Origin of the sequence: Aeromonas sp. s8 (assembly GCF_040907785.1) — a bacterium.
Taxonomy (GTDB): Bacteria; Pseudomonadota; Gammaproteobacteria; order Enterobacterales; family Aeromonadaceae; genus Aeromonas; species Aeromonas veronii.
In genome coordinates, this window is record NZ_JBFOCL010000007.1 from 1 (window position 1) to 115,343 (window position 115,343).

Annotated in this window: 91 protein-coding genes, 2 tRNA genes and 3 pseudogenes; 49 read left to right on the top strand and 47 right to left on the bottom strand. The window is 59.6% G+C overall.

The window, feature by feature from the left end:
• Nucleotides 1–7: 7 nt before the first annotated feature.
• Nucleotides 8–84: transfer RNA gene (locus tag AB5Y86_RS00810), tRNA-Met, on the bottom strand.
• A gap of 93 nt (nucleotides 85–177) precedes the next feature.
• Nucleotides 178–254 (bottom strand) — tRNA-Met (locus AB5Y86_RS00815).
• Between the two features lie 196 nt (nucleotides 255–450).
• On the opposite strand from AB5Y86_RS00815, the gene glgX reads away from it, so the two are divergent.
• Complete coding sequence (gene glgX / locus AB5Y86_RS00820) at nucleotides 451–2,514, top strand: glycogen debranching protein GlgX (RefSeq protein ID WP_158112503.1); 2,064 nt, start codon at nucleotides 451–453, stop codon at nucleotides 2,512–2,514.
• A gap of 94 nt (nucleotides 2,515–2,608) precedes the next feature.
• Here the strand turns inward: glgX and AB5Y86_RS00825 are convergent, their stop codons facing one another.
• The 3 genes from AB5Y86_RS00825 to AB5Y86_RS00835 form a co-directional block, all read right to left on the bottom strand.
• Nucleotides 2,609–3,328, bottom strand: a complete 720-nt coding sequence (locus tag AB5Y86_RS00825) for a hypothetical protein (RefSeq protein WP_088868835.1) — start codon at nucleotides 3,326–3,328, stop codon at nucleotides 2,609–2,611.
• A gap of 185 nt (nucleotides 3,329–3,513) precedes the next feature.
• The gene (locus AB5Y86_RS00830; protein WP_005333463.1) at nucleotides 3,514–5,151 is read right to left on the bottom strand and encodes an ATP-dependent endonuclease; all 1,638 of its coding nucleotides are present in this window, start codon (nucleotides 5,149–5,151) and stop codon (nucleotides 3,514–3,516) included.
• A gap of 262 nt (nucleotides 5,152–5,413) precedes the next feature.
• On the bottom strand, nucleotides 5,414–6,292 hold the full coding sequence (locus AB5Y86_RS00835) for a helix-turn-helix domain-containing protein (RefSeq protein ID WP_005333465.1): 879 nt from the start codon (nucleotides 6,290–6,292) through the stop codon (nucleotides 5,414–5,416).
• A gap of 168 nt (nucleotides 6,293–6,460) precedes the next feature.
• Between AB5Y86_RS00835 and AB5Y86_RS00840 the strand changes: the two genes are divergently transcribed.
• On the top strand, nucleotides 6,461–7,378 hold the full coding sequence (locus AB5Y86_RS00840; protein ID WP_058056901.1) for a DMT family transporter: 918 nt from the start codon (nucleotides 6,461–6,463) through the stop codon (nucleotides 7,376–7,378).
• Between the two features lie 69 nt (nucleotides 7,379–7,447).
• The gene (locus AB5Y86_RS00845) at nucleotides 7,448–8,314 is read left to right on the top strand and encodes a LysR family transcriptional regulator (protein ID WP_368191769.1); all 867 of its coding nucleotides are present in this window, start codon (nucleotides 7,448–7,450) and stop codon (nucleotides 8,312–8,314) included.
• A 76-nt stretch (nucleotides 8,315–8,390) separates the two neighbouring features.
• On the opposite strand, the gene AB5Y86_RS00850 is transcribed toward AB5Y86_RS00845, so the two are convergent.
• From AB5Y86_RS00850 to AB5Y86_RS00865, 4 genes are all read right to left on the bottom strand, one after another.
• Nucleotides 8,391–9,167: a TSUP family transporter gene (locus AB5Y86_RS00850; protein WP_005333472.1), complete on the bottom strand. Its 777-nt coding sequence runs from the start codon at nucleotides 9,165–9,167 to the stop codon at nucleotides 8,391–8,393.
• A 200-nt stretch (nucleotides 9,168–9,367) separates the two neighbouring features.
• Complete coding sequence (locus AB5Y86_RS00855; protein ID WP_368191771.1) at nucleotides 9,368–10,123, bottom strand: tRNA-uridine aminocarboxypropyltransferase; 756 nt, start codon at nucleotides 10,121–10,123, stop codon at nucleotides 9,368–9,370.
• 174 nt (nucleotides 10,124–10,297) lie between these two features.
• Nucleotides 10,298–11,509 (bottom strand): ROK family protein, encoded by a 1,212-nt coding sequence (locus tag AB5Y86_RS00860; RefSeq protein ID WP_042055876.1) that lies wholly within the window; start codon nucleotides 11,507–11,509, stop codon nucleotides 10,298–10,300.
• 132 nt (nucleotides 11,510–11,641) lie between these two features.
• Nucleotides 11,642–13,309, bottom strand: a complete 1,668-nt coding sequence (locus AB5Y86_RS00865) for a methyl-accepting chemotaxis protein (RefSeq protein WP_100645734.1) — start codon at nucleotides 13,307–13,309, stop codon at nucleotides 11,642–11,644.
• 123 nt (nucleotides 13,310–13,432) lie between these two features.
• Between AB5Y86_RS00865 and AB5Y86_RS00870 the strand changes: the two genes are divergently transcribed.
• The 13 genes and pseudogenes from AB5Y86_RS00870 to AB5Y86_RS00930 all read left to right on the top strand — a co-directional run.
• Nucleotides 13,433–13,888: a YchJ family protein gene (locus AB5Y86_RS00870; RefSeq protein WP_113739968.1), complete on the top strand. Its 456-nt coding sequence runs from the start codon at nucleotides 13,433–13,435 to the stop codon at nucleotides 13,886–13,888.
• 241 nt (nucleotides 13,889–14,129) lie between these two features.
• Nucleotides 14,130–15,803, top strand: a complete 1,674-nt coding sequence (gene glpA, locus AB5Y86_RS00875; RefSeq protein WP_368191773.1) for an anaerobic glycerol-3-phosphate dehydrogenase subunit A — start codon at nucleotides 14,130–14,132, stop codon at nucleotides 15,801–15,803.
• Complete coding sequence (gene glpB / locus AB5Y86_RS00880; protein ID WP_005361049.1) at nucleotides 15,793–17,058, top strand: glycerol-3-phosphate dehydrogenase subunit GlpB; 1,266 nt, start codon at nucleotides 15,793–15,795, stop codon at nucleotides 17,056–17,058. Before glpA ends, glpB begins: the two co-directional genes overlap by 11 nt.
• Nucleotides 17,059–17,109: 51 nt before the next feature.
• The gene (glpC, locus tag AB5Y86_RS00885; protein WP_040069181.1) at nucleotides 17,110–18,312 is read left to right on the top strand and encodes an anaerobic glycerol-3-phosphate dehydrogenase subunit GlpC; all 1,203 of its coding nucleotides are present in this window, start codon (nucleotides 17,110–17,112) and stop codon (nucleotides 18,310–18,312) included.
• A gap of 624 nt (nucleotides 18,313–18,936) precedes the next feature.
• Nucleotides 18,937–20,382: an ammonia-forming nitrite reductase cytochrome c552 subunit gene (gene nrfA, locus AB5Y86_RS00890; RefSeq protein ID WP_368191775.1), complete on the top strand. Its 1,446-nt coding sequence runs from the start codon at nucleotides 18,937–18,939 to the stop codon at nucleotides 20,380–20,382.
• A 53-nt stretch (nucleotides 20,383–20,435) separates the two neighbouring features.
• Nucleotides 20,436–21,035 (top strand): cytochrome c nitrite reductase pentaheme subunit, encoded by a 600-nt coding sequence (nrfB, locus tag AB5Y86_RS00895; RefSeq protein ID WP_368191777.1) that lies wholly within the window; start codon nucleotides 20,436–20,438, stop codon nucleotides 21,033–21,035.
• Nucleotides 21,032–21,712 (top strand): cytochrome c nitrite reductase Fe-S protein, encoded by a 681-nt coding sequence (gene nrfC, locus AB5Y86_RS00900; RefSeq protein WP_368191779.1) that lies wholly within the window; start codon nucleotides 21,032–21,034, stop codon nucleotides 21,710–21,712. The genes nrfB and nrfC overlap by 4 nt, the downstream gene beginning before the upstream one ends.
• An 87-nt stretch (nucleotides 21,713–21,799) precedes the next feature.
• On the top strand, nucleotides 21,800–22,753 hold the full coding sequence (nrfD, locus tag AB5Y86_RS00905; protein ID WP_368191781.1) for a cytochrome c nitrite reductase subunit NrfD: 954 nt from the start codon (nucleotides 21,800–21,802) through the stop codon (nucleotides 22,751–22,753).
• Nucleotides 22,754–23,069: 316 nt separating this feature from the next.
• A complete protein-coding gene (gene nrfE, locus AB5Y86_RS00910) occupies nucleotides 23,070–25,037 on the top strand; it encodes a heme lyase NrfEFG subunit NrfE (protein WP_368191783.1) in 1,968 nt (655 codons plus the stop codon).
• The gene (locus AB5Y86_RS00915) at nucleotides 25,034–25,624 is read left to right on the top strand and encodes a DsbE family thiol:disulfide interchange protein (RefSeq protein WP_368191785.1); all 591 of its coding nucleotides are present in this window, start codon (nucleotides 25,034–25,036) and stop codon (nucleotides 25,622–25,624) included. The genes nrfE and AB5Y86_RS00915 overlap by 4 nt, the downstream gene beginning before the upstream one ends.
• A complete protein-coding gene (nrfF, locus tag AB5Y86_RS00920; RefSeq protein WP_368191787.1) occupies nucleotides 25,621–26,826 on the top strand; it encodes a heme lyase NrfEFG subunit NrfF in 1,206 nt (401 codons plus the stop codon). Before AB5Y86_RS00915 ends, nrfF begins: the two co-directional genes overlap by 4 nt.
• 91 nt (nucleotides 26,827–26,917) lie before the next feature.
• Nucleotides 26,918–27,547 carry a DUF2268 domain-containing putative Zn-dependent protease gene (locus AB5Y86_RS00925; protein WP_368191788.1) on the top strand — a complete coding sequence of 210 codons (630 nt, stop codon included), beginning with the start codon at nucleotides 26,918–26,920 and terminating at the stop codon, nucleotides 27,545–27,547.
• Nucleotides 27,548–27,601: 54 nt separating this feature from the next.
• Nucleotides 27,602–28,024, top strand: a pseudogene (locus AB5Y86_RS00930) (NUDIX pyrophosphatase); the annotation flags it as partial.
• A gap of 60 nt (nucleotides 28,025–28,084) precedes the next feature.
• On the opposite strand, the gene phnX reads toward AB5Y86_RS00930, so the two are convergent.
• Genes phnX through phnW form a run of 3 tightly spaced genes read right to left on the bottom strand, consistent with a single transcriptional unit; the run spans nucleotide 28,085 to nucleotide 31,495 of the window.
• Complete coding sequence (gene phnX / locus AB5Y86_RS00935) at nucleotides 28,085–28,924, bottom strand: phosphonoacetaldehyde hydrolase (RefSeq protein ID WP_368191790.1); 840 nt, start codon at nucleotides 28,922–28,924, stop codon at nucleotides 28,085–28,087.
• Entirely contained in the window at nucleotides 28,917–30,356 is a 1,440-nt protein-coding gene (locus AB5Y86_RS00940) for an aspartate aminotransferase family protein (RefSeq protein WP_368191792.1), read from the bottom strand. The genes phnX and AB5Y86_RS00940 overlap by 8 nt, the downstream gene beginning before the upstream one ends.
• Nucleotides 30,353–31,495 (bottom strand): 2-aminoethylphosphonate--pyruvate transaminase, encoded by a 1,143-nt coding sequence (gene phnW / locus AB5Y86_RS00945; protein WP_368191794.1) that lies wholly within the window; start codon nucleotides 31,493–31,495, stop codon nucleotides 30,353–30,355. The genes AB5Y86_RS00940 and phnW overlap by 4 nt, the downstream gene beginning before the upstream one ends.
• Before the next feature lie 265 nt (nucleotides 31,496–31,760).
• Here phnW and phnR point away from each other — a divergent pair, with 265 nt between their 5' ends.
• The 6 genes and pseudogenes from phnR to AB5Y86_RS00975 all read left to right on the top strand — a co-directional run bounded on the left by phnR (nucleotide 31,761) and on the right by AB5Y86_RS00975 (nucleotide 40,545).
• Nucleotides 31,761–32,468 carry a phosphonate utilization transcriptional regulator PhnR gene (gene phnR, locus AB5Y86_RS00950; RefSeq protein WP_005300236.1) on the top strand — a complete coding sequence of 236 codons (708 nt, stop codon included), beginning with the start codon at nucleotides 31,761–31,763 and terminating at the stop codon, nucleotides 32,466–32,468.
• Between the two features lie 120 nt (nucleotides 32,469–32,588).
• Nucleotides 32,589–33,608, top strand: a complete 1,020-nt coding sequence (locus AB5Y86_RS00955; protein WP_005352506.1) for a putative 2-aminoethylphosphonate ABC transporter substrate-binding protein — start codon at nucleotides 32,589–32,591, stop codon at nucleotides 33,606–33,608.
• A 272-nt stretch (nucleotides 33,609–33,880) separates the two neighbouring features.
• Nucleotides 33,881–34,975 (top strand): putative 2-aminoethylphosphonate ABC transporter ATP-binding protein, encoded by a 1,095-nt coding sequence (locus AB5Y86_RS00960; protein WP_368191796.1) that lies wholly within the window; start codon nucleotides 33,881–33,883, stop codon nucleotides 34,973–34,975.
• Nucleotides 34,972–36,708, top strand: a complete 1,737-nt coding sequence (locus AB5Y86_RS00965) for a putative 2-aminoethylphosphonate ABC transporter permease subunit (RefSeq protein WP_368191798.1) — start codon at nucleotides 34,972–34,974, stop codon at nucleotides 36,706–36,708. Before AB5Y86_RS00960 ends, AB5Y86_RS00965 begins: the two co-directional genes overlap by 4 nt.
• Nucleotides 36,709–36,726: 18 nt before the next feature.
• Nucleotides 36,727–38,133 (top strand): annotated as a pseudogene (locus AB5Y86_RS00970) (FAD-dependent oxidoreductase).
• A gap of 876 nt (nucleotides 38,134–39,009) precedes the next feature.
• On the top strand, nucleotides 39,010–40,545 hold the full coding sequence (locus tag AB5Y86_RS00975; protein ID WP_368191800.1) for an RNA-directed DNA polymerase: 1,536 nt from the start codon (nucleotides 39,010–39,012) through the stop codon (nucleotides 40,543–40,545).
• 116 nt (nucleotides 40,546–40,661) lie between these two features.
• Here the strand turns inward: AB5Y86_RS00975 and sucD are convergent, their stop codons facing one another.
• The 8 genes from sucD to sdhC form a co-directional block, all read right to left on the bottom strand.
• Nucleotides 40,662–41,534 carry a succinate--CoA ligase subunit alpha gene (gene sucD / locus AB5Y86_RS00980; RefSeq protein WP_005333542.1) on the bottom strand — a complete coding sequence of 291 codons (873 nt, stop codon included), beginning with the start codon at nucleotides 41,532–41,534 and terminating at the stop codon, nucleotides 40,662–40,664.
• Nucleotides 41,534–42,700 carry an ADP-forming succinate--CoA ligase subunit beta gene (gene sucC, locus AB5Y86_RS00985; protein WP_005361097.1) on the bottom strand — a complete coding sequence of 389 codons (1,167 nt, stop codon included), beginning with the start codon at nucleotides 42,698–42,700 and terminating at the stop codon, nucleotides 41,534–41,536. The genes sucD and sucC overlap by 1 nt, the downstream gene beginning before the upstream one ends.
• Nucleotides 42,701–42,871: 171 nt before the next feature.
• On the bottom strand, nucleotides 42,872–44,062 hold the full coding sequence (odhB, locus tag AB5Y86_RS00990; RefSeq protein ID WP_043824260.1) for a 2-oxoglutarate dehydrogenase complex dihydrolipoyllysine-residue succinyltransferase: 1,191 nt from the start codon (nucleotides 44,060–44,062) through the stop codon (nucleotides 42,872–42,874).
• 35 nt (nucleotides 44,063–44,097) lie between these two features.
• Nucleotides 44,098–46,905 (bottom strand): 2-oxoglutarate dehydrogenase E1 component, encoded by a 2,808-nt coding sequence (sucA, locus tag AB5Y86_RS00995; protein WP_005333548.1) that lies wholly within the window; start codon nucleotides 46,903–46,905, stop codon nucleotides 44,098–44,100.
• A gap of 115 nt (nucleotides 46,906–47,020) precedes the next feature.
• Nucleotides 47,021–47,737 (bottom strand): succinate dehydrogenase iron-sulfur subunit, encoded by a 717-nt coding sequence (locus AB5Y86_RS01000; protein ID WP_005333549.1) that lies wholly within the window; start codon nucleotides 47,735–47,737, stop codon nucleotides 47,021–47,023.
• A gap of 16 nt (nucleotides 47,738–47,753) precedes the next feature.
• Entirely contained in the window at nucleotides 47,754–49,520 is a 1,767-nt protein-coding gene (gene sdhA / locus AB5Y86_RS01005) for a succinate dehydrogenase flavoprotein subunit (RefSeq protein ID WP_026035029.1), read from the bottom strand.
• Between the two features lies 1 nt (nucleotide 49,521).
• Entirely contained in the window at nucleotides 49,522–49,866 is a 345-nt protein-coding gene (gene sdhD, locus AB5Y86_RS01010; RefSeq protein WP_005333558.1) for a succinate dehydrogenase, hydrophobic membrane anchor protein, read from the bottom strand.
• Nucleotides 49,860–50,237: a succinate dehydrogenase cytochrome b556 subunit gene (gene sdhC / locus AB5Y86_RS01015; RefSeq protein WP_005333571.1), complete on the bottom strand. Its 378-nt coding sequence runs from the start codon at nucleotides 50,235–50,237 to the stop codon at nucleotides 49,860–49,862. Before sdhC ends, sdhD begins: the two co-directional genes overlap by 7 nt.
• A 442-nt stretch (nucleotides 50,238–50,679) precedes the next feature.
• On the opposite strand from sdhC, the gene AB5Y86_RS01020 reads away from it, so the two are divergent.
• On the top strand, nucleotides 50,680–51,966 hold the full coding sequence (locus AB5Y86_RS01020) for a citrate synthase (RefSeq protein WP_005333572.1): 1,287 nt from the start codon (nucleotides 50,680–50,682) through the stop codon (nucleotides 51,964–51,966).
• Between the two features lie 92 nt (nucleotides 51,967–52,058).
• Nucleotides 52,059–52,379 carry a DUF4377 domain-containing protein gene (locus AB5Y86_RS01025; RefSeq protein ID WP_088868807.1) on the top strand — a complete coding sequence of 107 codons (321 nt, stop codon included), beginning with the start codon at nucleotides 52,059–52,061 and terminating at the stop codon, nucleotides 52,377–52,379.
• Between the two features lie 78 nt (nucleotides 52,380–52,457).
• Here AB5Y86_RS01025 and AB5Y86_RS01030 read toward each other — a convergent pair whose 3' ends face one another.
• Nucleotides 52,458–52,898, bottom strand: coding sequence for an acetyltransferase (locus AB5Y86_RS01030; protein WP_368191803.1), 441 nt, complete (start codon nucleotides 52,896–52,898; stop codon nucleotides 52,458–52,460).
• Nucleotides 52,899–52,955: 57 nt separating this feature from the next.
• Nucleotides 52,956–53,801 (bottom strand): DUF5718 family protein, encoded by an 846-nt coding sequence (locus AB5Y86_RS01035; RefSeq protein WP_368191805.1) that lies wholly within the window; start codon nucleotides 53,799–53,801, stop codon nucleotides 52,956–52,958.
• Nucleotides 53,802–54,139: 338 nt separating this feature from the next.
• On the opposite strand from AB5Y86_RS01035, the gene AB5Y86_RS01040 reads away from it, so the two are divergent.
• The 3 genes from AB5Y86_RS01040 (at nucleotide 54,140) to AB5Y86_RS01050 (ending at nucleotide 56,546) form a co-directional block, all read left to right on the top strand.
• Nucleotides 54,140–54,532: an NUDIX domain-containing protein gene (locus tag AB5Y86_RS01040; protein WP_201973355.1), complete on the top strand. Its 393-nt coding sequence runs from the start codon at nucleotides 54,140–54,142 to the stop codon at nucleotides 54,530–54,532.
• Between the two features lie 91 nt (nucleotides 54,533–54,623).
• On the top strand, nucleotides 54,624–55,130 hold the full coding sequence (locus AB5Y86_RS01045) for an N-acetyltransferase family protein (protein ID WP_368191807.1): 507 nt from the start codon (nucleotides 54,624–54,626) through the stop codon (nucleotides 55,128–55,130).
• A gap of 297 nt (nucleotides 55,131–55,427) precedes the next feature.
• On the top strand, nucleotides 55,428–56,546 hold the full coding sequence (locus AB5Y86_RS01050; RefSeq protein WP_368191809.1) for a glycerol dehydrogenase: 1,119 nt from the start codon (nucleotides 55,428–55,430) through the stop codon (nucleotides 56,544–56,546).
• Nucleotides 56,547–56,652: 106 nt separating this feature from the next.
• Here AB5Y86_RS01050 and pdxY read toward each other — a convergent pair whose 3' ends face one another.
• The 3 genes from pdxY to AB5Y86_RS01065 form a co-directional block, all read right to left on the bottom strand.
• On the bottom strand, nucleotides 56,653–57,516 hold the full coding sequence (gene pdxY, locus AB5Y86_RS01055) for a pyridoxal kinase PdxY (protein ID WP_019446110.1): 864 nt from the start codon (nucleotides 57,514–57,516) through the stop codon (nucleotides 56,653–56,655).
• A gap of 173 nt (nucleotides 57,517–57,689) precedes the next feature.
• Entirely contained in the window at nucleotides 57,690–58,466 is a 777-nt protein-coding gene (locus AB5Y86_RS01060) for a DUF429 domain-containing protein (RefSeq protein ID WP_368191811.1), read from the bottom strand.
• An 83-nt stretch (nucleotides 58,467–58,549) separates the two neighbouring features.
• Complete coding sequence (locus tag AB5Y86_RS01065) at nucleotides 58,550–59,113, bottom strand: phaC PHA synthase (protein ID WP_368191813.1); 564 nt, start codon at nucleotides 59,111–59,113, stop codon at nucleotides 58,550–58,552.
• 260 nt (nucleotides 59,114–59,373) lie between these two features.
• Between AB5Y86_RS01065 and ybcJ the strand changes: the two genes are divergently transcribed.
• Entirely contained in the window at nucleotides 59,374–59,607 is a 234-nt protein-coding gene (ybcJ, locus tag AB5Y86_RS01070) for a ribosome-associated protein YbcJ (RefSeq protein ID WP_005333598.1), read from the top strand.
• 33 nt (nucleotides 59,608–59,640) lie between these two features.
• Here the strand turns inward: ybcJ and AB5Y86_RS01075 are convergent, their stop codons facing one another.
• From AB5Y86_RS01075 to AB5Y86_RS01090, 4 genes are all read right to left on the bottom strand, one after another.
• Nucleotides 59,641–60,114 carry a DUF4442 domain-containing protein gene (locus AB5Y86_RS01075; protein ID WP_368191815.1) on the bottom strand — a complete coding sequence of 158 codons (474 nt, stop codon included), beginning with the start codon at nucleotides 60,112–60,114 and terminating at the stop codon, nucleotides 59,641–59,643.
• 165 nt (nucleotides 60,115–60,279) lie between these two features.
• The gene (locus tag AB5Y86_RS01080; RefSeq protein ID WP_368191817.1) at nucleotides 60,280–62,031 is read right to left on the bottom strand and encodes an ABC transporter transmembrane domain-containing protein; all 1,752 of its coding nucleotides are present in this window, start codon (nucleotides 62,029–62,031) and stop codon (nucleotides 60,280–60,282) included.
• Nucleotides 62,028–63,764, bottom strand: a complete 1,737-nt coding sequence (locus AB5Y86_RS01085; RefSeq protein WP_120414116.1) for an ABC transporter transmembrane domain-containing protein — start codon at nucleotides 63,762–63,764, stop codon at nucleotides 62,028–62,030. Before AB5Y86_RS01085 ends, AB5Y86_RS01080 begins: the two co-directional genes overlap by 4 nt.
• A gap of 166 nt (nucleotides 63,765–63,930) precedes the next feature.
• Nucleotides 63,931–66,735, bottom strand: a complete 2,805-nt coding sequence (locus AB5Y86_RS01090; RefSeq protein ID WP_043824350.1) for a response regulator — start codon at nucleotides 66,733–66,735, stop codon at nucleotides 63,931–63,933.
• Between the two features lie 187 nt (nucleotides 66,736–66,922).
• On the opposite strand from AB5Y86_RS01090, the gene trxC reads away from it, so the two are divergent.
• Nucleotides 66,923–67,357: a thioredoxin TrxC gene (gene trxC / locus AB5Y86_RS01095; RefSeq protein ID WP_005352560.1), complete on the top strand. Its 435-nt coding sequence runs from the start codon at nucleotides 66,923–66,925 to the stop codon at nucleotides 67,355–67,357.
• A 161-nt stretch (nucleotides 67,358–67,518) separates the two neighbouring features.
• Nucleotides 67,519–68,901 carry a DASS family sodium-coupled anion symporter gene (locus tag AB5Y86_RS01100; protein WP_005333606.1) on the top strand — a complete coding sequence of 461 codons (1,383 nt, stop codon included), beginning with the start codon at nucleotides 67,519–67,521 and terminating at the stop codon, nucleotides 68,899–68,901.
• A gap of 63 nt (nucleotides 68,902–68,964) precedes the next feature.
• Here the strand turns inward: AB5Y86_RS01100 and AB5Y86_RS01105 are convergent, their stop codons facing one another.
• Entirely contained in the window at nucleotides 68,965–71,439 is a 2,475-nt protein-coding gene (locus tag AB5Y86_RS01105) for a glycogen/starch/alpha-glucan phosphorylase (RefSeq protein WP_021231361.1), read from the bottom strand.
• A gap of 375 nt (nucleotides 71,440–71,814) precedes the next feature.
• The gene (locus AB5Y86_RS01110; RefSeq protein WP_005333612.1) at nucleotides 71,815–72,012 is read right to left on the bottom strand and encodes a DUF4250 domain-containing protein; all 198 of its coding nucleotides are present in this window, start codon (nucleotides 72,010–72,012) and stop codon (nucleotides 71,815–71,817) included.
• Nucleotides 72,013–72,242: 230 nt separating this feature from the next.
• Between AB5Y86_RS01110 and AB5Y86_RS01115 the strand changes: the two genes are divergently transcribed.
• A complete protein-coding gene (locus tag AB5Y86_RS01115; protein ID WP_005333614.1) occupies nucleotides 72,243–72,728 on the top strand; it encodes a cell division inhibitor in 486 nt (161 codons plus the stop codon).
• A gap of 195 nt (nucleotides 72,729–72,923) precedes the next feature.
• Here the strand turns inward: AB5Y86_RS01115 and AB5Y86_RS01120 are convergent, their stop codons facing one another.
• Together AB5Y86_RS01120 and AB5Y86_RS01125 are read right to left on the bottom strand one after the other, a co-directional pair.
• Nucleotides 72,924–73,709, bottom strand: coding sequence for a zinc-dependent peptidase (locus AB5Y86_RS01120; protein ID WP_368191868.1), 786 nt, complete (start codon nucleotides 73,707–73,709; stop codon nucleotides 72,924–72,926).
• A 76-nt stretch (nucleotides 73,710–73,785) separates the two neighbouring features.
• Nucleotides 73,786–74,223, bottom strand: a complete 438-nt coding sequence (locus tag AB5Y86_RS01125; RefSeq protein ID WP_368191820.1) for a GNAT family N-acetyltransferase — start codon at nucleotides 74,221–74,223, stop codon at nucleotides 73,786–73,788.
• A gap of 348 nt (nucleotides 74,224–74,571) precedes the next feature.
• On the opposite strand from AB5Y86_RS01125, the gene AB5Y86_RS01130 reads away from it, so the two are divergent.
• On the top strand, nucleotides 74,572–76,071 hold the full coding sequence (locus tag AB5Y86_RS01130) for an alanine/glycine:cation symporter family protein (RefSeq protein ID WP_368191822.1): 1,500 nt from the start codon (nucleotides 74,572–74,574) through the stop codon (nucleotides 76,069–76,071).
• Between the two features lie 70 nt (nucleotides 76,072–76,141).
• On the opposite strand, the gene AB5Y86_RS01135 is transcribed toward AB5Y86_RS01130, so the two are convergent.
• On the bottom strand, nucleotides 76,142–76,948 hold the full coding sequence (locus AB5Y86_RS01135; RefSeq protein ID WP_368191824.1) for a crotonase/enoyl-CoA hydratase family protein: 807 nt from the start codon (nucleotides 76,946–76,948) through the stop codon (nucleotides 76,142–76,144).
• A 168-nt stretch (nucleotides 76,949–77,116) separates the two neighbouring features.
• Here AB5Y86_RS01135 and AB5Y86_RS01140 point away from each other — a divergent pair, with 168 nt between their 5' ends.
• From AB5Y86_RS01140 to AB5Y86_RS01165, 6 genes and pseudogenes are all read left to right on the top strand, one after another.
• Nucleotides 77,117–78,904, top strand: a complete 1,788-nt coding sequence (locus tag AB5Y86_RS01140) for a putative nucleotidyltransferase substrate binding domain-containing protein (RefSeq protein ID WP_368191826.1) — start codon at nucleotides 77,117–77,119, stop codon at nucleotides 78,902–78,904.
• A gap of 2 nt (nucleotides 78,905–78,906) precedes the next feature.
• A complete protein-coding gene (locus AB5Y86_RS01145; RefSeq protein ID WP_368191828.1) occupies nucleotides 78,907–79,533 on the top strand; it encodes a 3'-5' exonuclease in 627 nt (208 codons plus the stop codon).
• Between the two features lie 105 nt (nucleotides 79,534–79,638).
• Entirely contained in the window at nucleotides 79,639–79,950 is a 312-nt protein-coding gene (locus tag AB5Y86_RS01150) for a DUF485 domain-containing protein (RefSeq protein WP_040068110.1), read from the top strand.
• Nucleotides 79,947–81,599: a cation acetate symporter gene (locus AB5Y86_RS01155; protein WP_139459320.1), complete on the top strand. Its 1,653-nt coding sequence runs from the start codon at nucleotides 79,947–79,949 to the stop codon at nucleotides 81,597–81,599. The genes AB5Y86_RS01150 and AB5Y86_RS01155 overlap by 4 nt, the downstream gene beginning before the upstream one ends.
• A 165-nt stretch (nucleotides 81,600–81,764) precedes the next feature.
• Nucleotides 81,765–83,357 carry an ABC-F family ATPase gene (locus tag AB5Y86_RS01160; protein ID WP_005336974.1) on the top strand — a complete coding sequence of 531 codons (1,593 nt, stop codon included), beginning with the start codon at nucleotides 81,765–81,767 and terminating at the stop codon, nucleotides 83,355–83,357.
• Nucleotides 83,358–83,648: 291 nt separating this feature from the next.
• Nucleotides 83,649–84,372, top strand: a pseudogene (locus tag AB5Y86_RS01165) (IS1595 family transposase).
• A 29-nt stretch (nucleotides 84,373–84,401) separates the two neighbouring features.
• Here the strand turns inward: AB5Y86_RS01165 and AB5Y86_RS01170 are convergent.
• Nucleotides 84,402–85,121, bottom strand: a complete 720-nt coding sequence (locus AB5Y86_RS01170) for a GntR family transcriptional regulator (protein WP_005337027.1) — start codon at nucleotides 85,119–85,121, stop codon at nucleotides 84,402–84,404.
• A 247-nt stretch (nucleotides 85,122–85,368) separates the two neighbouring features.
• Between AB5Y86_RS01170 and mngA the strand changes: the two genes are divergently transcribed.
• Both mngA and mngB read left to right on the top strand, forming a co-directional pair.
• The gene (mngA, locus tag AB5Y86_RS01175) at nucleotides 85,369–87,315 is read left to right on the top strand and encodes a PTS 2-O-a-mannosyl-D-glycerate transporter subunit IIABC (RefSeq protein ID WP_368191830.1); all 1,947 of its coding nucleotides are present in this window, start codon (nucleotides 85,369–85,371) and stop codon (nucleotides 87,313–87,315) included.
• Between the two features lie 86 nt (nucleotides 87,316–87,401).
• Nucleotides 87,402–90,056 carry a mannosylglycerate hydrolase gene (gene mngB / locus AB5Y86_RS01180; RefSeq protein ID WP_368191832.1) on the top strand — a complete coding sequence of 885 codons (2,655 nt, stop codon included), beginning with the start codon at nucleotides 87,402–87,404 and terminating at the stop codon, nucleotides 90,054–90,056.
• Between the two features lie 170 nt (nucleotides 90,057–90,226).
• Here mngB and AB5Y86_RS01185 read toward each other — a convergent pair whose 3' ends face one another.
• Nucleotides 90,227–91,216 carry a D-alanine--D-alanine ligase gene (locus AB5Y86_RS01185; protein ID WP_368191834.1) on the bottom strand — a complete coding sequence of 330 codons (990 nt, stop codon included), beginning with the start codon at nucleotides 91,214–91,216 and terminating at the stop codon, nucleotides 90,227–90,229.
• Between the two features lie 204 nt (nucleotides 91,217–91,420).
• Nucleotides 91,421–92,029: a 2OG-Fe(II) oxygenase gene (locus tag AB5Y86_RS01190; RefSeq protein WP_005344994.1), complete on the bottom strand. Its 609-nt coding sequence runs from the start codon at nucleotides 92,027–92,029 to the stop codon at nucleotides 91,421–91,423.
• A 350-nt stretch (nucleotides 92,030–92,379) separates the two neighbouring features.
• Between AB5Y86_RS01190 and AB5Y86_RS01195 the strand changes: the two genes are divergently transcribed.
• Together AB5Y86_RS01195 and AB5Y86_RS01200 are read left to right on the top strand one after the other, a co-directional pair.
• Entirely contained in the window at nucleotides 92,380–92,856 is a 477-nt protein-coding gene (locus AB5Y86_RS01195) for a glutathione peroxidase (protein WP_368191836.1), read from the top strand.
• Between the two features lie 182 nt (nucleotides 92,857–93,038).
• Entirely contained in the window at nucleotides 93,039–94,442 is a 1,404-nt protein-coding gene (locus tag AB5Y86_RS01200; protein WP_368191838.1) for a DEAD/DEAH box helicase, read from the top strand.
• Nucleotides 94,443–94,553: 111 nt separating this feature from the next.
• Here the strand turns inward: AB5Y86_RS01200 and hutW are convergent, their stop codons facing one another.
• Nucleotides 94,554–95,915: a heme anaerobic degradation radical SAM methyltransferase ChuW/HutW gene (hutW, locus tag AB5Y86_RS01205; protein ID WP_368191840.1), complete on the bottom strand. Its 1,362-nt coding sequence runs from the start codon at nucleotides 95,913–95,915 to the stop codon at nucleotides 94,554–94,556.
• Nucleotides 95,916–96,171: 256 nt separating this feature from the next.
• On the opposite strand from hutW, the gene AB5Y86_RS01210 reads away from it, so the two are divergent.
• A complete protein-coding gene (locus AB5Y86_RS01210; protein WP_005360022.1) occupies nucleotides 96,172–97,767 on the top strand; it encodes a methyl-accepting chemotaxis protein in 1,596 nt (531 codons plus the stop codon).
• A gap of 126 nt (nucleotides 97,768–97,893) precedes the next feature.
• Here AB5Y86_RS01210 and aroG read toward each other — a convergent pair whose 3' ends face one another.
• The 5 genes from aroG to AB5Y86_RS01235 form a co-directional block, all read right to left on the bottom strand.
• The gene (gene aroG, locus AB5Y86_RS01215) at nucleotides 97,894–98,949 is read right to left on the bottom strand and encodes a 3-deoxy-7-phosphoheptulonate synthase AroG (RefSeq protein WP_005351268.1); all 1,056 of its coding nucleotides are present in this window, start codon (nucleotides 98,947–98,949) and stop codon (nucleotides 97,894–97,896) included.
• Nucleotides 98,950–99,178: 229 nt separating this feature from the next.
• Entirely contained in the window at nucleotides 99,179–100,453 is a 1,275-nt protein-coding gene (gene aroA, locus AB5Y86_RS01220; RefSeq protein WP_368191843.1) for a 3-phosphoshikimate 1-carboxyvinyltransferase, read from the bottom strand.
• A 227-nt stretch (nucleotides 100,454–100,680) separates the two neighbouring features.
• On the bottom strand, nucleotides 100,681–101,769 hold the full coding sequence (gene serC, locus AB5Y86_RS01225) for a 3-phosphoserine/phosphohydroxythreonine transaminase (protein ID WP_335844359.1): 1,089 nt from the start codon (nucleotides 101,767–101,769) through the stop codon (nucleotides 100,681–100,683).
• A 225-nt stretch (nucleotides 101,770–101,994) separates the two neighbouring features.
• Nucleotides 101,995–102,921 carry an electron transfer flavoprotein subunit alpha/FixB family protein gene (locus tag AB5Y86_RS01230; protein WP_368191845.1) on the bottom strand — a complete coding sequence of 309 codons (927 nt, stop codon included), beginning with the start codon at nucleotides 102,919–102,921 and terminating at the stop codon, nucleotides 101,995–101,997.
• A complete protein-coding gene (locus AB5Y86_RS01235) occupies nucleotides 102,918–103,670 on the bottom strand; it encodes an electron transfer flavoprotein subunit beta/FixA family protein (protein WP_368191847.1) in 753 nt (250 codons plus the stop codon). Before AB5Y86_RS01235 ends, AB5Y86_RS01230 begins: the two co-directional genes overlap by 4 nt.
• A 169-nt stretch (nucleotides 103,671–103,839) precedes the next feature.
• On the opposite strand from AB5Y86_RS01235, the gene AB5Y86_RS01240 reads away from it, so the two are divergent.
• The 3 genes from AB5Y86_RS01240 to AB5Y86_RS01250 all read left to right on the top strand — a co-directional run bounded on the left by AB5Y86_RS01240 (nucleotide 103,840) and on the right by AB5Y86_RS01250 (nucleotide 107,335).
• Nucleotides 103,840–105,483: an electron transfer flavoprotein-ubiquinone oxidoreductase gene (locus AB5Y86_RS01240; protein ID WP_368191849.1), complete on the top strand. Its 1,644-nt coding sequence runs from the start codon at nucleotides 103,840–103,842 to the stop codon at nucleotides 105,481–105,483.
• Between the two features lie 294 nt (nucleotides 105,484–105,777).
• Nucleotides 105,778–106,725, top strand: coding sequence for a magnesium/cobalt transporter CorA (corA, locus tag AB5Y86_RS01245; protein ID WP_005337059.1), 948 nt, complete (start codon nucleotides 105,778–105,780; stop codon nucleotides 106,723–106,725).
• 148 nt (nucleotides 106,726–106,873) lie between these two features.
• On the top strand, nucleotides 106,874–107,335 hold the full coding sequence (locus tag AB5Y86_RS01250) for a DUF2919 domain-containing protein (RefSeq protein ID WP_042657897.1): 462 nt from the start codon (nucleotides 106,874–106,876) through the stop codon (nucleotides 107,333–107,335).
• A 12-nt stretch (nucleotides 107,336–107,347) separates the two neighbouring features.
• Here the strand turns inward: AB5Y86_RS01250 and AB5Y86_RS01255 are convergent, their stop codons facing one another.
• Nucleotides 107,348–108,118 carry a hypothetical protein gene (locus tag AB5Y86_RS01255; RefSeq protein WP_267529099.1) on the bottom strand — a complete coding sequence of 257 codons (771 nt, stop codon included), beginning with the start codon at nucleotides 108,116–108,118 and terminating at the stop codon, nucleotides 107,348–107,350.
• A 208-nt stretch (nucleotides 108,119–108,326) separates the two neighbouring features.
• On the opposite strand from AB5Y86_RS01255, the gene AB5Y86_RS01260 reads away from it, so the two are divergent.
• Together AB5Y86_RS01260 and AB5Y86_RS01265 are read left to right on the top strand one after the other, a co-directional pair.
• On the top strand, nucleotides 108,327–108,878 hold the full coding sequence (locus AB5Y86_RS01260; protein WP_368191851.1) for a lipoprotein: 552 nt from the start codon (nucleotides 108,327–108,329) through the stop codon (nucleotides 108,876–108,878).
• A 195-nt stretch (nucleotides 108,879–109,073) separates the two neighbouring features.
• Nucleotides 109,074–111,071 carry a hypothetical protein gene (locus AB5Y86_RS01265; RefSeq protein ID WP_368191853.1) on the top strand — a complete coding sequence of 666 codons (1,998 nt, stop codon included), beginning with the start codon at nucleotides 109,074–109,076 and terminating at the stop codon, nucleotides 111,069–111,071.
• Nucleotides 111,072–111,155: 84 nt separating this feature from the next.
• Here the strand turns inward: AB5Y86_RS01265 and glgC are convergent, their stop codons facing one another.
• The gene (glgC, locus tag AB5Y86_RS01270) at nucleotides 111,156–112,430 is read right to left on the bottom strand and encodes a glucose-1-phosphate adenylyltransferase (protein WP_108613211.1); all 1,275 of its coding nucleotides are present in this window, start codon (nucleotides 112,428–112,430) and stop codon (nucleotides 111,156–111,158) included.
• Nucleotides 112,431–112,619: 189 nt separating this feature from the next.
• Between glgC and AB5Y86_RS01275 the strand changes: the two genes are divergently transcribed.
• Nucleotides 112,620–114,260 (top strand): EAL domain-containing protein, encoded by a 1,641-nt coding sequence (locus tag AB5Y86_RS01275; RefSeq protein ID WP_041235038.1) that lies wholly within the window; start codon nucleotides 112,620–112,622, stop codon nucleotides 114,258–114,260.
• On the opposite strand, the gene AB5Y86_RS01280 is transcribed toward AB5Y86_RS01275, so the two are convergent.
• Both AB5Y86_RS01280 and AB5Y86_RS01285 read right to left on the bottom strand, forming a co-directional pair.
• On the bottom strand, nucleotides 114,223–114,717 hold the full coding sequence (locus tag AB5Y86_RS01280; RefSeq protein ID WP_042055706.1) for a hypothetical protein: 495 nt from the start codon (nucleotides 114,715–114,717) through the stop codon (nucleotides 114,223–114,225). The two genes, AB5Y86_RS01275 and AB5Y86_RS01280, sit on opposite strands and share 38 nt — an antisense overlap.
• A 175-nt stretch (nucleotides 114,718–114,892) precedes the next feature.
• A complete protein-coding gene (locus AB5Y86_RS01285; protein WP_005337077.1) occupies nucleotides 114,893–115,255 on the bottom strand; it encodes a DUF2750 domain-containing protein in 363 nt (120 codons plus the stop codon).
• Between the last annotated feature and the right edge of the window lie 88 nt (nucleotides 115,256–115,343).

A 115,343-nucleotide genomic window follows, 5' to 3' on the forward strand; every position in this document is an offset into this window, starting at 1 on the left:
AAAGAGTTGGTTGCGGGGGCCGGATTTGAACCGACGACCTTCGGGTTATGAGCCCGACGAGCTACCGAGCTGCTCCACCCCGCGTCCGAATTGTCTCGAAGTGGCTGAGCAGTAGCCAGTTCGATTTCTCCTTTTCCACCAACCGGTTACACCGGCTTGACTGGTCAGGATCTCAGATGGTTGCGGGGGCCAGATTTGAACTGACGACCTTCGGGTTATGAGCCCGACGAGCTACCGGGCTGCTCCACCCCGCGTCTGAGGTCGCCAATAATAGGCGCCAGCGCACAGATTGCAAGTAAATATCTCAAAAAAAGTTTATTCGTAGATTAATCGGACAAATAGTGCGGTCATTAGCAGCATCATGCTGTTTTTTCAGGCAATCGAGTCCTTGCCAGGCATCCGGCACTACACTCAATAAGGTGAACACTCCTCATTTTGGGTAGGTAGAATATGCGCATCTCCGCCGGTCACTGCCGTCAGTTGGGGGCCACACCCGACAGTAACGGCGTCAACTTTGCGATCTGGGCACGCCTCGCCAGCCGGGTCGAACTGCTGCTCTTCGCAAGCGCAGACGATGCGACCCCCGAGGTGATCCCCCTCTCCCCGCGCCTTAACCGCACCGCCTACTACTGGCATATCCATGTGGAGGGGATCTCGGTCGGGCAGCGTTACGCCTATCGCATTCAGGGCCCATGGCGCCCATATGGCGGCACCCGCTTCGATGCCGAGAAGGTGTTGCTCGACCCTTACGGCCGCAGCATCGAGCTTGGCGCCAATTACGATCGATGGGCGGCGGCCCGTCCAGGCAGCAATCTGGCTTGTTGCGCCAAGAACAAGGTGGTCGATACTCGCCACTATGACTGGGAAGGAGACAAACTGCCCGCTCACTCCCTCTCCCGCTCGGTGATCTACGAACTGCATCTGGGGGGCTTTACCAAGTCCCCGAGCTCCGGGGTCGATCCGGCGCTGCGTGGCACCTATCTCGGATTGATTGAGAAGATCCCCTACCTGCAATCTCTCGGTGTCACCGCCGTCGAGCTGCTGCCGGTGTTCCAGTTCGATCCTCAGGATGCGCCCAAAGGCCTCTCCAACTACTGGGGTTACAGCCCCATGTCCTTTTTCGCCCCCCACGCCCAATACGCCTGCGGCGATGATCCGCTGACCGAGTTTCGCGACATGGTCAAGGCGCTGCACAAGGCCAATATCGAGGTGATCCTGGACGTGGTTTACAACCACACCGCCGAAGGGGGAGATGATGGCCCCACCTTCTCGTTTCGCGGCATCGACAACGAGGCCTACTACATCCTCGACAACAACCAGAAGGACACCAACTATTCGGGCTGCGGCAACACCTTCAACGGCGCCCATCCGGTGGTGCTGCGGATGATCATGGACAGCCTCCACTTCTGGCGTCAGGAGATGCACGTCGATGGCTTTCGGTTTGATCTGGCCGCCATTCTGTCGCGGGATGAATCGGGTCAGCCGCAGGCCAATGCGCCGACCCTGCGCACCATAGATACCGACCCCAACATCGCCGACATCAAGCTGATTGCCGAAGCCTGGGATGCGGGGGGACTCTATCAGGTGGGTTCACTGGCCGGCGCCCGCTGGCGTGAGTGGAACGGCCAGTTCCGGGATGATGTGCGCCGCTTTCTGCGCGGGGATGACAACAGCGTCACCGCCTTTGTCGAGCGGCTCTGCGGCAGCCCCGACATCTACCACTACCACCACGCCGATCCCGAGAAGAGCATCAACTTCGTTACCTGCCACGACGGTTTTACCCTGTGGGACTGGGCCAGTTACAACAGCAAGCACAACGAGGCCAACGGGGAGGAGAACCGTGACGGCTGCGATCACAATTTCAGCTGGAACCACGGCCACGAAGGGGTAACGGAAGATCCCCAGATCAACGCCCTGCGGATGCGTCAGGCCAAAAACATGATGGTGGCGACCCTGCTCTCGGTGGGCTCCCCCATGCTGCTGATGGGGGATGAGCTGCTGCGCACCCAGCGGGGTAACAACAACGGCTACTGCCAGGACAATGCCACCTGCTGGATGAACTGGCTGCCCAATGCCCGCAGTCAGGAGATGTTCCGCTTTATGAAGGAGCTGATCCAGTACCGCAAACACCTGTTCCAGCGCCCGGAGCAGGAGAGCATGCCGCTGTCGCTCACCGAGATCCTGCGCCACAGCGAGATCTGCTGGCACGGGGTCAACGCCGAGCAACCGGATTTCAGCCCCCACTCCCACGCCATCGCCATGTCGGCGCTGTCGAGCGAAACCAAGCTGGCGCTCTATGTGCTGTTCAACGCCTACTGGGAGCCCCTCACCTTCAACCTGCCGAGCCCGCCAAAGGGGGTCGGCGGCTACTGGCGGCGGATCCTCGATACCGCCCTCCCCTCGCCGCAGGATATCTGCACCTTTGGCATGCCGCTGGAGGGGCTGACCCGGGAGTATCTGGCCCAGCCGCGCAGCAGTTGCCTCTTTATCTGCGGGGCCGACGATTTCTATTGATCGATTGCTGTGAATTGATAGCAGCGATACCTGCAAGCCAGATATGCAAAAGCCCCGAGTGTTGGCTCGGGGCTTGCTCTTTTCAGCGCCAGTGTCAGATCAGCTGGTGCAACACGCTGGTAGCGGCGATCTGGGCGATGAGCAGGCCACACAGGGAGGTGGAGACCACCACTGGCGCTGTATCACGCTGCAAGTAGAGTGGGCTGAACCAGAGCAGCAGAGAGGCCACCAGCAGCGCTGCCTGGGTCACCACCGCCGGGATCAGGGCATCGAGATTGGCCTCACCCCCTTGCCAGCCCACCAGCACTGCCAGCCAGACAAGGCTGGCCATCGCCCCCACCAGACCGGCCAGCGGCAACAGGGTGTTGAATGCCTTGAGACGATGACGGGCCCGCAGCAGCATCAGGTGGGCAAAGGCCGCCCCCAGCATCGCCATCTGCAGCAGACCGCTCACCCAGCCCTGCAGTTGCAACAGCCCGATGCCATAGAGAGCGAGCGGCAACGCCGGTAGCCAGAGCAGTGTCGAGGGGACTGAACGCTTGCCCTCCAGCCGTGACTGGGCCAGCGACAAGCCAACCCCGAGCACCAGTGCAGCCCCACCACTCCAGATGAGCCAGCTGGCCGCCTTGGCCTCGACCGCCAGCATCAGAGAGAGAGCGGTAATAACCCAGATGGAGAAGAGCTGCTGACTGATGCGCGAGCGCTGGCCAGGGCAGATATCACCGCGCCACAGCACGATACCGAGGGCGATCAGGGCGCCAAGCGCCATCAATCCGGTGAGGGGAAAGAGCCAAAAAGGGAGTTGGACGAACACGACGCCTCCAGCAGTAAAGATTCGAGGTGCGCCACCGGGGCGCCAGAGAGGGGCGAGTATACCCAAACCGGCGGCTATCCCCAATCGCGGGCAAACAATCAGGGGCAATTTGCCGCCAGCAGGGCCCACCTTGAGGGGCGCCCTGCTGGCAGCCATGTCCATAGGGACGGAATACGGCGCTGGCGTTAGCCCTGACCGCGGGCCAGCGCCACCACCCGGGCAAACATCTGGCGGATCACCGGCGGAATATGCTCGGCGCCGAGCCGCTCCGCCTCTTCCACCACCGCCAGCGCCATTCCCGGCTTGCTGCGGTGATGGATCGCCTTGTTGATGATGTGACTGGCGCTCCACATGGCGCGCCCTCCCACCCCGGCCTCGCGACGAAACACTGCTTCAAAACCGTTGTGATAGAGGTAGTGCTCAATGTCGGCGGCAGGGAGCTGGGTCAGTCGGTCCCGCTCCCGCTCTCCCTTGAGCTGGCCACGGGCCGAGGTGGCATACTTGAGCCCCGCCTCGTCGCCATCGGTCAGCAGGTGCCACTCGATGCCAAAATCCCGCGCCACCTTGATGAGCGGCGACTGACCGCACTGGGCAAACTCGATGATCCGCACCCCTTCGGCCCGCAGACTGTAACCGCAGATCTGGGCCAGCTCGGAGAGCAGCCAGATCTCGGTCTCCCCCTCCACCAGCAGCCAGCAACGGGCAAACAGCGACATGGGGCGGTTGATCCGCACGTGGAAGGCGATCTTGCGCAGATCGTCGCTGCTGTAACGCTCGCCCCCCAGCTGGTGACAGAGGATATCCTGCTGACGGCGCACCAACCGCCGCACCTGATTGAGCGGCAGGGAAGAGAGCAGATCTCCCGAGTTGGTGGTGAGCAGCTTCTGACCCGGCAGTTGTTCCAGTAGCCCCCACGCCAGTGCCAGCATAGTCGGGTGCAGCCGGCTCTCCGGGTCCTCCAGGATCATGATGGGGCGAGCCCCCTCCTCCAGCTCCCGGTTGCCCCGCGCTTGCAGCAGGGTAGCCGCCATCCCCGCCATCGCCAACTGCAGCGCACGGTTATCGGCGCGGCGCAGCAGGGTATGCAGGTTGCCAGGATTGCGCAACGTCATGGGACGATTGATGATGTCGCGCTGACTGCGCGGCTTGTTCTTGATGGGGGCCAGGGCGTTGAAGTAGTGATCCATCAGCTGGCGCACCGCCTGCAACGCCTCTTTGAGCTCCGGCTCGCCGATCCTCTGGGGTTCGTCGATCAGCTTGTCCGCCAGCTCGCTCAAGCGATGCTCGGAGAGATCTCCCCACTGCAATGTCTCCACTCCGTTGCGAGCGGTACGGGCGTCCCGCAGCCGGAACACCGGGTTCATGGTGATGAGCATGCAGACAAGCTCGTGGGTATTGGCGATGGGCAAGCTCTTGCCTACCCCGTCGAGAAAGTCGTGAATGGTGAGCACAGATCCATCCGCCTGCAGCTCGGCGCTGGCGCGATAGTGAATGCGGTGGAATTTGTCCTTGTGCAGCACCCAAGAGGGGCAAAGACGGGCCAGCCGACGGGAGTGCTGACACATCTGGGGTCTGTGCTCACTGAAGGTAAGCACCAGTTGCAGGTGGCGCGCCGGGGCCAATTCGGGATCTTCCGGTTGGTGAAAATCCTCGGCGGTGAACTGATAGGGCTCGGCATCCTGCCCCAGCAGACACCAGAGGGCGCGCAGCAGGCTCGATTTACCCCAGGTATTCTCACCGATCAGCACTGTGGTCTGATCCAGCCCGAGCGACAGGCGATTTATACCGCGAAAACCTTTGACTTCAATACGTTCCAGAAACATCCAGCCATGTCCACATCATTGTGATGGGGCAATAGTGGCAAAGTTACCGGAAAAATCCTATCGCAGGCGGGGCTTTTTCAACGTGAACTGTGAGGCACTGCAGGTTCGGGAGGGGTAACAACAGCGGTGCGATCTTGCGGGGCATTCCAGTGGCTGAACCAGAGATGACGGGTACGGATTTGACGTTTGCGATAATTCAATGGGCATTCCTTTCAATGGATAAGTGGTAGAGAGTACACCTCTTTTGCCCAAAGTCTCAGGGTTATCTGTGACGAGAAGATGACAATTGCGCCCGCCACTGCCCCGGCGTCAAACCAAACGCCTCGCGAAAACGATTGCCGAAATGGGCCTGGGAAGAGAAGCCACACTGACTGGCGATACTGGCCAGCGGCTCGGGGCCGGCCAACAGCTGCTTGGCCCGTTTGAGCCGCAGCCCCAGCAGATAGCGGTGGGGCGGGCAGCCGAGACTCTGGCCGAACATGCGGGCAAAGTGATACTCGCTCAGCCCCGCCTGCTGGGCCAGCTCTGCCAGCGTGACCGAATCGGCCAGATGGGCCTGCAGATACTCCTGCACCCGTTTGATCACCACGGGCGCCAGCCCGCCGCGTAGAGGCGGCAGACCGGGAGCCTCCTCGGTGTGGTGGCGATAGGCGTGGAGGATCAACATCCAGGCGCCGTGGGAGAGTGCCAACCGATCGACCCCGTGCTGCCACTGCAGTTGCATCAACTGGCGCTGCACAAGCCCGGCCGCCTGCGGATCGTCGATAAAGGTCTTGTCCACCAGTTGCAGGTGGCGCCCCTCCTTGTCACACACCTCCTCGGCGATACGGGTGAGGTGAGCCGGGGTGAAGTAAAGATGAAAGAAGCGAAACTCTTCGCGCACCAGCCACTCGGATCTGTGGTGATCCGGCATGATGCACACCTTGCCGGTGCCACCGTGGCCACCCGGCCCATCGAGTCGCTCGGTCTGCTCGCCTCCTTGCAGATAGACGCTCAGGGTGTGGTGGCCCGGCTTGTGATAGCGGGTCTGGTCATAGCAGTTGCGCCAACTGGCGACGCCAAGCCCGGGTTCGAGCCAGCAGGCGTCCTCCAGCCGGGCGCCGGTGCTGACCAGTGCATCAAATACCCCTGCTGTTTTCATTCGCCCCTGCCGCCTGTTCCGGTGTACATGTTATGCCGCTGCCATCCATCTTACCGACCGCGCCCGCAGATGACAGCGCAGGGCGATGAAAAACCGCAAGATGGTGCAATCCAGCCATCAGGGCTCGCCCCATAGTGGGTCATCTCTCCCTGACTCACCGGAACTGTGATGAATCTGATGCTCTATCTTGCCACCGTGCTTATCTGGGGCAGCACCTGGATTGCCATCGCCTGGCAACTTGGCCCCATCCCCATCGAGGTGTCGGTGCTCTATCGCTTCCTGCTGGCAGCGGTGGCACTGTTTGCACTGCTCACCGCCAGCGGCCGCTTTCCGCGCCTGCCGTGGCATGGCCAGCGCTATGCGGCGCTGCTCGGCGCCCTGCTCTTTTCCACCAACTTTCTCTGCTTCTACCACGCCACACGCTATATCCCGAGCGGCATGTCGGCGGTGATCTTCGCCAGTGCCAGCATCTTCAACGGCCTCAACCTCTGGCTGTTCGAGAACAAGCGCCCCACCCTGCGCTGGTTGCAAGGCTCCTTGCTGGGGCTCTTTGGCACCCTGTTACTGTTCTGGCCGGTGCTGGCAGATGCGCAACTGGGTGCAAACGGCTGGAAGGGGCTGCTGCTCGCCTGCGGCGGCACCCTCTGCTTTTCGCTGGGCAATCTGGTCTCGGCACGAGGCCAACGCCACGGCTATCACGTACTGCAACTGGTGCCCTGGGGCATGGTTTACGGCGTGGTGCTGTTGCTGGGCTGGGTCACATTGCTCGGGCAGCAACTGGTGGTGCCGACCGATGGCCACTATCTGGCGGCCATGGTCTACCTCGCCCTGTTTGGCTCGGTGATCGCCTTTACCGCCTACCTGACCCTAGTGGGGCGCATCGGTGCCAGCAAGGCCTCCTACGCCACCGTGCTCTTTCCGTTGGTGGCGCTTACCCTATCTACCTTCTATGAAGGCTTTGTCTGGCAGCCGGTCTCGGTGGCCGGAGTGGTGATCAGCCTGATCGGCAATCTGGTGATCTTCGCACCGCCCTTAAGCGAGTGGCGCATTCGACCGGCCAAGGCAGCAAACGACCCTTGCTCCTGAACCAGTCAGCCCCTAAGGTAGCGCTGATCAATCTGTGACGATCCTGATGGTGATAAACAAGGGGGCGAGATGTTACTGGAAGGGCTGGAGACGCTGAGCCTACTGGCAAGTGAAGGAACCATGGCCAAGGTGGCCAGTCGCCTCTATATCAGCCAGTCGGCAGTGAGCAAGCGGATTGCCCAGCTGGAGCAGCGCCTCGGCAAGAAGCTGATCGAGCCGGAGGGGCGCCAGATCCGGCTCACCCCGCAGGCCCATGAGCTGCTGCAGCGAGTGGCCCCGAGTCTGGCCGAAATGAAAGGGGTGCTTGCCGATAGTCAGGATCTGGCGGATCAGAGCCCCCTCCCCATCGCCTGCTCCGAAACCCTGCTGGCGGGTTATCTCGCCCACTTTATGCGCGACTATCTGGAGCGCGATCCCCACCTTGCCCTCTCTACCCACCACACTCCGGTCATTCTGGCGCGGGTGCGCAGCGGTGATGCCCTGCTCGGCATCTGCGCCGGTCGGCTCCCACCCGGCCATGGCCTCGGCGCCGATCTGCTACTGGAAGAGCCCTTCTATCTGGTTGGCGAGGCGCAGCAGAGCCTGCCGCCAGCCAGCGCAGAAAGCAGGCGCAAGATCCTCACCATGGATCTGGAGAACCCCTCCAACCGCTACCTGCGCGAACCGCTGGCTGATTTGGGGCTGGAGCCCGCCATGGAGCTCGACTCCTATCTGGCGCTCATCGAACTCGCCAAGGCAGGTATTGGCCCTGTACTGCTCCCCGCTGGCCTGTTGGGGCTGGTGGGAGAACAGGGGGAGATGGCCCGCCCACTGCCCGGACTGGGCCGCCCCCTGCATCTGGTCTACCGGCCAAACAGCCTAAAGCGCGAGCGCATTGCCAGGCTGGTGAGCGCCCTGCAGCAACACTTTCGCCACTGCAGCGACACACCGCGCTAGCGCTGTAAAACACCAGATATGACAACGGGGCCCGAGGGCCCCATTAACAATTGCGATGCGGCAAGCAAGGCGCACATCAGATCCAGGCAAACAGCTCCGGATACTGGCTCCACACCAGCTTGGCGGACATCAGCAAGGAGACGGTCACCAGTAGCGGCTTGATCAGCTTCACCCCTTTTTTCAGCACCATCTTGGAGCCAAAGCGGGCGCCGATAAACTGCCCCAACGCCATGCAAAAACCGACACTCCACACCACCTTGCCACCAAGAGCAAAGAACAGCAGGGAAGCGATATTCGAGGTGAAGTTGAGCAGCTTGGTGTGGGCGGTGGCGCGCGCCATGCCAAAGCCTGCCAGCGCCACGAAACCGATGGCAAAGAATGAACCGGTCCCCGGCCCGAAGAAGCCGTCATAGAAGCCGACCCCGCCCCCCACCAGCAGCGCAAACAGCATGGGAGTCAGACGGCGGGAGCTCTCGGCATCGCTTACCCGCGGTGAGAAGTAGAAGTAGCAGGCAAAGGCCATCAGCAGGAAAGGGAGCAGGCGCTCGAGAATGGCGGCATCTATGGTCTGCACCGCCAGCGTGCCGATGGCCGCACCGATAAAGGTGCAGATCACCGCAGGCCAGATCATGGCCCACTCCAGCAGCCCCTTGCGGGCATAGAACCAGGTGGCAGAGAAGGAGCCAAAACTGCTCTGCAGCTTGTTGGTGCCAAGCACCAGCGCGGGGGGCATGCCGGTGGCCAGCAGAGCAGGCACCGTCAACAGGCCGCCGCCACCAGCGATGGCATCGATAAAGCCGGCGACAAGCGCCACACCGAACAGGGCAAACAGGGTAACCAGTTCCAATTCCATCCATAGACCTCACGAGAGTGGGTTGCCCGAAGGGTCGAGCAACCAGAGATAACCAAAACGACGTTGTGCGGGGGGGCTGCACAGGCTGTCCGCTATCCTAACGGGCCACTGACCATGAATCTAACGAAACAGTGGCAGCCAATTGATTCCTGATTTTCATTGATTTGAGCTGTCAGGCCCCTGCCCCCTCAGAGGGCCAGTTAGCAAGCCGGTGAAGCGACGTTCGCTTCCTTGATCGCCGCCAGTGCCTCACAGAGATGCTCCTCATCGGCACCGGGGAAACGGCTGACCCGCCCGGCCATATAGCGGCTGCTGAACAGATTGAACCAGTACTGCAGTGCCTGCCCCGCCTTGAGCTCTCCCGCCACTTCCAGCACACAGGCCGCCACTTCGGCGGTGCAAAGGTACTCGTCGCAGTTGGCCACCCGCATGCCGTAGGTGGAGAGCGTATCGGGTTTGATGGCGAGCACCGGAAAACCGTCCAGATAGGGGCTCTTGTTGAACATCTTGCGCGCCTCCGGCCAGGTGCCGTCGAGCAGGATAAAGAGCGGTTTTTTACCCGGTGCCAACGTCACCTCGCCGGTCAGGCGGGCAGGCTCCTTCTCGCAAGCGGGAAAGACTACATAGGGCTGCCAGGCGGGATCGGCCAGCAGGGCCAGCAGCTCGGGATGGGGCTGGGTGCGCGACCAGAGAAACGCCCAGGTGGAATCCGGTAACACATCGGCGATGAGGCGACCGGTGTTGGAGGGCTTCATCGGCTCGCTGTCATACATCAGCAGGCAGAAACCGGCCTCCGCTTTGAGCTCGGGGCGCCACTCGCAGGCACACCAATCCTCGCGCAGCTGACAGGCCGGACAGCGGGCCAGGGTGCCGCCACGGGCAAGAAACGGTCGGGTAGAGATACTCTTGCGCCAGGCCCGCAGGCGGTTGACGGCGTGATCAGGAACAGGCTTCATCTAGGTTCACAACTGGAGTCAAAACAGGAACGGCAGCGGTGCCAACATGTCATGGCGCCACAGGGCGCGATAACAGGGGGACTGCCGGAAAAGCGCAAGATTGTACCCAGTTACGCGCTGGCGGAACAGCAATCCCTGCCCCTTTCGCCAGACACAGTGCCAACTCCTATTGCCTTACGACTCCTGACAGCTGCGCAGCAGCTCCAGCAACAGGCTGCCATCGCGCAGTGCCTTGTGCACCTGCACCGAAGTGGGCTTGGTGGGATCTTCGTAGAAGTGGGTGGATTCAATCTGCAGCCGCACCAGATATTCGGCTGGCAACTGGCTGGCCAGCGACTGGTGCAGCATGGGGAACAGCAGCCGATCGGCACGGGTGATTTCCCCCCCCAGCAGCAGCTTGCCCGGATTGAGCAGACAGATGAGATTGGAGAGCACCTTGGAGAGGCGGCCCGCCGCCTGATGGAGAATATCCTGACAAAGGCCGTTGCCTGCCAGCGCCAGCTCGCACAGCTCGCGAATGGTGACGCTCTCGGGCAAGTCGTGCTCCTGCATCCGCTCGCGCAAATCCCGGTATTGCGCCTCCAACGCCTGATTGGTCACCAGGGTGCAGGCACAGCCAAAGCCGCCGCAGTAGCAGCGCTGGCCATAAGGTTCGAGCTGCAGGTGGCTGAGATCCCCGAGCAGTGCATTCTCGCTCTCGATGAGCTGGCCATTGACCACCATGCCAACACCGATGTCGTTGTGGACAAACACCAGCACCGCATCGGCGCAATTTTTGGCGGCCCCCCACTCCCGCTCGGCCTGGATCCAGGTGCGCACGTCACCGCTCACCAGCACAGGTACCGAGAACGCCTGTTGCAGAGTCGGGCCAAGGGGCCAGTTGCGCAGATCGTAGAAGGGGAAGTGCTTGACCATGCCGGAGTGGCGCTCTACCTGACCCGGCAGACAGAGGGCGATGCAGGCCAGACTGAGGGACTTTCTCGGCAAAAACACCTTGATGGCATGCACCAGACTGCCCAGCAGATCGGCGCGCTCCTCCTCGGTAAAGAGGTGGCGCTGGCGGGCCAGCGAACGGCCGGAAAAGTCAAACAGCGCCATATCCACGTAGCCACGGCCAAGACGCATGGAGAGAAACTGGAAGCGGCGCTCGTTGATGCGCAGCAAGGTCTGACGACGGCCGCGCCCCACTGAACTTTCACCACAGGTGACCACCAAACCGCCATCGAGCAGTTCCCTGGTGATCTTGGTGATACTGGCAGGCGAGAGGCCGGTCAGGCGGGAGAGATCGGTGCGCGACAGCTCCTTGTGCTCTTCCAGGCTGGCATAGACCAGGCCGTAGTTGAGCTGCCGGATCAAATCGATACTACCTTTCACGATCTCATTCATAGGGTATGGGGCAAAGGCTGAAAAAAAGAGGCTGGCAATTTTCACACATTATTGGTCAATCCCCAAATAAAGTGCGGCCTGAACCGGGGGTCAGGCCGCATCTTGTGGTTGCCGTCACGGACCATTGCAAGATCAATAACGGAATTGCGAGACCAGTTTGCGCAATTTGTCGCCGGTATTGGCCAGGTCGCGGGTGGTGCTGTTGGACTCTACCGCCGCACTGGTCAGCTCGCTGACAATCTGCTGAATGGCCACCAGGTTCTTGTTGATCTCCTCGGAGACCGCGTGCTGCTCCTCGGCGGCGGTGGCGATCTGGATGTTCATGTCGTTGATGGTACTGACCGCCATCACCATGCTGTCGAGGGAGCTGGCGATATGGCTCGCCTCCTGCACCGTCTCCTGGCTGCGATCCTCGCTCGCCTGCATCACCTCCACCGCCTGCTTCACCCCGCCCTGCAGACGTTGCAGCATCTCGTTGATCTCCTTGGTGCTCTGCTGGGTACGACCAGCCAGGGAACGCACTTCGTCCGCCACCACCGCAAAGCCCCGCCCCTGCTCACCGGCACGGGCCGCCTCAATGGCGGCGTTCAGCGCCAGCAGGTTGGTCTGCTCGGCAATGCCGCGAATGACCTCCACCACCGAGCCAATCTTGGCGGTCTCTTGCGCCAATTGCTCGATAACGCCGGAGGCAGTATGCACCTCCCCCACCAGCCGGTTGATACTGTTGATGGCCCCGCTCACCACCCCTCGGGCGGCGTCCGATTCACGGGCCGCATCGCTGGTTGCCGTCGCGGCATTGGAGGCACTGGCCGCCACCTCCTGCGCGGTGGAGCTCATTTCGGTCACCGCTGTGACCACCTGATCGGTCTCGCGACTGTGACCCTGCATCTGATGGTCATAGTGCTCGCTAAGATGGTGCAACTTGTCGACCGCGCTAAAGAGGTGGTTGCTGGTCTCGCCCACCTGACTCACCACCGACTGGATCCGCTCGACAAAGCGGTTGAAGGCGCTGGCCAGCTGGCCAATCTCGTCCTGACTCTGCACCTTGAGGCGCTGAGTCAGATCCCCGTCACCGTTGGCAATATCGTTCAATGCCAGCACCGCATCCGCCAACGGCTTGGTGACCCGGTTGCCCACAATAACGGTCGCCGCCAGGGTGATACCGAGGATCAACAGGATCACCAGCACACTGCTCTGCAACGAGGCATGCATGTTGCTCTCGCGCTCTGCCCGCAGGGCTGCCAGCTCGTTGTCAATATCATCGATATAAAAACCGGTGCCAATGGCCCACTGGTATTTGTCCAGCACCAGAGTAAAGGCCAGTTTGGGAGCATCGCGACCGATGGAGGGCTTGGCCGTCCAGTATTCGGTAAAACCATCCCCCTGACGGGCAGATTTAAGGATCTCCTGGATCAGCAATTTGCCCTTGGCATCCTTGTCGTTCCAGCGGTTTTTCCCCTCCAGCTCGGTACGCACCGGCAGCAGTATGGTGTTGCCCTCGAAGTCATAGACAAAGAAGTAGCCGTCACTGCTGTAACGCAGCGGCCTGAGCAACTCTTTGACCTTTTGACGATTTTCCGGTGAATCCGGCAGGGAATACACGGCATCGACGGCAGTTTTGGCCATCATGATGTAACTGCTGAGCAGCGCTTTACGCTCCTTGATGGCATTTTCCCTCGCCACCACCAGATCAGACTCCAGATCACTCTTGGAGACCATGTAGTTACTGAGATTGACCACCAGGGCCATCAACAGTACGGGGACTGCACCCAGTAACAGGATTTTCTGCTTTAGCGTCATCTTTCACATCCTTGCAGCTGTTTTTATTGGAATTCCTTGCTTACTCATCAGTATAGGTGCTGGCAGGGCGAGCCCAGCTTTCGTTACAATTCCCTTAAACAAATCGGCCAGAACGTGAAAATCATGAATCTTTGTCCTTGCGGCTCAACCCTTTCTCTCGAATTGTGCTGTGGCTCACGTCACAGTGGCGCAGTAGCTGACACCCCGGAACAGCTGATGCGCTCTCGCTACAGCGCTTTTGTGCTTGGTCTGGGGGAGTATCTGGTCCATAGCTGGCACCCGGCCCACCTTGGCGGCCTCACCGCCGAAGAGCTTTCACGCATCGACACCCGCTGGGACGGTCTCGAGATCATCGCCAGCCAGGGCGGCACGGAGGATGAAACCGGAATGGTGGAGTTCAAAGCCTGGTTTCTGGAGGGGGATGAGCGTCACTGCCTCCATGAGCGTTCCCGCTTCGTGCGTTATCAGGGGCGCTGGGTCTACACCGAGGGAGAGCAGGATCCGGCCCCCCTCAAAACCGGCCGCAACGATCCCTGCCCCTGTGGCAGCGGCAAAAAGCACAAGAAGTGCTGCGGCTGACGCATCACACACCCACCAGACTCGTCAAACAGTGACAAGGGGCATCCGATGCCCCTTTTTTGTGTCTGCCATTCGCCACCAGCCATCAACCGATGCGATAACAAGCGTGACAAATGTCACATAATGCTCATTAACGCGCGAGCAAATGAGCGTTTGCGAGCGCAAATTTGGCCCATATCAAACATTTTCACTCAGAAGTAGGCCACACTGGCCTCATCTGGAAGAGATGAGACGGGCAACAATGAAAAGAATAACTACACAAGTCGTCATCATAGGCGGCGGTGCCACAGGGGCCGGCATCATGCGCGATTGCGCACTGCGCGGCATCGACTGCATCCTGCTCGAGCGCGATGATATCGCCGCCGGCACCACCGGTCGCAACCACGGCCTGCTCCACTCCGGTGCCCGCTACGCGGTGACGGATCAGGAGTCCGCCCGCGAATGCATCCAGGAAAACCGCATCCTCAAGCGGATCGCCAGCCACTGTGTCGAGGACACGGGCGGCCTCTTCCTCACCCTGCCGGAAGATGACATCAATTTCCAAACCACCTTTATGGATGCCTGCGCCCTGGCCGGTATCGAAACCCGCCAGCTCGATCCCGGTGAAGCCCTGCGGCTCGAGCCCAACGCCAACCCGGCGATGATCGGCGCCATCCATGTGCCGGATGGTACGGTCGACCCGTTCCGCCTCGCCGCAGCCAACGTGCTGGACGCCAAAGAGCATGGCGCCCGCATTTTCACCCACTGCAAGGTACTGGGACTCTTGCGCACGCAAGATCGGGTGCACGGGGTCAAGGCCATCAACACCCGCACCGGCGAAGCGTTCGAGGTGGAGTGTCAGGAGGTGATCAACGCCGCTGGCATCTGGGGCCAGCAAATTTGCGAATACGCCGATCTCGGCATCCGCATGTTCCCGGCCAAGGGCTCCCTGCTCATCATGGATTACCGCATCAACCAGTTGGTGCTCAACCGCGCCCGCAAACCGGCGGATGCGGACATTCTGGTGCCGGGCGATACCATCTCCCTCATCGGTACCACCTCCAGTCGCATCGATTACAACAAGATTGACCAGCTCACCGTCGAACCCGAAGAGGTCGAGGTGCTGCTGCGCGAGGGGATCAAGCTCGCTCCCATCATGGCCCGCACCCGTCTGCTGCGCGCCTACGCCGGGGTGCGCCCGCTGGTAGCGGTGGACGGTGACGACACCGGCCGCAACATCAGCCGCGGTATCGTGCTGCTCGATCACGCCGAGCGCGACGGTCTCAAGGGCTTCAACACCATCACCGGCGGCAAGCTGATGACCTACCGCCTGATGGCGGAATGGGCCACCGATCTGCTGGCCAAGAAACTCGGCAACAGCAAGCCTTGCCAGACCGCCGAACTGAGCCTGCCCGGCTCGCGGGATCCGGAAAAGGTCTCCGCTCCCGGTCTCTCGGTGCCGGTCGAAGGCTCCGCCCAGTACCGCCACGGCGAGCGGGTCATCGCCTTCTTCCGTGACAACCCGAAAGCCAACGCCCTGATCTGCGAGTGCGAAATGGTCACCGCGGGCGAAATCGAATACGCCCTGCGCGAGCTGGATGTGGACAACCTCATCGATCTGCGCCGCCGCACCCGCCTCGGCATGGGCCCCTGCCAGGGCGAGCTCTGCGCCTACCGCGCCGCAGGTCTGATGCAGGAGTATGGCAAGGCTGACGGTCGTCAGGCCTGCGTCATGCTGCGCCAGTTCCTGGAGGAGCGTTACAAGGGCACCCGCCCCGTCCTGTGGGGCGATGCCCTGCGCGAGGCCGAGTTCACCTACTGGATCTACGAAGGGCTGTTTGGCCTGGGGGAGTGGACGACGCCGCAGCTGGTTGCCGATACCCCACGCGACCCAACCAGCGAGACCACTCACAAGGAGAGCCGTCATGAAGTTTGACAATATCGTTATCGGCGGTGGCATGGCGGGCCTCTCGGCTGCTCTGCGGCTGGTGGAGGCAGGACAGAAGACCCTGCTGATGGCCTCCGGCCAGAGTGCCCTGCACTTCTCCTCCGGCTCGGTCGATCTGCTCGAAAGCGAGGGGGATCCCCGCGCAGCCCTGCCAGCTTTTATGGCCGCCCATCCGGATCACCCCTACAGCAAGGTGGGGATGCAAAATATCGAGGCAAGTCTGGCCGATCTGCAGCGCCACTGTGCTGAGCAGGGGCTGCCGCTGGTGCGCCATGACACCAATCACCAGCGCCTGACCCCCATCGGCACCCTCAAGCGTACCTGGCTCTCCCCCGATACTTGCGCCTGCGTCACCGATGCACCGATCCCGGACGTGCTACTGCTGGCTACCCTCGAGGGCTTTCGCGACTTTCATCCGGCACTGGCGGCGGCCAATCTGGCGACCCATCCGCGCTTTGCCCACTGCCGCATTCTGACCGGCGAAATCCGCCTGCCCCAGCTGGCGGAATTCAGCCGCAATCCCCACGAGTTTCGCTCAGCCGACATCGCGCGCCTGTGTGACAAGCATCATCTGGTGGCCGATCTGGCCCGCGAGATCAGCCGCATGGTGCAGGAGAGCGGTGTACCCGGCTGCCGCCATATCGTGCTGCCCGCCTGCCTTTCGCTGGGGCTGGTTGGCCCGCGTCTGGCGGAGCTGGAACAGCGCACCGGCTGCACCATCAAGGAAGTGGCCACCATGCCGCCGTCTCTGATAGGTATGCGGATGCAGGAGGCGCTCAAGCGCCGCTTTATGGCCCTTGGCGGCACCTTCCTCACCAGCGAGCGGGTGCTGGGCGCCCGTTACGAAGGTGACCGGGTGGTCGGCGTACATACCCAGAATGGCGATGATCAGCTGTTCGAGGCGGACAACTTCGTGCTTGCCTCCGGCAGCTTCTTCAGCCGCGGGCTGGAATCCCGTCTGCGTGGCATTCGCGAGCCCATCTTCGATGCCGATGTGCTGAGTCTGGAGGAGCGTGACGCTTGGGCCGGTCGCCGCCTGTTCGATCACCACCCTTTCATGGGCTTCGGGGTCAAGACCGACGACAAGCTCAGAGTGCTGCGTGGCGGCAAGCCGCTCACCAACCTCTATGGCGCGGGCAGTGTCTTGGCCCATTACGACCCAATTCGTGAAGGTTCCGGCTCCGGCGTTGCCGTTGCCACCGGCTGGCAGGCTGCCGGCCATATTCTGGGCGCGGCCCAATGATTACTACGTCCCATATCCCGTGTCTTCATCATCGCCGGGAGGAGAACTGACATGCTACTGGATCACGCCAACCAAACTTTCGATCAGTGCATCAAATGCACCGTCTGTACCGCCTACTGCCCGGTGGCCAAGGCCAACCCCGCCTACCCCGGCCCGAAACAGGCGGGCCCGGATGGGGAGCGGCTGCGCATCAAAAGCCCCGAGCTCTTTGACAGCGCCCTCAAGCACTGCACCAACTGCAAACGCTGCGAAGTAGCCTGCCCGAGCGGGGTGCGCATCGGCGACATCATTGCCAAGGCCAAGCATCAGTACAGCGGTTTCAAACCGGGGATCCGCGAGTTCGTGCTCTCCCACACCGATCTGATGGGCAGCATGTCTACCCTGATGGCGCCGGTGGTCAACTTCACCACCGGCCTCAAGCCGATGAAACTGGTGCTGGACAAGGCGCTGGGGGTCTCATCCCACCGCGACCTGCCCAAATACTCTCAGGGCACCTTCCGCGGCTGGTACAAGAAGCAAAAAGAAGCTCAGGCCCGTTATGAGCGCCAAATCGCCTACTTCCACGGCTGCTACGTCAACTACAACCATCCTCAGCTTGGCAAGGAGCTGGTGCAGGTGCTCAACGCCATGAACATCGGCGTGCAGTTGCTGGAGCGGGAGAAGTGCTGTGGCGTGCCGCTCATTGCCAACGGCTTCATGGACAAGGCCAAGCAGCAGGCGGCCTTCAACATCAAGCAGATGGAGAACTCCCTGCTGGGCAACGAGATGCCGCTGCTGGCCACCTCCTCCACCTGCGGCTTTACCCTGCGCGATGAATATCCCCACCTGCTGGAGCAGGACAACCACAAGGTACGGGATCGCATCTCGCTGGTGACCCGCTTCCTGTGGAACGAGTTCTACAAGGGCAACAAACCGGCGATGAAGCCGCTCAATCTGCACATCGCCTACCACACCCCCTGCCACATGGAAAAAATGGGGGGCGTCATCTACACCCTCGAATTGCTGCGCGCCATTCCCGGGGTCAAGGTGACGGTGCTGGAGTCCCAGTGCTGCGGTATCGCTGGCACCTACGGCTTCAAGTCGGAGAACTACCAGACCAGCCAGACCATCGGCGAGGGGCTGTTTGATCAAATCAACCGCCTCTCCCCCGATCTGGTGATCACCGACTGCGAAACCTGCAAATGGCAGATCGAGATGAGCACCAGCTTCCGCTGCGAGCATCCCATTCATCTGCTGGCCCAGGCTCTGGCATAAGATGAGCGTGACCATATCCGCTGGTGTAAACCCCGAAGCCGGGGTATTCGTTGGTTCACCACCATGCCTTTGGGGCTGCAACCCAAACAGTATCTGATCACGATAAGACCTGAGAGGAGCCGGCATTGCCGGCTTCTCTCATTGATGTTGCCGACCATCTCGCCCATCGGCGGAACGCCCGGCCCGTACAGACTGTAACCGACAGCCCTCTCAAAAAAAGAATATTTATTCATTTATTATTTTTATACCCATAAATAGATAATTGATATGACAGATAACCCTGCATGCCTTGCCAAATAACACAGGCATACCTCAGGTGTCGCTCCGTCCCGCCACAGAGACTCATTACACTTCCAATATTCTGACTTTCTTAATAATTTAACCGGGATCTCATTTCTGTCTGTTGGTGCTCTCGGTAATTGATCTAGCGCAAGCCCCCCTCTGATAAATCATCATTCTTTTTACCCATTTGGTAATATCCAACTCGAGCAATCGCATAAAAACATGGGTTTTATTCACTAATAACAATGAAGCGGCCTGCCTGCTCCTGCTTGGCGGGGGCGAACCAATGCCCACATCCAGGATGGAACTGTCAGGTCTGGCAATGAGATCGATTAGGGAGTGATGATCGTGAGTTCACGCAACAGACAGATCAAGCTGGGCCTCGCCGCCCTGCTGCTGACTACCAGCCTTGGCACCAGCGGCTGGGCACAGGCAGCCGATGACACGCAACCCAAAGGCAAGATCGAGGCGCGCAGCGAGCTGTTCGCCAAGGATCACGCCGATCAGTTCACCAGCTGGCAAGCCACCAGCGAAAGCAAGGAACGCACCGATGCGCTGGCGGAAGATCCCAACATGGTGGTGCTGTGGGGCGGTTACCCCTTCGCCAAGGATTACAACAAGCCGCGCGGTCACTTCTATGCCCTGACCGATGTGCGCGAAACCCTGCGCACCGGCGCCCCGAAAACAGCCGAAGATGGCCCCCTGCCCATGGCCTGCTGGAGCTGCAAAGGCCCGGATGTGGCCCGCGTCATCGACGAGCAGGGTGAGGATGGCTACTTCAAAGGGATGTGGGCCAAGGGCGGGCCGGAAGTAGTCAACACCATCGGCTGCGCCGACTGCCACGACACCGCCTCGAAGGAGTTCAAGGAGGGTAAACCGGCCCTGCACCTCTCCCGTCCCTATGCCGATCGGGCCATGACAGCCATCGGCAAGCCGTTCAAGGAGCAGGGGCGCTTTGAACAGCAGTCCCAGGTGTGCGGCCAGTGCCACGTGGAGTACTACTTCAGCGGCCCCACCAAGGCGGTCAAATTTCCCTGGGACAAGGGCACCACGGTGGAGCAGATGGAGGCCTATTACGATGAAATCGGCTTTGCCGACTGGACTCATGCCCTCTCCAAAACCCCCATGCTGAAAGCCCAGCACCCCGAGTACGAAACCTGGCGCGCCGGCATTCACGGCCAGAACAACGTCGCCTGTGTCGATTGCCACATGCCCAAGGTGCAGAACGAGCAGGGCAAGGTCTACACGGATCACAAAGTGGGGAACCCCTTCGATCGTTTCGAGCAGACCTGCCGCAACTGTCATACCCAGAGCAAGGAGATGCTGCAGGGGATCGTCAAGCAGCGCAAAGAGGCGGTAATCGAAACCAAGCTGAAGGTCGAGAAGCAGCTGGTACACGCCCACTTTGAAGCCAAGGCGGCCTGGGATGCCGGCGCCACCGAGGCTGAGATGAAGGATATTCTGCAGGACATCCGTCACGCCCAGTGGCGCTGGGACTATGCCATCGCCTCCCACGGGGTGCAGATGCACGCCCCCGAAGTGGCCCTCAAGGTACTTGGCAGCGCGCTGGATAAAGCCGCTGACGCCCGCACCAAGCTGGCACGCCTGTTGGCCAGCAAGGGGATCAGCCACGAAATCGCCATCCCCGACATCTCCACCAAGGAGAAAGCGCAAGCCGCCCTTGGCATGGACATGAAGCAGTTCAACAGCGACAAGGCCCAGTTCCTCAAGACCACGGTCCCCGCCTGGGATGCCGAGGCTAAAGCGGCCGGACGGCTGGCACAGTAACGGCGCCTGCGGGTCCGGCGCCAAGTCGGGCCCGCAGCGGATGGAGGTTTCCTATGGGTGATTTAACGATGGATTTCTTACGACTGATGCTGATGGCAGCCATGCTGCTCACCAGCCTGCAGGGTCAGGCGGCCGAGCCGGCAGCAACCCCTGTTCCAGCTACACATGAGGTGGAATTTTTACGCAATCCCGACAAGGCCTGTACCGACTGTCACAAAGAGCAGAGCGAGGGGATGCACGGCAAGCATGGTCAGGCGACCAATCCCAACAACCTCAAACCGGTGACCTGCACCAACTGCCACGGCCAGCCCTCCCCCCAACACAGGGAAGGGGTCAAGGATGTGATGCGCTTTAGCCACAGCCTGAAGGATAAAGAGAGCATCAAGCTTTATCCCATCAACGAGCAGAATGGAGTCTGCATGAGCTGCCACGAGCCCAAACCACTGCGCGAGGCGCTCTGGGCCCACGACGTGCACGCCATCAAGCTCACCTGCACCAGCTGCCACCAGTTGCATCCGGTCAAGGAGCCCATGGTGGGGATCCCGGAAAAATCCCGCATCAAGCTCTGCGTCGACTGCCACAGCAAGCAGCATGAGGCCAGCAAGGCCCGGCAGGAGCAGTCCAAACCGGCTACCTGCAAGGAGGCATCATGAGCTGCTCTCGCCGTGACTTTATGGCGGGCATGGGCGCAGGGGCCCTTATCATGATGGCGGGGCCGACTCGCTCCCTTGCCACCCCCCTCGCCCACAGCCAGACCATCGACGGGATCCGCTATGGCATGATCCACGATGAGACGGCCTGCATCGGCTGCACCGCCTGCATGGACGCCTGCCGGGAGGTGAATCAGGTGCCACAAGGGGTCTCGCGCCTCGAGATCATCCGTTCAGGCCCCATCGGTGAATTTCCCGACGCCGAGTACCGCTTCTTTCGCAAGTCCTGCCAGCACTGCGACAACGCCCCCTGCGTGCATGTCTGCCCCACCGGCGCCTCCCATATCCGCAAGGAGGATGGCATCGTCGACGTCGACGCGGATCTCTGCGTCGGCTGCATGTATTGCCTCGCCGCCTGCCCCTATCAGGTGCGCTTTATCAACCCTGTGACCCGAGTGGCAGACAAGTGCGACTTTTGCCGCAAGACCAACCTGGCGGCGGGCAAGGAGCCAGCCTGCGTGGAGTCCTGCCCCACCAAGGCGCTGGTGTTCGGTAATCTGGATGATCCGGACAGCCCCATCGCCAAACGGCTGGTGAAAGAGACCACCTATCGCTACAAGCAGGCACTCGGCACCTCGCCCAAGATGTACCGCGTGCCCAAAGGGGAGATAACGTCATGATCATACAAGCGGCATTTCACTTCCCCTCGCTGGTGTGGGGATTTGCCCCATCGCCATCTACTGCTGTGACAGAGGGAGGAATGGATCATGTTGCATGACGCATTCCACTTCCCTTCCCTTGTCTGGGACTGGCCCATCGCTATCTATCTCTTTCTGCTCGGCATCTCCGCTGGAGCCACCACCCTCTCGGTGCTGCTGCGCCGCAAGGGGGCAGGCAGCGAGAGCGGCATCATCAAAGCGACCGCCATGCTGGCGCCAGCGAGCGTGATATTGGGGCTGCTGATCCTTATCTTCCATCTGGCCCGCCCCTGGACCTTCTGGAAGCTGATGTTCCACTACCAGTTCGACTCCGTGATGTCGATGGGGGTCATGCTGTTTCAGCTCTATATGGCGGTGTTGTTCGCCTGGCTGGCGGTGGTGTTTCGCACCGAGATCGAGACAATGCGCAGCCGGTTGCTGAAAGAGAAGTTCGCTTTTGTGGATGGGCTGATTGGCTGGCTCGCCCGCATCGAACGGCTGCTGGCGCCGCTCTTGCTGCTGCTTGCCGTGCTGCTGGGGGCCTACACCGGCTTTCTGTTGTCGGCACTCAAGACCTATCCGCTCTTGAACAACCCGGTGCTGCCGGTGTTGTTTCTGGTCTCGGGCATCAGCTCAGGTATCGCCTCCACCATCTTGCTGGCGGTGACGCTCTTCAAGGAGAACCATCACAGCCAGGGGGTGAGCTTTGTCCACCGCTTAGAGCGGCCGGTGCTGGCGGTGGAGGTGTTGCTGCTGGTCTGCTTCTTTACCGGTCTCTACTTCGGTGGCGGCCAGAAAGCGGTGGCGATGTGGGCGGCCATCGGCAGCGGCTTCTGGGCTCAGGTGTTCTGGATAGGGGTGGTGGGGATCGGCATGCTGCTGCCCCAACTGCTGGCCCTGCTGACCCCGGCGCCCCTGCGGGAGCGAAACGGTCATCTGGTGCTGGTCTGCAGCCTGACCCTGGTGGGGATCCTGCTGCTGCGCTACTTCGTGCTCTACGCCGGCCAGATGACGGTAGTTTAAAAACCGGTTCACGCTCCTGTTGCAAGGCCGTGATCAAGGCTCATGTGCTGCTCGGAATCCTCATGTATTCACATACACTCCGGTTCCTGCGCTGCTCTTTACCTTGCTGACGACCTCTCACGACGGATCGTGAACCGGTTATTGAAACTGGGGATAAGCGCCAGCCACCCCTGGGTGACTGGCGCTGGTTTGTTGCTGGCCCAATGAATTTCTGGTGATGCCACACCCGTTGCTTGGCAATATTCCCCGCTAAAGGGAGACGACACGACGTGTGTGCCATGACATGAATGAGATCAAAGATTGAACCGGAGGTTATGTGCTGGCGGAGCTTGGCTATCTCTCACTGCTACTGGCGGCGGCATTCTCCTTGCTGCAGGGCACCCTGCCCTGGCTGGGATTGCGGCTCGCCTCCCCAACTCTGCTGCGCTGCGCCACGCCGCTGGCGCTGATCAATGTCATCCTGCTGGGGGCTGCCCTGCTGCTGCTCGCCAGCTGCTTTGGCCAAGATGATTTCACCGTCAGCTATGTGGCCCACCACGCCAACAGCGCCCTGCCTCTTGGCTTCAAACTGGCGGCGGTGTGGGGCGGCCATGAGGGCTCCATGCTCTTTTTCGTGTTTGCGCTGGGGCTGTGGGGCGCCCTGGTGGCCCTTTGCTCCAGGCGGGTCGATCCGCTGATCACAGCCCGGGTATTGGCCATCATGGGGCTGATCGTCGGGCTCTTTGCCCTCTATACCCTGCTCTTCTCCAGCCCGTTTGACCGCCAGTTTCCGGGGCCGCAGGAGGGGCGCGATCTCAACCCCATGCTGCAGGATATCGGCCTTATCATCCACCCGCCCCTGCTCTATCTCGGTTACGTCGGCTTTGCAGTCAACTTCGCTTTCGCCATGGCGGCGCTCCATTCGGGCAGACTGGATGGCGCCGTGGCCCACTGGAGCCGCCCCTGGGCGCTCGGCTCCTGGGTGTTTCTCACCGCCGGCATAGTGCTGGGCTCTTGGTGGGCCTATTACGAACTGGGCTGGGGCGGCTGGTGGTTCTGGGATCCGGTAGAAAACGCCTCCCTCTTGCCCTGGCTGCTCGGCACCGCCCTGCTGCACGCCCTGATTGTCTGCGAGAAGCGCGGCGCCTACGGCCACGCCGTGCTGTTGCTCTCCATCTTCACCTTCGCCTTGAGCCTGCTCGGCACCTTCGTGGTGCGCTCCGGGGTGCTCACCTCGGTGCACGCCTTTGCAGTCGACCCCAGCCGAGGCCTCACCCTCTTGTTACTGCTCGGCTTGCTATTGACCTGCGCCCTCACCCTGTTTGCCCTGCGGGCGGACATTCGCGCCCCCTATGCCCGCTTTGGCTTGCTGTCAAAAGAGGGGCTGCTCGGCGCCGCCATCCTGCTGCTCTGCGTGGCCTGCGCCAGCGTGCTACTCGGCACCTTCTACCCCATGGTGTTCCAGTCGCTCCATCTGGGCTCGCTGTCGGTGGGCGCCCCCTATTTCAATACCATCTTCGTGCCGCTGGCCCTCTGCCTGATGGGGCTGATGACCCAGCTGCCGCGCCTGCGCTGGCAGCAGCTTGCGCCACATTCCCGACTCAACGCGCTGTTGCCACCGCTGTTTGGCCTGCTTGGCGGCGGGCTCATTAGCCTTGCCTATCTGGAACAGGGATCGTTTTCCGTTAGCTGGAGCAGCATCCTCGCCAATATGGTGAGCCTCTGGCTGATGGCCAGCCTGCTGCTCCCGCTCTTGCAACTGACGTCGCTGCGTGAACTCACCCTCAATCGGTTCGGCAGCTTGCTGGCCCACCTTGGGGTGGCGGTGTGTGCCCTTGGCATCGCGCAAGTGAGTCACCACAGTCAGGAGGGGGGCACTGTGCTAAGTGCCAACCAGTCCTACCAGCTCGGTGCGTTCGAATTTCGCTATGAGGGACGCGAGCCGATCATCGGCCCCAACTATACCGCCGAGCGCATCACGCTTAGCGTGCACAAGAACGATAAAGAGGTGGCACAGCTGACGCCTGAGCGGCGTCACTACAGCGTACGCACCATGAACATGAACGAACCGGGTATCTCGTGGGGATTGTTCGGGGATCTCTACGTGGTGTTGGGTGAGAAGATGGGGCCAGATGCCTATGCCATGCGGCTGCACTACAAGCCGCTGGTGCGCTGGATCTGGCTCGGCGGCCTGTTGATGATGGCGGGCGGCACCCTGCGCCTGCTCGCCCGCCGCCCCTTGCTAGCCTCCCGCCCCGTTGCGGTTAGCGCCTCCCGTCCCCGGCTCGAACAGGAGGCGTTATGAGATCCCGCCTGCGCCTCTTTGTTCCACTGCTGCTGACCCTGGGCCTCGGCGCCCTGCTTTGGCTCGGCCTTGGCAACAATCCCTACAGCCAAGATGAAGCGACGCTCGGGCGTACCCTGCCTGCGTGGCAGAGCGACAATCTGCTGGACGGGAGTCCGATCCAGACCGCTAGCCTCAAGGGCGAACCCTTTGTGCTTAACGTCTGGGCCAGCTGGTGCGTCAACTGCCGCGCCGAGCATCCGTTGCTCAGCGAGCTCGCGGGCACAGTGCCCCTCTACGGTCTCAACTACCGGGACAAGGGGGATGCCGCCCGCGCCTGGCTTATCCAGGCGGGCAACCCCTATCGCGCTGTGCTGGCCGACCCCGACGGCAAACTGGCCCTTGAGCTCGGCGTCTACGGCACGCCGGAAACCTATCTGTTTGATGCCGATGGTGCCCTGCTGACCCGTCATACCGGCCTGCTCACCCAGGAGATCTGGCAACGTCAGTTTGCCCCCCTGCTCGACCAGGCGCGAGCGGATGCGCAAATGAAGGCCGCCACTACTGCACCAACTATTGCAATATCAGCTCGGGAGACACAGCCATGATGCGCCGTTCTCTTGCCTGCGCCCTGCTGGCCCTCGGCATGCTGCTGAGTGCAACTGCATATTCCAGCGGGGTCGATACCTATCAATTTCGCCATCCCGAGCTGCAAAATCGGGCGCAAGAGCTGGCCCGCGCCCTGCGCTGCCCCCAGTGCCAGAACCAGAATCTGGTGGAGTCCAACTCCCCCATCGCCCGGGATCTGCGGCTAGAGGTCTACCGCTGGGTGGACGAGGGGCAGTCAGATGAGCAGGTGATCGCCCGCATGACGGAGCGCTTCGGCGATTTCGTCCGCTACGATCCCCCCTTAAAGGCCAGCACGGCGCTGCTGTGGGGCGGCCCCCTGCTGCTGTTGGGGCTGGCACTGTTGACCCTGTTTCGCCGCCTGACACGCACAAAGGCGCAACCCATCCCTGCCGTTAAGGCCATCGATGAGGCCACCCCTCAACCCGCCGCCGATCCGCGCAGCGAATTGAATTTGCTGATCATGCACGGGGAGCAGGCAGGCCTCTCCCCCGACCAACCACTCTACAGGGAGCTGAGCGCCGCCCGCCTGGCCAACGCCATCCCGGCGGCTGAGCTGGCCCTGCGCGCGCAACTGGCCAGCCAGCGTGACAATCGCGGCCGCAATAACCAGCACGGGCGGGCCTTGTTGCTGCTTGGCCTCCTGGCCATCGCTGCCGTTGCCGCTGTGTATCTCAGCAGCGGCCGCTATCAGGCATGGCAGGATTATGCATCCCGTCCCGATCCGCTGGCGGGATTGAGCCCGCGGGATCTGCAAGACAAGGAGCTGGGGAGTCTGCATCAGAAACTTCAGCGCAACCCTGCCGATCTCGACAGCTGGGCGGCGCTCGGCCAGCTCTATCTCTATCGGGGCGAATATGACAACGCCCTGCTCGCCTACCAACGTCTCGCTCTGCTGGAGGGGGGCGCCAGCGCGGCGACTCAAGCCGCCCAAGCCACCGTGCTCTACTATCAGGCGGGCCAGCAGCTGACTCCCGAGGCAACCCGCCTGCTGGAGAGTGCCCTCAAGCAGGACGCGGGGGAAGTGAGCGCCCTGATGCTGCTCGCCTCCGATCACTTCCTGCATAGTCGCTACAGTCAGGCCATTGCCCTGTGGCAGCAACTGCTCGATGGCGAGCGCCCTCGCATCAACCGGGCCGCGCTGATTGAGGCGATCCAGACGGCAAGCATAATGGGCGGGTAACCCCTTGATTGAAGGAGGGTAATCGTGGTGATATGGCGCCGCGACCACGCAAGTGGCTCAGCACTCTCTTTCAATAGACAAGGATGTCTGGATGCAACTCACCCTGTTAAACGACTCGGGTAAATTCGATGGACTCGATGACACCATTAGGCACGTTTTTGCCGAGACGGCGCACAAATTGAATGCCTTGTTCGATCTCTCCCAACTGGATGTCACCTTCAGCCCTTTTGCCGAGGGGGATGCTCCCGACTCGGGTATCGGTGGCTGGGCCATCAACATGTATCGGATAGAACTCCAGCTTGATCTGGAACGGCCCGACATCAAAGAGGTGATCATCACCGAATTGCCTGCCGTGCTGGCCCACGAAGTCCACCATATCGTGCAAAAGAAGAACAAGGTGGGAGCAGAAACACTGGCCGAAAACCTGATTTTTGAAGGGCTGGCCTGCTACTTTGAGCAGAGGTTCAATGGTGGCACACTCCCCTCGCTGTTCAAGGAGTCTCATCACCATGGCTGGCAATCGCTCCTGGCAGAGATGACGCCCCATCTATCCAGCAAGCAGTTCAACTCTTTAGACTTTTTCTACTGCCGTGATAACCGGCCATTTCCCAAATATGCCGGTTACTGGGTGGGGTTCAATCTGGTGGCCAACTATCTGGCCAAAAATGGCCTGAATGAAATAGAGGTCATGGGCCTACCCGCCGAGGCGTATTTCAATTAACACGCCGTCACACTGTTCATGGCTATCACAGAGCCCAAATCCGGAGAGAAGATCATGATCCCCATTCGCTGCAAGGCCGTCTCCGGCGTTGCCCTTACCACTGTCGATGGCGAAACCAAATTTCTGGTGATGAAACGGGTCAAGGGGGGCTTCTGGTGTCATGTGGCAGGCACGGTGGAGGCGGGTGAAACCGGCTGGCAGACCATTATTCGGGAGTTTGGCGAAGAGACGGGGATCAGGGTCACCGAACTCTACAACGGCCAGTATCTGGAGCAGTTTTACGAGGCGAGCCTGAATACGATAGAGGTAGTGCCGGTCTTTGTGGTTTATTGCCCGCCCAATCAGGCGGTGACCCTCAACGACGAGCACACAGACTATCGCTGGTGTTCCCTGGCCGAAGCAAAAACGCTGGTGAGTTTCCCGGGCCAGAAGGCGCTCTACGACCATATCTGGCAACACTTTGTCGACAACGCCCCCGGATGGGGGCGTGTTATATCTAAAGCCAGCCAAGCGCTTTTGTTAGACCCCACCGATGGCCTACGGCCGCTCGCCAGCGGCCAGACGACGGTTGATATCGGCGATAACCGGGGCGATGTCGGCAAGGGTATCAATCACATAGTGCGCCCCCGCCGCCCGCAGTTTGGCCTCGGCCGGTGCGCGCCGGGCGGCGATCTCCGCCTCGCTCATGGCGGCAAACTCTTCCCAGGTGGCACCAAATTCGTTGCCGGAAACCGACAATCCCACCGTCCACATGCCCGCGTTCAGCCCTTCACTGATGCCGGGTACGGCGTCATCCACCTTGATGCAGCGATGCACCGCGCTCACTCCCAGCTCAATTACGTTGGCCAGCGCCATCCAGGGGCCGGGGCGACCACCTGCCTTGAGATCGTCAGTGGCGACCCAGTGATCCGGCCGATAGCAGTGATCGGCCGCAGCAGGCACCAGCGCCTCCATCACTGGACGGGGATAACCGGAGCAGGAGCCGATACGCAGCCCCTGACCCCGCAGAGCGTCCAGCAGCGGCAGCACACCGGGGATGGGGGCGGCAAAGCGGGTCACGGCGGCAATCTGCAGCGGCATAAAGGTGTGATAAATGTGGTCCACCTCGGCGTGGCTCATGGGGTGGCCGAAGCGATCCTGCCAGCGCGCATCCACCGAAGGCAGACGGCCCAACGCAGAGATATGATCCCACTTGCCAAGGCCCATGGGCTGGCGTGCTTCGTCCAGGGTCACAGCAAAGTCATAGGCGCGGGCGAAGGCCTCGACGAAGATGGAGGTGGGGGCGAAGGAGCCGAAATCAACGACGGTGCCGGCCCAGTCGAGGATCAGCGCCTCTACGTCGGTGGTCGGGTCTACAGCAATCTGCAAGTCAGTCATGGTGGTGTTCCTGTTTCGGTGAAAGTGCGATCTCGCCCAATGCGCGATCGAGAATGGTGATGGCGCGCACCAGATCGGCGCGGGCGATATTGAGTGGGGGCGAGAGCTGGATGACGTTCCCTTGGGAGACCTTGAAGCTGAGCCCCAGCTCCAGACAGCGGTAGAGCAGCCGCTCGGCGGCCTGGCTGTTGCGGGTGCGACTCTGATGATCGACCACCAGATCGAGCGCCCAAAGCATACCGATACCGCGCACCTGCCCGATCAGCGGGTGACGTTCGGCCAACTTGCCGAGCTCGGCCGCCATAAAACGGCCATCCTCCTGCGCTTTTGCCAGCAACCCCTCTTCGCGGATGGTACTGATGGTAGCGAGCGCCGCCGCGCAGCCGATAGGGCTCTTCTCGTGGGTGTAGTGACCGAGTGAAATAGCTGCGGCCTGATTGAACCGGTCGCGGGAAATGAGAGCCGCAAACGGTACCACCCCGCCCCCCAGCCCCTTACCCAGACAGATGATGTCGGGTTCGATGCCGAACTCTTCAAAGCTGAACCAGTGGCCGGTGCGGCCCAGGGCATTGGGGATCTCGTCGACAATCAGCAGCACCTTGTGGCGATCGCAGATCTCCCTTACCCGCTGCCAGTAGGCCTTCGAGGGCACCTGCACATCGGTGTTGCGGATGGGCTCGGCGATAAAGGCGCCTATTCCTCCCTCCTTCTCGATGACGTACTCCAGATAATCGGCGTAGTGCAGGTCATCCCCCTCCCCGCGATACCAGACGCCGCGATAACGGGTGGGCGGTGGGATGCGCTCCACGCCGGCCATCAGCGGGCCCATACCAGCGCGAAAACAGGCCTCGCCGCCAACCGAGATGGCATCGAGGGAGGCGCCGTGAAAGGCATCCCACAGGGACACCACTTTGCTGTTGCCGGTGATGAAACGGGCGAGCTTCAGGGCAATCCCCACCACCTCGCTGCCGCCGGGGGCGAACAGCACCCGGTTGAGATCGCCGGGAGCCAGCTCGGCCAGGGTGCGGGCGCAGTCGATGGCAACCTGATGGGTGTAGCGGCGGGGTGCAAACGGCAGATCGGCGAGTTGCTGCTGCACCGCGGCCACCACCCTGGGGTGACCGTGGCCCAGCTGATGGACGCTGTTGCCGTGAAAATCGAGGTAACGCTTGCCCGATACGCTGGTCAACCAGCTCCCCTGTGCCCCCTCGATCAAATCCAGACAGGGGGTGGAGAGTGCCTGATGGAGGAAGTAGCGGCTATCCTCCGCCAATCCCGCCTGCACCGCCTCGCTCTGGTCAGCCCACCAACGCGCCCGCCCCTCGCCGAGGTTGATATCCCCTTCGCTGTCGGCGCGGCCGCTGCCGTGCAGCTTATGGTCATGCAAATCGCGGCCACGCAGATCACGACCCTGAGCCAGCATGCTGGTCATCGCGCGTCCCCTTGCCAGTAGCAGACGCTGGCCATGGCGGCGAGCAAGCTGCGCACCCGCTCCGGGGTCACGTCGCCGATATTGCCGATACGGAAGCAATCGGCCTGGGAGACCTTGCCTGGATAGATAACAAAGCCCTGCGCCTTGAGCCGCTGGTAGAAGTCGGCGAAGCGGTAGTCAGGGTGGGCCGGAGAGTAGAAGGCGGTGATGATGGGAGATTGCCACTGTTCTGGCAGCAGCGGCGCAAAGCCGAGCGCCGCCATCCCCGCCACCAGCGTGCGCTGATTCTCGCTGTAGCGCTGATGACGGGCTTCAATGCCCCCCTCCTCGTCCAGCTCGCGCAGCGCCTGGGCAAAGGCAAGCACGGTATGGGTGGGCGAGGTAAAGCGCCACTTGCCCCCCTGCTGCTCCATGGTCTGCCACTGGGCATGCAGGTCGAGGGAGACCGAGCGGGCGCGACCGGCGCAGGCCGTGAGCGCCACGCGGCGAGCGATGACAAAACCAAAACCCGGCACCCCCTGAATGCACTTGTTGGCAGAGCTGATGAGAAACTCGATGCCAAGGCGCCCCATGTCGATGGGGATACCGCCAAAGCTGCTCATGGCATCGACGATAAGGCGAATGCCGCGGCGCTGGCAGAGCTCAGCCACCTCCTCAAGGGGGTTGAGCATGCCGGTGGTGGTCTCGCAGTGCACCATGGCCAGATGGGTGATCTCGGGGTGGCGCGCCAGCATCGCCTCGATGGCGGCGGGCTCCGGGCGGGTGGTCTCGCCGCAGTCCAGCTCGTGGTGGCGCAGGCCAAGGCAGCGGGCCATCTCCCCCATGCGGGCACCGTAGGCGCCGTTGTTGATGATCAGCAGACACTCATCGACGCCTATCGCCGAGCCCAGCACGCTCTCCACCACATAGCTGCCACTCCCCTGCAGCAGCACGGCGCTGTAGTCACTTTGATATTCCGGGCCAGTGGCCAGCCGCACCAGCTCGCGGCGGATGGGCTCCACCACGCCCTGGTTGTAGTCCGCATCCCAGGTGCAGCTGTCTTGCAGCATGGCGGCACGCACAGTCGCGGTGGTCGAGAGGGGGCCCGGGGTCAGCAGCAGGTAATCGACGGCGGCGGGGGCCGCAGGAATATGGGTCATGACTTCGCTCCTTTTGGTATATACCAGAATAGGCGCATTGTGGGTAACTGCCCCGCCAAGGTCAAAGGGGTGGGGCTACGTGCAACAAAAAATTCATTTTCAGCGCCGGGATCGCGATAATCTAGGAGGCCTGAACAGCAGGGGCGATGCTGGTATCTACCAACGCATGTTGATGTTGCCGTGTAACGACCGGGCAGATGACCTGCCCTATGCCCAGCCCATTGCCCAACTCATTGCACAACTTATTGCAAAACCAGGGATTTTCATGAGCAAACCGCAATATCTGCAGATCAAGGATGCCCTCGCCAACCAGATCCTGGCGGGGGGTCTGGCCCCCAACGACAAGCTTCCCTCCGAGCGGCTGCTGGGGGAACTCTATGGCACCACCCGGGTTACCATCCGCGAGGCACTGGTGCAGCTGGAGGCGAACGGCCTTATCTATCGAGAGGATCGCCGCGGCTGGTTCGTCACCCCGCCGCGCTTTCGCTTGAACCCCAGACGCACCTCCAACTTTCACCAGATAGTGCGGGAACAAGGGGGTGAGCCGCGCACCGAACTGCTGGAGAAAAGCCGTCAGGCGGTACCGCCCGCGTTGATGGCGCAACTGCAGCTCAAGCCGTTTGACAGCCTCTTTTTGCTCAAGCGACTGCGCTACGCCAACGGGCGCGCCATCTGCTACTGCGAGAACCACTGCCTGCCAGAGCGGGTGCCCGGCCTGCTGGAGCTGGATCTCAACGGCAGTCTGACCGAGATCTACCAAGCCCATTACGATCTTCATTATGCCCGCATGCAGGTGCGTTTCTTCCCCACCGCCCTGCCGGACGAGGTAGCCAAGGCGCTGGGGGCCACCGCCGGCCTACCCGCCCTGCGCCTCGAGCGGCTCAACTTCGATCAGCACGGCCGGGTGCTCGACTTCGATCTGGAGTACTGGCGCCACGACAGTCTGGAGATCGAGGTGGATACCCAGGATTAGTCACGGATAAATCAGGAACGGCAAAACGTCACGGGGCTGTCACGGTCACGTCATAAAGATCCCCTAGCCTCTCTCTCGACCAATCTGGTTTATACCAAATCAATTTAACTGGAGAAGAGGATGAAACAGGGAACCCATCTGCTGGCCGCCGCCGTGCTGGCTGCCATGACCGCCCCGGCACTGGCCGCGACCGATCTCACCGTCTACACCGCCTTCGAACCGGAGCAGCTCAACGAGCTGAAAACCGCGTTCGAGCGCCAGCATCCGGATATCAACATCAAATGGGTGCGTGACTCCACCGGCGTGGTCACCGCCCGCTTGCTGGCAGAAAAAGCCCAGCCCAAAGCGGATGTGGTGTGGGGACTGGCCGCCACCAGCCTGATGCAGCTCGATCAGCAGCAGATGCTCAATGCCTATGCACCGAAAGGGCTGGATAAGCTCGACAGCCGCTTTCGCGACAGCAAGGCCGAGCCGCACTGGATCGGTCTGGACGCCTTCTTCAGCGCCATCTGCTTCAACAAGGTAGAGGCAGAAAAACAGGGGATCCCGGCCCCCACCAGCTGGGCAGACCTCACCAAGCCCATCTACAAGGGCAAGGTGATCATGCCCAACCCCAGCTCCTCCGGCACCGGTTACCTGAGCGTTGCGGGCTGGCTGCAGACCATGGGTGAGCAGCAGGGCTGGCAATTCATGAACGGCCTGCACCAGAACATCGACCGTTACACCCACTCGGGCTCCGCCCCCTGCAAGCTGGCCGCCAGCGGCGAGACGGTGATCGGTATCTCCTTCGACTTCCCGGCTACCAGCCTCAAGGCCAAGGGTGCCCCCATCGAAGTGGTGTTCCCGAAAGAGGGGTCGGGCTGGGATATGGAAGCCGCCGCCATCATCAAGGGCACCCCCAAGCTGGAAGCCGCCAAACAGCTGCTCGACTTTGCCGCCACCGAACAGGCCAACGCCCTCTACAACAAGTCGTTCGCAGTGGTCGCCATCCCCGATGTAGCCCAACCGAGAGCGGGCTATCCGGCGGATATCAAAGGCCAGATGATCGACAACGACTTTAGCTGGGCAGCCCGCGAGCGTAACGCCATCCTGGCCCAGTGGAGCGCCAGCTTCGACGGCAAGACCGAAGCCAAACAGTAAGCGTGAAGGGCGGCGGTTTGTTCACACCAGACACACCGCTGCCAATAAACTGCCAGTCGAAGGCCAACAGCTGTTGGCCTTCGCTTTTTGGTTTTAACTTCCCGAGTGTGTAGTGCCTTCAATTAGCGATGCTTAGTCCATTCGCACAGTGCCCAGCCACTTGCTGGCGACCCGATCTCATTTGACTGTCATCAAGCTGTCATCCCCCGATCACCTGACCGTCACACTTCACCCGCAAACTGGTATATACCAAATCAGTAGCGAGTCGAACCATGACCCAGCCCTATCTGGACATTCAACATCTCAACAAGCAGTTCGGTGCTTTTCAGGCCCTGAAAGGGATCTCTCTGACCATTGAGCCGGGGGAGTTTATCTGCTTTCTCGGCCCCTCCGGCTGCGGCAAAACCACCCTGCTCAGAGCCATCGCCGGGCTGGATCTGCCAGACAGCGGCGAGATCTGGCAAGGGGGGCGCAATATCTCCCGCCTGCCGCCCCAGGAGCGCGATTTTGGCATCGTGTTTCAGTCCTATGCTCTCTTCCCCAACCTGACGGTGGCCCAGAACATCGCCTTCGGCCTTGAAAATCAGGGGTTGGCGCGGGATCTCATCAAGGAGCGGGTGGACCACTGGCTGGGGCTGGTGGATCTCACTGCCCAGTCCCACAAATACCCGAGCCAGATCTCCGGCGGCCAGCAGCAGCGGGTGGCGCTGGCCCGGGCGCTCGCCCTTTCCCCCGGTCTGTTGTTGCTCGACGAACCGCTCAGCGCGCTGGATGCGCTGGTGCGCACCCATCTTCGCAGCGAGATCCGCGCCCTGCAGCAGCGCCTTGGCATCACCACCATCATGGTGACCCACGATCAGGAAGAGGCGCTGACCATGGCCGATCGCATCGTGGTGATGGAGGGCGGCCGCATCGTGCAGGTGGGCACCCCGCAGGAGATCTACCACCAGCCTGCCAGCCGCTTCGTGGCAAGCTTCGTCGGCACCATGAACTTCCTCGAGACCCTGGTGCTGAGCCCCAATCAGGTGCGCCTCAACGAACAACCGCTGACACTTGCCAACCAGGCCGCAGCCGGCAGCAAATTGCAGGTGGCGATCCGCCCCGAGGCGATCACCCTGAGTGCGCCGAGCGAGCCGTATCTTGGGCAACATGGCATTGAAGCAACCATCGATCAGGTGGAATTTCTCGGCGCAGCCCAGCGCCTTATCTGCACCGCCGATACCTATCTGGGCCCGCAGCAAATTCTGGTGGCGCGCCCGACCCACGAGCTGCCCCGCCACGAACAGGGTGGCTGGCGCAGCGGCATGCGCTGCTCGCTGCACTGGCCCGCCGCGGCCATGCAACTGTTTGAGGGAGAGCGCCCATGACTGCCCCCTTCGCAACCTCCTCCCTGTTGTCGACAGCGACAGTCCGGCAAGACGCCCGCTGGCAGCGCCTTTGTCGCGGCTGGAGCCGGGATCAGCTGCTGCAACTGATCCTGCTTCTGCTCGGCATCGCTCTGCTGGTGGGGGGCCTCTTGCTGCCGCTGCTTACCATGCTGCAAAAGAGTCTGCAGGATGAAAATGGGCTCTGGGTGGGCCTTGCCAACTTCAGCGCCTACTTCGACTCCCCTCATCTGGGGCGCACCATCGGCAACACCCTCTGGCTCGGGGTGCTGATCACCGCGCTGGTGGTGACCATCGCCTTTGGCTACGCCTATGCCCTCACCCGCACCTGCATGCCGAGCAAGCCCCTGTTTCGCCTCATCGGTTTGATCCCGCTCCTGATGCCCTCCCTGTTGCCCGCCATCAGTCTGGTCTACTGGTTTGGCAATCAGGGGATCGCCAAGGGGCTGCTCGGCGGCGAGAGTATCTACGGCCCCATCGGCATCGTCATCGGTCTTGGCTTCTGGTGCTTCCCTCACGCCCTGATGATCCTTATCACGGCGCTCGGTCAGAGTGACGCCCGCCTCTATGAAGCCTCCCGGGTGCTGGGCAGCAGCGGCTGGCGCACCTTTGTCACTGTCACCCTGCCTACCGCCCGTTATGGCCTGCTCAGCGCCGCCATCGCGGTCTTCACCCTCACCATCTGCGACTTCGGGGTGGCCAAAGTGATTGGCGGCCAGTACAGCGTGCTGGCTACCGATATCTACCGGCAGGTGATCGGGATGCAGAACTTCTCCCTCGGCGCCGTTGCCAGCGTAACCCTGCTGCTGCCGGCGCTCTTGAGCTTTGCGCTGGAGCACAGAGTGCGCAGCAAGATGCAGGAGCAGAGCAGCACCAAGGCGGTGCCCTATCAGCCCAAACCCCATCGGCTGCGTGACCTGCTGGCGCTCGGCTGGTGCACGCTCTGGGCCCTGCTGTTTCTGGCGCTGGTGGGGATGGCCGTTTACGGCTCCCTGGTGCAGTTCTGGCCCTACAACCTCGAGCTGACGCTGGATCACTACGCCTTTGACAGCAACAGCGTCTACGGCTGGCAGCCCTTTACCAACACCTTGCAGCTGGGCCTCTATAGCGCGCTTATCGGCACCGTGCTGGTGATGGTGCTGGCCTGGGCGCAGGAGAAGGGGCGCCACTTTGCATGGCTTCGCCAGTTGCTGCATCTGCTCGCCATGCTGTCGCTGGCGGTGCCCGGCATGGTGCTGGGGCTAGGTTATATCTTCTTTTTCAACGGCAATCCGCTCTTTGGCGGCCTATACGGCACCCTACCGCTGATGGTGCTCTCCTGCGTCATCCACTACTACACGGTGGGCCATATGACGGCGCTGACCTGCCTCAAGCAACTGCCCAAGGAGCTGGAGCTGGTGGCCATCTCATTGCGCATTCCACTCTGGAAGGCGTTCTGGCGAGTCACCCTGCCCGCCTCCCTGCCCGCACTGCTGGAGATCTTCATCTATCTGTTCGTCAACGCCATGACCACCACCTCGGCGGTGATCTTCCTCTATTCGAGCGACAGCGTGCTCGCCTCCATCGCCGTGCTGAACATGGAGGATTCCGGCGATACCGCCGCGGCCGCCGCCATGGCCACCCTGATCCTGCTGGCCGCCGCCACCATCAAGCTGCTCCAGCTCTTTTTGAGCCGCGCCCTGCTGGATCGCACCCAGCGCTGGCGCCACCAATAACCTTATCGAGGAGTCATCATGTCCACTCTCCCCTTCTGGCTGGCCGAAGCGCTCGCTGCCGAACAGCCCACACCGCCCACGCCCCTAGTCGGCCACCACGAGGCCGATATCTGCATCGTCGGTGGCGGCTTTACCGGGCTATGGAGCGCCATCGCCCTTAAACAGGCCGAGCCAGCCTTACGCATCATGGTGCTGGAGAAAGATCGCTGTGGCAGCGGCGCCTCCGGGCGCAACGGCGGCTGCCTGCTCACCTGGTCGGCCAAGTATCTGACCTTAAAGCGCCTCTTTGGCGAAGAGCAGGCTGCCTGGCTGGTGCAAAGATCCGAGCAGGCGGTACACGAGATCGCCCGCTTCTGCGAAACGCACAACATAGAGGCAGAGCTGAGGGTCGAGGGGACCTGCTACACCGCCACCAGCGAGGCCCAGCGCGGCCTGATGGAGCCGGTATTACAGGAGCTACAGCGAGCCGACCTTAACCAGTGGCAAGTGATTGAAGAGGATAAACTGGCGAGCCAAAGCGGCTCCCACGTTCATCTGGAGGGGCTCTACAGCCCACACGCGGGCTCGGTGCAACCGGCGCTCTTGGTGCGCGGCCTACTGCGGGTGGCGCGGGAGCTGGGGGTCGAGGTTTATGAGCACTCCCCCATGCAGCGCCTTGAGGCGGGTCAGCCCGCGCGGGTGCAAACGCCGCAAGGTGAGGTGCGTGCCCGCAAGGTGGTGCTGGCCCTCAACAGCGCCATGGTGCAGCACTTTCGCGAGTTTCGCCGCAGCATAGTGCTGGTCTCCTCCGATATGGTGATAACCGACCCCGCGCCGGATGCACTGGCCGCCCAGCAGCTTGAGCACGGCCGCAGCGTGGTGGATGGCCGCACCTTTGTCCATTACTACCGCTCCACCCCGCAAGGGCGGCTGATGCTGGGCAAGGGGGGCAATACCTTCGCTTTTGCCAACCGCCATCTGGCCGAGTTTGATGCCCCCAGCCGTTATCTTGCCCCCCTTACCCGCACCCTGCGCCGCTTCTTTCCGGCGCTCAAAGAGGTGCCCATCGCCGCCAGCTGGTGCGGCGCCTCCGACCGCTCGGTAGATGGCCTCCCCTTCTTCGGCCACTGGCGAGGGCAGCCCAATATCGTCTATGGCCTCGGTTACTCCGGCAACGGGGTGGCGCAAAGCTGGATGGGCGGTCAAGTACTGGCGGCTTTGGTGAGAGATGAAGTGCGGTAGGAGGATAAACCCTGGCGTGAATGCGCCCTGGTAAGCGGCCCGCGTGGCTACTTCCCGCCCGAACCCTTTCGCTGGCTGGGCGCCATGGCGGTGCGCAATGCCATCCGCCGCAAAGAGCGGGCGGAAGATGAGAACCGCCCGGTGGCCTGGTATGACAAACAGCTGGCCAAACTTGCCGATGCGGCGGGCAAGGCGGATAAATAGCCCGGCGATAGCGGGCAACCATTTCCCATACTGTTTCGCCCCACACCCTATTTCTTGAAACTGCCGACCCGAGGGTCGGCATTTTTACAGGTGAAATCTGAGGGGGCATTATCGCCAAGCGTGATCAGCTGATGGTCCCAGCGGCGGCAGGGTTGAGATAGCGTGATTTGTAGGTTGGCGCAGAGCGTAGCGAAGCCCAACAGACGAGCATGATTACCCCAACAAGAGCGGGATAAACAAGGATATGACGAAGCCTTAAAACAGATTTACAGGCATATTTCACGGTAAACGTTGGGCTTCACTTCGTTCAGCACCAACCTACCATTTTTAGCCCAACATACGAGATGGTCGCCAGCGGCAAACCGGAGCAGATCGCCGATACCCAGGTCACCCGCACCGTCTTTCGCGGGCAGACGGTCTTTAGCCAATAGGCTCAAGCACAATGGCGAGTGTGAGCATCTGGTCAGCGGCGATCTGAACATATGCAGCCAGACCTGCGCCTTGTAAAAGCAAAATGCCGACCTTTGGGTCGGCATTTTTACTTCGGGAAGTGATAGCGAGCCCTGATGTCAAGGAGCGCTGTACAAGGGTCAATCAACGGGAAGTTAGCCCGCGTTTGGCTCAGCTCTTTAACCCAAATCGGAGCGGTATTGGCAACCTGCGCGGCCAGCAGGTTGCCCCAAGCAGCGGCAGGATTGATTCACCAGCGAAACAGCCTCAGTCAACTTGGTTGCAACAGCGTAACAATCTTGGGCTGTTTGTCACTGGTGGCTGAAGACTCTTGTGGCATAATTCCTTTCCCGAACATCCGAACACGCTTCGCTATTCGTGCATACGGGCTATTCGAAATTACAGGTAATGTGTTGGAGTATTTTCATGACTTTAATCACTGAAATGACTGCTTCGGAAGCAAGAGTTTTTTTCTTGAAACACACCAGTTATTGCGGTTTTCCTCTCCCGGTTTACTTTAACTTCCAGAATCTTCTTAAAAATGTAAGCAATGCCCTGAATAAAAAACAAAATGGCATAAATGACATTGGTTATAAAAATGCTTGTGAATATAGCGGGGCTAATTACACTCTACAGACAAATAAAGATGGTCATTATTCATGGCGTCCATTCGAACTGATTCATCCCGCTATTTACGTCCATCTAGTTCATGAGCTTACTAAAGAGGATGAATGGGAGCTATTATTAAAGAGGTTTAAACAATTTAAAACCAACAAGAAAATAGTCTGCGTAAGCTTACCAAGAGAGTCTGAAGATGAATGTAAGTCTGACACTGCTGAGAGTGTCATGGGATGGTGGCGTAATGTAGAACAACAGTCCATCAACAACGCTCTTGATTTTAAATATTTATTCACTACAGATATAGCTAACTTTTATCCATCAATTTATACCCATTCAATTCCTTGGGCAATTCATACCAAAAGAGTTGCAAAAAACAATAGAAACTTTAATGCAAACCTAGGAAACCGAATAGATCATGCTTTACGCCAGATGCGCTGGGGTCAAACAAATGGCATACCTCAGGGTTCAGCATTAATGGACTTTATAGCTGAAATAGTGCTCGGCTATTGTGATAAACTTCTAAGTGAGAAGCTAAGAAAAGAAAATATCACTGACTACAATATTATTCGATACCGTGATGATTACAGAATATTTACCAATAGCAAGGAGGATGCAGAGGCAATAGCTAGGTATCTTACTGTTATTCTTCAAGGGGTGGGACTACAGCTGAATGTATCTAAAACTTCATTATCTGAAGACATAATATTAAGTTCAATGAAACCTGACAAGCAAGATGCATTAATGCTATTTGGTAAATCCATTTTTTCTACAACCATTCAAAAAACACTGTTGAAATTATCTATTTTCTCAAGACGACACAAAAACTCTGGACAACTTCAAAAGCAACTCGCAAAAATAAATAAACGACTAGAGAGGATGCCGAAACTTAAAGAAGATGTTAAACCTATTGTGAGCATCATCACCGATATTATGATTAACAACCCGAGAGCTTTTTCCTCTTGCGCATTGGTATTAAGCAATGTACTTAAATTCATCCCAAATGATACTGATAAGCTAACTTTATTAAATAAAATAAAATCAAAGTTCGAACCAATATTAGGGACGGGGATTTTAGATATCTGGTTACAACGAATCTCATTCCATATCAATCAAGATATAGAATATCAAGAGCCACTCTGCTCTATTGTATCTGGTAAGTATAATGTACCTCATGAGCATATATGGAATTCCAAGTGGGTCACAGATAATAAATTTAAAAAATCCATACTATCTACGCCATTTATTGATGTAGACGCATTGTATAAATGCGCACCAGTGATTCCAGAGGATGAGGTTGTTTTATTTCCTTATGATATAGACTTTGATGACGATGATGAATAATAAACAAATTTGAATAGCGACACATATTCTTATACACGCGAGAACATACCAATCTAGATCCATTAAAAAACCGCCCATTGGGCGGCATTTTATTAGAGATAACGGGCTAACAGGAATTACCAACCGGTCACTTCGCGCAAGGCCTTGCCGATATCGGCCAGGGAGCGGACGGTTTTCACGCCAGCATCTTCCAGCGCGGCAAACTTCTCGGCAGCAGTACCCTTGCCACCGGAGATAATGGCGCCAGCGTGGCCCATCCGCTTGCCTGGAGGGGCAGTAACACCCGCGATATAGGAGACCACCGGCTTGGTGACGTGGGCCTTGATATAGGCGGCCGCGTCTTCCTCGGCGTTGCCGCCGATCTCGCCGATCATCACGATCGCTTCGGTCTGCGGGTCGTTCTGGAACATCTCCAGAATGTCGATAAAGTTGGAACCCGGGATGGGGTCGCCACCGATACCGACGCAGGTGGACTGGCCAAAGCCCTCGTCAGTGGTCTGCTTGACCGCTTCGTAGGTCAGGGTGCCGGAGCGGGAGACGATGCCCACCTTGCCCGGCTTGTGAATGTGGCCCGGCATGATGCCGATCTTGCATTCACCCGGGGTGATCACGCCCGGGCAGTTGGGGCCGATCATCCGCACGCCGGTCTCTTGCAGCTTCACTTTGACGTCCAGCATATCCAGCGTCGGGATGCCTTCGGTGATGGTGACGATGAGCTTGATACCCGCGTCGATCGCTTCCAGGATGGCATCCTTGCAGAACGGCGCCGGCACATAGATGACGGAGGCGGTGGCGCCGGTCGCTTCGACCGCGTCACGGACGGTGTTGAACACCGGCAGGCCCAGATGGGTGGTGCCGCCCTTGCCCGGGGAGACGCCGCCCACCAGCTGGGTACCATAGGAGAGCGCCTGCTCGGAGTGGAAAGTACCCTGACCGCCGGTAAAGCCCTGGCAGATGACTCGGGTGTCCTTGTTGATCAGTACGCTCATCAGTTGGCCTCCGCTGCTTTGACGACTTGCTGCGCGGCATCGGTCAGACTCTTGGCCGCAATGATGTTGAGGCCGCTCTCGGCCAGCTTGATACCACCCAGCTCGGCGTTGTTGCCTTCCAGACGGACCACGACGGGCACCTTGACCCCCACTTCCTTGACCGCACCTATGATGCCTTCCGCGATCATGTCGCAACGCACTATGCCGCCAAAGATGTTGACCAGCACCGCTTTGACGTTGCTGTCGGAGAGGATGATCTTGAACGCCTCGGTTACCCGTTCCTTGGTGGCGCCGCCGCCGACGTCAAGGAAGTTGGCCGGCTTGCCGCCGTGCAGGTTGACGATGTCCATGGTGCCCATGGCCAGACCCGCGCCGTTGACCATGCAGCCGATGTTGCCATCGAGGGCCACATAGTTGAGCTCCCACTGAGCAGCGTGCGCTTCGCGGGGGTCATCCTGTGACGGGTCGTGCATTTCGCGCAGCTTGGGCTGACGATAGAGGGCGTTGGCGTCGATGTTGATCTTGCCATCCAGGCAGTGCAGGTTGCCCTGCGCGGTGATCACCAGCGGGTTGATCTCCAGCAGCGCGAAATCGCAATCCAGGAACATCTGGCCCAGACCCATGAAGATCTTGGTGAACTGTTTGATCTGATCGCCGACCAGACCCAGTTTGAAGGCCAGTTCGCGGGCCTGATAAGCCTGCGGACCCACCAACGGATCGATGGCCGCCTTGTGGATCAGATGGGGGGTTTCGTGGGCGATCTTCTCGATATCCACGCCACCTTCGGTTGAGGCCATGAAGACCACACGGCGCGAACCACGGTCAACCACGGCGCCCAGGTAGAGCTCTTTGGCGATGTCGGTGCAAGATTCCACCAGGATCTTGGTGACCGGCTGGCCGTTGGCGTCGGTCTGGTAGGTCACCAGATTTTTGCCAAGCCAGTTTTGGGCAAAAGCACGGATCTCATCCTTGCTCTTGGCCACTTTCACGCCGCCCGCTTTACCGCGGCCACCGGCGTGTACCTGGCATTTGACGACCCAGGTATTGCCGCCAATCTTGTCGGCCGCTTCGGCCGCTTCTTGTGGGGTAGCACAGGCATAACCTTCGGAGACCGGCAGGCCATACTCGGCAAACAGCTGTTTTGCCTGATATTCATGCAGATTCATAGATGCTCTATCCGTGTTGTAGGTATTTCCGTCCGGGGCTGGTGTTTCTCAATCCCCTGTGAATGGGGGCCTGGGCGGCCCCTCGTTATCTTTCAATCGCTCGGGTATTACTCAAACGTCCAGCAGCACATCCGGCTCGGGGCGCAAACCCCTTGCCCGGGTACCACAGGCTTAGACGTCCAGCAACAGACGGGTCGGGTCTTCCAGCAGCTCCTTGACGGAGACCAGGAAGCCTACCGATTCGCGTCCGTCGATGAGACGGTGATCGTAGGAGAGCGCCAGATACATCATCGGCAGGATCTCGACCTTGCCGTCAACGGCCATCGGGCGATCCTGGATCTTGTGCATGCCCAGAATGGCGCTCTGGGGCGGGTTGATGATCGGGGTGGACATCAGGGAGCCGAACACGCCACCGTTGGTGATGGTGAAGTTGCCGCCAGTCAGTTCATCCACTGTCAGCTTGCCGTCACGGCCCTTGCCCGCCAGATCCTTGATGGCCTTCTCGATGTCCGCCAGGCTCATGTTGTCGCAGTCGCGCAGCACCGGCGTCACCAGACCACGGGGGGTCGAGACGGCGATGCTAACGTCGAAGTAGTTGTGGTAAACCACGTCATCGCCATCGAGCGCCGCGTTCACTTCCGGATAGCGCTTGAGGGACTCCACCACCGCCTTCACGTAGAAGGACATAAAGCCGAGCTTGATGCCGTGCTTCTTCTCGAAGATCTCGCCGTACTGCTTGCGCAGATCCATGATGGGCTTCATGTTGACCTCGTTGAAGGTGGTCAGCATGGCGGTGGTGTTTTTCGCTTCCAGCAGACGCTCGGCAATGCGCTTGCGCAGACGGGTCATCGGTACCCGCTTGTCGGTGCGACCACCCAGCGGAGTAACCTTGGCTGCCGGAGCGGCCGCGGCGACCGGTGCGGCTGCCGCAGGCTGGCTCTTGGCCTTGATGAAGGCTTCCACATCATCCTTGGTGATGCGACCGCCTTTGCCGGTACCGGTCAGCTTGGTCACGTCGATGTCGTGCTCGCCAATGAGACGACGCACGGAGGGGCTCAAGCCATCGGCACCATCATCGGCCACCGCTTCAGCGGGTTTCTCTTTGGTCTCTTCACCGGCCACCGGAGCGGCGGTGAGGATGGCAATCAGTTGACGGGACAACACGGTTGCCCCTTCCCCTTGCAGAATATCCCCCAGCACACCGGCTTGCGGTGCCGGCACTTCCAGCACCACCTTGTCGGTCTCGATGTCGACCAGCACTTCGTCACGGGCGACCAGATCGCCCGGTTTTTTGTGCCAGGTGGCGATAGTGGCATCGGCCACTGATTCCGGCAGATCCGGTACCTTGATTTCGATAGTCATCCAATCAGTTCCTTTTTACTTCTATGCCAGAGGCTTTACAGGGTAAGGGCATCTTCCACCAAGGCTTTTTGCTGCTTGGCGTGGACAGACATGTAACCGACGGCCGGTGAGGCTGACGCGGGGCGACCGGCATAACGCAGGGTGGCTCCGGCTGGCAGCACGCCATCGTAGTGGTGACGGGTGCAGTACCAGGCGCCCTGGTTCTGCGGCTCTTCCTGACACCAGACAAAGTCGGTGACATGGCTGTAATCGGCCAGAATGGCGCGCACTTCCTCTTCCGGGAAGGGGTAGAGCTGCTCAATTCGCACCAGAGCCACATCTTGCTGCTCGGCCTTGCGACGGGCATCGAGCAGGTCGTAGTAGACCTTGCCGGAGCAGAAGACCACGCGCTTGACCGCTTTCGGATCCAGTGCATCGATCTCGCCGATGGCGTTCTGGAAGGTTCCTTCCGCCAGCTCTTCGAGCTTGCTCACCGCCAACGGGTGGCGCAGCAGGGATTTGGGGGTCATCACGATGAGCGGACGGCGCATCGGACGTACCACCTGACGACGCAGCATATGGAACACCTGCGCCGGGGTAGAGGGCACGCACACCTGCATGTTGTGCTGGGCGCACATCTGCAGATAACGCTCCAGACGGGCGGAGGAGTGCTCCGGGCCCTGCCCCTCGTAACCGTGCGGCAGCAACATGGTCAGGCCGCACATCCGGCCCCACTTCTGCTCACCGGAGGAGAGGAACTGATCAACCACTACCTGGGCACAGTTGGCGAAATCGCCGAACTGGGCTTCCCAGATGGTGAGGCCAGCCGGCTCGGCGCTGGCGTAGCCATATTCAAAGGCCAGAACCGCGTTCTCGGTCAGCACAGAGTCATACACCTCGAACGGGCCTTGCTCGTCGTGCAGGTTGCACAGCGGGGTATAGGTGCTGGCATCGGTCTGGCTGTGGAGTACGGCGTGGCGGTGGAAGAAGGTGCCACGACCGGAGTCTTCACCGGTAAAGCGGATGCGGGACCCCTTGTCCACCAGGGTGGCGTAGGCCAGGGTCTCGGCAAAGCCCCAATCCACCAGCTTCTCGCCAGCGGCCATCAGACGGCGGTCTTCGTAAATCTTCTCGACCTGACGCTGCAGCACGTGGGTCGCCGGATACTGGCTCACCCGTTCGCCGAGGCTCTTGAGGTGATCCATCGGCACGGCACTCTCATAGGCCATGTTCCAGTCGTGGCCCAGATACGGCGTCCAGTCGACGGAGTGCAGCTCCATCGGCCGCCACTCCTTGCTCACCCGCTCGCCGCGATCCAGCGCTTCGCGATACTCGTTGACCAGTTCGGTCGCCCGCTCCTGAGCGAGGCTCCCCTCGGCCACCAGCTGATCGGCGTAGATCTTGCGCGGGGTAGGGTGCTGCTTGATCTTCTGGTACATCAATGGCTGGGTGGCGCTCGGCTCGTCAGCTTCGTTGTGACCGTGACGACGGTAGCAGACCAGCTCGATCACCACGTCGCGTTTGAAGGTGTTGCGGTAATCCAGTGCAATCTGGGTCACCAGCACCACAGCCTCCGGATCATCCCCGTTGACGTGCAGCACCGGCGCCTGCACCGCCTTGGCGATGTCGGTGCAATATTCGGTGGAGCGCAGGTCACGGATATAGGAGGTGGTGAAACCAACCTGGTTGTTGATGACGATGCGCACCGTCCCGCCGACACCATAGGCACGGGTCTGGGACATGTTGAAGGTCTCGGCCACCACGCCCTGACCGGCCATGGCCGAGTCACCGTGAATGGTAATGGGCAACACGCTGGAACCATCCTTGTCACCGCGACGATCCATGCGGGCACGGACCGAGCCGATGACCACAGGGTTGACGATCTCGAGGTGAGAGGGGTTGAACGCCAACGCCAGGTGGACGTTGCCACCCGGGGTGGCGAAGTCGGAGGAGAAGCCCATGTGGTACTTCACATCACCGGTACCCCAGGATTCGCCATGCTTGCCGGCAAACTCGTCGAACAGGTCCTGCGCCCGTTTACCGAGCACGTTGATCAGCACGTTGAGACGACCGCGGTGGGCCATACCGATAACGGCCTCTTTGCAGCCCTGCTCACCGGCGCGACGGATCAGCTCCTTGAGCATGGGGATCATGGCGTCGCCACCTTCCAACGAGAAGCGCTTGGCACCCGGGAACTTGGCACCCAGATATTTCTCCAGCCCTTCGGCGGCGGTCAGGCTCTCGAGGAAACGGGTCTTCTCTTCGAGGGTGTAACTCCCCTTCCCTTCAATGGATTCGAGACGCTGTTGCAGCCAGCGCTTCTCTTCCGTGGAGGTGAGGTGCATGTAGTCGGCGCCGATAGAGCCGCAATAGGTCTTCTTCAGCGAGGCGTAGAGGTCGGAGAGCACCATGGTCTCGCGACCGATGGCGTAGGAGCCCACATTGAAGGTGGCCTCCATATCTGCGCCCTGCAGGTTGTGGAACGCAGGATCCAGTTCGGCAACGGTTTCACGCTGCCACAGGCCCAGCGGGTCCAGATTGGCATTCTGGTGACCACGGAAACGGAAGGCGTTGATCAGCTGCAATACCCGCACCTGCTTGGCATCCACTTGCGGATCGGAGACGGGGGCACTGTAGCGAGAGGGATCCTTGGCCAGACGACGGAAATAATCGCGGACCTGGGAGTGGGGTTGTTCAACCGCATGGCCATTGACCTGGGGCAGCTCGCTAAACAGGCTGCGCCACTCGTCGGACACGGAGTCAGGATTTTCCAGGAAGGATTCGTACAAATCCTCGATATAGCTTGCATTCGCACCAGCCAGGTGAGATGACTCCAACCAGGCCTTCATCACGCCGTTATGCATTTCTATCCCTTGTACTTCTTGTTACTGCTGCGCAGCTTGTAGGGGTCAAATAGCCATCCTGCCACGGGTGGGATGGCTATCCAGAGGTCGGGCCAGCACCTGGCCGGCCCTGATACTAAACAGCCCGATTGAGCAACATCGACTTGATCTGGCCAATCGCCTTGGTCGGGTTCAAGCCTTTCGGACAGACGTTCACGCAGTTCATGATGCCATGGCAGCGGAACACGCTGAATGCGTCGTCCAGATTCCCCAGTCGTTCGGTGGTCGCGGTGTCGCGGCTGTCAGCCAGCCAGCGGTAGGCGGCGAGCAGCCCGGCCGGACCGATGAACTTGTCGGGATTCCACCAGAAGGAGGGGCACGAAGTGGAGCAGCAGGCACAGAGAATGCACTCGTACAGGCCGTCAAGCTTGGCGCGCTCTTCGGGGGATTGCAGGTGCTCACGCACCGGCGGCAACTTGTCATCATTGATGAGGAAGGGTTTGACCTTCTCCCACTGGGTGTAGAACTGGGTCATGTCGATCACCAGATCACGGATCACCGGCAGGCCGGGCAAGGGGCGGATAACGACGTTATTGCCCTTCTTCAGCAGGTCGGAGAGCGGGGTGATACAGGCAAGACCGTTCTTGCCATTCATGTTGAGACCGTCTGATCCACAGACCCCTTCGCGGCAAGAGCGGCGGAAGGCGAGCGTGGGATCCAGCTCTTTCAACTGGATCAGTGCGTCGAGCACCATCATGTCGGAACCTTCAGGAATATCAAGACGATATTCCTTCATATGGGGGACGTTATCAACATCCGGATTGTATCTGTAGACAGAGAATGTGACGTTCATAGGGCTGGCTCCGCAATCAGTAAGTCCGGACCTTGGGCGGGAACGCCTCACGGGTCTTGGGTGACATGTTGACAGCGCGACGGGTCATGGACTCGGTGTCCGGATGATAGAGGCTGTGGCATAGCCAGTTCTCATCGTCGCGATCCGGGAAGTCGAAGCGGCAGTGAGCACCGCGACTCTCGGTACGGAAGTTGGCGGCAACCGCCGTGGCAAACGCCGTCTCCATCAGGTTGTCCAGCTCCAGGCACTCGATGCGCTGGGTGTTGAACTCTTTGGAGGTGTCATCCAGACGGGCTGACTTGAGGCGCTCGCGGATAACCTTGAGCTCGGCCAGCCCTTCTGCCATCGCCGCACCTTCGCGGAATACGGAGAAGTTGTTCTGCATGCAGCGCTGCAGGTCTTTGCGGATCTGCACCGGGTCTTCCCCGTCACGGCAATTTTCCCAGCGGTTGAAGCGGGACAATGCGGCATCCAGATCCGACTCGGAAGCATCACGGCCGTGATCCATCTCGCCCAGGGTGTTGACCAGATGCATGCCGGCAGCGCGGCCGAACACCACCAGATCCAGCAGGGAGTTGCCACCCAGACGGTTGGCACCGTGCACCGAGACGCAGGCAATCTCGCCCACCGCAAACAGACCGACTACCGGCACATCATTGCCGTTCTTGTCCTGGGTCAGGCACTGGCCATTCACGTTGGTCGGCACGCCGCCCATCATGTAGTGGCAGGTCGGGATGATCGGGATCGGCTCTTTGACCGGATCCACGTGGGCGAAGGTGCGAGAGAGCTCGCAGATCCCCGGCAGACGGGATTCCAGCACCTCTTTGCCGAGGTGATCCAGCTTGAGCTTGATGTGCGGGCCCCAGGGACCATCGCAGCCACGGCCTTCACGGATCTCGATCATGATGGAGCGGGCCACCACGTCGCGACCGGCCAAGTCCTTGGCGTTCGGCGCGTAACGCTCCATGAAGCGCTCGCCATCTTTATTGAGCAGATAACCACCTTCACCACGGCAGCCTTCAGTTACCAGCACCCCTGCCCCGGCGATGCCGGTCGGGTGGAACTGCCACATCTCCATGTCCTGCACGCCGACACCGGCACGCAGCGCCATACCGACACCGTCACCTGTATTGATGTGGGCGTTGGTGGTGGACTGGTATATACGACCGGCACCGCCAGTCGCCAGCACGGTGGCCTTGGCCTTGAAGTAGACCACTTCACCGCTCTCCATATCGATGGCGGTACAACCCACCACGTGGCCATCCTGGTTTTTCACCAGATCCAGCGCATACCACTCGGAGAAGACAGTGGTCTTGTTCTTGACGTTCTGCTGATAGAGGGTGTGCAACAGGGCGTGACCGGTACGGTCGGCGGCCGCTGCGGTACGAGCAGCCTGCTCGCCACCGAAATTCTTGGACTGACCACCAAACGGACGCTGGTAGACAGACCCGTTATCGAAACGGGAGAAGGGCAAGCCCATGTTCTCCAGCTCATAGATAGCCTCGGGGCCGGTTTTGCACATGTACTCGATGGCTTCCTGATCACCGATGTAATCGGAACCTTTTACCGTGTCATACATATGCCACTGCCAGTTGTCATCATGGGCATTGCCCAGCGCAACCGTGATCCCGCCCTGAGCGGAAACAGTGTGAGAACGGGTTGGAAAAACCTTGGACAACAGAGCGCAGCTCTTGCCGGACTGCGCAATCTGCAGCGCGGCGCGCATACCGGCACCACCGGCACCAATCACCACCGCATCAAATTCACGAGTTGGAATAGTCACCTTACACACCCCACAGCACGACGAAACCCGTCATCAGATAGACAAACAGCACCACGACCAAGGCAAATTGCAGCGCCCCGCGCAGCCCTACCGGCTTGATATAGTCAGTCAGCACCTGCCACAGACCAATCCAGGCGTGGATCAGTACGCAGAGCAGGGTCAACAGGGTGAATACTTTGGTGAATGTTTTGGCGAAGAAGCCTGCCCACACCTCGTAGGTGATGTCGTTGAACGCGACAAAGCCCACCAGATAGAGGACATAACAGGTCATGATGAGGGCGGTGGCGCGGATCAGGATGTAATCATGAACGCCGCTGCGCCCGAAGGTTGCAGAATTGGTTACCATACAAGCACTCCCGCCAATACAGCCAGGATCGCGGTGATCACGAAGGCCACGCGGGCGCTCTGATTGCCGGATTCCAGCTCTTCCCAATAGCCCATATCCATGACCAGATGACGCAAGCCGCCCACAATGTGGTATGCCAGCGCAGTCAGGATCCCCCACAGCACGAGTTTGACCAGGAAGTTGTCCATGATGGCAACCACGGTTTCAAACCCTTCGGGAGAGGCGAGTGAAGTACCAAGCATCCACAGCAAGATGCCCAATGCAACAAAGGTAATGACCCCTGAAACACGGTGCAGGATGGATGCAATGGCAGTGACAGGAAAGCTGATCGTCTGTAGGTCGAGGTTGACCGGTCTCTGTTTGTTTTTCACGCTTGCCCACTCAGCTCCATTGAGCACGTTAGTTATTGTTTTAACTCACACTTGAGGGCACGGAATGGTGATTGTTGGTTTTTTGTTACCAAAACACTCTGAAAAAGCCAAAACGCGAGTTTTCGGTTTCACATCAGGCTTTGCCAAAGCGTTTCAAACACCCGCAGCCATGACCCACGTGGCGCAGTATATCGGCGGCCTTAACCGAAGACAATCAATTAGCTACAAAGAAAACACAAAACCGCAAACTCGATCGCATATTTAATTTAACATTTCATTAATGCCATTAATGGGGTTCCAGCAAAATTGACATTGATAAGGAACTCTGTTTCAAATAAGGCGCTCCAGCCACTTCGGTATGGGTAACAACCTTTGCCAGCGTCATAAAAGTCGTAATAGAGTAGGACTGGAACCAAATTATAAAGAGCAAAGGAGACGTGCTATGGCTGATAAGATAGCCACCCTACACCTGCCCGGAAAAGATCCGGTCGAACTGCCGATCCTCTCCGGCACCATCGGCCCGGATGTCATCGATGTCAGAAAATTGGGATCACAGGGGTATTTCACCTTTGACCCCGGTTTTATGGCGACCGGTTCTTGCAAATCTGCCATTACCTACATTGACGGGGATCAGGGTGTCTTGCTGCACCGTGGTTACCCCATCGCCCAGTTGGCCACCCAGGCCACCTATCTGGAAGTCTGCTATATCCTGCTGTACGGCGAAGCGCCGACCAAGGCCCAATATGCCGAATTCGAACGCCTGGTCACCCGCCACACCATGGTGCACGAGCAGATCGCCTTCTTCTTCCGCGGCTTCCGTCGCGACTCCCACCCTATGGCCATCATGTGCGGTGTGGTCAGCGCCCTGTCAGCCTTCTATCACGATGCCCTCGACATCAATAACGAGCAGCATCGCGAGATCTGTGCCTTCCGTCTGCTCTCCAAGATGCCGACTCTGGCCGCCATGTGTTACAAGTACTCCATCGGCCAGCCGTTCATGCAGCCGCGTAACGCCCTCTCCTATGCCGGTAACTTCCTGCACATGATGTTTGGCGTGCCGACCGAAGAGTACAAGGTCAACCCCATCGTTGAACGCGCCATGGATCGTATCTTTACCCTACATGCGGATCACGAGCAGAACGCCTCCACCTCCACCGTTCGTCTGGCTGGCTCCTCCGGTGCCAACCCGTTCGCCTGTATCGCCGCGGGGATCGCCTCCCTGTGGGGACCGGCCCACGGTGGTGCCAACGAAGCCTGCCTGCGCATGCTGGAAGAGATCGGCTCGGTGGATCGCATCCCCGAGTACATCGCCAAGGCCAAGGACAAGAATGATCCGTTCCGTCTGATGGGCTTTGGTCACCGCGTCTACAAGAACCACGACCCCCGTGCCACTGTGATGCGCGAAACCTGCCACGAAGTACTGACCGAGCTGCAGATCAAGGATCCACTGCTGGACGTGGCCATGGAGCTGGAGCGCATTGCGCTCTCCGACCCCTACTTCGTCGAGAAGAAACTCTACCCGAACGTAGACTTCTACTCCGGCATCATCATGAAGGCGATCGGCATCCCGATGAGCATGTTCACCGTGATCTTCGCCATCTCCCGCACCATCGGCTGGATTGCGCACTGGAACGAGTTCCACTCAGACCCGGACAGCAAGATTGGTCGCCCACGCCAGCTCTACGTGGGTCACCCGTTGCGCGAGTTCACTCCGCTCGAGCAGCGCTAACCACTGCGCTGATATGGTTTGTTACAAAGGCGGTCATTGACCGCCTTTTTGTTTGCCGCTCTAATGCCCCCTTTCGCGTTAAGGAGTCCATTATGAAACCACTGTTTATCAGCGCAGCCTTGCTGCTGACCGCCTGCCAGAGCGCCCCCGCCCCGTCACAGGGGGAGACCCTCTATATCAACAGCCAGCTGGTCGATTGCGTCGGAGTTGGCCCGATGCAGTGCATGCAGGTTCGCAGTGATGAGCAGCAGCCCTGGACGCTGTTCTACCAGAATATTGAAGGCTTCCAGTTCGAGCCGGGCTATCGCTACCAGCTCACTGTCAGCAAGGAGCAGCTCACCGATGTGCCGGCCGATGCCCCCTCCCTGCGCTATCAGCTGATCAAGGTAGTGAACAAGGTCGCCAGCAAGTAACAAACACGATCAGAAAAACGGGGGATGGCTGATGCCATCCCCCGTTGGTTTATGGGTACTGCGCCTCATCAGGCACGATCAGGTCGGCGCCAGCGCCATATGCAGCAGCGGATAGGGCTTGCCCTGACCATCCAGCGGCGAACGACCCGTCACGGTGAATCCCATCTTCAGATAGAAGCCCACCGCCTGTTCGTTCTGCTCGTTGACGTCAACCTGCGTCGCGCCGCCCTGTTCGATGGCATGCGCCACCAGCAAACGCCCCACGCCACTACCGCGCGCCTCGGGAGCCACAAACAGCATCTCCAGCTTGCCCTCGTGCACTCCGCTAAAACCCGTAATGTACCCCTCTTCTGTGCGGGCACTGCGCAGTGTCACCGCATCGAAGTAGTGCTCCAGAATAAGCGGTTTAAGCGCGAGGATCTCGGCCTCGGGCAGGAAGTGGTGGGTCGCCCGAACAGAGGCCTCCCACAGGTCGATCAGGGCCGGATAATCGGCCCGGGATACCGGAACAATCGTCATGAAATAACTCGATATGATAACCAGCGGGAAGAGACATCTTCCCACTGGCAACGGTGATTAGCGCGCCTGCACCGCCTGCAGCAGCACGGACATATCAGCGCCAACGTTGCGGCTGCGGATCGCCTCGCGGATATCCGCTTCGCTATAACGGCTGCCCGGGTAAACCACCACGCAGGAAGTGTCGCCCGGTTTGAGGAAGTGGGTCTCGCCAAACGGGGTATAGCGGGTGGCGCCGATACTGATGAGCGCATGGGGAGGATGTCCCGCCTGCGCCAGCAGCCCCTGAATGTGCTCCGCCGGCCCCTCATCCTGCTGATGGTTGAACTTGTCGATGGCCCAGTCGAGCAGCTTGCCGTGGAAGTAGCTGTAGTCGATGGCGGCGCTGTCTACCCCGTAGGCGTGCAGCTCGCCATCGCGCTCCAGATAGCAGGCGATACGATAGTCATCGAGCTCGCAACCGGCGGCAAAACCGGAAAGCGGCAGCAGCTTGTCCGCCAGCCCCTTGCTCTCTTCGCCCCAGTTCTTCTTCTCGCTGATCTTCTTGGCGTTGGGACGACGGATGGAGCAGTCGTTATAGGCGCCAAAGGCGCGGGGATGGATCGCCACCACCTGCTTGTCGGCATACTCCAGCTCGCACCAGAGGGCTACTTCCGGCTCGATCTGCACCTTCTCGTCACCACTGACCGCCGCTTCCGGCAGGAAGATCGCCTTGTCGCTCAACGGGAATACCCCGAGCTGACCCGGATGGCCCGGCACGAAAAAGGGGAACAGCGCCTTGGGCGCCGTGGTATCGCGCACCACGACCGCTACGAAGTCCGACGCTTCACCCGCCTGCTCCAGATGACCGGCGAAATTGCCCGCGACCCCGAGTCCGATAAACTTGCTCTCTGCTGCTATTTGCATCTTGCTCACCTGCATCTTGCCAACGCAAGGTAGCAGGCTCGTCGCCTACTACCGCTAAAGTGGCAAGATTAAACCACAAGGACCCCGCCTTCGCCCAGTCCGGCCCTGTCGTGATGTGCGCCAGTCCGCTTTTTTAGGGACGAGAAGGCTGTGGTGAACCAGCCATTGCGCACTCATTCAGCTACGCGGTGACCGCGCTGGAAACAGTGCGTTTCCGGCATCTCCCCTCTTTCTCCTTGGGACTCAACTTCATCTTTGTTAGGCTGCCGGCATGCAAAACAACTGTGCGCTTGAATGCGCCACTGCTCATCACGGCAACCCCATTGGAGAGAAAACGGATGATCGACAAACTCGCCTGGCTCACCTTTAAAGATCAGCAGCTGCTCTGCGCCCGCTCCCACGGCAAGGACATCTATTACATCCCAGGCGGCAAGCGGGAACCGGGCGAGAGCGACGAGGCGGCGCTGATCCGCGAGATTGAAGAGGAGCTGGCTGTCACCCTGCAGCCCGATACCCTGCGCTTTGCCTGCGAGTTCAGCGCCCAGGCCGATGGCAAACCGGCAGGAGTCGAGGTGCGACTGCGCTGCTACACCGGCGAAACAAGCGGCACCCCGATCGCCTCGGCAGAAATTGCCGAGCTGCGCTGGCTCGACAGCTCTCACCTCGATGAGCTCTCCCCCGTCTCCCGCCTGCTGTTTGTCTGGCTGGTTGAGCAGGGGCTGATCCGCTGACAAGCCGTACTCGCGGCGAGCATAAGTACCTACCTCATATGAACCAACGGTGGCAATCAGCCACATAACAGCGCAATGACAAGGATGTCAGATGAACATTGTGGAAGTTAAGAGCGCAGCAACCTATCAAAGTGCGCTCATCACCCTGCTGCAAGATTGTGTCGATAGCGGCGCCTCGGTCGGTTTTTTACCGCCGCTGACCACGGAGGAATCTACCCGCTACTGGCAAGGAGTTGAAGCGGATCTGGCGGCAGGTCACCGAAAGCTGTGGCTTGCGCTTGAGCAACAACAGCTCGTGGGAGCGATTCAGCTCGCGCTCTGTGGCAAGGCCAACGGTCGCCACCGGGCCGAGGTGGAAAAACTGATGGTACTGCAAACGGCGAGAGGCAAAGGTGTCGGTCATGCGCTGATGCAGGCAATGGAACAAGGCGCCCATGCCGCGGGCCGTTCGCTGCTGGTGCTCGATACTCGCGCCGGTGATGTGGCCTCCCACCTCTATCGTCAACTCGGCTATCTGGAGGCGGGCCAGATCCCGATCTTTGCGCGCAACGCAGATGGCACTCTTGCTGCGACCGTCATCTTCTACAAACCGCTCTGACCATCCCCTATCTCTTATCCACATACAGCAGGGCCGCACCAAGCGGCCTTGCTTGTTGCCCGCGTGACTGTTTGTTGCAGCAATATGGCTTGCGACGGATTGCCACGATACGGCCAGTGCTCCTGTATGCCTCAACACCGCCAATCGCCGCCCCAAAATACAGCCAAATAAATAGAAAGATTAATTAATGATTAAAACGCCCCCCTTTTCTTCTTCATCTATTTCCTCATCAGGCGTATCGTAAGAGACCCATTTGATAATCAAATCTATGTTGTTCACTGCCTTGAGGAATAATGGATGCCCACTTTGCCCCGTACAGTTACCTCCCCCAAAAAGTTCATCATCGGTCAACACCTTCTCCCGCAACTCCATGAGCACGTTAAAGATTTTGGTGACTATGCGTTGCTCATCAGCGATGAGTTCATTCTGGAGCGGGTACGGGAAGAAGCTTTGGCGGGGCTCTTGCAGGCAGGCCTCAGGGGAGTGGTCGACAAGTTTCGCTACGAATGCACCGAACAGGAGATCCACCGCCTGACCCACCTTGCAGAGCAATATGGTGCGAACGTGATTGTCGGGATCGGCGGCGGCAAGACGCTGGATGTCGCCAAGGCCGTGGCCTTCTATCTGCGCCGTCCGGTTGTGCTGTTCCCGACGATTGCCTCCACAGATGCCCCCTGCACGGCACTGGCGGTGATCTACAACCAGGCGGGTGAATTTGAACGCTATCTGTTCCTGCCGCAAAATCCGGACGTGGTGCTGGCTGACACGTCCATCATTGCCGCCGCCCCTCCCCGCTTCTTTTCCGCAGGCGTCGGCGATGCCTTGGCCACCTATTTCGAGGCGCGCGCCTGCTATCGGGCGGACGGGCTCAATCTGGTCGGCAAGCGCCCTTCACGCACAGGCCTTGGTCTGGCAAAGCTCTGTTACGAGCTGCTTGGTGAAAACATCGAGCTGGCCATGGATGCAATACGCCACCATGTCTCGACTCCGGCGCTGGAGCAGGTTATCGAGGCCACCATCTACCTCAGCGGGGTCGGCGCAGAAGCCGGTGGACTGGCCGCCGCTCATGCCGTCAACAACGGCATGTCACTGATCCCGGAGCTCCATCGCGCCCAACATGGCGAGAAGGTGGTCTTCGGCCTGCTGACCCAACTTGTGCTTGAGCGCGCCCCGCAACATGAACTTGATGAGGTGTTTCGCATCATCGACTGTGCAGGTCTGCCCATGACGCTGCAAGAGTTGGGGCTCACCCACTTTGATGAAAGCGAGTGGCGCAAGGTGGCGCAGCTGGCCTGCGATCCCCTCGATACCATGGGCAACATGCCGATGACCGTGAGTGAACAGGATGTCTACGCCGCCATGGTGGCAGCTAATGCTATGGCTGAGCGTTATCGCCTCCGCCATCCCCGCACCTGATTGCTTACCGCACTAAACAGGCAAACAGTCAAAAGGCTTGCCCATTGGCAAGCCTTTTTTATCTGCAGCCCATCGCTTGTCTAGATAGACGAAAGCCTGCGCAGTATCAGGGCAGTTTCACCGCTCGCACTGCAACCTCTGGCAGGGCGAAGGCATCTTGCGCGGCGATGAGTTGCAGCTCGTAAGCCTGCTGGCGCCAGGTCTCCTGCAGCACCGCATCCACCGAGGCGTTGGTGCGCTCGAACGCGCTGACCGCATCGTGACCGGCCAGCAAATTGGCCAGCATCAGGGCGCTGATAAGATCGCCCACCCCCACCGGCTGGCGGGCAAAGTCATAGAGCGGACGGGCAATCAGATAATCCCCTTGCGGCGTTGCCAGCAGCATCTCGAAGCGGCTGGAGTCCTGCGCCGCACGACCGAGATGCTTGACCAGCACCAGCTTGACGCCGCGGGCCAGCAGCTGATGGGCAGCCGCGCGGGTCTGATCCAGATCAGCCAGATGGGTATCGCAGAGGGTCTCCAGCTCCAGCAGGTTGGGGGCCATCATGTCGGCCACCGGCAGCGCCTGCTCGGTCAGGAAACGGGTGACGCCGGGGGCAACGATGCACCCCTTCTCCGGGTGACCCATCACAGGGTCGCAGAAGTAGATGGCATCGGGGTTGGCCGCCTTGACGGCGTTGACCACGGTCAGGATCTCGTCCCCCTGCTCGGCGGAGCCAAGGTAGCCGCTCAGCACGGCGTCACACTGGCTCAACACCTCGATATTGCCCAATCCTTTCACCAGCGCACTGATATGACCCGCCGGCATCGCCATTCCCTGCCACCCCTGGGCATATTGGGTGTGGTTGGAAAACTGCACCGTGTTGATGGGCCATACATCCATACCGAGGCGGCGCATGGGGAAGACGGCCGCGCTGTTGCCGGCACAACCAAAGACCACGTGGGACTGAATAGAGAGAACGGATTTCATCGGGAATACCACAGCAAAGGATCAGCAAGGTGGGCAATATATCGGATGAAGATAACGATGCGCCACCTTGGCGCGGGATGAACAGGCAATTTCCTGACTAAAGACAGGTTTTTTGCGCCATTTGGCCCGCGTCCACAGGGTGAGCGGCGCCATGATGTGCCGCGTCCCCGTCGTCACATGCCGCTGTGCTCTACAGCATGATGGGCAAAGTGATAGACCCATCCCTCATCACACGGCATGTCAGTGGGTGGCGAAATCAGCTCAGGCAATACCGTCACCTTGCCACCAGCGGCATATTGCAGCGCCATCAGGGCGCAGAGCGCCGCATCGTAGCGATCGGTGCCGACCAGCACGTCCGCAGGCAGTAAGGCCGCCAGCTCGGGCCGTGCCGGGGAGGCCTTGCCGCCCACTTTGGCCAATGCCGGATAGACCTCCAGCACGGCACGACTGGCCTTCGGGGCAACGGTCGGCACCAGTTGCAGATCAGAGAGCTGCGGCAGCATAGAGAGCGCCAGAGTGGCGTTGTTGCCGAGCCGGTCGAAGGTGGCCGACAGCGGCTTTTTGCCGTACTGCTGATACAACCAGCGCTCGCAGTCGCGATAGGCGTAGGGGTTGTCTATCTCCCGTTCGGGCACGGCGCAGCTATGTGGCTGGCCGTTGAGCAGATCCCGCAAGGCACGGGGAAAGGCGAGCGGCGCATCGATGCCGAGCGCCAGTTGCGGGAAGGCTTCTACCTGCATCAGGGTCAGCTCGTTTTGCAGGGCCGGACGCAGCAGGGCGGCCAGATCCGGCGCCACCCGCGAGCTCAGGCGAAACAGCGGCGACACCCCGAGCCAGTGCAGGCTGTTGGAGTCGGCCTGCCAGCCCACCACGGCCACCGCCTGGGCACTGCCCTGCCAGCCACGCACATCCCAGCCGATCCCGATTGCACTCATTTGCCCTGCCGTCATCAATTACCTCTGTTCGCCTGTCACAAGTTGCAAGAGACACAGGGTAATCAGCAGAGGCCCTTAACGCAAAGCGAACCGCCCACTCAGAACGATTTCTGGAAGTTCACCAGCGGCAGAATGGGGAACACGCCGTTGGCGGCATAGTTGGCCAGCCCGATCTGCAAGCCGTCGAGGTGCTTGGTCGCATTGATAAAGCCAATCTGGAACGTGGTACGCTCGGCATAGTTGACGAAGCCAACGTTGGCCAGCGCATTGCCCTTGACGATATTGACCGCCCCCCAGTTGAGCCCCTGCACATTGTTGGTCAGATTGACCAGCCCCAGATTGACGCCGGTATCCTGCCCTTCGTGCCAGTTGATGGCGTTGATGGCGACCCCGCCAAACTGGTGGCGCACCCGGCCAGCACCGAGGAAGATCCCGAGCTGCAGGCCGCTGAACTGATCCACATCGGAGAGGGCGAAGATCGGCAGATCAATACCCTTCACCTGACCGGTCCGACCGTAGAGCAGCGAGGCGCGCGCCCCTTCCACCTGATGGGACGCGGGCAAATTGACCCCGGGCAGCGAGACCTGCACCGGAGTACTGGCCTGCGCGACACCGCACAGAGTCAGGGCGCTGCATGCCAGCAGCAGGCGGGAGAGTGTCATGGGAAGTTCCTTGGGCCATTGAGAGTGGCCCGATCCTAACAGTCAGGGGAGAGTGTGGGCACACCAGCAGGGACGAGGTGCGTCACGATACGTCACGGGTGGCCCTCTCACATCTCTATCAGGTCTTGCGAAAGCGCCACCTCAAGGACAATCGGCCACTTTTTCGCAGCGAGTGGCCCCTCTTCCTTTCTTTGCCTGAGCGAACTGCCTAAAATAGTCGCCCTGCTGTATCCGGCATTCATCCATCTAGAGGATTTCCCATGGAGACGTTTCTGCTCGAAGGTCACCCCTTCGTTGCCTTGTGTGACCTTATCAAACATCAGGGGTGGGCCGATTGTGGCGGCGCCGCCAAAGCCCTCATTGCCGAAGGGCTGGTCGAGGTGGACGGTCAGGTGGAGACCCGCAAGCGCTGCAAGATCGTGGCCGAACAGGTGGTCAACTTCAACGGCATGAAGGTCGTGGTGAAAGAGGGCGTCAGCCCGGAGATTGGCTAAACCCGTTTCGGGGAGCCACTCTCCGGCAACCAGCTAGTTGGCCTTGATCGACAGGGTCAGCACAAAACGCGCCATCGCCTCATCCCCGTTCAATGACGGACAGGTGGCCACCACCCGGATGGGGCGATTGATGCGCTGACCGCTTGCCAGCGATTCGTCGATCATGGCGTCAATCTCCTCCCCCGCTGCGCAGTCGAACTGCACATCCCCCTCCGGTCGTTTCAAAAACTCCCCCTGCACATCCTTGAAGGCGAAGTGCACCTTCTTGCGCCGCTGCCGCCCCTTCTCCATCACCAGTAGACCACCTACCAGATCGGCGCCGGTCGCCAGCGCGCCAAAATACATGCTGCCCAGGTGGTTGCGGGTACGCCATCCAAGGGGAATGCGAATGCGCAGCGCCTTGGCGTTCATCTCTTCGATGATCGGGGCACAAAACCCGATGACGGGAATATAGCGCCAGGCAAACAGCCGGAGCGCCAGATTGGCTTTGAAGCGTTGCAAATCCATATGCGAACTGATCCGATGAGTTAATGTAAACAACATGTTGCCTGCATCTGCGCCATTCGACAAGCACAGGGATCACGCTTACGACCTTTTGCCCGGCGCAAAAAAGAGGGAACCACACCGGTTCCCTCTTCTCGTTCATCTCACTGTTAACAGCAAATCTGCCGCTCAGGCGCGCTTCTCTTCGAGCCAAGCCCCCTGACTCTGCATCTCGAACAGCTGGGCATAGTGACCGCCGAGGGCCATCAGCTCACCATGGGTACCCCGCTCATTCACCTGACCACGGGAGAGCAGCAGGATCTCGTCCGCATCGACGATGGTCGAGAGGCGGTGGGCGATGGCGATGGTAGTGCGGCCACGACGCGCCGCAGAGATCGCCTGCGACAGCGCCAGCTCGGTCTGGGAGTCTACGCTGGCCGTCGCTTCATCCAGAATGAGGATACGCGGATCTCCCACCAGTGCACGGGCAAAGGAGAGCAGTTGCCGCTGACCGGCGGAGAGGTTCTTGCCACCTTCCTCCATCAGGGTGTTGATCCCCTGTGGCAGGCTGCGCACAAACTCGGCCAGCTGCACCTCGCTCAGCGCCTGCCAGAGCCGCGCGTCATCTATGCCGGCGCGGCCGAGACGCAGGTTCTCCGCCAGGGTGCCGACGAAGATAAAGGGATCTTGCTGCACCAGCCCGATGCTGCGGCGCACCGCCGCCAGCGACAGGGTATCCAGTGCGTGATCATCGAAGCGGATCTGCCCCTGATCCAGCGGATAGAAGCCCATCAGCAAGCTGATGATGGTGGACTTGCCGCTGCCGGTATGGCCCACCAGTGCCAGCATCTGGCCCGGTTTTGCGGAAAAACTGACCTCCCGCAGCACCTGTTGCTCACCATCGTAGGAGAAGCTCACCCGCTCGAAACTGACCCGTCCTTCCAGCGGGCGCAGCTCGCCCTCGGTGCTCTCGCGGGTTTCATCGAGCAGGGCAAAGACCCGCTCCCCCGCCACCATCGCCTGCTGCAGCTGGTTGAGCTGGTTGGTCATCTCGATGAGCGGCTCGATCATCCGCCCCAGATAGCTGATAAAGGCGTAGAGCACCCCCACCTGAATGGCACCGGCGTGGCTCACCCCCTCATGGGCGAACAGCGCCAACAGACCGATCAGCACCATCATGTAGAAGAGATCAATGAGCGGGCGCAGCAAAATGCCGTTGATCTTGAGGCTCTTGATCCGTGCCGACCAGTGCTGCTGGTTCACCTCGGCAAAGGCCTTGGCGAAATGGCGCTCCTGCACCATCGCCTGAATAACCGGCATCCCCTGCAGCGACTCGTTGAGGCGGCTGTTGATGTCGGAGAGCAGGCTGCGAGTCGCTCGCACCACCGGCACACTCAGTTTCTGGTAGAGCCACATCACCCCGCCCACGGCGGGCAGCAACAGGGAGCAGACCAGCATCAGCCGCAGATCCAGCAGCGCCATGGAGATGAGGATGCCGCACAACAGCACCACCTTTTGCACCAGCAAGCCAATCACCTGCACATAGAGGTTCATGATCGCCTCGGTGTCGTTGGTGATGCGGGAAATCAGCGAGCCGGAGCGATGCTTGTCAAAGTAGCGGGCCGGCAAACGGATGGCGGTAGCAAATACCTGCTCGCGCAAAGTTTGCACCACCGCCTGAGCAATGCGATTGAAGCGCAGGGATTGCAAATAGAAGCCCGCCGCCGACAGCACCTGCAAACCCAGATAGCCCGCTGCAATCAGGGCTATGGTGGGCAGCACGATATTGCGAGGCGCCAGATAGTCATCGATAAAAAGCTTGATCAGCAGCGGTCCGGCCACTTCGGCGCCGGTGGCAAGCAGCAAACAGATCCCCGCCTGAATAAGCCAGCGAGGATACTGGGCGCAGTAGGCGAGCAGTCGTTTAATGGTCGGATTCACAGGCTCTCCTCCACCGCTTCTTCGAGACGCTGGTAACGCACCATATCTGCATACCAGCCATTGTGCGCCATCAGGGCACCGTGATGACCCCGCTCGCTAACGGTCCCCTGCTCCAGCACCAGGATCTCGTCGGCCTGCTCCACCGCCGTCATGCGATGGCTGACCAGGATCAGGGTGCGACGATGGGCTTTGAGGGCATGCAGAATTTGCTGCTCGGTGTGGGCATCCACCGCCGAGAGCGCATCATCGAGCACCAGAATGGGCGCATCCAGCAGCAGGGCGCGGGCAATGGCCAGCCGCTGTTTCTGACCGCCGGAGAGGGTCACCCCTTTCTCCCCCACCTCGGTCTCATAGCCCTTGGGGAAACGCACAATATCATCGTGGACACAGGCAATGCGCGCCACCCGTTCGACCTCCTCGCGGCTCGCATCGGGTTTGCCGAGGGCAATATTGGCGGCGATAGTGGTGGAAAACAGGAATGGCTCCTGCGGCACATAGGCAAACTGGCTGCGCAGTGTGGCGAGCGGCAACTGGTCAATCGGTACGCCCCCCATGGCTATCGAACCGTGAGTCGGATTGGCAAGGCGCATCAACAGCTTGAGCAGGGAGCTCTTGCCTGCCCCGGTGCGCCCCACCACCCCAAGCATCCCCCCTTGCTTGAGGGTAACGTCGATATCCGCAAGCAGGGTGCGCTGCTCAAGTTGATAGCTCACCCCTTTGATCTGCAAAGGAAAGGCAGAGGTAAACGCGGCAGGCTGGGCGGGCTCTTCGATATCGCTACGCTCCCCCAGCAGGCTTTCGATACGGGAGTAGGCGGCGCTGCCCCGCTCGATGATGTTGAACAGCCAGGCGATGGCAAACATCGGCCAGATCAGCTGGCCAAGGTACATGGTGAAGCTGGTGAGCTCACCCAGGGTCAACTCATCGCGCAGCACCAGCACACTGCCCCCCGCCACCGCGAGGAAGTAGGAGCAACCGATACAGAGATAGATGACCGGATCGAATTTGGCATCGATGCGGGCCACAGCCATATTGCGCTCCCCCGCCTGTTTGGTCAGCTCGGCAAAGCCTTCATCTTCCAGCGATTCAACCGCATAGGATTTCAACACCCGCACGCCGGAAAGGGCCTCCTGGGTCTTGTTGTTGAGCCTGGAGAAGGCCCCTTGCGCCGCCTTGAACTGGGTATAGATCTGGGTGCCGAAGCGGTTCATGAAATAGGCCATCACCGGCAGCGGCAGCAAGGAGACCAGCGTCAACTGCCAGGAGTACTGGCTGCACATGATGGAGAGCACCAATACCCCGACCATGATGGAGTCCACCAGAGTCAGCACCCCTTCGCCAGCGGTCATCTCCACAGCCTGAATGTCATTGGTGGCATGGGCCATCAAATCGCCAGTACGGTGGCGCTGATAAAAATCGGGGCTCATCCGGGTGAAATGGCTGAAAAGGCGATTGCGCAATACATAGGCCAGACGGTAAGAGGCACCAAACAGCATCACCCGCCAGACGTAGCGCAGCAGATAAATCAGCACACCCAGACCAAACAGCCCCGCCAGATAGCGCATCAGGGTACCATTGTCGAGACCACCCCTGGTGATGCCATCCACCACCCAGCCCACCACTTTGGGCGGAATAACGGTCAACAGGGCCACCATCAGCAGCAGGGAGATGGCGGCCAGATAACGGGGCCACTGCTCCTTGAAAAACCAGCTCAATCGTAGAAATACGCTCACACCACCAACCTTTAGCGCTCTCTGCCCGTGACCGCTCCAAGGAGCGGCCATCAGAGAAGCCACGCAGAAATAGAAGAATGAAAACAATCGCCTCCGGCTGGAGGCGATTCGAACGAAAGCTCATCATATCCCGAACCGGGATGGTTGAGAATAATTACTATTTAATTCACTGTGACATGCGATCATCCCCTGATGAATAGGGATTATACGAATTTTCATGCTGCTCACCGGTCAACAGGAAGTGTGACACCTCTTCCCGGGTCTGGCTGAACACCTGTTGCAACTGCTCCAGATCTGTCTCGCTTAGCACCTCGTTTTGCCGCAAGCGCCACTCCAGCTCGCCAGCCACCAATTGCAGACGGGCCGCCGAGATATTGGCAGACACCCCCTTGAGGGTGTGCAGCAGCTTGCTGGCCACCTCGGGCTGCTGACGGCGCAGGGCGGAGCGGATCTCCCACAGGTCGTCCTTGTGTTCCGACATGAACAGCTTGAAAAGGATCTGCAACGCCTCCTTGTCCTGCTCCAGCCGCTTGAGGGCATCCTGCAGATCGAGGATCCCGATCATATCCGGCGGTTTCACCTCCATGATCCCCGCCTGCTCTACCCCTTGCGGCTTTACCCACTGCAGCAGGTTGTTGTAGAGATCCAGCTTGCTCACCGGCTTGGTGACATAGCCATTCATCCCCACCCCCAGGCAACGCTCCTTGTCACCGGGCATTGCACTGGCGGTGAGGGCAATGATGGGCACATCGTGTTTGTCGACCATCTTGCGGATCTGGCGGGTGGCATCGAGCCCGTCCAGCACCGGCATCTGCAAATCCATCAGGATCACGTCAAAAGGCTGCTCGGCGACCCGCTCCACCGCCTCCCGACCATTGCTGACCACACACACTACCGCATCGACGCGCCGCAGATACTCGATGATGAGCTGCTGATTGACCCGGTTGTCTTCCGCCAACAGCACTCGGGTACCCTGCAACAGGGATTTGAAGTGTTGCTGATCCCCCTGTGCCTCGGCCTTGCGCAGGTTGAGCTCGTAAGAGCTGCCGTTGAGCAGTTCGTCCACCTTGGCCAGCAGGGCATTTTCGGTCATCGGTTTGGGCAGAAAATGGGTCAACCCCATGCTGTCCATCCGGGCGTGCAGCCCCTCTCTGGCCCAGGCACTGATCATCAGGATGGGGATCCGCCGCCACTGGCTGTGCTGATACATCTCCAGCGCCAGATCGAGCCCATCCTCCTGACCCATGCGCCAGTCGAGGATCGCCAACCGCAGATTCGGTCCCTCTTCACGGAGCAGCTGACGGGCACGGGAAAGGGAGTTAACCGGCAGCACTCGCACTCCCGCGCGAGTCAGAATGTCCCGGGCCAGATCCAGCACCAGTTCGTTGTCATCCATCACCATCACCAGCGGCTGGTTCTCGAAGAAGACTTTCCGTCCAGCCACGCCGTAGACCGCCTGCGCCATCGGGATATCGAACTTGAACAGAGAGCCGACGCCAGGCTTGCTCTCTACGGTGATCCGCCCCCCCATCAGCTCCACCAGCCGCTGGGAGATGTTGAGCCCAAGACCCGAGCCTCCATATTTTCGGGTATTGCCCGCCTCCAGCTGGGTAAACGCCTGAAACAGTTGGGTCTGCTTCTCTTCGGCAATGCCGATTCCGGTATCGCGCACACTGAAGCGGATCCGCATTGGGTGAGGATTGGCCAGCTCGATGCAGACTTCGACTTCACCGCGTTCGGTAAACTTGATGGCGTTGTTCACCAGATTGACCAGCACTTGTCCCAATCGCAAGGGATCCCCACGCAAGAAGACCGGCACTTCCGGTGACTTGCGAATAACCACTTCCACATGCTTGCGCTCCGCCAGATCGGCAAACATGCCCGCCAGCGAATCGAGCTGCTCGCTGAGATCGAAGTCGATCTCCTCCAGTGTCAGCTTGCCAGACTCCACCTTGGTCAAATCAAGGATGTCGTTGATCAGCAGCAGCAGGGTATCGGATGAGGATTTGATCTTGCCCAGATAGTCCCGCTGTTGCTGATCCAGTTCAGTCTGCAGTGCCAGCGAGCTAAAACCTATGATGGCATTCATGGGGGTGCGGATCTCGTGGCTCATGTTGGCCAGAAAATCGCTTTTCGCCTGGGCCAGCAAGCCGGTCTGGCGCGACAACTCGCTCAGCTTCTGGTTGCGGCGCCACAGGGTGAAGGCCACCAGCGCAAAGCAGATCAAAGCCCCGCACAGCACCATCAGATAGAAGCGGTTCATCAAAGAGGAGGCGCGCTCCAGCTTGTCGAGTTTCCAGCGCACCAGACTCTCGATCACATGCATGTCGATGAGCTGGTAACGCAAGGTATGATAAGCAATCACCTGCTGGCTCATCTCCTTGCTCAGGCGGATCAGGGTGGCGATCTCCGGCAAGTTGCCATAACGGGATTGCAACTGCTGTTGCAGCTGGTCAAGCGTAGTCTGTTCACGTTTGTCCCAACTGCGCTGCAGATAGTTGCTCAGTTGCGCCAACTCCTCCAGGTCGCGATGGAGAGCACTGTCTGACGGGCTTATCCCCCGCACCTTTTTAATCTGGGCCTGCAGGGGCGCATTGAGGTACTCGATAGCCATCTCAATGGCATGAAGCCTGGCCAGCGCCATCAGATAGTTGTCCATGTCATCAAGCAGAGCCTGGGAAAGGTCGTCTTGCACCAGCTCGGGATCGCTTCTGACTTCCCGTACAAAACCGTCAAGGGTGATGGATAACTGGTTCAGGCGCTGCTGGACATTGCTGTCATTGGCCTGCTCCCGCCCAAGCAGATAGAGGGTATCGGCGTTGATCCTGTTCAGCACCACCTCGGCCGCTTCGTTCAGGTTGTGGGCCTGCTGCTGCTGACTGAGCGACTGCCAGCAGTAGCCCGAAAAGGCAAGCAGCAGGGCAACAATCAGCCCTGGCACAGCACGGTTTTTCCGTGATCCTTTATTCATCCCGTCTCGACTCTCATCTGGTGGTCGCTGAATTATCCGGTCAGGCAATGAACCCAGGGGGAATTATCCACTCCCGCTGGGCACTGTGTTACCGTTATTGCTCTGATATTTCGCTATTGTTTCGCGATTGCTTCATTCTGGCTTTTCATCATATCCCCGGCCAGAGCTGATTTAGAAGGAACCAATTATGTCATTTATCACTACTTATTGTAGCCACTGCTTTACCAGGAACCGCCTGCCCGTTACCCATATCGATACATCTGCCAAATGCGGGCGCTGCAAAGCCCTCCTGTTCAGCCAGACCCCTTGCCTCGGGAATGCGGATAACTTCGATACCCTGATCAACTCAGACATCCCGGTCGTGGTCGATTTCTGGGCCAGCTGGTGCGGCCCCTGCCAGCAGTTTGCTCCGGTATTTCATGAGGTTGCCCATGAACTCGAACCACGGATGCGCTTTGCCAAAGTCGATACCGAGCAACAGAGCACCATTGCCGCCCGTTACGCCATTCGCAGCATCCCCACCCTGATGGTCTTCCAACAGGGCAAACTGGTGAACCAGATAAATGGCTCCTTGCCCAAGAGCATGTTCAAGCAATGGCTGGAACAGTTCATGGATGTTTGATTTATATTTCGCACATGTTTTATTTATGTGTTCATTTCCTCATTTTTATCAATGAGTATGTGAGTAGAGGCTGATTTTCAACATGTGAGTCTGTTTCAAACAAGTGAATGGATGTAATCTCGGCAACACAAAAACAACCATAAATTAACCGAGAGAACATTATGCACACATCAGCTGTACCCTCTGCTCCATCTCGCTGGCTGGACATCAAATCAGGGATCGTCATCCTGGATGTCTTGCTACTTTGTGCCATGCTCGCCTGGCTCCCGTTTGACCCCATGGTCAACAAGGGGCTGGGCATTCTGGTCTTTATCGCCATCCTCTGGCTGACCGAAGCACTGCACGTCACCATCACCGCGCTGCTGGTACCCCTGCTGGCTACCGTGCTCGGGGTGTTTGACATGAGCAAATCCCTCACCGATTTTGCCAACCCGATCCTGTTCCTCTTTTTTGGCGGTTTCGCCCTCGCGGCAGCCCTCTCAAAACAGGGACTGGATACCCTGATGGCAGGCAAGGTGATGCACCTGGCCAATGGTCATCTGGGTTGGGGCGTCATCCTGCTCTTTACCATCACAGCCGCCATGTCGATGTGGATCAGCAACACCGCTACCACCGCCATGATGCTGCCACTGGCGATCGGTATGCTGGCACGCCTCGATAGCAAAAAAGAGCGCGCCACCTTCGTCTTCGTATTGCTGGGGATCGCCTACAGCGCCAGTATCGGCGGCATCGGTACCCTGGTGGGTAGCCCACCCAACGCCATCGCAGCCGCCCAGATGGGGATTGGCTTCACTGACTGGATGAAATTCGGTGTTCCAGTAGTGCTGATCCTGATGCCCTGCGGCATTGCCCTGCTCTATCTGGTAACCCGCCCGCGTCTCAGCCACCGCGTCGAGATCCAGGATGTCACCATCAACTGGACCCGCGAGCGGAAAGTGACGCTGGCAATCTTCCTGACCACCGTTGTGCTCTGGATCGGCTCACAACCCATCTCCAACGCCTTTGGCGGTATTCCACAACTCGACACCCTGATTGCCATGGGCGCCATCGTGGCCATCGTGGTCAGCCGTGTCGCCAGCTGGGATGACGTCAACCAGAACACCGACTGGGGCGTGCTGATGCTGTTTGGCGGCGGTCTGACCCTGAGCGCCATTCTCAAAGCCACTGGTACCAGCGCATTCCTGGCCAGCCATCTGTCGGCCGTACTCTCCAACGCCAACATTTTTGTCGTGTTGCTTATGCTGGCCGCCTTCGTGGTGTTCCTGACCGAACTGGTCTCCAACACCGCCACCGCCGCGCTGTTGGTTCCCCTGTTTGCCGGTGTCGCCGAGGCGCTGGGTGTATCACCTGTGGTGATGTCGGTGTTGATCGCTATCGGTGCCTCCTGTGCCTTTATGCTGCCGGTCGCCACGCCGCCCAATGCCATCGTCTTTGCCAGTGGCCACATTCGCCAGAGGGAGATGATGAAAGCCGGTATGGCTCTGAACGTGGTCTTTACCGTGTTGCTCGCCCTGCTGGCCTACTTCGTTGGCGATATCCTCTGATCCACCTACCCCCAGTAAACAAAAACCCCCGCATTGCGGGGGTTTTCTCATTTATGAATCTGATTAGCCGATGTTGCAGGCCTTCAGATCCCAGATCCGATCCACATAGTCCTGAATAGAGCGGTCGGAGTTGAACTTGCCCATGGTGGCCGAGTTGATGATGGCCTTCTTCGCCCACAGAGCCGGATCCCGATACCAGGTATCGATCAGCTTGTGTGCATCCGAGTAGGACTGGAAGTCCGCCAGGGTCAGGTAAGGGTCTCCCCCTTCCAGCAAGGAGCGCTTGATGGAAGCCAGCTCACCCGGACGACCAGGCGTGAAGTAGTCGGTATCAAACCAGTCCAGCACGGCTTTGAGCTCGGAGTTGGCATAGTAGAAGTCGTACGGGTTGTAACCGCGCGCCTTCAGCGACTTCACTTCGTCCACGTTCAGACCGAAGATGGCACAGTTTTCGGCACCCGCCTCTTCAGCGATCTCGATGTTGGCTCCATCCAGCGTCCCGATGGTGATTGCACCGTTGAGTGCCATCTTCATGTTGCCGGTACCGGATGCTTCATAACCTGCAGTGGAGATCTGCTCGGAGACATCTGCTGCCGGGATCAGCTTCTCGGCCAGACTCACGCGATAGTTCGGCATGAACACCACTTTCAGCTTGCCCTGAATACGAGCATCGTTATTGACCCGATCCGCCAGCTTGTTGATGGCATAGATGATGTCTTTGGCCAGCTTGTAACCGGGCGCCGCTTTGGAGCCGAAGATAAACACGCGCGGATGCATGTCATAGTCCGGGTTGGCCAGCAGGCGACGATAGAGCGCCATGATGTGAATAAGGTTCAGCTGCTGGCGCTTGTACTCGTGCAGACGCTTGATCTGAACGTCAAAGATCGCCTCGGCACTGACATCGATACCTGTTTCGTCTTTGATGACCTTGACCAGCTTCTCTTTGTTGTGACGCTTGATGGTCATGAACTGCTGCTGGAACGCCTTGTCGTCGGCAAACTTCACCACGCCACGCAGTTTGTCCAGTTGCAGCGGCCACTCCTTGCCCACTACTTCGTTGTAGAGGCCAGCCAGTTCCGGGTTGCACGCCAGCAGCCAGCGACGCGGGGTCACCCCGTTGGTCACGTTGCACATTTTTTCCGGCCACAGCTCGGCATACTCGGGGAAGAGATCTTCCTTCACCAGCTTGGAGTGGATCTCGGCCACACCGTTCACTTTGGACGAACCGATCACGCACAGGTTGCCCATGCGAACCTTGCGCACATCTCCCTCTTCGATGATGGAGAGCTTGGCTTTGATAGCATCGTTGCCCGGCCACTTGGGCTCCACCAACTCGTTCAGGAAGCGGGCGTTGATCTCGTAAATCACCTCCAGATGGCGAGGCAGTACTTTCTCGAACAGGCTGACCGACCACTTCTCCAGCGCTTCCGGCAGCAGAGTGTGGTTGGTATAAGAGAAGACCTGATAGCAGATAGCCCAAGCGGCATCCCAGTTCAGATCTTCCTCGTCAACCAGCACCCGCATCAGTTCCGGGATGGCGACAGTCGGGTGAGTATCGTTGAGCTGAATGGCAATTTGCGCGGCAAAGTTGCTGAAGTCACGGCCATGGACCCGCTTGTAGCGGCGCATGATGTCCTTGATGGAGCAAGCACAGAAGAAGTACTGCTGGATCAGACGCAGCTCTTTACCTGCATCGGTCTCATCGTTCGGATACAGCACCTTGGAGATGGTCTCGGCCTGGGCTTTCTCAGCCTGGGAGTCGATGTAACCACCGGCGTTGAACACGTCCCAGTCGAAAAACTCGGAGGCGCGGGATTCCCACAGACGCAGGATGTTGACGGTGTGACCGCCAAAACCGACCACCGGAATATCCCAAGGCACCCCTTTAATCTTGCGACCGGCGTGCCATACCTTCTTCAGGCCGCCATTGTCACCAAACACGGTCTCGACGTAGCCATAGAGCGGCACTTCTTGCACCGACTCGGGGCGACAGATCTCCCAGGGGTTGCCATATTCACGCCAAGAGTCTGGGCGCTCAATCTGGCGGCCATCCTGGATTTCCTGACGGAACAGACCGTGTTCGTAGTGGATACCGTAACCAACCGCCGGATAGTTCAGAGTGGCCAGCGAGTCGATAAAGCAGGCAGCCAGACGACCCAGGCCGCCGTTGCCAAGTGCCATGTCAGGCTCTTGTTCGCACAGGTCGGTCAGTTCCAGACCGAGTTCGCCCAGCGCCTCTTCGCAAGTCTTGTAGAGGGAGAGGTTATGCAGGTTGTTGGAAGTCAATCGTCCCATCAGGAATTCAGCAGAGAGATAGTGAATCGCACGAGTATCTTTCTTGAAATGAGTCTGCTGAGTGCGGGTCAGGCGCTCGTACACCTGTTCATTGACAGCCGCAGCAGTGGCTTTCCACCACGCTTCGGGAGAGGCTTTCTGTTCGCTTGTTCCCAAGGTAGAACGCAGGTGACGCACGATACTCGCCTTGAGCTGATCTTTATCCAGTTGGAGATCTTGGTCTGTCTTCTTCTTGGTAGCCATAAACCATATTCCTTCGTTACAAATAAAATTGTTATCCCGCTTGCGGGACCGGCGCTGTTGTTATCTCAAAATATGTACCGGCGTGAGAATACTAACTAAAGCGGCAGAATTAAAAGTTAACGCAAGTCACACTTTAACCGATAAAAACAGCCTGAAAAGCTTGAAAACCCTTTCCTTTAATTGATCGCACAAAAACAAACATTCCCTTTATTATCATAAACTTAATGAAACAATAAAAATATTCTGGCATGAATAGGTTTTCAGAGATTGCCAAGCCTTGAAAATCCCTGAAAATAGGCAGCAAGACGGCACATTGAAACCGATTTCAATGTGCCTGAAAAATTACCGTATAAATATGAAGCAATCATTGCACCCTTAAAGATGTGCTTTGAACTGATTGCTCAATGGATCGTAATGGTACCCAATCTGATCCAGACGCCCTGCCAACTGCTCTTCACTCATATCGTAATAGGCCAGCAACTCCTCCAACCCGTCACACTCAAGCCTTAGCTTCTCATTGATGATGCCCAGCAAGATGTTGGCATCAAGACGTTGCAAGGTACTGATGTCCATGGCGGCACCTCCTGTAAATGACCTGTATAACCATGGGCGGTTACGCAAGGTTTGTCCATAGTACGAAAAACACCCAACTAGCTTTATATTAAATAGTGTTTAAAAACATAACCTTACTAACGACACATACCAACACCATCACATTTTTCAGCAAAAACACCTTGTCACTGCCACAGGATAGAACTACTGTATGCACATACAGCTTGGATATTCATACAGGAACCCCATATATGAACCAGCCCCTGCACTCACTGCCCTTTGCGATGAATCGTGTCATGAGCAAGCCCTGGCCAACCAGAACCGCCTGCAAAGCGGAGTTGGCTCATTATGGTGTGACTATCCAGTCTGATGATCAGTTTCTGAGCGAGCTGACAAAGCTTGGGGAGGCTCATACCGGCTGGATCTTGTTGATCGCCCCGCCGGGACGCCCCACAGTCAGCCGTCTGGAAGAGCGAGGTATCGATCCCAAAAGAGTGCTGGTGGTACATAGCCCCAAAATCAAGAACTGGCAGCAAACCCTGGAGCGCAGTCTGGGCAATGGTCACTGCGCCGCCGTATTTACCTGGCTACCCGAGCAGATCGAGCTGGATCACGTCAAGCTGCAGCGACTGGGACAGCAATCTGGCGTACTCACCCGCTTCTTTGGCGCGAAACGGACTAACCTCGGCACACCTCTGCTGGCCTATGCAGAGCAAGATATCTATCTCAATCATTAGGACAAAAAACGAAAAAAATACTGGTTGTTGTGATGTAATAGAAAGAGGTTTGCCACGAAATCAACTACTGCCTGCCGCTTTCGTTTAGAAGGCTATTGCAAAAATCGAGCGCAGCAAAATTATATGCCCAGAGCACGCTAGCTCTGGGCATATAGCGAAAAAGCAAATCGATATTAATGGTGCTTTTTCACTGTTTTACAATTGGTGATTTGTATTTATGGCACGGGATCCTGCAACCCCATCCCCCGCCAGCAAGCGAGTCGCGGGAAAACGCTGCGCGGGATCCTGGCTAAAGAACTGGCTCAGTTGCCGGTATACCGCCGGATAAACCTGCTGCAGCCGCAGCGGATCGGTAAAGAAACATTCGCAGCTGACGGCAAAAAACTCGGCGGGATGTTCAGCAGCATAGGGATCGATGGCGGTTACCTCATCCCGATCAAGCTGCTGGCACAGCTCATCGAAGGCGGCCTGAAAGGCCTGTTGCCACAGCTGGCTGCTCATCTGCCCCGGCAACGGCGGCGCACCGTCCGCCTCACCGCCCAGCATATCGAGTTTGTGGGCCAGCTCGTGGATCACCAGATTAAAGCCGTCCCAGTCGCCATCTTGCTGCAGTTCGCTCCAGGCCAGCACCAGCGGCCCTTGCGGCCAGGATTCACCAGCGTTTTCCTCTTCAAACTCGCTCACCAGTCCGAACTCATCCTGCACCTCCTGACGCCGGGTGACGGGTTCGGGAATGATGATGACTTCGTGAAAGCCGCGATACCAGTCGATACCGAGATGAAGAATGGGCAACGCAGCCTGCAGCGCCAGCACCGCCTGTTGGCGTGGGCTGAGATCTACCCCGATCAGGGTCAGGGTCTTGCGCTTGAGCAGCTGTTGCCCCAACCCGATAAGCGTCGTCTGCTCGGTGTCGCTGAGCCCTTGCAAGATGGGCACAGCCGCCAGCGCCTGACGCCACAGCGCCAACTCATCCTCACTCATGGACGTTTGCGGGCGACCAGCCAGCCATTTGAACCATCCCAGCACGCCTACTCCTTCTTTTGATGCAAACAACAGGTCATAACAGTTTGACGAACCGTTTCGGCCGCTCCTGATAATCCTGCGCCAGATAGAAACGGTGGGCCGCCTCGCGCTTGAGACTGCTGGATAGCTCCAGCTGGGCGCAACCTGCGGCGCGCGCCATCTCTTCGGCTCCCTTGAGCAGGGCTGCGCCCACTCCCGCCCCTCTTGCCCCTTCATCGACAACCAGCGCCGAGATCAGGCCCCAAGCTGGTGCAACATGCAGCGGTGCCAGCTTGTGCCACACCAGCACACCGACCACCTTGTCGCCCTGGGAGGCGAGCATCACAACGCTCGCGGGATCCGGCGTCAACAGGCGCGCCGTCACGTCAGCGCCTTTGGCAGGATACCCCAATTGGCTGAACAGGTGGGCGATGGCGCTCCCGTCGTCGGCCTCAGGGGGACGGATCGTCAACGTCTCAGGATCATTTTTCATTGTTGGCCTCATGTTTGCTTTCCATTGTGTTACGCCCGTCACATTGTCTGGCGCAGATCAACAAGGAGGATCTCATCTTTACTCATAGAAAACGCTGCCTGCCATTATCACCCCACCCTTGTCAATTCACAAATTTGCAACAAGGCAACATTTTTCGCTGGGAAGCACCGATACAACTCGATATGTTACAAGCCATGCATGGCGCGTGTTTGCGCTCTGCTTAACCCCTCAACCTCGCGCTCATTTGTTAACTGGATTGTTAACAAATAGGGCCGAAAACAGTGACAGAGAGCGAGGCCAAGATCTCGCCAAGACAGCGCCACAAACACAACAAAGGAGTTGTTGTACATGAATGAAATCGTCAATGCCATCAATGGTGTAATCTGGAGCCCTGCGCTCATCTACCTGTGTCTGGGGGTCGGTCTTTACTTCTCCCTGCGTACCCGTTTTTTGCAACTGCGTCACTTGAAGGGAATGATCAACCTGATGTTCAAAGGCAAAGCCAATGAAGCAGGAGTATCGTCCTTTCAGGCACTCTCCATGACCCTGGCTGGTCGGGTGGGTACCGGTAACATCGCAGGTGTGGCCACCGCCATCACCTTCGGTGGTCCGGGCGCCCTGTTCTGGATGTGGATGGTCGCCTTCCTCGGCGCCAGCTCCGCCTTCGTGGAGTCCACCCTGGGTCAGGTTTACAAGGAGAAGATCAACGGTGAATACCGCGGCGGCCCGGCGTTTTATATCGATAAAGGGTTGGGTATCCGCTGGTTTGCATGGATCTTCGCCATTGCAACCATCTTCGCCTGCGGCGTGCTGCTGCCGGGTGTGCAAGCCAACTCCATCGGCTCCAGCCTGAAAACCGCCTTTGATATCGATCCGAACGTCACCGCCGCCGGTCTGGCACTGCTGCTCGGCTTTATCATCTTCGGTGGCGTCAAGCGTATCGCCAGCTTCGCCAGTACCGTGGTGCCTTTTATGGCGCTGGGTTACATCATCGTTGCTTGTGTCATTATCGCCCTCAATATCGGCCAGCTGCCGAGCGTGATCCTGCTGATCTGGAAGAGCGCCTTCGGTCTGGAAGCCGGTTTCGGTGCCATTCTGGGTCTGGCCATCATGTGGGGGGTCAAGCGCGGAGTCTACTCCAACGAAGCGGCTCAGGGTACCGGGCCGCACGCCTCCTCTGCTGCGGCAGTGAGTCACCCGGCCAAGCAGGGTCTGGTACAGGCGTTCTCCGTCTATATCGACACCCTGTTCGTCTGCTCTGCCACCGGTTTTATGCTGCTCATCACCGGCCTCTATAACGTACAAGGGCCAGACGGTGCCGCCATCTATACCGGTATTGCCGGTATCGCAGCGGGTCCGGGCTACGTGCAGACTGCCATGGAGAGCATGATGCCCGGTTTTGGCAACTACTTCGTTGCCATCGCCCTGTTCTTCTTCGCATTCACCACAATCGTTGCTTACTACTACATAGCCGAAACCAACATTGCCTACATCAACCGCAAGATAAATCGCCCCTGGCTCACCTTCTTGCTGAAGATTGCGCTGATGGCTGCCACTGTCTACGGCACCGTCAAGACGGCGGACCTGGCATGGGGCATGGGGGATATCGGGGTCGGCCTGATGGCCTGGCTCAACATCGTCGCCATCTTGCTGCTACAAAAGACCGCGTTTACCTGCCTGAAGGATTACGAAGCACAGCTGGCACAAGGGGTTGACCCCGTGTTCCATCCGGAAAAACTGGGGATCAAGAACGCAGACTACTGGATTGACAACCGCGCAGAGGTCAACCTGATGCGCGAACAAACCGGCCACTCATTCGAACCGGACCCGGATCGCAAGACCTCCTGAACCGACACGACATAAGACGTTAATAAAAGATGGCAGCCTCGGCTGCCATTTTTTTTCCTGTCACCTTATCTCAGAGCGGATTGCGGCGCGGCCCGAAGGGCAGTCGCCAGCGAAACAGGCTGTTAAGTGTGGCTCGCCACTGATTGGGTCGTCCCAGGATCTGCTTTTGCAACCGAGTCTCTTCCTTCAGCATCGCCTCATCGCTGCGGGCCCAGGCCTGGCTGTAGAGCTGCTTGATCCCCGCCAGGGCATCGGGCGACTTGGTGATCAGGGTGCGGGCAAACTCCCGCGCCTCCACCAGCGGGTCGGCGCAGACACGGCTTACCAGCCCGAGGGACTTCGCCTCGACGGCATCCAGCTCACGCCCACTCATGACCAGCTCCATGGCGGTATCCACCCCCATCAGGTTGCGCATGGTGACGCTGCCACTCATGTCGGGGATGATCCCCCACTTGATCTCCATCACCGAGAAGCGGCAATCGGGGGTGCTGAAGCGAAAATCGGCGCCGAGCGCAATCTGCAGACCACCGCCAAAACAGACCCCCTGGGTGACTGCAATCACCGGCACCGGCAGCTGGTGCCAACCATAGGCAACCCGCTGGGCCAGATTGGTCGCCTCGTCCGCTTCACGCTTGAGAATATCGAGCGCCGCCACCGGCTGTCTCAGCATGGATTTCACATCCAGCCCAGCGCAGAAGGCCCGCCCCTCGCCGTGCAGGATCACCGCCCGCAGCCCCTTGTGCCGGGCGAGTTGCGTCAGCGTCTCATCGATGGCACTGAACATGGCGCGGTCCAGCGCATTGAGTTTATCCCCCCGCGTCAGCATCACTTCGGCAATCCCGTCGTGGATCTCGCACTTGATCCTTGGTTTTTCCATCTCCCTTGTCCTCTCCTTGATCCCTGAAACTGACTCACTGGTCATACCACTACGTTATCAGAGTGTGAACAGGCGGTACAGCTGAGACTAAAGTCGGCTGGTCGCCTCCCCCTCCCTTTGTCACACTGGGAGCTGCATGAGTGCCGCAAGCCAGCAGAGGACGCTGTAATGTCAACCCTGTTCAATTTTGCCAGACCACCGTTCGACCGACTGGATGAGGAGGCGCGCGAGCGGCTATCCCGTCACCTCTCGCTCTGCTATTTTCGCGCTGGCGATATTCTGCTCAAGGAGGGGGACGAGCCTCCCGGCCTCTATCTCATCATCAAGGGGGCGGTGGAAGAGTCTGCCCCTCACCACCAGTTTGGTGATTACGGGGTCGATGATCTGTTCGATGTGCGCGCCCAGTTTGACGGCCGCTGCCGCCACCGCTTCACCGCGCTGGAAGATAGCCTCTGTCAGCTCATTCCTCGCCACACTTTTCTGGTGCTCTGTGAGCAGGATCCGCAGTTTGCCAGCTACTTCACCGCCAATCTGGCCGAGCGCCAGCGCCAGCAGGAGCAACGCGAACAACTGGGTCAGAAGAATCTGGCGGAATTTATCCTGACCCGCATCGAACCCGGCCATCTGCAAGCACCGCTTATCGTCGACAGCAAGCTGTCACTGCTGGCAGCCACCGAAGCCATGGTGAGCAAGGGGACCGATTGCCTGCTCTACCCAGCTCATGATGGCTCCCTCACGCTGGCAACCCGCAAGACCTTGCTCCATGCCCTGACCCTCAAGGGATTGCCGCTGACGGCCCCCCTCTCGGTGCTGACCCCTACCCCGCTGATTGGTCTATCGCTGGAGAGCTATCTGTTTGATGCCCTGCTGCTGATGACCCGCCATCGCATCAAGCGACTGGTGGTGTGGCGCGGCAATGAGGTGGCGGGGATCCTGCAACTGACTCAGGTGCTGGGGCTCTTCTCTACCCACTCCCACGTGCTGACGTTGCGTATCGCCCGCGCCGACAGCCTGCCGGCGCTGGAGGCGGTCGCCCGCGAGCAGCAGCAATTGACCCGCTCGCTGTTTGCCCAGGGGATCCACACCGCCTTTTTGATGAAGCTCATCGCCACCATCAACGAACAGCTGATCGCCAAAGCCTTTGCGCTGGTGATCCCCCCCGAGGTGCAGGATAAGGTCTGCCTGCTGATGCTGGGCTCGGAGGGGCGCGGCGAGCAGATCCTCAAAACCGATCAGGACAACGCCCTGATCCTGCCAGAGGGGGTGGCATGGCCCACCCAGGCAGCCGATCTGGCCGAATTCAGCGCCCTGCTGGAGCGACTCGGCTACCCGCTGTGCCCCGGGCAGGTGATGGTGAGCAATCCGGCCTGGGTGAAAACGGGCAGCGAGTGGCAAAGCGCCATTGCCAGCGCCTGCACCACGGCAAAAGAGGATGAGCTGCTCTGGCTCGCCACCCTGGCCGATGCTCACCCCATCGCGGGGGATCGACAGCTCCATCTGCCGGTTGCCAGAGCGCTGCGCGAGCAGTTGGCGGACAGGCGGGATCTGCTGGCGGAGATGGTGCGACCGGCGGTGGCCTTCCATGCCCCCCTCACCCTGTTTGGTCGGCTGGAACAGCCACCGGAAGGGCTGGATCTGAAGCGGGGCGGCCTGTTCCCGCTGGTGCACGGTATCCGCATGTTGGCCCTTGAGGCAGGGATTCTGGAGACTTCAACCCTGGGGCGTATCGATGCACTGGTGGCCGCCGATCGGCTCAGTGCCGACTATGGCAGCAATCTGGCAGAGGCGTTTCGGCTCTTTATCCGGCTGAGGCTGCGCAGCCAACTCAAGGGGGGCAATAGTCGGGTGCAGACAAGCGAGCTGAGCCACAGCGAGCGGGATCTGCTGCGCCAGGCGCTACATCAGGTGAAGAAGTTCCAGCAGTGGCTCACCTTGCACTTTCGTCTGAGACAATAGCCATGTTGAGCCGCGTTCGACGCTACTGGTATGGCCGTGCGTTCCGAACGGGCGAGTTCGCGCCACTCTTTGCCACCCCACCCGAAGATGAACGGATCGCCCTCGATTTCGAGACCACTAGTCTCGATCCCGAGCTGGCCGAGATCGTCTCCATCGGGGCGGTGCGCATTCAGGGTAACCGGCTGCTGACCGGCGAGGCCCTCGCCATCAAGGTGCAACCACCGGCCAGCCTGACCGGCCAATCGGTGGTGATCCACGGTCTGCGCCATCAGGATCTGCAACAGGGGATGGAGCTGGAAGCCGCGCTGCGCCTGCTGCTTCATTTTATCGGCCCCCGTGAACTGGTGGGCTATCACATCGCCTACGATCTGCGTATTCTCAATCTCGCCTGCCAGAAATTGTGGGGATTGACCCTGCCCCAGCGAGGGATCGAGGTGAGCCAGCTCTATCACGACCACCTCTATCGCCGATACCCCGATGCTGCGATTGACCTCCACTTAAGTGCCATCTGCCGTCACTTGGCGCTGCCCCCCCTGCCCGCCCACGATGCCCTTGCCGATGCCACCACGGCCGCGCTTATCTACCTGCGCCTGACCTGCGGCTCGCCGCTCACTTATCCCAAAGTCTAATTGTCGAGAAATAACATTTAATTCACATTTTGCTTACATGAGCAGATTGCCTGCTCGTCGGGGTTACCCCATCCACCGCTGACACTCATGTCATGGAGAACTGCAATGGAACAGCAAAGCTATCTGAGGATCCAGCAAGATCCCAACTTCCAGGAGCTGGTCGCCAAGCGCCAGCGTTTTGCCTGGGCCCTCTCGGCTCTGATGCTGGGACTCTACCTGGCGTTTATTCTGCTCATCGCCTTTGCCCCCGGTTGGCTCGGCACCCCCTTGAGCGAAGGGTCGACCATTACTCGCGGCATTCCTGTCGGGGTAGGATTGATCCTCTCCTCCTTCGTGTTGACCGGCGTCTATGTCTTTCGCGCCAACGGCGAGTTTGATGAACTGAACCAGAAGATCCTCAAAGGGGTGCAATCATGAAAGGCAAGTTGCTGCTGTTGACCTCACTGGCCTCCTCTCCCCTGCTGGCGGCCGATGCAATCTCTGGCGCCGTGGAGCGTCAGCCCCTTAATGTCGCCGCCATCGTGATGTTTCTGGTGTTTGTGGCCGCTACCCTGTTCATCACCTACTGGGCCTCCAAGCGCAACCGCTCGGCTTCCGACTACTATGCTGCCGGTGGCCGTATCACCGGCTTCCAGAACGGTCTGGCCATCGCCGGTGACTATATGTCCGCCGCCTCCTTCCTCGGGATCTCCGCGCTGGTCTACACCTCCGGCTATGACGGCCTCATCTACTCCATCGGCTTTCTGGTGGGCTGGCCCATCATTCTGTTCCTGATCGCCGAACGGCTGCGCAATCTCGGCAAATACACCTTCGCCGATGTCGCCTCCTATCGTCTGAAGCAGACTGAAGTTCGTACCCTCTCCGCCTGCGGCTCGCTGGTGGTGGTCGCCCTCTACCTGATCGCCCAGATGGTCGGTGCCGGCAAACTGATCGAGCTGCTGTTTGGCCTGCAATACCATGTGGCCGTGGTACTGGTCGGTATCCTGATGGTGCTCTACGTGCTGTTTGGCGGCATGCTGGCCACCACCTGGGTGCAGATCATCAAGGCAGTGATGCTGCTCTCCGGTGCCAGCTTTATGGCCATCATGGTGATGAAGTCAGTCAACTTCGACATCGGCGCCCTGTTTAGCGAAGCGGTCAAAGTGCACGAGAAAGGCTCCGCCATCATGAGCCCGGGCGGGCTGGTCTCCGACCCCATCTCCGCCATCTCGCTCGGTCTGGCATTGATGTTCGGTACCGCCGGTCTGCCCCATATCCTGATGCGTTTCTTCACCGTGAGCGATGCCAAAGAGGCGCGTAAATCGGTGTTCTACGCCACCGGCTTTATCGGCTACTTCTACATCCTCACCTTCATCATCGGCTTTGGCGCCATCTTGCTGGTAAGCACCAACCCGGCCTTCAAGGACGCCACCGGCGCCCTGCTGGGCGGCACCAACATGGCGGCCGTCCATCTGGCCAATGCGGTCGGTGGCAGTCTGTTCCTCGGCTTCATCTCCGCCGTGGCATTTGCCACCATTCTGGCGGTAGTTGCCGGATTGACCCTGGCCGGAGCCTCTGCTGTCTCCCATGACCTCTATGCCAGTGTGCTGAAGAAGGGCAAGGCCAACGAGACCGATGAACTGCGCGTCTCCAAGATGACGACTCTGGTGCTGGGTGTGGTTGCCATTGGTCTGGGGATCCTGTTCGAGAAGCAGAACATCGCCTTCATGGTGGGTCTGGCCTTCTCCATCGCCGCCAGCTGCAACTTCCCGGTACTGTTCCTCTCCATGTTCTGGTCACGCCTGACCACCCGTGGCGCAGTCTACGGTGGCTGGCTGGGGCTGGTGAGCGCAGTGACCCTGATGATCCTGGGCCCGACCGTGTGGGTGAAAGTGCTGGGCCATGCCCAGGCCATCTTCCCCTACGAATACCCTGCCCTCTTCTCCATGGGGTTGGCCTTCGTCGGGATCTGGTTCTTCTCCATCACCGACAGCTCCCAGAACGCCGCCGACGAGCATGCCAAGTTCCTGCCGCAGTTCGTTCGCTCACAAACCGGGCTGGGTGCCTCTGGCGCCACCTCCCACTAACGGGCAGCCATCACGCAAAAGCCGGCTTCATGCCGGCTTTTTTTATTGCCCATCAATCGGCTGCACGCCCCGCTTGCCCCGATCAAGATCACACTTCTCGCTAAAACTTTCGGGGGATCTGTGCCATAATGCGCGCCATTTGACAGACCAATCGGGACACATACCTTGTTAAGTAGCAACAACATCACCATGCAGTTCGGCGCCAAGCCGCTGTTTGAGAACATCAACGTCAAGTTTGGCGGCGGCAACCGCTATGGCCTTATCGGCGCCAACGGCTGTGGCAAGTCCACCTTTATGAAGATCCTCGGCGGTGATCTGGAGCCCACTGGCGGTAATGTGAGCCTGGACGTCAACGAGCGCATCGGTAAGCTGCGTCAGGATCAGTTCGCCTACGAAGATATGCGCGTACTGGACGTGGTCATGATGGGTCACACCGAGCTGTGGGCGGCCATCGCCGAGCGCGATGCCATCTACGCCAACCTCGAAGCGACCGACGACGACTACATGAAGGCCGCCGAGCTGGAAGGTCTGGTCGCCGAGTATGACGGCTATACCGCCGAGTCCCGCGCAGGTGAACTGCTGCTGGGTGCCGGTATTCCCATCGAGCAGCACAACGGCCCGATGAGCGAAGTAGCCCCGGGCTGGAAACTGCGTGTGCTGCTGGCACAGGCGCTGTTCTCCAACCCTGACATCCTGCTGCTGGACGAACCGACCAACAACCTGGATATCAACACCATTCGCTGGCTGGAGCAGGTGCTAAACGAACGTGAAAGCACCATGATCATCATCTCTCACGACCGTCACTTCCTGAACTCCGTCTGTACCCACATGGCGGATCTGGACTACGGCGAGCTGCGCGTCTACCCAGGCAACTACGATGACTACATGCTGGCTGCCACTCAGGCGCGCGAGCGTCTGCTGGCCGACAACGCCAAGAAGAAGGCCCAGATCGCCGATCTGCAATCCTTTGTCTCCCGTTTCAGTGCCAACGCCTCCAAATCCAGCCAGGCGACCTCCCGCCTCAAGCAGATCGACAAGATCAAGATTGAGGAAGTGAAGGTCTCCAGCCGTCAGAACCCCTTCATCCGCTTCGAGCAGGAGAAGAAGCTCTACCGCAACATTCTGGAGATCGAAGGCCTGTCCAAAGGTTATGGCGAGGCGCCCCTGTTCAAGGGCCTCAACATGATGCTGGAAGTGGGTGAGAAGGTCGCCATTCTGGGTACCAACGGTATCGGTAAATCGACTCTGATCAAGACGCTGGTCGGGGATCTGGCACCGGATACCGGTACCATCAAGTGGTCCGAGAACGCCCAGATCGGTTACTACGCTCAGGATCACGCCGAAGATTTCGACACCGACCTCAACGTGTTCGACTGGATGGCCCAGTGGAAACAGGATAACGAAGACGAGCAGGCTGTGCGCTCCGTATTGGGTCGTCTGCTCTTCTCCCAGGACGACATCAAGAAGCCGGTCAAGGTGCTCTCCGGTGGTGAACAGGGCCGCATGCTGTTTGGCAAGCTGATGATGCAGCGCCCCAACATCCTGATCATGGATGAGCCGACCAACCACCTGGACATGGAATCTATCGAATCCTTGAACCTGGCACTCGAGATGTACAAGGGCACCCTGATCTTCGTCTCCCACGACCGCGAATTCGTCTCCTCTCTGGCGACCCGCATTCTGGAGCTGAGCGAAGATGGTATCCGCGACTTCGGCGGCACCTACGAGGATTACCTGCGCACCCAGGGCGTGGTATAACCCCACTCCTGCGCAAGTGCGCAATGCAAAACCGGCACTCAGGTGCCGGTTTTTTTATATCCCGTATTTAGACGACTGAGATGGCGTATAACAGTGGTGTGACTACACGCCACAGGCAAAGCGAAAACAGTAGATAGCAGAGAACTGAGCTTGAGCGCCCCCTCGCACCCAGATAAAAATGCTATCTCGGTGATATGTTGAAAGGCCCATGGTCGCCTAAATAAGGCTCTGTCCCAATTACGTGTTGAAAGGCTAATCTTGAAGTAGGCCATCACATTGAGGTCTACCATCATGGATACCCCAGCCTTTCAAAACCTGTTGTCACTATTTCCCCAGTTAACCCTGCGCCAGCGCCGTATTGCTCAGCAGGAGCTTGCTGCCCCCCACACCATTACCTCTCTCAATACTCAGTTACAAGCATGTGGAGTCGGGGACTGCGCAGCTACCGTTGCAAAGTGTTCCTACGCACCAGTTTCGCGCTGACCAAGACGCCTTTGGCGCGGTTGCGCAAAGCCCGGTGCTGGGAAGACTACGCGCAAGCCCCCATCGAAGGACTGACCGTCCGCCAGGCCGCGCGGCGCTGTGGGTCAGCAAAAACACCGCGTTCCTCTGGCGTCACCACTTCTTGCGCGCGATGGCGACCCATCAGGTTGGAGAAAATTGATGCCGAGACGGTCATCGCGGTGTTGAAGCCGTTGGTGTCACCCGATTCGGTGTTGTGTAGCGATGGCGCAGGCGTGTATGCCAGTTTCAGTAAAGTGCGGGTGTGACTCATCAAGTAGTGCGCAATCGTCAGGGTGAGAGGGTGGTAGGGGCATTCCACATCCAACATGTAAACGGATATCACTATCGATTGAAAGAATGGATGGTGCGCTTTCATGGAGTGGCAACTCATTATCTGAGGAATTATCTGGGTTGGCGCAGGATGCTGGAGCATTACGGGAGGGGCGTAACTATCAAAGCATGTTTGCATGAGGCGCTGGGGCACCCCATGCAACACATAATTGGAACATAGCCTTTTTTATCTCGGGTGCTGGCGGCCGCTCACCCCTTGGCGCGGCGGGCGACCAGGGTGAACTTGTAATCATCGCTCTTGAAGAAATTGCGACTGAACTCGAACACTGTGCCATCTTGCAAGAAGCCGCGGGAAACCTTCTCGATAATGGGCTTGGCGGGATCGATACCGAGCGCCTCCACTACCTGCGCCGAGGGGAGCACCGGAATGATCTCCTGCTCGCTGCGGTCGATCACCAGCTGCTTCACCTCTTCGATATAGTGGTACTTGGAGCCCTGCATCACCGCATAGCTGAGGTCGGGGAAGAGGGCGAGCGGCATCCAGGTCTCCTCCAGCGTTACCGCGATCTGACGAATAAAGCGCACCCGCTTGACGTAGTAGACAAGCGCCCCTTCCAGCAGATTGAGCCGCTCGGCCAGCTCGCTGCTCGCCTTGATCACCTCGAAGGCGAGAATGTCGCTGTGGGTCTCGGCCGCCGGATCGGTCACCTTCTCATAGAGGCTGGTGAGCTGATAGATGTCGTAGTTCACCTTCTCCTGCCGCACATAGCTGCCGCTGCCCTGAATGCTCTCGATGACGTTGAGTTCGGTCAGCTGCTTGAGGGCCTGACGCACCGTCACCCGGCTCACCCCGAACTGCTCGCGCAGCTCTGCTTCGGTGGGCAGGGCATCGCCGGGGGCCAGCTCCCCTTGCGCAATCCACTGCTGGATGGTGTCGGCTATCTGGCGATACATGGGTTTTTTCGACACGAAAGGCCACCTCGTCGGCTCTGCGCCATGATAAATGGAAGAGGCGCCATTCTACCCCAGTTGCCCAGCAGACAAAACGGCTCGGCCCCATTTGACCTAATAAATCACCTTGACAGAACAATACAAAAACAATACAAATAACGAATTGTATGATACCACTCACAAAAATCAGTCGGCCGGTTTGTTAGCATCGCTGTCACTTTCACCATGACGGCTTGCTGGCAAGCCAACCTGACAGAGGATCATCATGAATCTGACCAGTCTTACCGGCCCCCATCTCATCACGTTGCAAACCCGGTTTGCCGATCGGGATGCGGCCATTCATGCCCTGGCTGATCGGCTCGATCAGGCCGGCAAGCTGCACGACAAGGCCGCCTTTCTGGCCGCGGTCATGGCCCGCGAGGCGCAGGGCCCCACCGCCCTTGGCGAAGGGCTGGCGGTGCCACACGGCAAGTGCGATGCGGTGCGTGAAGCAGCCTTTGCCGTCGCCACCTTGAGCGAGGAGCTGGGCTGGGAGGGGATCGACGGCCCCGAGCCGGTCAACCTGATCTTCATGCTGGCGATCCCGACCGATCAGGCGGGCTCCACCCATATGCAGCTGCTCACCACCCTCACCACTGCCCTGGTGGATGACGATACCCGCGAGGCGGTGCTGGCGGCCCAGAGTGCCGAGCAGCTGATGGCACTGCTCGATGGTGAGGGGGATAGTGGCAAGCTACCAGCAAAAGAAGACAAATCAGATACAAATCAACCCGCAGTGGTCTGTGTCACCGCCTGCCCGGCGGGGATCGCCCACACCTATATGGCTGCCGAGTATCTGGAAAAGGCGGGGCGCAAGCTGGGCATTCGGGTACTGGTCGAAAAGCAGGGTGCCAACGGCATCGAGGATCGCTTGCCGCAAGAGGCGCTCGATGCTGCGGTGGCCTGCATCTTCGCCGCCGAGGTGGCCATCAAGGAGCAGGAGCGTTTTGCTGGCATCCCCCGTATCGAGACACCGGTGGCCGAGCCCATCCGCCATGCCGAGCGGATCCTCAATGATGCGCTGGAAGCGGCCAAGGCCGGTCGCACCGCCTCGACGCCCAACACCAGCCAGAGCGACGCGCCGACCGGCAAGAAGGTGGGCCTCAAGACCGAGCTCAAGCAGGCGCTGCTGAGCGGTATCTCCTTTGCCGTGCCGCTGATCGTGGCAGGCGGTACCGTGCTCGCCGTCTCTATGCTGCTGGCCCAGATCTTCGGCCTGCAACATCTGTTTGATACCGAGAACTCCTGGCTCTGGATGTACCGCAAGCTGGGCGGTGGCATGCTGGGCACCCTGATGGTGCCGGTGCTGGCGGCCTATACCGCCTATTCGCTGGCAGACAAACCGGCGCTGGGCCCAGGCTTTGCGGCGGGACTGGCCGCCAACATGATTGGCTCCGGCTTCCTCGGCGGCGTGGTCGGTGGCCTGATCGCCGGTTACCTGATGCGCTGGGTCAAGCAGCATGTGCGTCTGAGCCCCAACTTCAACGGCTTTCTCACCTTTTACCTCTATCCGGTGATCGGCACCCTGGTGGCGGGCAGCCTGATGCTGTTTGTCATCGGCCAGCCGGTAGCCTGGCTCAACAACAGCCTCACCGAGTGGCTCAACGGCCTCTCCGGCACCAATGCGCTGGTACTGGGCGCCCTGCTCGGCTTTATGTGCTCGTTTGACCTGGGTGGCCCGGTCAACAAGGCGGCCTACGCCTTCTGCCTCGGCGCCATGGCCAACGGGGTTTACGGCCCCTACGCCATCTTCGGCGCAGTCAAGATGGTCTCGGCCTTTACCGTCACTTTCTCCACCCTGCTGGCGCCACGCCTGTTCCAGACCTTCGAGATCGAGACCGGCAAATCGACCTGGCTATTGGGGCTGGCGGGGATCACCGAGGGCGCCATTCCGATGGCCATCGAAGATCCAATCCGGGTGATCGGCTCCTTCCTCGCAGGCTCGGTGGTCACCGGCGCCATGGTGGGTGCCATGGGGATTGGTCTCTCCACCCCGGGGGCCGGCATCTTCTCCCTCTTCCTGCTCCACGATGGTGGCCATGGCGCCCTGACGGCTGCCGCCGTCTGGCTCGGTGCGGCGCTGGTGGGCACCCTTATCTCCACTGTGGTGCTGATCGGCTGGCGCCGTCACGCCATGCAGCGCGGCACCTATCAGGTGGTCGCCGCAGAGTAAGGCTCATCTTCACCACCACTTTTTGAACAGACTATTTTTCCGCACGGCAGGCAAGGGCCGCCGTGCGCCAGCAAAGGATCATTGTCATGACAGTTTCACGAGTTCACATCACGCCGCACATGCACTGGGATCGGGAGTGGTACTTCACCACCGAGGAGTCCCGCATCCTGCTGGTCAACAACATGGCGGAGATCCTGGCGCGGCTTGAATCCGACCCTGACTACAAGTTCTACGTGCTCGACGGCCAGACCGCGGTGCTGGAGGATTACTTCGCCATCCAGCCCGAGAACAAGGCCCGGGTGAAGGCGCTGGTGGAAGCGGGCAAGCTCATCATCGGCCCCTGGTACACCCAGACCGACACCATGCAGGTGAGCGGCGAGTCCATCCTGCGCAACCTGCTCTACGGGATGCGCGACTGCCTTAGCCTTGGTGAGCCGATGAAGATCGGTTACCTGCCCGACTCGTTCGGCATGTCTTCCCAACTGCCCCACATCTTCAACGGCTTCGGGATCGATCGGGCCATGTTCTGGCGCGGCTGCTCCGAGCGTCACGGTACCGACAAGACCGAGTTCCTCTGGCAGAGCAACGACGGCAGCGAGGTGACCGCTCAGGTACTGCCGCTCGGCTACGCCATCGGCAAGTACCTGCCGGAAGATGAAGCGGGCCTGCGCAAGCGGCTCGAATCCTACTTCGAGGTGCTGGAGAAGGCGTCGGTGACCAAGGATATCCTGCTGCCCAACGGCCACGATCAGATGCCGCTGCAACAGAACATCTTCGCCATTATCGACAAACTGCGGGAGATCTACCCCCAGCGTGAATTCCACATGAGCCGCTTCGAGCAGGTCTTCGAGCGCATCGAGGCGTGCCGCGACCAGCTGGCCACCCTCAAGGGGGAGTTCAACGACGGCAAATACATGCGGGTACACCGCACCATCTCCTCCACCCGGATGGACATCAAGCTGGCTCACGCCGCCATCGAGAACAAGATCGTCAACATCCTCGAACCGCTGGCAAGCATCGCCTGGGCACTCGGCTTCGAGTACCACCACGGGCTGCTTGAGAAGATGTGGAAGGAGATCATGAAGAACCACGCCCATGACAGCATCGGCTGCTGCTGCAGCGACAAGGTGCATCAGGAGGTGATGACCCGCTTCATTCTGGCCGATGACATGGCCGAGAACCTGATCCGCTTCTACATGCGCAAGATTGTCGACAACATGCCGGTGGCGCTCTGCGAAGACGGTGTGCAGGTGGCCGACAAACTCTGCCTCTTCAACCTGATGCCCTTCCCCCGTCAGGAGGTGATCAACACCAGCATCCGCATTCGTGCCCAATCCTTTGCCCTGCGCGATGAAGCAGGCCAGCCGGTCCCCTACTTCATCCGCGCCAGACGCGAGATTGATCCGGGTCTGGTAGACCGACAGATCGTTCACTACGGCAACTACGACCCCTTTATGGAGTACGACATCCAGCTCTGCCATCCGCTGCCGGCCATGGGCTACTGCACCCTCCATATCGAGGGCAACCAGCCGGGACTGGAGCAGCCGGTGACGGCCAGCGGCGAGCTGCTGGAGAACGATTTTTACCGCATCGCCCTCAATGACAACGGCACCCTGCAGATCCTGGATAAACTGCGCGGCACCACCTTTGATCAGGTGCTCACTCTCGAAGAGGGCTCCGATGATGGCGACGAATATGACTACTCGCCATCGCGGGACGAGTGGCTGCGTTACTCCACCGAGTTTGCGGTGACCCGTGAGGTCACCCATGAAGCGTGGCAGAGCACCGCCACCCTCAAGCTTCGCATGGCCTTGCCTGCCAACCTCGCCGAGCGGGCCAGCCGCCAGTGCAGTGGTCACCTCGATGTCACCTGCCGCATCACGCTGGCGCATCAGAGTCCGCGCATCGACATCGAGCTGGAACTCGACAATCAGGCCGATGATCACAGGGTGCGAGTGCTGATCCCCACCCCCTTCCCGAGCGACACCGTGGTTTCCGATAACCAGTTTGGCTGCATCACCCGCCCCACCCGCGACAGCGCCATGGCGAACTGGGAGGCAGAAGGGTGGAAAGAGGCCCCCATTCCGGTCTGGCAGCTGATGAACTTCGTCGCCCTGCAAGATGGCAAGCAGGGGCTGGCGGTGCTGAGCGATGGTCTGCGCGAGTTTGAAGTGATTGGCGAGCAGTGTGACACCCTGGCGCTCACCCTGCTGCGCGGGGTCGGCGTACTCGGTAAAGAGGAGCTGCTGCTGCGCCCGGGTCGCCCCTCCGGCATCAAGCTGCCCACCCCGGACTCCCAGGTGCGCGGCAAGCTCAGCTGCCGTTTCAGCCTGCTGGCGTTTGCCGGTGATCACATCAGCGCCAACGTGATGCAGGCGGCGCGCAGCTACCTCACCCCGGTGCGCTGCTACAACAAGATCCCGTTCGATGCCATGAAGCTCAACAAGGCGAGCTTCACCACCCCGCTCCACTTCAGTCTGCTCACCATGGATCCCTCCGGTCCGGTGCTGAGCACCCTGAAAAAGGCAGAGGGTGAAGAGGCGCTGGTGATCCGGGTCTACAACCCGAGCGAGCAGGCTGTGCTGAAGGGTGGCAAAGTGAGCTGCGAACACGCCCTGAGCGACTGGCAAGCGGTGCGGATGGACGAACAGCCCCTGCCCCTTGAACTGGCTGATGGCGAATTTGGCGAGCTGGCGCCGTGCCACTCCCGCAGCGTGCGCTTTCGGGTGGCTCGCGGCTAACCGCCGGTAACACCCACAGCTAGCAACAGGCGGGGAAGAGTCATCCCCTCCCCGCCTGTTTATCCCTTCAAGCTGGCCTGCCCCGCTTGGTAAAGGCATAAAAAAATCCCCGCCGATTGGCGGGGATTTTTTATTGGGTTCTTCTTCATCCCGCGAGCGGGAGAGCACGCTTAGCTGGCCTTGCGCAGGATCTGCTCAAGGTAGTCGGCGAAGCGGTGACCGTGATGCTCCAGCAGTTTCGGGAACATGGAGATGGAGGTCATGCCCGGGAAGGTGTTGATTTCATTCAGCAGGATCTCCCCCTCCTCGGTCAGGAAGAAGTCGATGCGCGAGAGATGAGTCAGTTTCAGCTGACGGAACGCCTTGAGGGCATACTCGTGAATAGCGTCAGCCTGCGCCTGGGTCAGCCCCTCGGCACGCAGTGCAGTCTCGGTATGGCTGGCACTGCTGTACTTCTCTTCATAGGTGTAGAACTTGTCCTGCGGCACGCAGATCTCGCCCGGATAGGTGGCCACCAGCTCGTCACCGTACTGGTAAACCGCCACTTCCAGCTCGCGCGGCTTGACCGCTTTCTCGATCAGTACCTGCTCGGAGTAACCGAAAGCATCGGCAATGCCCTTCACCAAGTCAGCTTCGTTGCTGGCGGAGTAGCAGCCAACGGAAGAGCCCTGGGAGGCCGCCTTGATAAAGACCTTGCCCCACTTGGCCAGCGCGGCCTTCGCTTCGTCCAGCGCCGCCTCATTTTGCTCGGTCAGGAACAGGTACGGGGTGTTGGGAATGCCGATGGCGGAAAGCCACAGCTTGGTGCTGATCTTGTTGAAGCAGATCTTGCTCGCCTCGGCATCGCAACCGAGATAAGGCAATCCGGCCAGCTCGAGAAAGGATTGCAGATCGCCGGTCTCACCCGGGTAGCCGTGGATGCAGGGCACCACGTAATCCACCGGACGGGCCACGCTGTCAAACGAAAGCAGCTTGTCGAGCCCCAGCTTGCACTCGCGGCCATCGGCACTGAGCCAGCGATCGGCGAACATCTCGACGCGGGTCACTTCGACACCGGGCAGAAGGCCCAGTTGTTGCTCGAGGAAATTGGCGCTGCGCAGAGAAACTTCGTGCTCGGAGCCACCGCCGCCGCACAGCAGCAAGACATGCATGTTCTTCATTAGATGTGATCCCTTGGGAGAAGCGGCCTCGTCATGACCATTTGATAAGCCAACCACCATAAAAACCGGACGAAGCCAGATACGAACATAAGTGCGCGCCAGTGTAGCAAGGGAGATCAACCCTTGTCAGCTGATGGGAGACCCATGACCCCACTTCTTGCAGTGAAAAGTCTCCCCTGTGTCAAAATCGGGACACATTGCCACTCAGCGCGGGGGATCGACCCTTCCCATGCCGTTGCCATTGACCCGAAACCAGCCGGCAATACTGTAGCGCTCCTGATTGGCAGGCAGTACCTCGTGGGGAAACTCCTCGGAGAGAAACATGACCAGCCGGCCCCCCTTGGGGCTCACATCCATCAGAAACTGCTCCTTGTCGTCATACATGCGCAGCACTCCACCCGCTTCGGGCAGCCAGTCGTTGTTTAGGTAAAATACGGTGGTAAGACGGCGGTTGGAGCGACCGGCAAAGGCATCCCTATGGGTGGCGTAAAAATCCCCGCTGCGATAGCGGGCGAAGTGGGCCTCGTAGTCGAACAATCCCAGCATCAGCATCCGGTTGGCGGCAAGACGCAGGGACTCCATCCGGGCGAGGTAGTCGGCCACCGGCGCACCGAGGGAGGGCTCCAGCCAGTGGATCTGGTCACGGCGAATGTCGGGATTGCCCTGGTGCAGGGCGTCACGGCCGATCCCGGCCGGTTGCCATTCGCTTGGCAAACAGGCTTTGAGGGCATCCACCTCGGCGGCGGTCAAAAAATCATCCACTATCACCCATCCCCGGGTGTAAATGGCATCCATGGCAGCTTGATAGTCCAAGATTGGCTCACAATGAGTGGAAAGAGGGCGCTTTGTAGCGACTTACCGGCAAAGTCACAAACCGGTTTGCTTCTCTTGAGAAGTCCCAACATCAATACGCGAGTTGCTGCCCGCCTCCCCGCATTTTTGTCGCCAGTTGTGATCCCGCCCTGCCAAAGAGCGTATTGGCTGTCGAAACTGTGATGGCCCTTGCAATCGGGACGAGGAGGCGCCGCGGCCTCCTTGCGGTGCCAAGAGCCAGCCGATACCGTATCCGCATCGCCATGTTGCTGTTCATCCGGCGCTTGTCTCTGTCACCGACCGAACCACTCACGGCACAACCCGCGCATCATCCACGAAAGGATCTTCATATGCCTCTGCCCGATCTCACTTTGCAACGACTGGATGGTACCCCCTACCCGCTGACTCAACTGGCGGGCAAGGTAGTGCTGGTGGTCAATGTGGCCAGTCGCTGCGGTTTTACTCCCCAATATGAAGGGCTGGAAGCCCTCTATCGGGAGCTAGGCCACAAGGGGCTGGTGATTTTAGGCTTCCCCTGCAACCAATTCGGTCAGCAGGAGCCGGGGGATGCGGACGAGATCGCCCGCTTCTGCTCCCTCGACTATCCGGTCACCTTCCCCATCATGGCCAAGTGCGATGTCAACGGTGAGCATGCCCACCCCTTCTATCAGTGGCTCAAGAAAGAGAAACCGGGGCTGCTGGGGCTCGAAAACGTCAAGTGGAACTTCACCAAGTTCCTGATAGACCGCGATGGCAACGTGGTGGAGCGTTTCGCCCCCCAGACCAAACCGGAGAGTCTGGCCGAGCAGATCCGGGAGATGCTCTGATGCTCCCGCACCGTTTTACGCCACTGCGTTGAACGATTGTATGGCGGCCGGTGCGACAGCTACTGCGCATCGGCCGCTCTTTTGCTATATTACGGCCCCACTATCTTTTCCATATCGTGGCTGGCCCCACCATGCTGGCTGCCCGTTGAGCCAAAGGCTCATCTCAGGAGTTTCTCTCGAACATGTCATTCAACGAACTGGGTCTGTCTCCGCATATTCTGCGGGCCGTCAAGGAGCTGGGTTACGAACAGCCAACCCCCATCCAGCAGCAAGCGATTCCGGCCATTCTGGCCGGTCAGGATGTGCTCGGCGGCGCTCAGACAGGCACAGGCAAAACGGCCGGTTTCACCCTGCCGATGTTGCAGCGTCTGCTGGCCAACCACGGTCGTGGCCGTCGTCAGGTGCGCGCACTGGTACTGACCCCGACCCGCGAACTGGCGGCACAGGTGGGCGAGAGCATCATCAAGTATGCCCACCACCTGCCGTTCAAGACGCTGATCGCCTATGGCGGTGTCAGCATCAAGCCCAATCTGGACGCCATCAAGCTGGGGGTAGACATTCTGGTCGCCACCCCGGGCCGTCTGCTGGATCTGCTGACCCAGGGCGCCCTGACCCTGAGCCAGCTGGAAGTGCTGGTGCTGGATGAAGCGGATCGCATGCTCGACATGGGCTTTATCGTCGACATCCGCCGCATCATGAAGGCGCTGCCTGCAGAGCGGCAAACCCTGCTCTTCTCTGCCACCTTCTCAAACGACATCAAGGCGCTGGCCGATGATCTGCTCAATGATCCCACCCTGATCGAGGTGGACCCCAGCAATACTGCCGCCGAGCAGGTGACCCAGCGCATCATTCAGGTAGATCGGGAACGCCGCCGCGAGCTGCTCTCCCACATGATTGGCCGTGGCAACTGGCAGCGGGTGCTGGTGTTTGTTCGCACCAAGCAGATCGCCGACCGCCTCGCCCAGCAGATGCAAAAAGATGGTCTCAATACCGTGGCGATCCACGGTGACAAGAGCCAGGGTGCCCGCAACCGGGCGCTGGCCGATTTTCGCAGTGGCGAGGTGCGGGTGTTGGTAGCGACCGATATCGCCGCCCGCGGTCTGGACATCGATCAACTGCCCTACGTGATCAACTTTGAACTGCCCCAGATGGCGGAAGATTACATCCACCGTATCGGCCGTACCGGCCGCGCCGGTCGTGGCGGCGAGGCCATCTCGCTGGTCAGTCAGGACGAGCTGGGTCAGCTCAAGGCGATCGAAGCCCTGATCGGCCAATCCCTGACCGTGGAGATCCTGGAAGGGTATGAGCCAAGCGGCAAGCCGAGTCGCCAGACTCTGCCGGGCAGCAAGCCGGTGCAGAACCCGCCTCGGGCTCGCGGTCATGCCAACGCCAAGAGCAGCAATGCCAAGGGCAAGCCAGCCGCGGGCAAGGGCAAAGCCAAGGGTGACGCCAGCAAAAAACCTGCCCAGGCTCCTCAAAACAAGTCCCGCAAGCGGGAAGTGGTAGGCGAGGATATCGGCTTTACTCCGATGCGCCGCCTGCCCAAGGCGATGCGCGACAGCTATCAGGACAGCAGCGACGAGTAAGCTCGCGCGACGCTAACTGCCAAGCCAAAAGAGGGAGCCTGCAAGGCTCCCTCTTTTGGCTTGGATCGCTCGGAGCCATGCAAGTGCTCCGTGCAAATGCTCCGCTCGGGCTCAAACCAGCGAATGGCGCACCGCGGCGGTACCATGGCTGGGCGGCGCTGAACCATCGAGCGGATTGTGCTGCAAGAACTCGAACAAGCCAGCCTGCATATTGACGTTCCAGAAGCGTCCGGCGAGGGTGAGTTGCAACCGTGCATTCTCGATCTCGGCCAGCCCGTGCTGCTGCCAGGCGGCAAAAAGCGGCATCAGATGGGTCAGAAAAGGCGTTGGCAGACGATCCAGCGCCAGCACGCCACTGTCGAGGGCGCCACGCAGCAGACCGTCCATCCTTGCATTGGGATTGCGCCCCATCACCATCCCGGGCGCCCGCTTGCCACTGGCCAGCGCATCGTGCCAGGGGGCAAGATCACGCCCATACATCAAGCCATGGCCAAGAATGCTGCCCCCAGCACCGGCGCCAAAAGGGAGGATCTCCGCACCGCGCTTGGCCATCTGGTTATAACGACTCTGCTCGGCCGGACTGCGCCGCCAGTGGCTGCAAGAGAGACGCTCCCAGCCGTGAGCTTCCAGTTGCGCCCCGCCATAGGCATACATGGCCGCCCGCTGCTGGCCATCGGCGAGCCAATCCAGGGTGCCCTTCTCCTGCGCCCGCTCCAGATTGGTGCCCTGCATGGCGATGAGCTGGTAGAGATCGACCCCGTGTACACCGCTCGCCATCACATCACGGATATCCTGCTGCCACACGGCATCATCCTGACCGGGCAGACCAAAGATGAGATCCGCCACGATCACCGCCGCATCATCCCGGGTCAGCTCACCCAGACGGGTCAGCAGCGTCTCCCTGTCATCGAAACGGGCCGCCTGCTGACGCACCCGGGTATCAAAGCTCTGCACCCCGAATGAGAAGCGGTTGAAGCCCCCGGCCAGCGCCACCTGCCATTTCTCATCATCAAAGCCGTTGAGACGCCCCTCCAGCGTCACCTCGGCATCGGCCGCCAACGGGAAACTGCGGATCACGGCGGCCAGCATGGCCAACTCGTCGGCGCTCATGTCGGTCGGTGTACCGCCCCCCACATAGACGGCTGAAAATGGCATGCTCTGCGCCAGCGGGGTGTCAGCCGCCTGCGCAAGGGAGGCGCACAAGGCGTTGACATAGCGGTTGATCCGCGCCGGATTGGCGCCATTTTCAAAGAAATTGCAGAAGCTGCAGCGCTTGCGGCAAAACGGAATATGGATGTAGAGGGCACGCTCCTCAGCTTCACTCTCTCGCTGCCACCAGCTCTGCCAGCCAGCCTCATCCAGCGGGAAGGGGCGCATCCCTCCCCGACTGGCGTGAGCCGAGGTCTTGGCGCTAAAAGCAAACTTGAGGGGATCCGGCGTGGCAATACCGGTCATGGAAGAGGTCAGATTCATGATGGTCACTATTATCAGCAAATAATGACAATGATAACGATTATCGTTACTAGCAGTTTGTTCTGGATCAACCCGAGGAGCAGCCCCCCGCCCGAAAGGCATTTTGGCAACCTGCATTACCGATCTGCTTAACAGATTATTTACTCAAGAGTGGTTATCGTGTGCCGATAGAGAACCATCTCCCGCCGTTTCTTCGTCTACGATCAAGATGATACGGGATCACATAACAACACCAAGCGCATGGAACTTGCCCAAAATGCATAACCTCTCCTTGAACTGGAAAATATTCCTCCCTCTTGCGCTGGTCATCAGCACCACCTTTGGCCTCTGCTTCGAACTCTCCGCCTGGCTGCAACGGGATCTCGCCATCCGGCTGGCAGAGGAGAAGGTTGAGAGCATGGCCAACACCTATATGGATCAGGTGAACGTACTGATGATGACAGGTGGCATGGCCAACCGGCAGATAGTGCAGACCAAACTCAAGAGTGAAGCGGGCATCGTTGAAGCTCGTCTGGTGCGCGCGCCAGCAGTAAGCAACCTGTTTGGCCCGGGTCATCCGGATCAGAAAGCGCAGGATCCCCTCGATGAGCGAGCCATCAATCAGGGCGAAGCCATTCTGGAGCAGCAGGGCAACCGGCTCACCCTGATCAAACCGTTCAAAGCCTACAAGGAGTATCGCGGCACCCAGTGCCTCACCTGTCACCAGGTCAATGAAGGAACCGTGATGGGGGCAGTGCGGATCAGTTATGACCTCAGCCACACCTTCGGCGAGATCCGCCACAACAACCTGATCCTGAGCGGCAGTCTGGCCGCCGTTTTTAGCCTCGGCTTCGGCTTGCTCTGGTGGGTATTGCAACGCTACGTGAAACACCCCCTGCGCCAGTTGCAACTCACCATGATCCGGATGGCCAAAGAGCGCGACCTCGCCCTCCCCCTGGTCAATCACAGCCGGGATGAACTGGGACAGATGACCCGCGCCGTCAATGACATGGTGCAGGGATTCCGCCACAGCCTGCAGGAGGTGGAAGGGGCGACCCACCAGCTCTATCAGGAATCAAACCAGATCCGTCAGGTCGCGACCCAGACCGAAAACTCGGCCCGCCAGCAAGAGGGGATGACCACCCAGGTTGCCGCCGCCGTCAGCGAGCTGGCCGCCAGCTCTCATGAAGTGCGCGAACATGCCCGCCACAGCGCCGAGCTCTCCGCCCTCACCAATCAGGATGCCGCCGACACCAGCCGCCTCGCCCAGCACTCCATCACCGACATGGGCGAGATGTCGGCAGAGATCGATCGGGTGGATCAGGTTATCCAGCAACTCGACAGCCGCTGCCTGGCGGTTGACGGTGTGCTCGAGGTGATCAAGGGGATTGCCGATCAGACCAACCTGCTGGCCCTCAACGCTGCGATTGAAGCGGCCCGGGCAGGTGAGCAAGGCCGTGGCTTTGCGGTGGTGGCCGATGAAGTGCGGGCCCTCTCCAACCGCAGCCGCGCCGCCAGCGAAGAGATCTCACAGATGATCGCCGCCCTGCAAAATGAGGCCCAGAGCGCAGTTACGGTGATCGGGGATGCAAAAAGCAAAGCCGATGAGAGCATCAGCAAGACCGAAGCGACTCTGGCAGCCATGCAGAACATCATCGAGCGCATCGCCCGCATCAACGACCTCAACGCCCAGATGGCGCAGTCGGCCGAAGAGCAGGACAGGGTCTGCCATGAGGTAGACAGCTCGGTGAGCGATATTCGCAACACCTCCAACGATACCCTGGGTCAGGCGCACGCCGCCAACCTCGCCAGCATTCAGTTGGTGGAGCAGTGTCAGAAACTGGAGGCGCTGCTGAAAACCTACCGTTGGTAATCCGCTTCACATATGAAAAAGCGCGAACCGAGGGTCGCGCTTTTGCTTTATGGATTCGATTTGGCCGAATGGCATCGTTGCTGTTCCAGCGGCGCGCTGACGATTAACTACGCCGCCGGGATGACTTTAGCGGGCGTTGCGGGTTGCAACGGCATCCGCCAGGTTGCGCAGCAACACTTCGGTATCAGCCCAACCGATGCAGGCATCTGTGATGCTCTGGCCGACGGTGAGTTCACACCCTTCCACCAGATCCTGACGGCCTTCCACCAGATGGCTCTCCACCATCACACCAAACACCGCCTTGCTACCGGCACGCAGTTGGCCAGCCACATCCTCGGCCACCACCATCTGGTTCTTGAACTGCTTGCTGCTGTTGGCATGACTAAAGTCGATCATCACCTTCTGGGGCAGACCGGCCTTCTCCAGCCCCTTCACAACTTCGCTGACATGGGCCGCGCTGTAGTTCGGCTCACGACCACCACGCAGAATGATGTGACAGTCCGGGTTGCCGCGGGTCGCCACGATGGCGGAGTGACCGTATTTGGTGACCGATAGGAAGTGGTGCGGCGCACTGGCAGCGCCAATGGCATCGATGGCAACCTTGATGGTGCCGTCAGTGCCGTTCTTGAAGCCCACCGGACAGGAGAGACCGGAGGCCAGCTCGCGGTGTACCTGGGATTCGGTGGTACGGGCACCGATCGCGCCCCAGCTCATCAGATCCGCCACATATTGCGGGGTGATCATGTCGAGGAACTCGGAGGCGGTTGGCAGTCCCATGTCGTTGAGATCCAGCAACAGCTTGCGACCAATGCGCAGACCGTCGTTGATCTTGCAGCTATTGTCGAGGTACGGATCGTTGATCAGCCCCTTCCAGCCCACTGTGGTGCGCGGTTTTTCGAAGTAGACCCGCATCACGATCTCCAGCTGACCTTTCAGCTCGTCGCGCAGCGCCTTGAGGCGCTTGCCATACTCCAGCGCGGCAACCGGATCGTGGATGGAGCAAGGGCCAATCACCACCAGCAGACGATCATCTTCGCCGGCCAGGATATTGTGAATGGCCTGACGGGATTCAAAAACGGTGGACGAGGCCACCTCGGTAGCCGGAAACTTCTCAAGCACCGCAACCGGGGGTAATAACTCTTTGATTTCACTGATACGAACGTCGTCGGTTTGATGCTGCATGACAAGGCTTCCTGCTAGATGACTGCGATTAGGAAATCTCAACATAGCCCGCGACAGGGCATGTGTAAATAGGAAATTACAGCAATCACAAAACTATTTTATATGGCAGTCTTGCAAGTTATTGAAATGATGCTAAGCGAAATGACGATGCTGGTGAGGAAGGCAAAAAGGCCCGCTCAGCGCGGGCCCGAAGCGTCGGTGATGACGGGTTTGTCAGTGATCAGCCACGCTAGCTGATACTGGCCAGCTTGTCGAAGTAATCCGGGAAGGTCTTCGACGTGCACTTGGGATCATTGATGGTGACCGGTGTATCCGACAGCGCCACCAGCGAGAAGCACATGGCGATACGGTGATCGTTGTAGGTATCGATCTCGGCATGCTTGAGCTGGGTCGGCGGGGTCACGGTGATAAAGTCATGCCCCTCCTCCACTTCGACGCCCAGCTTGCGCAGCTCGGTCGCCATGGCGTGCAGACGATCGGTCTCCTTCACCCGCCAGTTGTAGATATTGCGAATGGAGGTCGGCCCCTCGGCAAACAGCGCGGCAACCGCGATGGTCATGGCCGCATCGGGAATATGGTTCATGTCCATATCCACTCCGTGCAGCGGCGCCTGCTCGGCCTCGATGAAGTCATCACCCCAGGTGATGCGCGCGCCCATCTTCTCCAGCACATCGGCGAAGTGAATATCACCCTGAATGCTGTGCTTGCCGATACCGGTGACCCGTACCTTGCCCTTGATGGCACCCGCCGCGAGGAAGTAAGAGGCGCTGGAGGCATCACCTTCCACCAGAAAGTCACCCGGGCTGATGTAGGTCTGGTTGCCCTTGATGTAGAACAGCTTGTAGTTGTCGTGCTCGATGACCACCCCGAACTGCTTCATGATGTGCAGAGTGATGTCGATGTAAGGCTTGGAGACCAGCTCCCCCTTGATGTGGATCCGGGTATCACCGGCCGCCATCGGCGCCGCCATCAAAAACGCGGTCAGGAACTGGCTGGAGACGGAGCCGTCGACATGCACATCGCCGCCCCACAGCCCCTTGGCATCCACCACCAGCGGCGGATAACCATCGTGTTTCAGGTACTGGATATGGGCACCCGCTTCACGCAGGGCATCCACCAGATGGCCGATGGGACGCTCTTCCATGCGCGGCTCGCCGCCCAGAGTATATTCACCTGAGCCGAGGCATAGCGCGGCGCAGAGCGGTCGCATGGCAGTACCGGCGTTGCCGAGGAACAGATTGACCGGCTCTTTCACCGCAAAGCTGCGACCCAGACCCTGCACGGTACACTCGGTCTTGTCGGCAGAGAGCTTGTACTTGACCCCGAGCTGGGTCAGCGCAGCCAGCATGTGACGAATGTCATCGCTGTCGAGCAGGTTGGTCAAACGGGTGGTGCCACGAGCCAGCGCCGCCAACAGCAGCGCACGGTTAGAGACACTCTTGGAGCCGGGCAGATTGACCTCACCGGCCACACGAGAAATGGGTTCCAAACGCAACGAATTCATAGACTTCCTGTGCTATCTCAAAAATAAACGCCTGTCCGGACGTTAACAGCCTGCGTCCCGCTCGGCAAGGGCACTTTCAGGGGAAATCGCACGGCAAACGCCAGCGCGCTGGTTCTGTTGAAAAAAAGACGCCGGGGTATCCCCGGCGTCTTCAATCACTGCAATAGCTGGAAGCGGCTCACTGGTTGTCACGAGAGGCCACCAGCAAACACATAGGGGCTCTGTTCTCAGCCGTTGCGCTTGGCAAAACCATCCATAAAGCTCACCAGGGCCTTCACTCCCTCCAGCGGCATGGCGTTGTAGATGCTGGCGCGCATGCCACCGACGATGCGGTGCCCTTTGAGGGCCAGCAGGCCAGCGGCTTCCGATTCGGCCAGGAACTGCTTGTCCAGCTCGGCATTTTTCAGCTGGAACGGGATGTTCATCCGCGAACGGCAGCTGACATCCACCTGATTGCCGTAGAAGCTCGACTGATCGAGATAGTCATAGAGGAAGTCGGCCTTCTCCTTGTTGCGCGCTTCCATCGCCTCGAGGCCACCCTGTTCCTTGAGCCACTCGAACACCAGACCGGCCAGATACCAGGCGTAGGTGGGCGGCGTGTTGAACATGGAGTCGTTCTTGGCAGTGAGCTTGTAGTCGAAAATCGAGGGGACATCGGCTCTCGCCTGCTCCAGCAGATCATCGCGCACGATGGCGATGGCAAGCCCGGACGGCCCGATATTTTTTTGGGCACCGGCATAGATGATGCCAAAGCGGCTCACGTCGAGAGGACGGGAGAGGATGGTGGAGGAGAGATCTGCTACCAGCGGCACCTCGCCGGTGGCCGGGATGTCGAACATCTCGATGCCGTCAATGGTTTCGTTCGGGCAGTAGTGAACATAAGCCGCATCGGAGCGAAACGCCGGGGTCGGCAGCAGGTGGGAGATCCCCTGCTCGTTCTTGGCAACCCCCTGGAAGGTCTGGATATCGCCATACTTTTTGGCTTCATCCACCGCGCTCTGGGACCAGACGCCGGTCAGCAGGAAGTCCGCCTTCTTGTTGGCGCCGCCCAGCAGGTTCATGGGCACGGCGGAGAACTGACCGCGGCCGCCGCCGTGCATGAAGAGCACCTTGTAGTTGTCCGGCACCGCCAGCAGCTCGCGCAGATCCGCTTCGGCCTTCTCGGCAACCGCCATGTAGGGCTTGCCGCGATGGGAAAGCTCCATGACCGAGGCTCCCAGCCCCTGAAAATTACAAAATTCGCGCTGGGCGCGCTCCATGACTTCAACCGGCAGCATGGCGGGGCCGGCGCAGAAGTTGTAAATCTGTTTGCTCATGACGCTTTCCGTGAGTGGATGAGAGTAATCGATGACTTGTCAGGTTTTACACAAGAGCAGCCAGCGGATCAAAGGCTTTTTGGGAGCTGGCTCAACCTTTTACCGTCACTCTGCCTCCCCCTTGCAGTAGAAAAAGCCCTGAACGGGTCAGGGCTTGCAGGGAACATGCACAGAAATGGCGGGCAGAGCGCATAAACGACCACAGCCCAGCCATTTCTGACAAATTTACAGTTTGGCGGTGAGCTCAGGCAGCAGGGTGAAGAGATCCCCCACCAACCCGTAGTCCGCCACCTGAAAGATGGGGGCGTCGCTGTCCTTGTTGATGGCCACGATCACCTTCGACTCCTTCATCCCCGCCAGATGCTGGATGGCCCCCGAAATGCCGACCGCGATATAGAGCTCGGGCGCCACCACCTTGCCGGTCTGCCCCACTTGCAGATCGTTGGCGACATATCCCGCATCAACGGCGGCCCGCGATGCCCCCACCGCCCCACCCAGCTTGTCGGCCAGCGCCTCAATCAGGGCAAACTGCGCCTTGGAGCCCAGTGCCCTGCCACCTGAGACAACCACCCGGGCGGCGGTCAATTCGGGCCTGCTGGAGCGCACCGCGCGGCGCTCGACCAGCCGGGTACGGCCAGCGAATTCGGGCACGGCCAAGTGCTCGATGAGAGCCTGTCCGCCCGTCGCCGCCTTGGCAAACGCGGTGGCCCGCACTGTCATCACTTTGACGGGCGCCGAGCTTGCCACTCTGGCAATGGCATTGCCCGCATAGATGGGGCGCAGGAAGGTGTCGTTACTCTCGATAGCCGTCACCTCGGAGAGCATCTCCACCCCGAGCCGGGCCGCCACCTGTGGCAGCAGCGCCTTGCCCATGGCACTCGCCGCCATCAGGCAGTGGCTGTAACCCTGACACCAGGTGGCCAGCAGCTTGTCCACCCCATCCAGCAGCCCGTCGGCCAGCAGGGGATGTTCGGCAAGCAGAACCTTGTCGACACCGCCGAGAGCTGCCGCCTGTTCACCCGCCTCGGTCAGCCCCTGCCCGAGCAACAGCAGATCGACCTGACCGCCGATGGCTCCGGCGGCGGTGACCAGTTGTGCCACGTTGTCGGCCAGATGGCCCTGATGATGTTCGGCAATGATCAGCACGCTCATGGCAGCACCTTCGCTTCGTGTTTGAGTTTGTCCACCAGCTCGTCCACCGAGCCCACCTTGATCCCGGCGCTGCGGGCTGGCGGCGCCATCACCCCGAGCAAACGGGTCTCGTTGGTCACCTCAACGGCGAGTGTCGAGAACGGAGCGCTATCAAGCGGCTTGCGCTTGGCCTTCATGATGTTGGGCAGCGAGGCAAAGCGCGGTTCATTCAAACGCAGATCGGCGCTCACTACCGCAGGCAACGGCATGCCGAGGGTCTCGAGGCCACCGTCGATTTCGCGGGTCACCAGCAGCTCCCCAGCTTCCACCTTGAGGGCGGACGCACAGGTCGCCAGCGGCCAATCATTGAGGGCAGCCAGCATCTGGGCCACCTGATTGTTGTCTGAATCGATGGACTGCTTGCCGAGCAGCACCAGATCCGGCTGCTCCTGCTCACACACCTTGTGCAAGGCGCGGGCGACAGTCAGCGGGGTGAGCGTCTCATCAGTGACATAATGCAGCGCCCGATCCGCCCCCAGCGCCAGCCCATGGCGCAGTTGCTCGGCGGCAGCGTCAGGGCCAAAGGTCACCACCACCAGTTCGCTGGCAACCCCGGCTTCCCGCAGCCTGACCCCCTCCTCCACCGCAATTTCACAAAAGGGGTTGATCCCCATCTTCACATTGGCCAGCTCCACGTCGGAGCCGTCTCCCTTCACCCGGATCTTGACGTTGTAGTCGACTACCCGTTTGATTGCGACCAGCAGCTTCATGGGGTCATGCCTCGTCTCTTTGGATTGAATTCATTAGTGTGCCTCTGCGTTTGTTGCAGTACGCTCTTCCCTGATTTTTTGCTTTTTCTTGTTCAGTTTTGCTTACAACTGCTTTACGTTTACGTAAACTACCAGCATTACCCTAGGCCAACCAGAGCGCAGAGGCAAGATGGAACGGGAAGCAATGGAATTTGATGTCGTCATCGTAGGTGGCGGCCCGGCGGGGATCAGCGCCGCCATCGCGTTGAAACAGCAGGATGCCAACCTCTCGGTCTGCCTGCTGGAAAAAGGTGCCGAAATTGGCGCCCATCTGCTCTCCGGTGCGCTGCTCGACCCCATCGCCCTCAAGGAGCTGCTGCCACAAAGCTGGCAGCAGGCACCGCTCGGGGTAGCGGTCAACGACGATCAGGTGCATTTGCTGCAAAGCGAGAACCGCTCCCTGCAACTCCCCGCCTGGGCGGTGCCGCCCCGGATGCACAATCAGGGTTGCCATGTGGTCAGTCTGGGCAATCTCTGCCGCTGGCTTGGCCAACAGGCGGAAAAACTGGGAGTCGAAATATACCCGGGATTTACCGCCAGCGAACTTATCATGGAAGCGGGCCGGGTCAAGGGGGTGATCACCGGCGATCTGGGGCTGGATCGGGCGGGCAATCCAAAAGCTGATCATGTGCCCGGCATGGCGCTGCTCGGCCGCTACACCCTCTTTGCCGAGGGTGCCCGCGGCCATCTCGGCAAGCAGCTGATCGCCACATTCAATCTGGCAAGCCCTGCCCAGCCCCAGCACTATGCCATCGGCTTCAAGGAGCTGTGGCAACTGCCTGCTGGCCAAGGCAAAGCAGGACAGGTGCTGCACGGCAGTGGCTGGCCCCTTGGCAAGCAGGGGGGCGGCAATAGTCACGGCGGTTTCTATCTCTATCACATGGAGGGGGATCAGGTCGCGGTCGGGCTGATTGTCGATCTCAACTACCAGAATCCCTGGCTCAGCCCGTTCGACGAATTCCAGCGCTTCAAGCATCACCCGCTTATCGCCGGCGTGTTGCAAGATGGGGAGCGCATCAGCTATGGCGCCCGCGCCATCACCAAGGGGGGCTGGCACGCCCTGCCCCGCATGCACTTCCCAGGCGGCCTGCTGATCGGCTGCGATGCCGGCACCCTCGACTTTTCCCGCATCAAGGGGATCCACACCGCCATGAAATCGGGGATACTGGCGGCAAAAACCGTCGCGATGGCGCTGCGGGGGGGCGATGAGGGAGGCCGGGATCTGGCCCAGTATGGTGACGAGCTGCACCAGAGCTGGCTAGCCCGCGAACTCAAGGCAGCGCGTAACTTCGGCGCGGCGCTTCACCGCTATGGTCCCTGGTTGGGCGGTGCCTTCAACTGGCTGGAGCAACGGCTGTTTGGCGCAAACTCGCCCTTCAAACTGCTCGATAAGGCTCACGATTACCGTCAGTTGCGCGTGGCCAGCCGCTGCGAGCCCATCCATTATCCCAAACCCGATGGCAAGCTGAGCTTTGACAAACTTTCGTCTGTGTATCTGGCCAACACCAGTCACGACGAGGATCAGCCTGGCCACCTCAAGCTGCAGGACGAGCGCATTCCGGTCGAGGTCAATCTGCCCACCTGGGCCGAACCCGCCCAACGCTATTGCCCGGCCGGGGTGTTTGAAGTGCTGGAAACGGAAGGCGCGGCCAAACTGCAGATCAACGCCGCCAACTGCATTCACTGCAAGACCTGTGACATTAAAGATCCCAGTCAAAACATCGTCTGGACACCGCCACAGGGGGGCTCCGGGCCCAATTATCCGAATATGTAATGAAGCGGGGCAGCGGCAACAAGCAGCCCCAGCTAGCCCTCCCCCAGCCAAAGGCTGGGTTCTACCCCGCATAGGCCGCTCAGGTGATCCGACCTCGCTGTTTTTTTGAACAAACAAGCTGAATCCCTGATGAATAGCCCCTGACAAGCGCGGCCCGCCCCTGTATAGTTCGCCGCATTCAGGTTTTCCATCGGCCCGATCTGCTTATCCACGGGATCGCCTTCTGCAGCGATCTAAGGCCGCATGACCTGTGCAACCATCCCTGATTACCCATGACTTTTTAAGGGGGGACAGATGATCACCGCCTACATTCTCAACAACAAGGTGCTGGATATAGTCACGCTCGGGCCTGACGACATAGTACCTGACAACACGGTCTGGCTGGATGCCTACAAGCCGGATACGGCAGAGCGAGAATGGTTGACGGGCCTGTTCCTGGAAGAGGTCCCCGACAAGGAAGAGCTCGACGACATCGAAGCATCCGCCCGTTTTTACTGGGATACCGATGGTCTGCACATTCACTCCCTGTTTCCCCAGCGGATCGGTCGTGACACCAAGGGTGTCCACGTCTCCTTTACCCTGCGCAACAACCTGCTGATCAGCATTCGTGAAGATGACATCGGGCTGGTGCGCCTGCTGCGCCACTATATGCGCCAGGATCGGCTGGAGGTGGAGGATGCCCTCGACATCCTGCTGGAGGTGCAGAACCTCAAGGTTGAGTACCTCTCCGACCTTATCGAGGATGGTTACAAGACCTTGGAAAACACCGCCGATCAGATCTTCGAGCCGGATCAGATCAACCCCATGCTGAAAGAGTTGATGGCACAGGAAGAGGCCAACGGCCAGATCCGTCTCTCTCTGCACGATACCCGCCGCGCCCTGCGTTTCCTCAAACGCAGCCTGCGCCAGCGCATGAGCCTTGAGCAGAACAAGTGGATCGACGAGATGCTGCACGACGTGGAATCTCTCTTGCCCCACACCCAGTTCCTGTTCGACAAGATCAACTTCCAGCTGGAGGCCTCCATGGGGGTGACCAATCTGGAGCAGAACAAGGTGATCAAGATCTTCTCGGTAGCCGCCGTGATCTTCCTGCCGCCGACCCTGATCGCCAGTATCTACGGCATGAACTTCGGCCGCATGCCGGAGCTCGCCTGGGAGTATGGTTATCCCATGTCACTGGTACTGATGGTGATGTCATCGCTCGGCACCGGCCTCTTCTTCAAGCGCAAAGGCTGGCTGTAACGACGTCGAGGCGCGCTGCGATATCTGAAGAAACGGATTGGGGGGCATGGCCCCCCGATTAATTTGCGCCACACCCAACGCCTTGCAAAGGACGCTTCGTCGCCCCATATCCCCTTCATCACTCAATTCAAGTGGATAACGGGCAACCATGACCCTCTACCCCGAACACCGATATGACGATCACGGCCAGTTGCGCCCGCCCCTCTGGTTCTGGCCCATCGCCCTGTTGCTGACCCGCTCGGTCTGGCTCTTTTTGATGGCAGGGGTCACCCGCGAGAGCGGCAGCGAGATCCTGACCCTCTTCTATCCGGACAAGATCACCCTCTACATCAGCCTGCTGACCGACGTGCCCGCCATGCTGGCGTTGCTCGCCTGCGGCGGCACCTATCAGCAGACCCAAAGCATTCGCGCCAGACTCCGGCGCCACAGCCCGCTGCTGCTACTCTGCTCTGCCGTCAGCGGCCTGCTGATGCAGTTGCACAGCCTCAATCTGCAAAAGTGGTCGTTCAGCTGGCCCACCGCACTGGTGCTGGTCGCCAGCCTCTGGTCACTCTGGTATCTGCTGCGCAGTCGCCAACTACGGGAATATGCCGCAGATCAGCCCCACTGACGGGGCTGACACCTATTGACGAGTGACCCGGATCTGCAGGGTCTGGCGCTCGCTCTGGCTACCTCGCCCCCCCTGTAGCTGGGTACCGAGACTGCTCCCTTGATCCACAGAATTGGTCGAAAGCTCTCCCACCGTCAGCCACTGGCCCGGGGCCCCGCTCACCTCGGTGGCACTCTGCCCACGATTGATGGTGCCCTGATCCAGCCTCGCCTGTTCGCTGCTGAGCGCAATCTGCACCCGATCGCCAATCAAGGTGGCCGTGGCATAGAGGCCGTTCACCAGCGGCATCATCCCCACCACAGTCCCCCCGTTCCATTGATAAAAGGTGACCGGCTGATAGGAGCCCATCTGCAGCAGCACGGGACGGCCCGACAGCCCGCGCACCTGCCAGCTGTCGTTCTGGCTGCGCTGGTACTGCCGGGCGTTGCCATCGACCAGCCACTGCCGCTTGGCCTCGTCGCGACTGATTGAGCCCCCCAGTTGCTGACCGCTGGCGGCCCCCTCCACCCGCCACTCGATAAGCAGGCTTTGCGGTGGCAGGTTGATCTGCGCCAGCGTGGCTTCGGCCTCCTGCAGCTGGGCTGGCGTCCCGCTCAGCACCAGCTGATTACCCATGGTACTCACCCCAAGCTGGGGATAGATCTCCTTGAGGGTCTGCACCGCCGCCTGCGCCTCGAAGACCGGGATCACTTTCACCTCAGCCCACAGCGATGGGCTCCACAGTCCCATCATGCAGCCAAGCCACAGCAGCGCCCTGCGGCCAACCTTGCCCATCCGAACCATTACGCTCTCCTCGTTCTCTGTGCGTAGACCCACACCCGCAGCCAACTGATCGGCCCTATTCCGCTCACCCGTCGATGATGAACCCGGCGGTTGCCAAAAAACAATCGGGAATGCAGCAACTCCGTGATTTCCCACGGTATGAGGCTCTCATTCCACGCCCGTTATCGCGTAAGATAGCGCCATCATAGTTGCCCAAGCGGAATCCATCATGTTGAAACAGTTGTTGTTATTCCCCCTCGCCCTGCTGCTGGGGGCCTGCTCCCTGACCCAGTACAACGTCAGCGAGGCCGAAATCAACCAGTACCTCAAAGATCAGGTCTCTTTTGAAAAACAGCTGGGGATCCCCGGCATCATGTCGAGCAAGATCCGTCTGGACGAGATGCAGAGCCGTATCGGCCGCAAACAACTGGATCGCATCGAACTCGATGCTGCCGGTGATCTGCAGGTAAGCAGCCCCCTTGGCAACCAGCAGATGAAGATCCGCTTTGCCCTGAGTGCCCGCCCGGACTATGTGGCCGATCAGGGCGCTATCTACCTGCGTGATCTCGAACTGGTCTCGGTTCAGACCGATCCGGCCAACATAGGTGCCGCATTGACCCCCATCCTGCCCACCTTCAATCAGTCGCTCTCCCTGTTCCTGTCGCAAACCCCGGTCTATCGTCTCGACAGCAGCCGAAAGAACGAAGCCAGGATCAAAGAGAAGGTTGAAGCCCTCAAGGTAGAGCCGGGCCGTCTGGTGATCCCGTTCAAGGTGCTCTGATCGCCGCCGCACTGGCACTTTCATCGCAATAAACAGATAACCGTCCTCTTCGACAGCGCACACCCGGTTTAACGTGCAGCCGAATGGGACGGTTTTTTACTTCTCAAGTTCCCCTCAACACAGCATAATGCAGACCATTCTCATTTAGATTCGTTATGAGAAGCGTCAATAATAAAACCAATGGTGAGAAGGGACATGAGAAAAACCGTACTGGTTCAGGCGATCGCCTGCGCACTGATCAGCGGCGCCGCACACGCTGCCGTCAAGGTCGAAGACAAGACATTCAATACCGCCGCCAACATGCTGGCCTATACCGAATTCGAGCTCTCCGGTGAACCGCTGGCCGAAGCGCTGGGGCTGGATCTGGATGTGCTGGATGCCAACCGTGCCGATGAGCCGACCCCGTTCGACTTCGCTGCCGGCATCGAATCCTACGAATACTCCGAAGAGGCGATGTACGCCCTCAACTACCAATCCGGCATGGGCCCGCATCTGGTGAACGGGCCGCAAAACCTGGCCCGTGGCGGCACCATGGCCTCTCTGGGGCAACGGGTGTTGGCCATGGCCGACGCAGTTGGCTTCCCGGCTGATGAAGTGCCGCAGGGCATGTATCCCCTCTCCCTGCCCTACGCCTCCGCCAACCCGGAGTTTGCCCAGGCAGTGAATACCACTCCGGTCAATGGTGACCAGATCACCATCAAGACCGCCAAAGGGACCGAGAAAACCGTCAAGACCCAGGTGCCCGCCTACTTCCGTGACTACAGCACCCTGCGCTGGAGCGGCAGTGACAACCTGCTGGTGCCCGCAGCGGTGGGCGGCATCCTGCTCAAAGAGGTGATGTGGTCGCAGGACTTCCTCGGCGGCATGCACGTAGCCGAAACCGATGAAGAGGTAGAAGCCGCCTCCGCCACCATGGATCAGGATGGCAAGCACAAGCTGGGCGTCTCTGCCGCCGATGGTTTCAACGGCATGATGCTGACCGAGCAATCCATCGACAAGCTGGCCATCATGCAGAACCAGCTTGGCTTCGATGGCAAGCAACTGGGCGCCAAGATCACCCCGCAGTACGATCCGGCCAAGGGCGTTGTCTACTTCCCCCATCAGGTGAAAGTGACCGAAACCAGCAACAACGATGCCGGTGCCATCGGCAAGCTGGAGGTGGTGGATGGTTCCGCCCAGCTGCGCGATGCCTGGATGATGCTGTGGCCGCTCTCCGAGTTCTATGCCTTCAGCGATCAGCGCAGCGCCAACACCAACCAGAACCCGGCCTTCCACGCCGTGTTTGACGGCGCGCCGTTTGCCGCCGCACCGGCAGCCAACAAGACCAATGACCTGGGCAAAGCGGTCGCGGGCAGCGATGCCTTCTCGCTGGCGATCAATCTCTCCAACCTCACCTTCAAGAACCTGGTAGCCCTGCACTTTGATGCCAAGGCTGGCACCCTGGTCGACAGCTGGCAGGCAGGCAAACAGGGCAAGCACGTCACCACCTTTGACGCCGCTTACGCACTGGTCGCCCTGCAGATCTTCCAGCGCGCTCAGGACGCGCTGCCGGTCGGTTACGCCGCCGGTGACAATGGCGAGCTGAACCTCAAGACCAAGCAGGGTCAGCAAGCGCTTGAGCTTATCCGCAAGCAGGCCGATTTCATCCTTGCCAACCTCAAGGGCAAAAATGGTCTGGTGCATGACGGCATCACCCTGGGTGGCAAGCTCGATGCCGGCCACTCCATCGATGCGCAGTTCGCCGCCATCCGTGGTCTGACCGCCGCGTTCCTCGCTACCTCCGATGCCAAGTACCGCACTGCCGCCCGCGAGCTGTTTATCGCTGCCGACAAGGCCTACTTCAATGACAAGGCGGGCACCTGGCTGGCGGGTAAACAGGGTGAATACACTCCCTGGACCCAGGCTGCCATCTCCGGCGCCCTGCGCTCTGCCATGCTGAACCTGCGCAACGAAGGGGCCGAGAAGGCGCCCGAGCTGGAGCTGGCCAAGCTGACCGGTCAGTACGTCAGCTGGTTCCGTGGCACCGTCAACGGTGGCATGCAGATGGCCGAGTGGATCGGTGACTCCGGCGAGAACATCATCGAAGGTGCCGGCAGCGACACCGATGAAGATGGCGTACCGCAAGTAACCGCTGCCGGTGGCAAGCACGGCACAGCCATGGTGATGGCCGCCAAAGCGGTGGTTAGCGAATAATCCTCGCCATTCACCAGCATGAAAAAGGGAGCCAGATTGGCTCCCTTTGCATTACAGCGTCTGACACAGTTTCAAGGGCCTTCCTCAAACCAGCTTGTCCAGCATCTCCTTGGTCACCAGCACAATCCCCTGCTCGGAGCGGTAGAAGCGACGGCTATCCTCATCGGCATTCTCGCCCACCACCAGCCCATCGGGTAGCACACACCCTTTATCCACCACCACCCGGCGCAGACGGCAACCGGCACCAATCTCGACCCCGGGGAAGATGATGGCCTGATCCAAGGTGCAGAAGGAGTGCACCCGCACATTGGTAAAGAGCACCGAGTTAAGCACAAACGACCCGCTGACGATGGTCCCGCCCGAGAACATGGAGTTGATGGTCATGCCATGCTGACCATTGCGATCCTGCACGAACTTGGCCGGTGGCGTCAGGGTCTGGCTGGTCCAGATGGGCCAGTTCTGATCGTAGATGTCGAGCTCGGGCAGCACGGAGGCGAGATCCATGTTCGCTTCCCAGAACGAGTCCAGCGTACCCACGTCACGCCAGTAGGGCTTTTGCCCCTCGCGCGCCCCGACACAGGACATGTTGAAGGGGTGAGCAAATGCCATCCCCTCCTCCACGATGCGGGGGATCACATCCATCCCGAAGTCGTGTTTGGAGTCCTGATTGAGAATGTCCTCCTCCAGCAGTTGGTAGAGGTACTCCGCCTCGAAGATATAGATCCCCATGGAGGCCAGCGAGCGATCTTCGCAACCTGGCATGGCGGGCGGATTGGCCGGTTTTTCGACGAAGGCGCGGATCTTGCGCTGCTCGTCGATATCCATGATCCCGAAGGCGGATGCCTCGGCCCGCGGCACCTCGATACAAGCCACAGTCACCTTGGCACCAAGGCGCACATGGTCGAGCAGCATGGCAGCGTAATCCATCTTGTAGATGTGATCCCCCGCCAGCACCACCAGGTATTTGGGGCCGTAGTCGCGGATGATATCGACGTTCTGATAGATGGCATCGGCGGTGCCGCGATACCAGTGCACCTCGTCCACCCGTTGCTGGGCAGGGAGCAGGTCGATGAATTCGTTCATCTGGTAACGCAGGAAGGACCAGCCCGATTGCAGGTGACGCAGCAGGCTGTGAGATTTGTATTGGGTGACTACACCAACCCGGCGGATCCCCGAGTTGATACAGTTGGAGAGCACAAAATCAATGATCCGGAATTTGCCACCGAAATGGACGGCAGGCTTGGCGCGGTTGTCAGTCAACTGCTTCAGGCGACTACCACGTCCACCCGCCAGCACCAGTGCCATACTCTGGTTCAATAATTGTCGTGCTTTGGCACTATTTTCGGGCTCTAACAACATGATTTACCTCTGCCTTGTTTGATCTATTTTCAACTCATCTTCGCCTGTTTCGGCACCTGTGAAAGTGGTTTCACTCACATTTAACCGATCTCAATTGACCCTTTTCACCGAGTTGCGAGGAATAGCATGCTTTGCTCCGCCAGCTTGGTTAAAATTCCCCCACAAAGCAGCCACTTCAAGGATGACAAGATGGTTCACAAGCTCGGACGTACCCTCTTTCTGATCGCCACCATAGTGACCATACCCCTGCTGCTCCTGCAAGCAGTTTGGTTGGCCCTTCAGAGCACACCGCTCACTTTGGCCATTATTCTGGCCACCACACTGCTTGGCATGATCCTGCTGTTGATGCTGGCCATCCGCACCATGGATGGCATGCTCCAGCATCAGGAGCTCACCTGGGTCAAGGCGATCAGGGGGCGGGATCCCTCACAACTCGATGAGCCCACCTCCCAGGAGGTGCTGCAACAGCTGCTGGAACAGTTCGAAAGCGCCGAGCAGAGCGCTCATCGCCAGCTGACCGAGCTCAGCAATCTGGCCACCACCGACGAGCTGACCCAGCTACTCAACCGTCATGCATTTCGCCGCGACATGACCGAGTTGCTGCAGCGGGATCAGGACACCCAGACCGCGACCCTGGTGCTGATCCGTGCCACCGAGCTTGGCAAGATCAACGCCCAGCGCGGCTTCCAGTCTGGTGATGCCTACATCAAGGACATGGCCGCTCTCATCAAGCGGGTGGTAAGCCGCTTCCCGGGCAATCAGGTCTACCGCATTTCGGGGGCTGATTTCGCCGTGCTGGTGCAACCGGTGGCCAATATTCCTCCCCATCTGCTGGGGCAGGATTTGAAGGTGGCCTTCGATCACTATCAGGATCAGCACGAGCTGGAGAGCACCGGTTACTCGGGGCTGACCAAGCTCAGCAGCGGCCAGAAAATCGAAGCCGTGCTGGCCAGAGCGGATCTGGCGCTGGCTCGCGCCCAGACCGAAACCATCAACGGCTGGGCCATCCAGCAGGATGACAGCGCCTCCGATCTGCAGGGGCAACACCACTGGCGCGACGTGCTGACCGAAGTGCTGGCGCAGGAGCGGCTCAGCTTTACCTATCAGCCAATCCAGCCCCTGCACCGCAGCATGCTGGCTTACAACGAGATCTACACCCGCTTCAGCGGCAATGACGGCACCGCCCTGCCCACCGACACCCTGTTTGCCATGGCCCAGCGGCTGGATATGGTGATGCGGCTGGAGCAGCTGGTCATTACCCACATCATGCGCCAGTACCGGGCCTTTGGTGCCAACCAGAGTCGCTGGGGGATCAACCTCTCCCCCAACCTGCTGCAAAACAGCGCCTTCCTGATCTGGCTTGACCGCCAGCTGCTCAAAGATCCCAATACCAGCGCCAATCTGGTGTTCGAACTGGATGAAGAGCATCTGGAGCGCAACCTGACCGGCGCCAAGCGGGTGTTTGAGCTGCTGCGCCGTAATGGTAGCCGCTCGGCCATCGCCAATTTCGGCAAGGGGATCGGCTCCTTTACCCTGTTTCGCGAGCTCAAGCCCGACTATATCAAGCTGGACCCTGCCCTGATCACCGGGCTGGAGCAGGATCAGACCAACCAGCAGTTCGTGCGGATGATCGTCGATGTATCACATCGGATGGGATGCCAGGTGATTGCAGAGGGGGTGGAACAGCTTGGTCAGAAACAGCTGCTGCAGGGGATGTACGTGGATGGTTTGCAGGGCTATCTGATCGCCCGGCCGCAACCGCTGCGACCGGATATCAGCCAGCTGGGGCTCTTTACTGAGGATGCTTCAGCTTCAAAAGGGTCAGAATGATGTCATTGAGCTGGCGATAACGCTCCAGCTCTTTCTGATCGTAACGGGTCGCCAGCGTGGTGGGGTTGTGGCGGTTCTTGAGGTAACGGTTGATTTGCAGGCGATTGAACCCCGCCACCTGATAGACCTGGCCAAGCAAGGTATTGAGTTCATCGTGTTCCAGACCGGCTCTGGCCAGATAGTCCCCATCGGCGGGACTCTCGGTCTGATGGCTCCACTTGCCAATGCGACCACTCTCCTGCAGATAGCTGAGCCACTGTTCGATATAGAGAGGTTTACACCCCGCCAACAGGTTGAAAAAGCCCACCGCGTCGCAACGACAACCGCTCAGAAGCACGACCGCCAGCTGATCGTCATCGCACTGGAAGGTCACTGGCCCAGCTTGCGCCCAATCCAGCGCCTGCACCCGAATGCTGGCCTTCTCACCCGCAGCTCCCGTTACGTCGAATACAAACATGGCGCTCCTCCCTTGGCAAAAGGTTGATGATGGACCATCCCCCTGACAGGTGCAAAGGCAAATCGGCTTTTAACTCATCAATCGGACCATTCGACCATAAAAAAGACCGGCACCCTCACGGATGCCGGTCTTTGTCCCGATGGCCTGTGCGTTCAGGCCATCAATGGAGGCGCTTTCAGGCGTCCAGTTCAACCAGTGCCTTGGCCAGCTCGATGGGTTCGAGCTCCTGGCCTTCCAGGTCGGCGTTCCAGTTCGGGCCAACCAGTACATCATCTTCATCCAGATCGTTGATCCAGATATCGAGAAACTCTTCCAGATCGATCACTTCCGGCTCGTAATCGGCCCACTCGTCGACGCAGTGCAGACGGGCGTCCTCTTCGGCAGACCAGAGCGGCATCACGTCGGCATCTTCAAATTCGGCGGAGCGGCAGACGACCCAGTCTTCCCCATAGCGCAGACCCCACACCTGACCCGACTCGCGGACTTGTTCGATAAACAGTTGGAAATTGGCGTCAAGGTTGTCGTTAAGCATGCTCATGGGATTCTCTCTTTCTTTCGGGTGCTGCGGCATTGTCGGGCGACAATACGATGGCCAAATGGTGTCGTAAAAGTGACATGGACTCAAG

Bases quoted from the DNA above. Each gene is read 5' to 3' on its own strand.
- glgX (WP_158112503.1), top strand. From the start codon at position 451: ATGCGCATCTCCGCCGGTCACTGCCGTCAGTTGGGGGCCACACCCGAC.
- AB5Y86_RS00830 (WP_005333463.1), bottom strand. From the start codon at position 5,151: ATGTTTCTGGAACGTATTGAAGTCAAAGGTTTTCGCGGTATAAATCGC.
- AB5Y86_RS00835 (WP_005333465.1), bottom strand. From the start codon at position 6,292: ATGAAAACAGCAGGGGTATTTGATGCACTGGTCAGCACCGGCGCCCGG.
- AB5Y86_RS00840 (WP_058056901.1), top strand. From the start codon at position 6,461: ATGAATCTGATGCTCTATCTTGCCACCGTGCTTATCTGGGGCAGCACC.
- AB5Y86_RS00845 (WP_368191769.1), top strand. From the start codon at position 7,448: ATGTTACTGGAAGGGCTGGAGACGCTGAGCCTACTGGCAAGTGAAGGA.
- AB5Y86_RS00850 (WP_005333472.1), bottom strand. From the start codon at position 9,167: ATGGAATTGGAACTGGTTACCCTGTTTGCCCTGTTCGGTGTGGCGCTT.
- AB5Y86_RS00855 (WP_368191771.1), bottom strand. From the start codon at position 10,123: ATGAAGCCTGTTCCTGATCACGCCGTCAACCGCCTGCGGGCCTGGCGC.
- AB5Y86_RS00860 (WP_042055876.1), bottom strand. From the start codon at position 11,509: ATGAATGAGATCGTGAAAGGTAGTATCGATTTGATCCGGCAGCTCAAC.
- AB5Y86_RS00865 (WP_100645734.1), bottom strand. From the start codon at position 13,309: ATGACGCTAAAGCAGAAAATCCTGTTACTGGGTGCAGTCCCCGTACTG.
- AB5Y86_RS00870 (WP_113739968.1), top strand. From the start codon at position 13,433: ATGAATCTTTGTCCTTGCGGCTCAACCCTTTCTCTCGAATTGTGCTGT.
- glpA (WP_368191773.1), top strand. From the start codon at position 14,130: ATGAAAAGAATAACTACACAAGTCGTCATCATAGGCGGCGGTGCCACA.
- glpB (WP_005361049.1), top strand. From the start codon at position 15,793: ATGAAGTTTGACAATATCGTTATCGGCGGTGGCATGGCGGGCCTCTCG.
- glpC (WP_040069181.1), top strand. From the start codon at position 17,110: ATGCTACTGGATCACGCCAACCAAACTTTCGATCAGTGCATCAAATGC.
- nrfA (WP_368191775.1), top strand. From the start codon at position 18,937: ATGATCGTGAGTTCACGCAACAGACAGATCAAGCTGGGCCTCGCCGCC.
- nrfB (WP_368191777.1), top strand. From the start codon at position 20,436: ATGGGTGATTTAACGATGGATTTCTTACGACTGATGCTGATGGCAGCC.
- nrfC (WP_368191779.1), top strand. From the start codon at position 21,032: ATGAGCTGCTCTCGCCGTGACTTTATGGCGGGCATGGGCGCAGGGGCC.
- nrfD (WP_368191781.1), top strand. From the start codon at position 21,800: ATGTTGCATGACGCATTCCACTTCCCTTCCCTTGTCTGGGACTGGCCC.
- AB5Y86_RS00915 (WP_368191785.1), top strand. From the start codon at position 25,034: ATGAGATCCCGCCTGCGCCTCTTTGTTCCACTGCTGCTGACCCTGGGC.
- nrfF (WP_368191787.1), top strand. From the start codon at position 25,621: ATGATGCGCCGTTCTCTTGCCTGCGCCCTGCTGGCCCTCGGCATGCTG.
- AB5Y86_RS00925 (WP_368191788.1), top strand. From the start codon at position 26,918: ATGCAACTCACCCTGTTAAACGACTCGGGTAAATTCGATGGACTCGAT.
- phnX (WP_368191790.1), bottom strand. From the start codon at position 28,924: ATGACTGACTTGCAGATTGCTGTAGACCCGACCACCGACGTAGAGGCG.
- AB5Y86_RS00940 (WP_368191792.1), bottom strand. From the start codon at position 30,356: ATGACCAGCATGCTGGCTCAGGGTCGTGATCTGCGTGGCCGCGATTTG.
- phnW (WP_368191794.1), bottom strand. From the start codon at position 31,495: ATGACCCATATTCCTGCGGCCCCCGCCGCCGTCGATTACCTGCTGCTG.
- phnR (WP_005300236.1), top strand. From the start codon at position 31,761: ATGAGCAAACCGCAATATCTGCAGATCAAGGATGCCCTCGCCAACCAG.
- AB5Y86_RS00955 (WP_005352506.1), top strand. From the start codon at position 32,589: ATGAAACAGGGAACCCATCTGCTGGCCGCCGCCGTGCTGGCTGCCATG.
- AB5Y86_RS00960 (WP_368191796.1), top strand. From the start codon at position 33,881: ATGACCCAGCCCTATCTGGACATTCAACATCTCAACAAGCAGTTCGGT.
- AB5Y86_RS00965 (WP_368191798.1), top strand. From the start codon at position 34,972: ATGACTGCCCCCTTCGCAACCTCCTCCCTGTTGTCGACAGCGACAGTC.
- AB5Y86_RS00975 (WP_368191800.1), top strand. From the start codon at position 39,010: ATGACTTTAATCACTGAAATGACTGCTTCGGAAGCAAGAGTTTTTTTC.
- sucD (WP_005333542.1), bottom strand. From the start codon at position 41,534: ATGAGCGTACTGATCAACAAGGACACCCGAGTCATCTGCCAGGGCTTT.
- sucC (WP_005361097.1), bottom strand. From the start codon at position 42,700: ATGAATCTGCATGAATATCAGGCAAAACAGCTGTTTGCCGAGTATGGC.
- odhB (WP_043824260.1), bottom strand. From the start codon at position 44,062: ATGACTATCGAAATCAAGGTACCGGATCTGCCGGAATCAGTGGCCGAT.
- sucA (WP_005333548.1), bottom strand. From the start codon at position 46,905: ATGCATAACGGCGTGATGAAGGCCTGGTTGGAGTCATCTCACCTGGCT.
- AB5Y86_RS01000 (WP_005333549.1), bottom strand. From the start codon at position 47,737: ATGAACGTCACATTCTCTGTCTACAGATACAATCCGGATGTTGATAAC.
- sdhD (WP_005333558.1), bottom strand. From the start codon at position 49,866: ATGGTAACCAATTCTGCAACCTTCGGGCGCAGCGGCGTTCATGATTAC.
- AB5Y86_RS01020 (WP_005333572.1), top strand. From the start codon at position 50,680: ATGGCTGATAAGATAGCCACCCTACACCTGCCCGGAAAAGATCCGGTC.
- AB5Y86_RS01025 (WP_088868807.1), top strand. From the start codon at position 52,059: ATGAAACCACTGTTTATCAGCGCAGCCTTGCTGCTGACCGCCTGCCAG.
- AB5Y86_RS01030 (WP_368191803.1), bottom strand. From the start codon at position 52,898: ATGACGATTGTTCCGGTATCCCGGGCCGATTATCCGGCCCTGATCGAC.
- AB5Y86_RS01035 (WP_368191805.1), bottom strand. From the start codon at position 53,801: ATGCAAATAGCAGCAGAGAGCAAGTTTATCGGACTCGGGGTCGCGGGC.
- AB5Y86_RS01040 (WP_201973355.1), top strand. From the start codon at position 54,140: ATGATCGACAAACTCGCCTGGCTCACCTTTAAAGATCAGCAGCTGCTC.
- AB5Y86_RS01045 (WP_368191807.1), top strand. From the start codon at position 54,624: ATGAACATTGTGGAAGTTAAGAGCGCAGCAACCTATCAAAGTGCGCTC.
- AB5Y86_RS01050 (WP_368191809.1), top strand. From the start codon at position 55,428: ATGCCCACTTTGCCCCGTACAGTTACCTCCCCCAAAAAGTTCATCATC.
- pdxY (WP_019446110.1), bottom strand. From the start codon at position 57,516: ATGAAATCCGTTCTCTCTATTCAGTCCCACGTGGTCTTTGGTTGTGCC.
- AB5Y86_RS01060 (WP_368191811.1), bottom strand. From the start codon at position 58,466: ATGACGGCAGGGCAAATGAGTGCAATCGGGATCGGCTGGGATGTGCGT.
- AB5Y86_RS01065 (WP_368191813.1), bottom strand. From the start codon at position 59,113: ATGACACTCTCCCGCCTGCTGCTGGCATGCAGCGCCCTGACTCTGTGC.
- ybcJ (WP_005333598.1), top strand. From the start codon at position 59,374: ATGGAGACGTTTCTGCTCGAAGGTCACCCCTTCGTTGCCTTGTGTGAC.
- AB5Y86_RS01075 (WP_368191815.1), bottom strand. From the start codon at position 60,114: ATGGATTTGCAACGCTTCAAAGCCAATCTGGCGCTCCGGCTGTTTGCC.
- AB5Y86_RS01090 (WP_043824350.1), bottom strand. From the start codon at position 66,735: ATGAATAAAGGATCACGGAAAAACCGTGCTGTGCCAGGGCTGATTGTT.
- trxC (WP_005352560.1), top strand. From the start codon at position 66,923: ATGTCATTTATCACTACTTATTGTAGCCACTGCTTTACCAGGAACCGC.
- AB5Y86_RS01100 (WP_005333606.1), top strand. From the start codon at position 67,519: ATGCACACATCAGCTGTACCCTCTGCTCCATCTCGCTGGCTGGACATC.
- AB5Y86_RS01105 (WP_021231361.1), bottom strand. From the start codon at position 71,439: ATGGCTACCAAGAAGAAGACAGACCAAGATCTCCAACTGGATAAAGAT.
- AB5Y86_RS01110 (WP_005333612.1), bottom strand. From the start codon at position 72,012: ATGGACATCAGTACCTTGCAACGTCTTGATGCCAACATCTTGCTGGGC.
- AB5Y86_RS01115 (WP_005333614.1), top strand. From the start codon at position 72,243: ATGAACCAGCCCCTGCACTCACTGCCCTTTGCGATGAATCGTGTCATG.
- AB5Y86_RS01120 (WP_368191868.1), bottom strand. From the start codon at position 73,709: ATGAGTGAGGATGAGTTGGCGCTGTGGCGTCAGGCGCTGGCGGCTGTG.
- AB5Y86_RS01125 (WP_368191820.1), bottom strand. From the start codon at position 74,223: ATGAAAAATGATCCTGAGACGTTGACGATCCGTCCCCCTGAGGCCGAC.
- AB5Y86_RS01130 (WP_368191822.1), top strand. From the start codon at position 74,572: ATGAATGAAATCGTCAATGCCATCAATGGTGTAATCTGGAGCCCTGCG.
- AB5Y86_RS01135 (WP_368191824.1), bottom strand. From the start codon at position 76,948: ATGGAAAAACCAAGGATCAAGTGCGAGATCCACGACGGGATTGCCGAA.
- AB5Y86_RS01140 (WP_368191826.1), top strand. From the start codon at position 77,117: ATGTCAACCCTGTTCAATTTTGCCAGACCACCGTTCGACCGACTGGAT.
- AB5Y86_RS01145 (WP_368191828.1), top strand. From the start codon at position 78,907: ATGTTGAGCCGCGTTCGACGCTACTGGTATGGCCGTGCGTTCCGAACG.
- AB5Y86_RS01150 (WP_040068110.1), top strand. From the start codon at position 79,639: ATGGAACAGCAAAGCTATCTGAGGATCCAGCAAGATCCCAACTTCCAG.
- AB5Y86_RS01155 (WP_139459320.1), top strand. From the start codon at position 79,947: ATGAAAGGCAAGTTGCTGCTGTTGACCTCACTGGCCTCCTCTCCCCTG.
- mngA (WP_368191830.1), top strand. From the start codon at position 85,369: ATGAATCTGACCAGTCTTACCGGCCCCCATCTCATCACGTTGCAAACC.
- mngB (WP_368191832.1), top strand. From the start codon at position 87,402: ATGACAGTTTCACGAGTTCACATCACGCCGCACATGCACTGGGATCGG.
- AB5Y86_RS01185 (WP_368191834.1), bottom strand. From the start codon at position 91,216: ATGAAGAACATGCATGTCTTGCTGCTGTGCGGCGGCGGTGGCTCCGAG.
- AB5Y86_RS01195 (WP_368191836.1), top strand. From the start codon at position 92,380: ATGCCTCTGCCCGATCTCACTTTGCAACGACTGGATGGTACCCCCTAC.
- AB5Y86_RS01200 (WP_368191838.1), top strand. From the start codon at position 93,039: ATGTCATTCAACGAACTGGGTCTGTCTCCGCATATTCTGCGGGCCGTC.
- hutW (WP_368191840.1), bottom strand. From the start codon at position 95,915: ATGAATCTGACCTCTTCCATGACCGGTATTGCCACGCCGGATCCCCTC.
- AB5Y86_RS01210 (WP_005360022.1), top strand. From the start codon at position 96,172: ATGCATAACCTCTCCTTGAACTGGAAAATATTCCTCCCTCTTGCGCTG.
- aroG (WP_005351268.1), bottom strand. From the start codon at position 98,949: ATGCAGCATCAAACCGACGACGTTCGTATCAGTGAAATCAAAGAGTTA.
- aroA (WP_368191843.1), bottom strand. From the start codon at position 100,453: ATGAATTCGTTGCGTTTGGAACCCATTTCTCGTGTGGCCGGTGAGGTC.
- serC (WP_335844359.1), bottom strand. From the start codon at position 101,769: ATGAGCAAACAGATTTACAACTTCTGCGCCGGCCCCGCCATGCTGCCG.
- AB5Y86_RS01230 (WP_368191845.1), bottom strand. From the start codon at position 102,921: ATGAGCGTGCTGATCATTGCCGAACATCATCAGGGCCATCTGGCCGAC.
- AB5Y86_RS01235 (WP_368191847.1), bottom strand. From the start codon at position 103,670: ATGAAGCTGCTGGTCGCAATCAAACGGGTAGTCGACTACAACGTCAAG.
- AB5Y86_RS01240 (WP_368191849.1), top strand. From the start codon at position 103,840: ATGGAACGGGAAGCAATGGAATTTGATGTCGTCATCGTAGGTGGCGGC.
- corA (WP_005337059.1), top strand. From the start codon at position 105,778: ATGATCACCGCCTACATTCTCAACAACAAGGTGCTGGATATAGTCACG.
- AB5Y86_RS01250 (WP_042657897.1), top strand. From the start codon at position 106,874: ATGACCCTCTACCCCGAACACCGATATGACGATCACGGCCAGTTGCGC.
- AB5Y86_RS01255 (WP_267529099.1), bottom strand. From the start codon at position 108,118: ATGGTTCGGATGGGCAAGGTTGGCCGCAGGGCGCTGCTGTGGCTTGGC.
- AB5Y86_RS01260 (WP_368191851.1), top strand. From the start codon at position 108,327: ATGTTGAAACAGTTGTTGTTATTCCCCCTCGCCCTGCTGCTGGGGGCC.
- AB5Y86_RS01265 (WP_368191853.1), top strand. From the start codon at position 109,074: ATGAGAAAAACCGTACTGGTTCAGGCGATCGCCTGCGCACTGATCAGC.
- glgC (WP_108613211.1), bottom strand. From the start codon at position 112,430: ATGTTGTTAGAGCCCGAAAATAGTGCCAAAGCACGACAATTATTGAAC.
- AB5Y86_RS01275 (WP_041235038.1), top strand. From the start codon at position 112,620: ATGGTTCACAAGCTCGGACGTACCCTCTTTCTGATCGCCACCATAGTG.
- AB5Y86_RS01280 (WP_042055706.1), bottom strand. From the start codon at position 114,717: ATGTTTGTATTCGACGTAACGGGAGCTGCGGGTGAGAAGGCCAGCATT.
- AB5Y86_RS01285 (WP_005337077.1), bottom strand. From the start codon at position 115,255: ATGAGCATGCTTAACGACAACCTTGACGCCAATTTCCAACTGTTTATC.